This window comes from Paramesorhizobium leguminum (assembly GCF_003217235.1).
GTDB lineage: Bacteria > Pseudomonadota > Alphaproteobacteria > Rhizobiales > Rhizobiaceae > Paramesorhizobium > Paramesorhizobium leguminum.
Window position 1 is genome coordinate 56,518 of the sequence record NZ_QJTF01000004.1, and the last position, 113,187, is coordinate 169,704.

General features: G+C 60.6%; 107 protein-coding genes, 1 tRNA gene, 1 other RNA gene, 1 pseudogene and 1 riboswitch (1 of these 111 only partly in view). Of the genes and pseudogenes, 66 read left to right on the forward strand and 44 right to left on the reverse strand.

Going from position 1 to position 113,187, the window contains the following annotated elements; translation table 11 throughout:
• The 11 genes from C7477_RS04595 to C7477_RS04645 all read left to right on the forward strand — a co-directional run.
• Positions 1-134, forward strand: partial view of a tripartite tricarboxylate transporter TctB family protein gene (locus tag C7477_RS04595; RefSeq protein ID WP_110749502.1) — the end only. The gene continues 352 nt to the left of window position 1, outside the view; the window shows 134 of its 486 coding nt (coding positions 353-486); its start codon lies beyond the left edge, outside the window; its stop codon occupies positions 132-134.
• A 21-nt stretch (positions 135-155) separates the two neighbouring features.
• Positions 156-1,673, forward strand: a complete 1,518-nt coding sequence (locus tag C7477_RS04600; RefSeq protein WP_110749504.1) for a tripartite tricarboxylate transporter permease — start codon at positions 156-158, stop codon at positions 1,671-1,673.
• 203 nt (positions 1,674-1,876) lie between these two features.
• On the forward strand, positions 1,877-2,560 hold the full coding sequence (gene rimP, locus C7477_RS04605) for a ribosome maturation factor RimP (RefSeq protein WP_110749506.1): 684 nt from the start codon (positions 1,877-1,879) through the stop codon (positions 2,558-2,560).
• Positions 2,561-2,623: 63 nt separating this feature from the next.
• Positions 2,624-4,237: a transcription termination factor NusA gene (gene nusA / locus C7477_RS04610; RefSeq protein ID WP_110749509.1), complete on the forward strand. Its 1,614-nt coding sequence runs from the start codon at positions 2,624-2,626 to the stop codon at positions 4,235-4,237.
• A gap of 38 nt (positions 4,238-4,275) precedes the next feature.
• The gene (locus C7477_RS04615; RefSeq protein WP_110749511.1) at positions 4,276-4,944 is read left to right on the forward strand and encodes an RNA-binding protein; all 669 of its coding nucleotides are present in this window, start codon (positions 4,276-4,278) and stop codon (positions 4,942-4,944) included.
• Positions 4,941-7,619 (forward strand): translation initiation factor IF-2, encoded by a 2,679-nt coding sequence (gene infB / locus C7477_RS04620; RefSeq protein ID WP_110749513.1) that lies wholly within the window; start codon positions 4,941-4,943, stop codon positions 7,617-7,619. The genes C7477_RS04615 and infB overlap by 4 nt, the downstream gene beginning before the upstream one ends.
• A gap of 129 nt (positions 7,620-7,748) precedes the next feature.
• Positions 7,749-8,189, forward strand: a complete 441-nt coding sequence (rbfA, locus tag C7477_RS04625; protein WP_110749515.1) for a 30S ribosome-binding factor RbfA — start codon at positions 7,749-7,751, stop codon at positions 8,187-8,189.
• 199 nt (positions 8,190-8,388) lie between these two features.
• Positions 8,389-9,366, forward strand: a complete 978-nt coding sequence (gene truB, locus C7477_RS04630) for a tRNA pseudouridine(55) synthase TruB (RefSeq protein WP_110749517.1) — start codon at positions 8,389-8,391, stop codon at positions 9,364-9,366.
• Between the two features lie 225 nt (positions 9,367-9,591).
• Positions 9,592-9,861, forward strand: coding sequence for a 30S ribosomal protein S15 (gene rpsO / locus C7477_RS04635; RefSeq protein ID WP_110749519.1), 270 nt, complete (start codon positions 9,592-9,594; stop codon positions 9,859-9,861).
• 236 nt (positions 9,862-10,097) lie between these two features.
• The gene (gene pnp, locus C7477_RS04640) at positions 10,098-12,239 is read left to right on the forward strand and encodes a polyribonucleotide nucleotidyltransferase (RefSeq protein WP_110749521.1); all 2,142 of its coding nucleotides are present in this window, start codon (positions 10,098-10,100) and stop codon (positions 12,237-12,239) included.
• A gap of 114 nt (positions 12,240-12,353) precedes the next feature.
• A complete protein-coding gene (locus C7477_RS04645; protein ID WP_110749523.1) occupies positions 12,354-13,376 on the forward strand; it encodes a class I SAM-dependent methyltransferase in 1,023 nt (340 codons plus the stop codon).
• Between the two features lie 33 nt (positions 13,377-13,409).
• On the opposite strand, the gene recF is transcribed toward C7477_RS04645, so the two are convergent.
• From recF to C7477_RS04680, 7 genes are all read right to left on the reverse strand, one after another.
• Positions 13,410-14,576 (reverse strand): DNA replication/repair protein RecF, encoded by a 1,167-nt coding sequence (gene recF / locus C7477_RS04650; protein ID WP_110749525.1) that lies wholly within the window; start codon positions 14,574-14,576, stop codon positions 13,410-13,412.
• Positions 14,577-14,586: 10 nt separating this feature from the next.
• Entirely contained in the window at positions 14,587-15,705 is a 1,119-nt protein-coding gene (gene dnaN, locus C7477_RS04655) for a DNA polymerase III subunit beta (protein ID WP_110749527.1), read from the reverse strand.
• Between the two features lie 193 nt (positions 15,706-15,898).
• On the reverse strand, positions 15,899-17,356 hold the full coding sequence (dnaA, locus tag C7477_RS04660; protein WP_245411729.1) for a chromosomal replication initiator protein DnaA: 1,458 nt from the start codon (positions 17,354-17,356) through the stop codon (positions 15,899-15,901).
• 914 nt (positions 17,357-18,270) lie between these two features.
• Entirely contained in the window at positions 18,271-18,537 is a 267-nt protein-coding gene (gene rpsT / locus C7477_RS04665; protein WP_110749532.1) for a 30S ribosomal protein S20, read from the reverse strand.
• Positions 18,538-18,697: 160 nt separating this feature from the next.
• Positions 18,698-19,471, reverse strand: a complete 774-nt coding sequence (locus tag C7477_RS04670) for an enoyl-CoA hydratase (RefSeq protein WP_110749534.1) — start codon at positions 19,469-19,471, stop codon at positions 18,698-18,700.
• A 14-nt stretch (positions 19,472-19,485) separates the two neighbouring features.
• Entirely contained in the window at positions 19,486-20,358 is an 873-nt protein-coding gene (gene mutM, locus C7477_RS04675) for a bifunctional DNA-formamidopyrimidine glycosylase/DNA-(apurinic or apyrimidinic site) lyase (RefSeq protein WP_110749536.1), read from the reverse strand.
• Complete coding sequence (locus C7477_RS04680) at positions 20,351-21,580, reverse strand: phosphopentomutase (protein WP_110749538.1); 1,230 nt, start codon at positions 21,578-21,580, stop codon at positions 20,351-20,353. The genes mutM and C7477_RS04680 overlap by 8 nt, the downstream gene beginning before the upstream one ends.
• Positions 21,581-21,796: 216 nt before the next feature.
• Between C7477_RS04680 and C7477_RS04685 the strand changes: the two genes are divergently transcribed.
• A complete protein-coding gene (locus C7477_RS04685) occupies positions 21,797-22,687 on the forward strand; it encodes a phosphate/phosphite/phosphonate ABC transporter substrate-binding protein (RefSeq protein ID WP_181418343.1) in 891 nt (296 codons plus the stop codon).
• Positions 22,688-22,750: 63 nt separating this feature from the next.
• On the opposite strand, the gene C7477_RS04690 is transcribed toward C7477_RS04685, so the two are convergent.
• From C7477_RS04690 to C7477_RS04705, 3 genes are all read right to left on the reverse strand, one after another.
• A complete protein-coding gene (locus C7477_RS04690; protein ID WP_181418344.1) occupies positions 22,751-23,269 on the reverse strand; it encodes a TadE/TadG family type IV pilus assembly protein in 519 nt (172 codons plus the stop codon).
• Positions 23,270-23,359: 90 nt separating this feature from the next.
• Complete coding sequence (locus tag C7477_RS04695) at positions 23,360-23,929, reverse strand: TadE/TadG family type IV pilus assembly protein (protein ID WP_181418345.1); 570 nt, start codon at positions 23,927-23,929, stop codon at positions 23,360-23,362.
• A 318-nt stretch (positions 23,930-24,247) separates the two neighbouring features.
• The gene (locus C7477_RS04705) at positions 24,248-24,658 is read right to left on the reverse strand and encodes a pilus assembly protein N-terminal domain-containing protein (RefSeq protein ID WP_425373512.1); all 411 of its coding nucleotides are present in this window, start codon (positions 24,656-24,658) and stop codon (positions 24,248-24,250) included.
• A 281-nt stretch (positions 24,659-24,939) separates the two neighbouring features.
• On the opposite strand from C7477_RS04705, the gene C7477_RS04710 reads away from it, so the two are divergent.
• From C7477_RS04710 to C7477_RS04760, 10 genes are all read left to right on the forward strand, one after another.
• On the forward strand, positions 24,940-25,122 hold the full coding sequence (locus C7477_RS04710; RefSeq protein WP_110749548.1) for a Flp family type IVb pilin: 183 nt from the start codon (positions 24,940-24,942) through the stop codon (positions 25,120-25,122).
• Positions 25,123-25,217: 95 nt separating this feature from the next.
• Positions 25,218-25,385, forward strand: coding sequence for a Flp family type IVb pilin (locus tag C7477_RS04715; protein ID WP_110749550.1), 168 nt, complete (start codon positions 25,218-25,220; stop codon positions 25,383-25,385).
• A gap of 33 nt (positions 25,386-25,418) precedes the next feature.
• Positions 25,419-25,940, forward strand: a complete 522-nt coding sequence (locus C7477_RS04720; protein ID WP_110749552.1) for an A24 family peptidase — start codon at positions 25,419-25,421, stop codon at positions 25,938-25,940.
• Between the two features lie 118 nt (positions 25,941-26,058).
• On the forward strand, positions 26,059-26,865 hold the full coding sequence (cpaB, locus tag C7477_RS04725; RefSeq protein WP_110749553.1) for a Flp pilus assembly protein CpaB: 807 nt from the start codon (positions 26,059-26,061) through the stop codon (positions 26,863-26,865).
• A 122-nt stretch (positions 26,866-26,987) separates the two neighbouring features.
• Positions 26,988-28,607 (forward strand): type II and III secretion system protein family protein, encoded by a 1,620-nt coding sequence (locus tag C7477_RS04735; RefSeq protein ID WP_425373513.1) that lies wholly within the window; start codon positions 26,988-26,990, stop codon positions 28,605-28,607.
• A gap of 273 nt (positions 28,608-28,880) precedes the next feature.
• Positions 28,881-29,543 (forward strand): CpaD family pilus assembly protein, encoded by a 663-nt coding sequence (locus C7477_RS04740; RefSeq protein ID WP_245411723.1) that lies wholly within the window; start codon positions 28,881-28,883, stop codon positions 29,541-29,543.
• Positions 29,543-30,835 (forward strand): CpaE/TadZ family protein, encoded by a 1,293-nt coding sequence (locus C7477_RS04745; RefSeq protein ID WP_110749555.1) that lies wholly within the window; start codon positions 29,543-29,545, stop codon positions 30,833-30,835. Before C7477_RS04740 ends, C7477_RS04745 begins: the two co-directional genes overlap by 1 nt.
• 9 nt (positions 30,836-30,844) lie before the next feature.
• The gene (locus tag C7477_RS04750; RefSeq protein WP_110749557.1) at positions 30,845-32,323 is read left to right on the forward strand and encodes a TadA family conjugal transfer-associated ATPase; all 1,479 of its coding nucleotides are present in this window, start codon (positions 30,845-30,847) and stop codon (positions 32,321-32,323) included.
• The gene (locus tag C7477_RS04755; RefSeq protein WP_110749559.1) at positions 32,320-33,324 is read left to right on the forward strand and encodes a type II secretion system F family protein; all 1,005 of its coding nucleotides are present in this window, start codon (positions 32,320-32,322) and stop codon (positions 33,322-33,324) included. The genes C7477_RS04750 and C7477_RS04755 overlap by 4 nt, the downstream gene beginning before the upstream one ends.
• A gap of 14 nt (positions 33,325-33,338) precedes the next feature.
• Positions 33,339-34,334 carry a type II secretion system F family protein gene (locus C7477_RS04760; protein ID WP_110749561.1) on the forward strand — a complete coding sequence of 332 codons (996 nt, stop codon included), beginning with the start codon at positions 33,339-33,341 and terminating at the stop codon, positions 34,332-34,334.
• A 9-nt stretch (positions 34,335-34,343) separates the two neighbouring features.
• Here the strand turns inward: C7477_RS04760 and C7477_RS04765 are convergent, their stop codons facing one another.
• Complete coding sequence (locus tag C7477_RS04765; RefSeq protein ID WP_110749564.1) at positions 34,344-35,150, reverse strand: tetratricopeptide repeat protein; 807 nt, start codon at positions 35,148-35,150, stop codon at positions 34,344-34,346.
• A 126-nt stretch (positions 35,151-35,276) separates the two neighbouring features.
• Here C7477_RS04765 and C7477_RS04770 point away from each other — a divergent pair, with 126 nt between their 5' ends.
• Genes C7477_RS04770 through C7477_RS04780 form a run of 3 tightly spaced genes read left to right on the forward strand, consistent with a single transcriptional unit; the run spans position 35,277 to position 37,321 of the window.
• Positions 35,277-35,627, forward strand: coding sequence for a MarR family transcriptional regulator (locus C7477_RS04770; protein WP_110749566.1), 351 nt, complete (start codon positions 35,277-35,279; stop codon positions 35,625-35,627).
• On the forward strand, positions 35,624-36,493 hold the full coding sequence (locus C7477_RS04775; RefSeq protein WP_110749568.1) for a C40 family peptidase: 870 nt from the start codon (positions 35,624-35,626) through the stop codon (positions 36,491-36,493). Before C7477_RS04770 ends, C7477_RS04775 begins: the two co-directional genes overlap by 4 nt.
• Positions 36,494-36,523: 30 nt before the next feature.
• Positions 36,524-37,321, forward strand: a complete 798-nt coding sequence (locus tag C7477_RS04780) for a class I SAM-dependent methyltransferase (RefSeq protein ID WP_110749570.1) — start codon at positions 36,524-36,526, stop codon at positions 37,319-37,321.
• A 5-nt stretch (positions 37,322-37,326) separates the two neighbouring features.
• On the opposite strand, the gene C7477_RS04785 is transcribed toward C7477_RS04780, so the two are convergent.
• A complete protein-coding gene (locus tag C7477_RS04785) occupies positions 37,327-38,328 on the reverse strand; it encodes a 2-hydroxyacid dehydrogenase (protein WP_110749572.1) in 1,002 nt (333 codons plus the stop codon).
• Between the two features lie 346 nt (positions 38,329-38,674).
• On the opposite strand from C7477_RS04785, the gene C7477_RS04790 reads away from it, so the two are divergent.
• Positions 38,675-39,259: an SH3 domain-containing protein gene (locus tag C7477_RS04790; protein WP_342633263.1), complete on the forward strand. Its 585-nt coding sequence runs from the start codon at positions 38,675-38,677 to the stop codon at positions 39,257-39,259.
• Between the two features lie 64 nt (positions 39,260-39,323).
• On the opposite strand, the gene irrA is transcribed toward C7477_RS04790, so the two are convergent.
• Positions 39,324-39,764 carry an iron response transcriptional regulator IrrA gene (gene irrA / locus C7477_RS04795; protein WP_210206133.1) on the reverse strand — a complete coding sequence of 147 codons (441 nt, stop codon included), beginning with the start codon at positions 39,762-39,764 and terminating at the stop codon, positions 39,324-39,326.
• A 282-nt stretch (positions 39,765-40,046) separates the two neighbouring features.
• On the opposite strand from irrA, the gene fabA reads away from it, so the two are divergent.
• The 4 genes from fabA to C7477_RS04815 all read left to right on the forward strand — a co-directional run bounded on the left by fabA (position 40,047) and on the right by C7477_RS04815 (position 43,726).
• Positions 40,047-40,556 carry a 3-hydroxyacyl-[acyl-carrier-protein] dehydratase FabA gene (gene fabA / locus C7477_RS04800; protein ID WP_110749575.1) on the forward strand — a complete coding sequence of 170 codons (510 nt, stop codon included), beginning with the start codon at positions 40,047-40,049 and terminating at the stop codon, positions 40,554-40,556.
• Between the two features lie 46 nt (positions 40,557-40,602).
• Positions 40,603-41,823: a beta-ketoacyl-ACP synthase I gene (gene fabB / locus C7477_RS04805; RefSeq protein ID WP_110749577.1), complete on the forward strand. Its 1,221-nt coding sequence runs from the start codon at positions 40,603-40,605 to the stop codon at positions 41,821-41,823.
• Between the two features lie 70 nt (positions 41,824-41,893).
• Positions 41,894-42,709 carry an enoyl-ACP reductase FabI gene (fabI, locus tag C7477_RS04810; RefSeq protein ID WP_110749806.1) on the forward strand — a complete coding sequence of 272 codons (816 nt, stop codon included), beginning with the start codon at positions 41,894-41,896 and terminating at the stop codon, positions 42,707-42,709.
• Positions 42,710-42,961: 252 nt separating this feature from the next.
• Positions 42,962-43,726 (forward strand): molybdopterin-synthase adenylyltransferase MoeB, encoded by a 765-nt coding sequence (locus C7477_RS04815; RefSeq protein ID WP_110749579.1) that lies wholly within the window; start codon positions 42,962-42,964, stop codon positions 43,724-43,726.
• Between the two features lie 56 nt (positions 43,727-43,782).
• Here the strand turns inward: C7477_RS04815 and C7477_RS04820 are convergent, their stop codons facing one another.
• The 5 genes from C7477_RS04820 to C7477_RS04840 form a co-directional block, all read right to left on the reverse strand.
• Positions 43,783-45,408 carry an ABC transporter ATP-binding protein gene (locus tag C7477_RS04820; RefSeq protein WP_110749582.1) on the reverse strand — a complete coding sequence of 542 codons (1,626 nt, stop codon included), beginning with the start codon at positions 45,406-45,408 and terminating at the stop codon, positions 43,783-43,785.
• Positions 45,405-46,547 (reverse strand): ABC transporter permease, encoded by a 1,143-nt coding sequence (locus C7477_RS04825; protein ID WP_110749808.1) that lies wholly within the window; start codon positions 46,545-46,547, stop codon positions 45,405-45,407. The genes C7477_RS04820 and C7477_RS04825 overlap by 4 nt, the downstream gene beginning before the upstream one ends.
• The gene (locus tag C7477_RS04830) at positions 46,547-47,650 is read right to left on the reverse strand and encodes a microcin C ABC transporter permease YejB (RefSeq protein WP_110749584.1); all 1,104 of its coding nucleotides are present in this window, start codon (positions 47,648-47,650) and stop codon (positions 46,547-46,549) included. The genes C7477_RS04825 and C7477_RS04830 overlap by 1 nt, the downstream gene beginning before the upstream one ends.
• A 252-nt stretch (positions 47,651-47,902) precedes the next feature.
• Positions 47,903-49,765 carry an extracellular solute-binding protein gene (locus tag C7477_RS04835; protein ID WP_425373519.1) on the reverse strand — a complete coding sequence of 621 codons (1,863 nt, stop codon included), beginning with the start codon at positions 49,763-49,765 and terminating at the stop codon, positions 47,903-47,905.
• 263 nt (positions 49,766-50,028) lie between these two features.
• Entirely contained in the window at positions 50,029-50,727 is a 699-nt protein-coding gene (locus C7477_RS04840; protein ID WP_110749587.1) for a c-type cytochrome, read from the reverse strand.
• A gap of 117 nt (positions 50,728-50,844) precedes the next feature.
• Here C7477_RS04840 and C7477_RS04845 point away from each other — a divergent pair, with 117 nt between their 5' ends.
• A complete protein-coding gene (locus C7477_RS04845) occupies positions 50,845-51,579 on the forward strand; it encodes a 3-deoxy-manno-octulosonate cytidylyltransferase (RefSeq protein WP_110749590.1) in 735 nt (244 codons plus the stop codon).
• On the forward strand, positions 51,576-52,445 hold the full coding sequence (locus C7477_RS04850; RefSeq protein ID WP_110749592.1) for a prephenate dehydratase: 870 nt from the start codon (positions 51,576-51,578) through the stop codon (positions 52,443-52,445). Before C7477_RS04845 ends, C7477_RS04850 begins: the two co-directional genes overlap by 4 nt.
• 147 nt (positions 52,446-52,592) lie before the next feature.
• On the opposite strand, the gene C7477_RS04855 is transcribed toward C7477_RS04850, so the two are convergent.
• Positions 52,593-52,997: an HIT domain-containing protein gene (locus tag C7477_RS04855; RefSeq protein ID WP_110749594.1), complete on the reverse strand. Its 405-nt coding sequence runs from the start codon at positions 52,995-52,997 to the stop codon at positions 52,593-52,595.
• A 69-nt stretch (positions 52,998-53,066) separates the two neighbouring features.
• Here C7477_RS04855 and ffs point away from each other — a divergent pair.
• The 6 genes from ffs to C7477_RS04885 all read left to right on the forward strand — a co-directional run bounded on the left by ffs (position 53,067) and on the right by C7477_RS04885 (position 58,448).
• Positions 53,067-53,163, forward strand: an RNA gene (gene ffs, locus C7477_RS04860) — signal recognition particle sRNA small type.
• Between the two features lie 40 nt (positions 53,164-53,203).
• Positions 53,204-55,027, forward strand: coding sequence for a DNA polymerase III subunit gamma/tau (locus C7477_RS04865; RefSeq protein ID WP_110749596.1), 1,824 nt, complete (start codon positions 53,204-53,206; stop codon positions 55,025-55,027).
• Between the two features lie 78 nt (positions 55,028-55,105).
• Positions 55,106-55,429 carry a YbaB/EbfC family nucleoid-associated protein gene (locus C7477_RS04870; RefSeq protein WP_110749598.1) on the forward strand — a complete coding sequence of 108 codons (324 nt, stop codon included), beginning with the start codon at positions 55,106-55,108 and terminating at the stop codon, positions 55,427-55,429.
• Between the two features lie 92 nt (positions 55,430-55,521).
• On the forward strand, positions 55,522-56,127 hold the full coding sequence (gene recR / locus C7477_RS04875; protein WP_110749600.1) for a recombination mediator RecR: 606 nt from the start codon (positions 55,522-55,524) through the stop codon (positions 56,125-56,127).
• A gap of 351 nt (positions 56,128-56,478) precedes the next feature.
• On the forward strand, positions 56,479-57,723 hold the full coding sequence (locus C7477_RS04880; protein ID WP_245411724.1) for a lytic murein transglycosylase: 1,245 nt from the start codon (positions 56,479-56,481) through the stop codon (positions 57,721-57,723).
• 122 nt (positions 57,724-57,845) lie between these two features.
• Positions 57,846-58,448, forward strand: a complete 603-nt coding sequence (locus C7477_RS04885; RefSeq protein ID WP_110749604.1) for a hypothetical protein — start codon at positions 57,846-57,848, stop codon at positions 58,446-58,448.
• 1 nt (position 58,449) lies between these two features.
• On the opposite strand, the gene C7477_RS04890 is transcribed toward C7477_RS04885, so the two are convergent.
• A complete protein-coding gene (locus C7477_RS04890; RefSeq protein WP_110749810.1) occupies positions 58,450-59,337 on the reverse strand; it encodes a LysR family transcriptional regulator in 888 nt (295 codons plus the stop codon).
• A gap of 110 nt (positions 59,338-59,447) precedes the next feature.
• On the opposite strand from C7477_RS04890, the gene C7477_RS04895 reads away from it, so the two are divergent.
• Complete coding sequence (locus C7477_RS04895; RefSeq protein ID WP_110749606.1) at positions 59,448-60,461, forward strand: YeiH family protein; 1,014 nt, start codon at positions 59,448-59,450, stop codon at positions 60,459-60,461.
• A gap of 251 nt (positions 60,462-60,712) precedes the next feature.
• Here the strand turns inward: C7477_RS04895 and rpsA are convergent, their stop codons facing one another.
• The 3 genes from rpsA to aroA all read right to left on the reverse strand — a co-directional run bounded on the left by rpsA (position 60,713) and on the right by aroA (position 64,558).
• The gene (rpsA, locus tag C7477_RS04900; RefSeq protein WP_110749608.1) at positions 60,713-62,413 is read right to left on the reverse strand and encodes a 30S ribosomal protein S1; all 1,701 of its coding nucleotides are present in this window, start codon (positions 62,411-62,413) and stop codon (positions 60,713-60,715) included.
• 142 nt (positions 62,414-62,555) lie between these two features.
• Complete coding sequence (gene cmk, locus C7477_RS04905; RefSeq protein WP_110749610.1) at positions 62,556-63,206, reverse strand: (d)CMP kinase; 651 nt, start codon at positions 63,204-63,206, stop codon at positions 62,556-62,558.
• Complete coding sequence (gene aroA / locus C7477_RS04910) at positions 63,203-64,558, reverse strand: 3-phosphoshikimate 1-carboxyvinyltransferase (protein ID WP_110749612.1); 1,356 nt, start codon at positions 64,556-64,558, stop codon at positions 63,203-63,205. Before aroA ends, cmk begins: the two co-directional genes overlap by 4 nt.
• A 220-nt stretch (positions 64,559-64,778) precedes the next feature.
• On the opposite strand from aroA, the gene C7477_RS04915 reads away from it, so the two are divergent.
• The 4 genes from C7477_RS04915 (at position 64,779) to C7477_RS04930 (ending at position 66,386) form a co-directional block, all read left to right on the forward strand.
• Positions 64,779-65,168, forward strand: coding sequence for a TIGR02300 family protein (locus C7477_RS04915; protein WP_110749812.1), 390 nt, complete (start codon positions 64,779-64,781; stop codon positions 65,166-65,168).
• A 212-nt stretch (positions 65,169-65,380) separates the two neighbouring features.
• A tRNA-Ala gene (locus C7477_RS04920) sits at positions 65,381-65,456 on the forward strand.
• A gap of 138 nt (positions 65,457-65,594) precedes the next feature.
• Entirely contained in the window at positions 65,595-65,780 is a 186-nt protein-coding gene (locus tag C7477_RS19140) for a hypothetical protein (protein ID WP_110749614.1), read from the forward strand.
• 267 nt (positions 65,781-66,047) lie between these two features.
• Positions 66,048-66,386 carry a hypothetical protein gene (locus C7477_RS04930; protein WP_110749616.1) on the forward strand — a complete coding sequence of 113 codons (339 nt, stop codon included), beginning with the start codon at positions 66,048-66,050 and terminating at the stop codon, positions 66,384-66,386.
• A 34-nt stretch (positions 66,387-66,420) separates the two neighbouring features.
• Here the strand turns inward: C7477_RS04930 and C7477_RS04935 are convergent, their stop codons facing one another.
• A complete protein-coding gene (locus tag C7477_RS04935) occupies positions 66,421-67,701 on the reverse strand; it encodes an MFS transporter (RefSeq protein WP_110749618.1) in 1,281 nt (426 codons plus the stop codon).
• A gap of 368 nt (positions 67,702-68,069) precedes the next feature.
• On the opposite strand from C7477_RS04935, the gene C7477_RS04940 reads away from it, so the two are divergent.
• The 4 genes from C7477_RS04940 to C7477_RS04955 all read left to right on the forward strand — a co-directional run bounded on the left by C7477_RS04940 (position 68,070) and on the right by C7477_RS04955 (position 75,927).
• Positions 68,070-68,615, forward strand: coding sequence for an SH3 domain-containing protein (locus C7477_RS04940; RefSeq protein WP_110749620.1), 546 nt, complete (start codon positions 68,070-68,072; stop codon positions 68,613-68,615).
• 258 nt (positions 68,616-68,873) lie between these two features.
• Positions 68,874-70,829: an autotransporter assembly complex protein TamA gene (locus C7477_RS04945; protein ID WP_110749622.1), complete on the forward strand. Its 1,956-nt coding sequence runs from the start codon at positions 68,874-68,876 to the stop codon at positions 70,827-70,829.
• Complete coding sequence (locus tag C7477_RS04950; RefSeq protein WP_425373514.1) at positions 70,826-75,136, forward strand: translocation/assembly module TamB domain-containing protein; 4,311 nt, start codon at positions 70,826-70,828, stop codon at positions 75,134-75,136. The genes C7477_RS04945 and C7477_RS04950 overlap by 4 nt, the downstream gene beginning before the upstream one ends.
• A gap of 80 nt (positions 75,137-75,216) precedes the next feature.
• Positions 75,217-75,927 carry a L,D-transpeptidase gene (locus C7477_RS04955; protein WP_110749624.1) on the forward strand — a complete coding sequence of 237 codons (711 nt, stop codon included), beginning with the start codon at positions 75,217-75,219 and terminating at the stop codon, positions 75,925-75,927.
• A 111-nt stretch (positions 75,928-76,038) separates the two neighbouring features.
• Here C7477_RS04955 and C7477_RS04960 read toward each other — a convergent pair whose 3' ends face one another.
• Both C7477_RS04960 and C7477_RS04965 read right to left on the reverse strand, forming a co-directional pair.
• Entirely contained in the window at positions 76,039-77,211 is a 1,173-nt protein-coding gene (locus C7477_RS04960; protein WP_110749626.1) for a GGDEF domain-containing protein, read from the reverse strand.
• Between the two features lie 254 nt (positions 77,212-77,465).
• Positions 77,466-78,746: a D-amino acid dehydrogenase gene (locus tag C7477_RS04965; protein ID WP_110749629.1), complete on the reverse strand. Its 1,281-nt coding sequence runs from the start codon at positions 78,744-78,746 to the stop codon at positions 77,466-77,468.
• 235 nt (positions 78,747-78,981) lie between these two features.
• A riboswitch (glycine riboswitch) is annotated at positions 78,982-79,069 on the reverse strand.
• Between the two features lie 101 nt (positions 79,070-79,170).
• On the opposite strand from C7477_RS04965, the gene C7477_RS04970 reads away from it, so the two are divergent.
• From C7477_RS04970 to ilvD, 3 genes are all read left to right on the forward strand, one after another.
• Entirely contained in the window at positions 79,171-79,407 is a 237-nt protein-coding gene (locus C7477_RS04970; protein WP_110749631.1) for an Lrp/AsnC ligand binding domain-containing protein, read from the forward strand.
• Positions 79,408-79,414: 7 nt separating this feature from the next.
• Entirely contained in the window at positions 79,415-80,122 is a 708-nt protein-coding gene (bluB, locus tag C7477_RS04975; RefSeq protein WP_110749633.1) for a 5,6-dimethylbenzimidazole synthase, read from the forward strand.
• Positions 80,123-80,282: 160 nt separating this feature from the next.
• Entirely contained in the window at positions 80,283-82,124 is a 1,842-nt protein-coding gene (gene ilvD, locus C7477_RS04980; RefSeq protein WP_110749636.1) for a dihydroxy-acid dehydratase, read from the forward strand.
• Between the two features lie 22 nt (positions 82,125-82,146).
• Here ilvD and C7477_RS04985 read toward each other — a convergent pair whose 3' ends face one another.
• Genes C7477_RS04985 through ccmA form a run of 7 tightly spaced genes read right to left on the reverse strand, consistent with a single transcriptional unit; the run spans position 82,147 to position 85,698 of the window.
• Positions 82,147-82,407, reverse strand: a complete 261-nt coding sequence (locus tag C7477_RS04985) for an HAD family hydrolase (RefSeq protein WP_110749638.1) — start codon at positions 82,405-82,407, stop codon at positions 82,147-82,149.
• Entirely contained in the window at positions 82,404-82,814 is a 411-nt protein-coding gene (locus C7477_RS04990; protein ID WP_110749640.1) for an HAD family hydrolase, read from the reverse strand. Before C7477_RS04990 ends, C7477_RS04985 begins: the two co-directional genes overlap by 4 nt.
• A gap of 45 nt (positions 82,815-82,859) precedes the next feature.
• Positions 82,860-83,453, reverse strand: a complete 594-nt coding sequence (locus C7477_RS04995; protein ID WP_110749642.1) for a DsbE family thiol:disulfide interchange protein — start codon at positions 83,451-83,453, stop codon at positions 82,860-82,862.
• Positions 83,450-83,614 carry a heme exporter protein CcmD gene (gene ccmD / locus C7477_RS05000; RefSeq protein WP_110749644.1) on the reverse strand — a complete coding sequence of 55 codons (165 nt, stop codon included), beginning with the start codon at positions 83,612-83,614 and terminating at the stop codon, positions 83,450-83,452. The genes C7477_RS04995 and ccmD overlap by 4 nt, the downstream gene beginning before the upstream one ends.
• Positions 83,611-84,384: a heme ABC transporter permease gene (locus tag C7477_RS05005; RefSeq protein WP_110749817.1), complete on the reverse strand. Its 774-nt coding sequence runs from the start codon at positions 84,382-84,384 to the stop codon at positions 83,611-83,613. Before C7477_RS05005 ends, ccmD begins: the two co-directional genes overlap by 4 nt.
• Before the next feature lie 46 nt (positions 84,385-84,430).
• Positions 84,431-85,096 (reverse strand): heme exporter protein CcmB, encoded by a 666-nt coding sequence (gene ccmB / locus C7477_RS05010; protein WP_110749646.1) that lies wholly within the window; start codon positions 85,094-85,096, stop codon positions 84,431-84,433.
• On the reverse strand, positions 85,093-85,698 hold the full coding sequence (ccmA, locus tag C7477_RS05015; protein ID WP_110749819.1) for a heme ABC exporter ATP-binding protein CcmA: 606 nt from the start codon (positions 85,696-85,698) through the stop codon (positions 85,093-85,095). The genes ccmB and ccmA overlap by 4 nt, the downstream gene beginning before the upstream one ends.
• Positions 85,699-85,985: 287 nt before the next feature.
• Between ccmA and acnA the strand changes: the two genes are divergently transcribed.
• The 3 genes from acnA (at position 85,986) to C7477_RS05035 (ending at position 90,484) form a co-directional block, all read left to right on the forward strand.
• Complete coding sequence (gene acnA / locus C7477_RS05025; protein ID WP_110749649.1) at positions 85,986-88,673, forward strand: aconitate hydratase AcnA; 2,688 nt, start codon at positions 85,986-85,988, stop codon at positions 88,671-88,673.
• A gap of 288 nt (positions 88,674-88,961) precedes the next feature.
• Entirely contained in the window at positions 88,962-89,687 is a 726-nt protein-coding gene (locus C7477_RS05030; RefSeq protein ID WP_110749821.1) for a DUF1223 domain-containing protein, read from the forward strand.
• Positions 89,688-90,094: 407 nt separating this feature from the next.
• On the forward strand, positions 90,095-90,484 hold the full coding sequence (locus C7477_RS05035; protein ID WP_110749651.1) for a DUF2794 domain-containing protein: 390 nt from the start codon (positions 90,095-90,097) through the stop codon (positions 90,482-90,484).
• Positions 90,485-90,525: 41 nt separating this feature from the next.
• Here C7477_RS05035 and C7477_RS05040 read toward each other — a convergent pair whose 3' ends face one another.
• Positions 90,526-91,419, reverse strand: coding sequence for a LysR family transcriptional regulator (locus C7477_RS05040; RefSeq protein WP_181418353.1), 894 nt, complete (start codon positions 91,417-91,419; stop codon positions 90,526-90,528).
• Positions 91,420-91,513: 94 nt separating this feature from the next.
• Between C7477_RS05040 and C7477_RS05045 the strand changes: the two genes are divergently transcribed.
• Positions 91,514-92,386 carry an aldo/keto reductase family oxidoreductase gene (locus C7477_RS05045; RefSeq protein WP_110749655.1) on the forward strand — a complete coding sequence of 291 codons (873 nt, stop codon included), beginning with the start codon at positions 91,514-91,516 and terminating at the stop codon, positions 92,384-92,386.
• A gap of 82 nt (positions 92,387-92,468) precedes the next feature.
• On the opposite strand, the gene C7477_RS05050 is transcribed toward C7477_RS05045, so the two are convergent.
• The 3 genes from C7477_RS05050 to C7477_RS05060 form a co-directional block, all read right to left on the reverse strand.
• Positions 92,469-93,203 carry a Bax inhibitor-1/YccA family protein gene (locus tag C7477_RS05050; RefSeq protein WP_110749657.1) on the reverse strand — a complete coding sequence of 245 codons (735 nt, stop codon included), beginning with the start codon at positions 93,201-93,203 and terminating at the stop codon, positions 92,469-92,471.
• A gap of 215 nt (positions 93,204-93,418) precedes the next feature.
• A complete protein-coding gene (locus C7477_RS05055) occupies positions 93,419-95,971 on the reverse strand; it encodes an ABC transporter permease (RefSeq protein ID WP_110749659.1) in 2,553 nt (850 codons plus the stop codon).
• A complete protein-coding gene (locus C7477_RS05060) occupies positions 95,968-96,669 on the reverse strand; it encodes an ABC transporter ATP-binding protein (RefSeq protein WP_181418354.1) in 702 nt (233 codons plus the stop codon). Before C7477_RS05060 ends, C7477_RS05055 begins: the two co-directional genes overlap by 4 nt.
• A gap of 87 nt (positions 96,670-96,756) precedes the next feature.
• Between C7477_RS05060 and C7477_RS05065 the strand changes: the two genes are divergently transcribed.
• From C7477_RS05065 to C7477_RS05100, 7 genes are all read left to right on the forward strand, one after another.
• Positions 96,757-97,428 carry an arylesterase gene (locus C7477_RS05065; protein ID WP_110749663.1) on the forward strand — a complete coding sequence of 224 codons (672 nt, stop codon included), beginning with the start codon at positions 96,757-96,759 and terminating at the stop codon, positions 97,426-97,428.
• A gap of 113 nt (positions 97,429-97,541) precedes the next feature.
• Entirely contained in the window at positions 97,542-98,123 is a 582-nt protein-coding gene (thpR, locus tag C7477_RS05070) for an RNA 2',3'-cyclic phosphodiesterase (protein WP_110749664.1), read from the forward strand.
• A 72-nt stretch (positions 98,124-98,195) separates the two neighbouring features.
• Positions 98,196-98,567, forward strand: coding sequence for a YkvA family protein (locus tag C7477_RS05075; RefSeq protein ID WP_110749823.1), 372 nt, complete (start codon positions 98,196-98,198; stop codon positions 98,565-98,567).
• Positions 98,568-98,885: 318 nt separating this feature from the next.
• Entirely contained in the window at positions 98,886-99,389 is a 504-nt protein-coding gene (locus C7477_RS05080; RefSeq protein ID WP_110749665.1) for an invasion associated locus B family protein, read from the forward strand.
• A 348-nt stretch (positions 99,390-99,737) separates the two neighbouring features.
• The gene (gene rlmN / locus C7477_RS05090; protein ID WP_110749667.1) at positions 99,738-100,976 is read left to right on the forward strand and encodes a dual-specificity RNA methyltransferase RlmN; all 1,239 of its coding nucleotides are present in this window, start codon (positions 99,738-99,740) and stop codon (positions 100,974-100,976) included.
• A gap of 98 nt (positions 100,977-101,074) precedes the next feature.
• Positions 101,075-101,521, forward strand: a complete 447-nt coding sequence (locus tag C7477_RS05095) for a hypothetical protein (protein ID WP_110749668.1) — start codon at positions 101,075-101,077, stop codon at positions 101,519-101,521.
• Between the two features lie 155 nt (positions 101,522-101,676).
• Positions 101,677-102,120, forward strand: a complete 444-nt coding sequence (locus tag C7477_RS05100; RefSeq protein WP_110749669.1) for a hypothetical protein — start codon at positions 101,677-101,679, stop codon at positions 102,118-102,120.
• Between the two features lie 3 nt (positions 102,121-102,123).
• Here C7477_RS05100 and C7477_RS05105 read toward each other — a convergent pair whose 3' ends face one another.
• Positions 102,124-102,783, reverse strand: coding sequence for a LysE family translocator (locus C7477_RS05105; RefSeq protein WP_110749825.1), 660 nt, complete (start codon positions 102,781-102,783; stop codon positions 102,124-102,126).
• Between the two features lie 63 nt (positions 102,784-102,846).
• Here C7477_RS05105 and C7477_RS05110 point away from each other — a divergent pair, with 63 nt between their 5' ends.
• From C7477_RS05110 to C7477_RS05130, 5 genes are all read left to right on the forward strand, one after another.
• A complete protein-coding gene (locus tag C7477_RS05110) occupies positions 102,847-103,146 on the forward strand; it encodes a putative quinol monooxygenase (protein WP_110749671.1) in 300 nt (99 codons plus the stop codon).
• A 77-nt stretch (positions 103,147-103,223) separates the two neighbouring features.
• Positions 103,224-104,444 carry an argininosuccinate synthase gene (locus C7477_RS05115; RefSeq protein ID WP_110749673.1) on the forward strand — a complete coding sequence of 407 codons (1,221 nt, stop codon included), beginning with the start codon at positions 103,224-103,226 and terminating at the stop codon, positions 104,442-104,444.
• Between the two features lie 199 nt (positions 104,445-104,643).
• Complete coding sequence (locus C7477_RS05120) at positions 104,644-105,480, forward strand: ImuA family protein (protein WP_110749675.1); 837 nt, start codon at positions 104,644-104,646, stop codon at positions 105,478-105,480.
• Entirely contained in the window at positions 105,377-106,948 is a 1,572-nt protein-coding gene (locus tag C7477_RS05125) for a Y-family DNA polymerase (protein ID WP_110749677.1), read from the forward strand. Before C7477_RS05120 ends, C7477_RS05125 begins: the two co-directional genes overlap by 104 nt.
• Positions 106,949-106,956: 8 nt before the next feature.
• Positions 106,957-110,217, forward strand: a complete 3,261-nt coding sequence (locus C7477_RS05130) for an error-prone DNA polymerase (RefSeq protein WP_110749679.1) — start codon at positions 106,957-106,959, stop codon at positions 110,215-110,217.
• Positions 110,218-110,242: 25 nt separating this feature from the next.
• Here C7477_RS05130 and trhA read toward each other — a convergent pair whose 3' ends face one another.
• The 6 genes and pseudogenes from trhA to C7477_RS05165 all read right to left on the reverse strand — a co-directional run bounded on the left by trhA (position 110,243) and on the right by C7477_RS05165 (position 113,062).
• A complete protein-coding gene (trhA, locus tag C7477_RS05135; protein ID WP_110749681.1) occupies positions 110,243-110,905 on the reverse strand; it encodes a PAQR family membrane homeostasis protein TrhA in 663 nt (220 codons plus the stop codon).
• Between the two features lie 211 nt (positions 110,906-111,116).
• A pseudogene (locus C7477_RS05145) lies at positions 111,117-111,557 on the reverse strand (transglycosylase SLT domain-containing protein); the annotation flags it as partial.
• A 191-nt stretch (positions 111,558-111,748) separates the two neighbouring features.
• Complete coding sequence (locus tag C7477_RS05150) at positions 111,749-111,937, reverse strand: hypothetical protein (RefSeq protein WP_110749687.1); 189 nt, start codon at positions 111,935-111,937, stop codon at positions 111,749-111,751.
• 74 nt (positions 111,938-112,011) lie between these two features.
• A complete protein-coding gene (locus C7477_RS05155; protein ID WP_110749690.1) occupies positions 112,012-112,218 on the reverse strand; it encodes a hypothetical protein in 207 nt (68 codons plus the stop codon).
• 11 nt (positions 112,219-112,229) lie between these two features.
• Positions 112,230-112,421, reverse strand: a complete 192-nt coding sequence (locus C7477_RS05160; protein ID WP_110749692.1) for a ribbon-helix-helix domain-containing protein — start codon at positions 112,419-112,421, stop codon at positions 112,230-112,232.
• Between the two features lie 104 nt (positions 112,422-112,525).
• A complete protein-coding gene (locus tag C7477_RS05165; RefSeq protein ID WP_110749694.1) occupies positions 112,526-113,062 on the reverse strand; it encodes a peroxiredoxin in 537 nt (178 codons plus the stop codon).
• Positions 113,063-113,187 lie beyond the last annotated feature (125 nt).

Here is a 113,187-nt window from a genome sequence, read left to right on the forward strand (position 1 = left end):
CGCGCGGCTTTGGTCGCGGCCCGCTGTGGCAGACGATCCCGATGGGCATTGCGCTCGCCTTCGTCCTGTGGCTGGTTTTTGCCAAAGGGCTGCAGCTTTCGCTCCCCGCCGGCCCGCTTGAGCATTTATTTTAAGACATCGGAAGTAGCAGTCGCATGGATACATTCGCCCATCTGGCGCAGGGTTTTGCCGTCGCCCTCGAACCGATGAACCTGCTCTATGCGCTGATTGGCGTGACGCTTGGCACCGCCGTCGGCGTGCTGCCCGGCATCGGCCCGGCGCTCACCGTCGCGCTGCTTCTGCCCGTCACCTACAAGCTCGATCCCGCCGGTTCGCTCATCATGTTCGCCGGCATCTATTATGGCGGCATGTATGGCGGATCGACCACGTCGATCCTTTTAAACACGCCGGGCGAAAGTTCATCCATCGTCACCGCGATCGAAGGCAACAAGATGGCTAGGGCCGGGCGCGGCGGCCCGGCGCTGGCAACCGCCGCCATCGGTTCTTTCGTTGCCGGTTTGCTCGCCACGCTGGGGCTGGCGCTGCTGGCTCCCTGGGTGGTCAAGTTCGCGCTTTCCTTCGGCCCGGCGGAATATTTCGCGCTGATGGTGCTGGCCTTCATGACGGTTTCCGCCGCCTTCGGCGATTCCACGCTGCGCGGGTTGACCGCGCTCTTTCTCGGCCTGACGCTGGGGCTGATCGGCATCGATCTGCAGACCGGACAGGCGCGCCTTGCCTTCGGAGTTCCCGACCTTCTCGACGGCGTCGAGGTGACGACGCTCGCCGTGGCGCTCTTCGCCATCGGTGAAACGCTTGCCGTCGCTGCGGCGCATAGATCTGGCAAGGAACAGATCGAGCCGGTCAAGGGCTCGATCTGGATGAGCCGCGAGGATTGGGCCCGCTCATGGAAGCCATGGCTGCGCGGCACACTAATGGGCTTCCCCATCGGCGCGATGCCGGCGGGCGGCGCGGAAATCGGCACCTTTCTCTCCTATTCCGTCGAAAAACAGCTTGCGAAGAAGCCGGAGGAATTCGGCCATGGCGCCATCGAAGGCGTGGCCGGTCCGGAGGCCGCCAACAATGCCTCCGCCGCCGGAACGCTGGTGCCGCTCCTGACCCTTGGCCTGCCCACCACCGCCACGGCGGCCATCATGCTCGCCGGTTTCCAGCAATTCGGTCTCCAGCCCGGCCCGCTCCTCTTCGTCAACAGCCCGCAATTGGTCTGGGGGCTTATCGCAAGCCTGCTCGTCGCCAATTTCATGCTGCTGGTGCTGAACCTGCCGCTGATCGGCGTCTGGGTGCGACTCCTGTCGATCCCGCGCCATTGGCTCTATGCCGGTATCGTCGTTTTCGCGACGCTCGGCACCATCGGCGCCAATCCATCGACATTCGAGCTGGGAATGCTGCTCGTCTTTGGCCTTCTCGGCTATTTCCTGCGCCGGTTCGGCTATCCGATCGCGCCGGTGGTCGTCGGTCTGATTCTTGGGCCGATGGCGGAGCAGCAATTGCGCCGCGCCCTGTCCATCAGCCAGGGCGACCCCGCCGTGCTGGTGCAGTCGCCGATAGCAATCGCTCTGTTGGTGCTGGCCGTCGCCGCTGTGATCGTGCCGCTCATCATGCGCGCCCGCGGCAAGGGAAAATTGCTGGCTGAACTGGCGGCTAATGAAGACTGAGCATGGTCCCAAAAAGTTGCAGGCTTTTTGGATAAGATCATGCGGCTAAACCGACCTGATGCTTTTTCCGTCCCGCCCTTGAAAATTTCCGGCGGGGCGGGTATATAAGTTTCAAATTCTTGGTCGTCAGAACAAGGGTGGGTCCTTCCGGTCCCGCTCTTTTTTGTTACCTGACGCATGTTTGCATAAGGGAATAGGTCCGGGTGACGGAAGAAGCTGCAAAGCTCAATGACAACACGCTTGAGCAAAACGAAGCGCCTGTTAACGACGAGCGGATCATCCGCGAAACCGGCGTCGATGCGCGCGTAGCCGGCATCATTGAGCCGGTGCTTGAGGCGCTGGGCTTTCGGCTGGTGCGGGTCAGGCTCTCCGGTCTCAATGGTTTGACGCTGCAGATCATGGCAGAGCGCTTCGATGGCACGATGACCGTCGAGGATTGCGAGCTCGTCAGCCGCACGGTTTCGCCGGTTCTCGATGTCGAGGATCCGATCGACCGCAAATATCATCTGGAAGTCTCGTCGCCCGGTATCGACCGGCCTCTGGTCCGCAAGTCGGATTTCGCCAACTGGCAGGGACATATCGCCAAGGTCGAGACATCGCTCGTCCATAATGGCCGCAAGAAATTTCGCGGCCGCATCGCGGCGGTCGATGTCGACAGTGTGACGCTGGAGGCCGACCAGGCAAGCTATGGCGATGAGCCGTCCGCGACCATCCCTTTCGATCTTCTTGCGGAAGCGCGGCTGATCCTGACCGACGATCTGATCCGCGAAGCGCTGCGCAAGGACAAGGCGCTGCGCGAAGGCCGCATAGCCGATGACGAGCTGGGTTTGCCGGATGAACAGTCCGGCGAAGACGGTCCGGACGAAGGCGACGCAGACAAGAATTGACCTTATCGATCTTCATGCGCCCGGCGATGAACGAAGCGCCAGCGTGATATCAAGGAGAGAACCATGGCAGTCAGTGCAAACAGGCTAGAGCTTCTGCAGATCGCCGATGCGGTCGCCCGCGAGAAGTCGATCGACCGCGAAATCGTCATTGCGGCCATGGCCGACGCCATCCAGAAGGCGGCGCGCTCGCGCTACGGTCAGGAAACCAATATCCGCGCCGATATCAACGCCAAGACCGGCGAAATCAGGCTGCAGCGGCTTCTCGAAGTGGTCGAAAGCGTCGAGGATTATGCCACGCAGGTCCCGCTCGAAACCGCCCGTGACCGCAATCCCGATGCGCGGGTCGGTGATTTCATCGCCGATCAGCTTCCGCCGATGGATTTCGGCCGCATCGCCGCACAGTCGGCCAAGCAGGTCATCGTGCAGAAGGTGCGCGAGGCCGAGCGCGACCGCCAGTTTGATGAATACAAGGATCGTGTCGGCGAGATCATCAACGGCTCGGTCAAGCGTGTCGAATATGGCAATGTCATCATTGATCTTGGCAAGGGCGAGGCGATCGTCCGCCGCGACGAGCTGATCCCGCGCGAGGCTTTCCGCTATGGCGACCGCATCCGCGCCTATGTCTATGACGTGCGCCGTGAACAGCGCGGCCCGCAGATATTCCTGTCGCGTACCCATCCGCAGTTCATGGCAAAGCTTTTCACCATGGAAGTGCCGGAAATCTACGACGGCATCATCGAAATCAAGTCGGTCGCCCGCGATCCGGGTTCCCGCGCCAAGATCGCGGTCATCTCGCGCGATGCGTCCATCGATCCGGTCGGCGCCTGCGTCGGTATGCGCGGCTCGCGCGTTCAGGCCGTTGTCGCCGAGCTGCAGGGCGAGAAGATCGACATCATTCCGTGGTCGCCCGATGCGGCTTCGTTCATCGTCAATGCCCTCCAGCCCGCCGAAGTGGCCAAGGTTGTGCTCGATGAAGACGCGGAGCGTATTGAAGTTGTCGTCCCGGATGACCAACTATCCCTTGCGATCGGCCGTCGCGGACAGAATGTCCGCCTCGCCTCGCAGCTCACCGGTTGGGATATCGATATTCTGACGGAGCAGGAAGAATCCGAGCGCCGCCAGAAGGAATTCCTGGAGCGTTCGAACCTCTTCATGGATGCGCTCGATGTCGATGAAATGGTCGGTCAGGTGCTGGCCTCGGAAGGCTTCGCCTCCGTCGAGGAAATCGCCTTCGTGGAGTCGGACGAGATTGCCTCGATCGATGGTTTCGACGATGGTACGGCGAGTGAAATTCAGGAACGCGCGAGGGAATATCTCGACCGCATCGAGGGCGAGCGCGATCAGCGCCGCAGAGAGCTTGGCGTCGAGGACGATCTGCGCGAATTGCCTGGAATGACCACGGCGATGCTGGTGGCTCTCGGTGAAGACGGCGTCAAGTCCGTCGAGGATTTCGCGGGCTATGCGGTGGATGAGCTGGTCGGCTGGCGCGAACGCAAGGAAGGCGAGACGACCACCCATTCCGGCGTGCTGTCCTCGTTCGAAGTTTCGCGCGCCGACGCCGAGCAGATGGTACTGACCGCCCGTTTGAAGTGCGGCTGGATCACGGAAGAGGATCTGGCGAAAGGCATCGAAGAAGAAGCCACCGAAGAAGCGGAAGGCGAGGCGGCTTCCGAATAGGGGGCCGATAGCCTTTGGACAGCGAGTGTGCGGGAGAAATGGCGCTGGGAGCCGGGCGCGTGGAAGCGGAAATGAACGACAGGACCTGTATCGTTACACGCGAGAGCGGTTCCGCCGAGGACATGATCCGTTTCGTGGCGGGGCCGGATGGCTCCGTCGTCCCCGATTTGAAGCGCAATCTTCCCGGCCGTGGCTGCTGGGTCAAGGCGGAGCGGCGCCATGTGGATGAAGCGGTACGCAAGAAGCTGTTCCCCCGCGCCCTGAAAGAGGGCGTGACCGCGCAGGGCGATCTGGGCGCGCTGGTGGACCGGCTTCTGGTGAAGTCCGCTTTGGGCAGCCTTTCGCTGGCGCGCAAGTCGGGCGTCGTGGTAACGGGATCGGCCAAGGTCGACATCGCTATCCGCAACGGCAAGGCCCAGATGGTCCTGCATGTGCTGGACGCGGCCGCCGATGGCGTCCGTAAACTCGATCAGGCCCGGCGCGCGCTTGTCCACGTCGGGGGGCGGGATATCCCCGCCTTCACTCTTTTTACAAGCGACGAAATGGATTTGGCATTTGGTGGCGGAAATGTGATACATGCTGCCGTGCTTGAAGGAACGGCGGCGACCGGGTTCGTCACGCGGGCGCGCCTGCTGCATCATTTTCGCGGCGGAAGCGCAACGAATTCGGATAGATATGGCGGCAAAGCCGCGAAGGAAACGGAATGAGCGATAGCAAATCGAGCGACGACAAGACGCTGAGCGTCGATACCAAAAAGACGTTGACCCTGAAGCGGCCAGGCGTCGAGCAGAGCACCGTGCGCCAGAATTTCAGCCATGGGCGTACGAAGTCCGTTGTCGTTGAAACGAAAAAGCGTAAGTTTTCCCGGCCTGATGAAAAGCCGGTGGCTCCGGCGCCTGTTGCTCAGCCGGTGACGAAGCCGCATGTGGCGCCGGCTCCCGTGCCGCGCACCGAAACGCCGCCGCCGCCCAGGCAGCAGAAGCCCATGGGCCGTTCGGGCATGGTGCTGAACACACTGTCGCGCTCGGAGATCGAGGCGCGCCGCCGTGCGCTCGAAGGCGCGCAGGTGCGTGATGCCGAAGACCGTGTTCGCGCCGAGGAAGAGGCCAGGCGCCGGGCAGAGGAAGATGCCATCCGGGCGAAGGAGCGCGAGGAATCCGCGCGCCGTCAGGCCGAGGAAGAGGCTCGTCTGAAGGCCGAGGCAGCGGCCAAGCAGCGCGCCGAGGAAGAGGCGCGCAAGCGCACACCGGAAGCCGCTCCGGCACAGAATGCCGGTGCGCCCAGGAATGTTGCGCCCCGGGATCCGGGTAGGGATACAGGTGCGCCGAGGTCCGCCGCGCCCGCGCCGGTGCGCGGCAGGGGACCTGTGGTCGCCGACGAGTCGGAAGAGCGTCGTGGCGGCCCTGCCGGTGTCCGCCGTGGAGCGCCCGCCAAGGGAGCTCCGGTCAAGCCGGAAGTACGTACGCCTAAGGTCACCAAGACCGAAGACGATCGCCGCCGCGGCAAGCTGACGCTGACCAGCGCGCTCGATGACGACGCCGCTCGCGGCCGTTCGCTATCGGCCATGCGTCGCCGTCAGGAAAAAGCCCGCCGCGCGATGCAGCAGGAAACCCGCGAGAAGATTTCGCGCGAAGTGATTGTCCCTGAGACGATTACGATCCAGGAACTGGCGCAGCGCATGGCCGAGCGTTCGGTCGATGTCATCAAGTACCTGATGAAGCAGGGCCAGATGATGAAGCCCGGCGACGTGATCGATGCGGATATGGCGCAGCTGCTCGCGGAGGAGTTTGGCCACACTGTCAGGCGCGTCGCTGAATCCGACGTCGAGGAAGGCATCTTCAACGTTCAGGATGACACAGCGGCTTTCATGTCGCGTCCGCCTGTCGTCACCATCATGGGCCATGTCGACCACGGCAAGACCTCGCTGCTCGATGCCATCCGTAATGCCAATGTCGTGTCCGGTGAGGCCGGCGGCATCACGCAGCACATCGGCGCCTATCAGGTCGAGAAGAACGGCCAGAAGATCACATTCATCGATACGCCCGGCCACGCGGCCTTCACCGCGATGCGCGCCCGTGGCGCGCAGGCCACCGACATCGCCATTCTGGTCGTGGCGGCGGATGACAGCGTCATGCCGCAGACGATTGAATCGATCAACCATGCCAAGGCGGCAGGGGTGCCGATCATCGTCGCGATCAACAAGATCGACAAGCACGATGCCGACCCGCAGAAGGTTCGCACCGGGCTGCTGCAGCACGATGTCTTCGTTGAAACGATGGGCGGCGAGACGCTCGATGTGGAAGTCTCCGCCAAGACGGGCGCCGGTCTCGACAAGCTTCTGGAAACGATCCTGCTCCAGGCCGAAGTTTTGGATCTCAAGGCCGATCCGGATCGTACCGCCGAAGGTGTCGTCATCGAGGCGAAGCTCGATCGCGGCCGTGGTTCCGTCGCCACCGTTCTCGTCCAGAAAGGCACGCTCAAGCCGGGCGATATCATTGTCGCGGGTAGTGAATGGGGCCGCGTCCGCGCCCTCGTCAACGACCGTGGCGAAAACGTCAAGGAAGCCGGGCCGGCGTTGCCGGTCGAGGTTCTTGGACTGGGTGGACCGCCGCAGGCCGGCGACCGTCTTGCCGTGGTCGAGAACGAAGCCCGCGCCCGCGAAATTTCGGAATATCGCCAGCGTCTGGCCCGTGACAAGGCTGTCGCAAGACAGGCCGGTTCGCGCGGCTCGCTGGAACAGATGATGAGCCAGTTGCAGGCGAGCGGCTTGAAGGAATTCCCGCTGGTCATCAAGGGCGACGTGCAGGGCTCGGTCGAAGCTATCGCCGGCGCGCTGGAGAAGCTCGGCACCGACGAAGTGCGCGCGCGCATCGTGCATTCCGGCGCCGGCGGCATCACCGAGAGCGATATAGCGCTGGCGGAAGCCTCCAACGCGGCAATCATCGGCTTCAACGTTCGCGCCAATGTCCAGGCGCGCAGCGCCGCCGAGCAGCAGGGCCTTGAGATCCGCTATTACAACATCATCTACGATCTGGTGGACGATGTGAAAGCGGCAATGTCGGGCCTTCTGTCGCCGGAGCGCCGCGAAACCTTCCTCGGCAATGCGACGATCCTCGAGGTCTTCAACATCACCAAGGTCGGCAAGGTCGCGGGCTGCCGCGTCACCGAAGGCAAGGTCGAGCGCGGCGCGGGCGTCCGCCTTATCCGCGACAACGTGGTCATCCACGAAGGCAAGCTCAAGACGCTCAAGCGCTTCAAGGATGAAGTCTCCGAAGTGCCGGGCGGTCAGGAATGTGGCATGGCCTTTGAGAACTATGATGATATCCGCGCAGGCGATACCATTGAGTGCTTCCGCGTCGAGCATGTGACCCGCACGCTTTGACGGGAAACCGACTGCCCCATATAGCAGGATCGCGTCCGATTGGATGCGCTCCTGCATAAGTGGGCAACGACATCAAGGACGCATCCGCCGGTCTGATCCCGGCGATGCGGATTCTGGGATTACAAAATTATGTCTCGTTCTTCTTCTTCCGGCCTCTCGCAGCGCCAGCTTCGCGTCGGCGAGCAGGTCCGTCACGCCTTGAGCAATGTGCTCCAGCGCGGCGACATTACCGATCCTGTTCTGGAAAACAGCGTTCTCTCGGTTTCCGAGGTGCGCCTGTCGCCGGACTTGAAAATCGCCACCTGCTTCATTTCGGTCGTCGGCATGGCCGATAACGATGCCGTCATCAAGGCGCTGAGCACACATGCGAAGTTCATTCGCGGTCGCGTCGCCCCGGAGTTGCGGCAGATGAAATACATGCCGGAATTCCGTTTCCGTACAGATACCAGCTTCGACAATTTCTCCAAGATCGACGCGATCTTGCGCTCGCCGGAAGTCCTCCGCGATCTGCCCAATCCCCGCGATGATGAGGATGACGGTGACATGGACGGCGACGGCGGGAACGATTAGGCGCTGGACGCCCTCCCTCCCCCTTGCGGGGAGGGTGGCCCGAAGGGTCGGGTGGGGGTGGTGACGTTTGTGCTTCTGCTGGAGACCGTGGCGCAAACGTCACCACCCCCATCCGCCCGCTCTGCGGGCACCTTCCCCGCAAGGGGGAAGGAGAGCGCGGCAACCGCAAACGATTTAGTTAACAGGAACATCTCTGAGAATGGCAAGACGCGGTAAGAAAAAGGGCCGGCCGATTTCCGGCTGGGTAGTGTTTGACAAGCCGAAAGGCATGGGATCGACCGAGGCAGTCTCCAAGATCAAGTGGCTGTTCAATGCGGAGAAGGCGGGCCATGCCGGTACGCTCGATCCGCTGGCTTCCGGCATGTTGCCGATCGCGCTGGGAGAGGCGACCAAGACGGTGCCCTATGTCATGGACGGCGCCAAGATTTATCGCTTTACGGTCGCCTGGGGGCAGGAGCGTTCAACCGACGATCTCGAAGGCGGCGTGACGCAAACATCCGACAAACGTCCGGTGAAGGAAGAAATCCTGGCATTGCTGCCGCGATATACCGGCATCATCCAGCAGATTCCGCCGCAATTCTCCGCCATCAAGATCGGCGGCGAGCGCGCCTATGATCTGGCACGCGTGGGCGAAAGCGTCGATATTCCGGCGCGAGAGGTCGAAATCGCCAGGATCGATCTCATCGAAATGCCTGACGACACCCATGCGATCTTCGAGGTTGAATGCGGCAAGGGCACCTATGTGCGCTCGCTTGCCCGCGACATGGGCCGCGATCTCGAATGCTATGGCCATATCGCCGATCTGCGCCGTGTCGAGGTCGCGCCGTTTACACAGGAAGATTTCGTCACGCTGGAAGAGCTGCAAGCCGCATGGCCGCCCGTTGCTGAAAAAGAGCAGACGGAAGACGGCGAGGAAATTCCGATGCCCCGCCGCGATTTCAGCGCCATCGACGCGCTGGTGATCGATACCGGCGCGGCGCTCGATTGCCTGCCGCAAGTGGCGCTTTCCGACGAACAGGCCCACCGCATCCGCATGGGCAATGCGGTGATCCTGCGTGGACGCGATGCGCCCGTCGAGGCGGAAGAGGCGTGCGCCACGGTTCGCGGCCGGCTGCTCGCCATCGGCTATGTCGAACAGGGGCAGTTCAAGCCGAAACGGGTTTTCACGGCTGGATAGGGTGAGTAGGGCAGTAAGGCAGTAGGGCAATATGTTAAGCGCCAAACATACTGCCCTACTGCCTTACTGCCCCACTGCCTTTCGAGAAATAACTGGTGTTATCGCCCCTTTTGCCCTATATGCGCGGCATCGGCGGGGTTTCCCCTGCTGTATTGAACCGGCCCCCGCTGGACGACATCCCGGCCGTGGGCGACTTTTCTCCTCTCAATCAAGGAAGGAATTACGATGTCGATTACTGCTGAACGCAAGCAAGCCGTCATTCAGGAATACGCAACGAAGGCAGGCGATACCGGCTCTCCGGAAGTCCAGGTTGCCGTTCTCTCGGAGCGCATTTCCAATCTGACCGAGCACTTCAAGGACCACAAGAAGGACAACCACTCCCGCCGTGGCCTTCTGAAGCTCGTCTCGCAGCGCCGCCGCCTCCTCGACTATCTCAAGGGGGTGGACCAGAGCCGCTACCAGGTGCTGATCGGCAAGCTGGGCCTGCGCCGCTAGGCAATTCTCTTCGGCGGGCGTCCACGGCGCCCGCCGAAATTCAATCCGGCTTCTATTTCGTTCACGGAAGCCAGCCATGGACCTGTCATGGGGCAGGATTGCAGGCAGCTTGGCCAGATGCGAGATATCCGTTTCGTCCAAGTTTTCTGCTGTCTTGCCCGTGGCCTGTCCGCCAACGAAGCAGGGAAGGCGGGCGCGGCTAATGCGCGGCTTTCCCAAATGCCAAGGACTGAACCATGTTCAAAACCCATAAAGTCGAAATCGAATGGGGCGGTCGTCCGCTCATTCTCGAAACCGGCAAGATCGCCCGTCAGGCTGATGGCGCCGTGCTTGCCACCTATGGCGAAAGCGTTGTCCTCGCCACCGTCGTCTCCGCCAAGGAGCCGAAGCCGGGTCAGGATTTCTTCCCGCTCACCGTCAACTATCAGGAAAAGACCTACGCGGCCGGCCGCATCCCCGGCGGCTATTTCAAGCGCGAAGGCCGTCCGAGCGAGAATGAGACGCTCGTCTCCCGCCTGATCGACCGTCCGATCCGCCCGCTCTTCGCCGAAGGCTACAAGAACGACACGCAGGTCATCATCACGGTCCTCCAGCATGACCTTGAGAACAATCCCGACGTTCTGTCGATGGTCGCCGCCTCTGCGGCGCTGACGCTTTCCGGGGTGCCCTTCATGGGCCCGATCGGCGGCGCGCGCGTCGGCTTCATCAACGGCCAGTATGTGCTGAACCCGCATATCGACGAAATGCCGGAATCCAAGCTTGATCTCATCGTCGCCGGCACGTCGGATGCCGTGCTGATGGTGGAATCGGAAGCGCAGGAACTGCCGGAAGACGTGATGCTCGGCGCCGTCGTGTTCGGCCAGAAGGCATTCCAGCCGGTGATCGACGCGATCATCAAGCTCGCCGAAGTGGCTGCCAAGGAGCCGCGCGATTTCCATCCGGAAGATCTCTCCGCCATCGAAGCCGAAATGCTCGCCTTCATCGAGGGCGACCTGCGCGCCGCTTATAAGATCACCGACAAGCAGGCCCGCTACGCCGCCGTCGATGCCGCCAAGGCCAAGGTCAAGGCGCATTTCCTGCCGGAAGGCGAGGAAGCCAGGTACTCCGCCGAGAAAATCGCGACCGTGTTCAAGGAACTCCAGGCCAAGATCGTGCGCTGGAACATCCTCGACACCGGCCATCGCATCGATGGCCGCGATCTGACCACCGTGCGCCCGATCGAGGCGCAAGTCGGCATTTTGCCGCGCACGCACGGCTCCGCCCTGTTCACCCGTGGCGAGACGCAGGCGATTGTCGTCGCCACGCTCGGCACCGGCGAGGACGAGCAGTTCATCGATTCACTGACCGGCATGTATAAGGAAACCTTCCTTCTGCATTACAACTTCCCGCCGTTCTCCGTCGGTGAAACGGGCCGCATGGGTTCGCCCGGCCGTCGCGAGATCGGCCATGGCAAGCTCGCCTGGCGCGCCATCCACCCGATGCTGCCCGCCAAGGAGCAGTTTCCCTATACGATCCGGGCCGTCTCCGAGATCACCGAGTCGAACGGCTCGTCCTCGATGGCGACCGTCTGCGGCACCTCGCTGGCGCTGATGGATGCGGGCGTTCCGCTGGTGCGTCCGGTTGCCGGCATCGCCATGGGCCTGATCAAGGAAGATGAGCGTTTCGCCGTTCTCTCCGACATTCTCGGTGACGAGGATCATCTGGGCGACATGGACTTCAAGGTCGCCGGAACGGAAAACGGCATCACCGCGCTGCAGATGGACATCAAGATTGCCGGTATCACCGAAGAGATCATGAAGGTCGCTCTCGATCAGGCGAAGGGCGGTCGCGCCCATATTCTGGATGAAATGTCCAAGGCGCTCTCCGGCGCGCGCGCTGAACTCGGTGAGTTCGCTCCGCGCATCGAAGTGATGAACATCCCGACCGACAAGATCCGCGACGTGATCGGTTCCGGCGGCAAGGTCATCCGGGAGATCGTCGAGAAGACCGGCGCCAAGATCAACATCGAAGACGACGGCACGGTCAAGATCGCTTCGTCCAACGGCAAGGAGATCGAAGCGGCGAAGAAATGGATCCACTCCATCGTTGCCGAGCCGGAAATCGGCGAGATCTACGAAGGCACGGTCGTCAAGACCGCCGATTTCGGCGCTTTCGTCAATTTCTTCGGCCCGCGCGATGGCCTGGTCCATATCTCGCAGCTGGCCTCCGAGCGCGTCAACAAGACCTCCGACGTGGTCAAGGAAGGCCAGAAGGTCTGGGTCAAGCTGATGGGCTTCGATGAGCGCGGCAAGGTCCGCCTGTCGATGAAGGTCGTCGATCAGGAAACCGGCAAGGAAATCGTTTCGGACCGGAAGAACGCCGAAGCCGACGCGGATTAATCTTCGCCCTTTGAACAGAGAAAAGCGCGCTCCCGGGCGCGCTTTTTTATTTGCCCCATTTTTTTATTTATCCAGTGATTCCGCATTTCGGGAAGATGAGATAAAGGACCTTCCATGGCTTCCCCCGCGCAACAGACACTCTTCCTGCCCTACGAAAACGGCATATTGCCCCTGCCCGGCGAGGGAGCGCGCTTCCTTGTGGCCGGCATCGAGGCGGATATGGCGCCGAGCGACGCCTGGAAAAGAGCGCTCACCTGCCTTCAGCCATTCCGCCCGGATTATCTCACGCTGGAGCGGGCAGGGTTCCACGTCGTGCCAAGGCTTGGAGGTAGCGCCGGTTTCGATGGCGGGCTCATGCTCATCGGCAAGCACCGTGGCCGCAACGAGCAATGGTTCGCCGATCTCCTTTCACGTGTGGCGCCGAATGGCACCATCGTCGTGTGCGGCGATAAGAAGCTTGGTATCGATGGTTTCCGCAAATGGGCGGAGAAGGTTGCTGTGGCGGAAGACCGGCTATCCAAGAACCACGCCGTCGTGTTCTGGATGAAGCGGCCTTCGGAGTTGTCGGAAGAGGCAATAAATGCTCTGCGCCCGGTGGGAAAGCGTGTTGATAACCGGTTCGACACCGCGCCCGGCATGTTCTCTTATGGTGATATCGACAAGGGTTCGGCGCTGCTTGCCTCTCATCTGCAAGGCCGGCTGAAGGGCGCTGTGGCCGATTTCGGCGCAGGTTGGGGCTATCTTTCCGCCGAGTGCGTGAAACACCCGCAGAAGATCAGCAAGCTCGACCTCTACGAGGCGGATTTCGAGGCCATCGAAGCCGCGCGGAAAAATCTCTCCGGCTTGTCAGGTGGCATTCCGTTGGGTTTCTTCTGGCATGATCTCGTCGCTGAGCCAGTGATGGAAATCTACGATACCGTGGTGATGAACCCGCCCTTTCACGAGGGTCGCGCGATGGATGTATCGCTTGGGATAAATTTCATCGCCGTCGCCGCGCGGCGGCTCAAGCCCGGCGGCAGGCTGCTTCTCGTTGCCAACCGGCAACTGCCCTATGAGGCGGCGCTGGCGCCGCTTTTCCGTTCGGTGGAAATGTTACAGGATGCTCAGGGGTTCAAGGTGATCGAGGCGCGGCGGTAATTCAGGCGGCTTCTGTTGGAATCCTCTCTGGAACTACCCAGCGCCAAGCGTTCCGCCCGATACGGTGAAAAACTGCGCCCGGTCACCAAGCGCGTCGAACAGCGCGCGGTCCGTGCCTGTCATGAAGGCTTGGCCGCCCAGATCGTCAATGATGCCGAAAAGCGCTGCGCGGCGTCCCTCGTCAAGATGCGCGGCGATTTCGTCGAGAAGCAGGATCGGCGCCATGCCCGACAATTCGCCGGTGAGGCGCGCGTGTGCCAGAACGAGCCCGATCAGCAGCGCCTTCTGTTCACCCGTCGAACAGAGCCCAGCCGGCATTGACTTCGGCCTATGGCGGACGATCAGGTCGGTGCGGTGCGGCCCTTCGAGCGTACGCCCTGCGGCGCGGTCGCGCGGGCGGCCATCACGCAATGCGCGTCGGAAGTCCTCCTCCAGGTCGACCGCCGGCGTGCTTGCGATACGCTCTTCAAGCGCGCCTTCGAGAAAGCAGTCCGACCGGGGAAACGGTCCTTCCTGCGGCAGGCGCTCGATCATGGAAGTGATGAGGTGCATCAGTTCGGCGCGCGCGGCGGCGATTGCCGTGCCGAGTTCCGCCATCTGCGCCTCGATCGCATCGAGCCAGCCCGCATCGCTGCGTTCCTCGGTGAGAAGCCGGTTGCGGCTGCGCATCGCTTTTTCGTAATCGAGCACACGCCTGCCATGGGCGGTATCGATGGCAAGCACCATGCGGTCCAGAAAACGTCGCCTGTCGGCCGCGGGGCCGGTGAAGAGGCCGTCCATGGCGGGCGCCAGCCAGATGATGCGGGAATAATCGAGAAGCGCGTCAGCGGACGCTGCCTGCGCGCCATTGATGCGCGCCTTGCGGGCGGTATCGCCGATCGCATTGCCGGCAAGCCCGGTGCCAACTTCGACCTCGCCGTAAGCGGCACATTCGAGCGCCGCATGGATGGCGAAGCCATCCGGCGCACCGTTTTGCGTCACGTCGGGATAGGTTGCGCGTCGCAGGCCGCGTCCGGGGGAGAGGAAGGAAACGGCTTCCAGAAGATTGGTTTTGCCCGATCCGTTCTCGCCGGTCAGAACGACATGGGCAGGCGAAAGCGACAGCGAAAGGCCGGAATAATTGCGGAAATGCGCCAGGCGAAGCCGCCGAACCGCCACCCGGTCCGGGCGTCTTTCCTCTTCCTTTGTCCTGCCCGTCACCGCAATGCCGTCAAACGCGCATCGGCATCAGCACATAAAGGGCATCTTCGTCGCCGGTATCGCGCACCAGTGTCGGCGATCCGGCGTCGGCCAGGAGGAAGATGGCGTTGGTGCCGGAAAGCTGTGCCGTGATGTCGAGAAGATATTTGGAGTTGAAGCCGATCTCGATCGCGTCAGCGTCGTAATCGGCCGGCAATTCATCCGTAGCGCTGCCGGAATCCGGATTGTTGACCGTGAGCGTCAACTGTCCATCGGCGATGGCGAGCTTCACCGCGCGTCCGCGCTCGCTCGAAATGGTCGAGACGCGGTCGACGGCGGAGGCGAAGCTCTGCCGGTCGATGGTCAGTTTCTTGTCGTTGCCGAGCGGAATGACGCGCTGATAGTCCGGAAACGTGCCGTCGATCAGCTTCGAGGTGAGGACGATGGAACCGATAGTGAACCGGATCTTGGCTTCGGAGAGTTCGACCGTGACCGTCACTTCCGGATCGTCGACGAGCTTTTGCAGTTCCGCCACCGTCTTGCGCGGAATGATGATGCCCGGCATTCCCTCTGAGCCGGCGGGCGCCTCCAGATCAGCGCGCGCCAGACGGTGCCCGTCGGTCGCCACGGCGCGCAGCTTCAGCGCGCCATCGTTCTCGATGGTGTGCAGATAGATGCCGTTCAGATAATAGCGCGTCTCTTCGGTGGAGATGGCGAACTGCGTGCGGTCGATCAGCCGCTTCAGCGCGCTCGCCGGAAGCTTGAAACTATGCGTGAAAGACCCGGCGGTCAGTTCGGGAAAATCCGATTGCGGCAGGCATTGCAGCCGGAAGTTCGAACGGCCCGATGCGACGGCGAGCGAATTTCCGTCCGGATTGGTGGCGAGCAGCACTTCCGCTCCATCCGGCAGCTTGCGCACGATGTCATAAAGCAGGTGAGCGGGAACGGTCGTAGCGCCAGCCTGCTCCGCCATGGCGGGCGTCGCCTCGGTGATCTCAAGATCGAGATCCGTCGCCTTGAGCTGTAGGCTCGCGCCATCGGCTGCAAGCAGCACATTCGACAAGATGGGTATGGTGTTGCGCCGCTCGACGACGCGATGAACGTGATTAAGCGACTTCAAGAGATTGGAACGTTCGAGAGCGACACGCATGATGGACCGGACTCACTGACTTCTGGCCGGCGAGGCGAGCCATCGGCTTCGCCTGCCGGAACGGGACGGGTGGCCGTCCCAAGGGGGTATAAAGTGGCAGATATGGGGGCTTAAAAGCAAGCCCGCGCGAAACGGATAGCTCCGCGCAAGCCGCCTTTCTGTTGATAACCGCTTTTGGCTGGGAGAGTTCGGATCACGCCGCCTGGTCGTTGATCAGCCGCTTTAGAAGCTCCAGCTCTTGCGCCAGCTTCTGGTCGGCCCCGACCATATCCTCAACCTTGCGCACCGCATGGAGAACAGTGGTGTGGTCGCGCCCGCCGAAGCGGCGCCCGATCTCGGGAAGTGAGCGTAGCGTCAGCATTTTTGCCAGATACATCGCCACTTGGCGCGGCTTGACGATTGTGCGCGTACGCCGGTTGGATAAAAGATCCTGCTTGGAAACATTGTAATGGCGCGCGACGATGCGCTGGATTTCCTCGATGCGGATGCGCTTCGGCTCGCCCGCGCGGGTCAGGTGCCCCAGAAGCTCGTCGACGCGCTCGATGGAGAGGTTGGGTTCGAAGGACTGGCGGAAGAGAAGTTGATTGAACGCCCCTTCCAGCTCGCGGCCAGAGCCGGTGACGGTCAGCGCCACATGGGCAAGAATTTCCTCGGGAATGTTGAGGCTGTGATCCTCAACCTTCGCGGCGGCAAGGCGGCGCTTGAGGATTTCAAGACGCATCTCATAGTCCGGCGCGGCGATTTCCAGCGCGACGCCGCCCTGGAGCCGCGAGCGCACCCGTACGTCGAGCGATTCCAGCTCTGAAGGCGGACGATCGGCGGCTACCACCACCTGCTTGGCGCTGTCGAGCAGCGTGTTGAGGAGATGGCAGAACTCGTGCTGAATCGACTTGCCCTGCAGGAACTGCATGTCGTCGATGATGAGCAGGTCGATATCGCGGAGCTGCTCCTTGAAGGAGAGAGCATTGTTGTCGCGGATGGCGGTGGCGAAGCGCCACATGAAATATTCCGCCGTCAGATAGACGACGCGCGCCTTTTCAGGCCGTTTCAATGCGGCGGCAGCGATAGCCTGCAGCAGATGTGTCTTACCCAGGCCGACGGCGGCATGGATGAACAGCGGATTGAAGCGAACAGCGCTGGAGCCCGCCTCGGCGATGGTGCGGGCGGCGGCGAGAACGACGCGGTTGGACGCCCCGTCGACGAAGCTATCGAACGTATAACGCGGGTCAAGCGGGGAGCCGAGCACAGCGCTTTGAACGGAGCCATCGGCGAACGCCGGGGGCATGCGCTTCTCGGGGCTCGTCTGGCCAACGGGAAAGGCGACCTTCTCGCGAACAGGCTGGCGCGGTTCCATTACGTCGCCCGCCGGGATGGCAAGAGCGGGACGGGCGGCACGGCTGACGCTGCGCACAACGACCTCGACCTTGAGTATCTGCTCGTTCTCTTCCTGCCAGAGCTGCGTCAGGAGCTCGGAATAATGGTTGTTGATCCATGAGCGCAGGAAGGCGGTGGGAACGGAGAGACGGACGACGCTTTTGGAAATCTCGTCGAGCTTCAGGCGACCGAACCAGCTGGAATAGATCTCACTGCCGACACGCGCCTTGAGCTTGCTCATCAACCGCTCGAATACGGCCTCACCGTTCGGATCCATCGTATCCCTCTCGAAACCTGAAACTGAAACTGGAATTGCCGGAATGGCGGGCGGGTACGCCTCATTGCGCATCTCACTGTTCGCCTTGCTGCTCAAAATCATACTGCCTCGCCTGTCATCTGCTTCCGGCGCGCCGTGATCGGCGCTTCTCGTTATTCCCTGGGCCCCACCCGACCCGTATCGTCCAGCCTGCCGGCTGACCTCTACGACTCACTCCCCTATCGTCCTGTTGCTGATTGCCTTTATGCCGCCGTTCAACAACCACCCATTTTTTCATTTGCCGCGTAAACGTTCGTTCCGGTTAATGCCCGGTTAATGATGAACATCGCGTTCAGCGCCTCATTTTCCCATCGCCGAATTTTTCGGCAATGCGACTCCGTTCGCAGGCAAAGCCTGCGTTCGAACCGAACAGTTTGTTTTTGCTGACCCTGGGCCCGTGGCCCATCCCTCTCGATGGAGGGACATTACAAAACCCTGACCGCCAAGGGCAAGGGCGAAGCTTACCGTTTTTTAAGCCTCGCCCCTCGCCCGGCGGTGTGTCGCGGGGCGGCATCGAAACGATAAACGGGATAAGGCCTTCGGATTCAAAGCGTTTTTTGGCGAGTCGTTTTTCACGTCGCGCCGTTGCGCTGGATTGGAAAAAAAATTTAAAAAACAGCTTGACATTCGGGGGCTTCGAGAATTTTTCCCCGCCCTGTGGATATCTGTGGATGAGGAAGTGTAACCCATTGAATAAGCGACACAATTTACAACGCCGCTACTTTTCTCCGCAAAAGGTTTTTTACATAAATATTACCGCTCCGGACCGTTAAAAATCGCGTCCGGGATATCTCCATCAGCCTGGTTTCTGTGCCGAAAACAAAAAACCCGGCTAACGATAGCCGGGTTTTCATAAAACGATGCGGGGGGAGATATCAGGCGGCCATCGTCTTCAGGCGCTTGGCAAGACGGGAGATCTTGCGGGAGGCGGTGTTCTTGTGCACCACGCCCTTGCTGGCCGCGCGCATCATTTCCGGCTCTGCAGCCTTGAATGCCGCCTGGGCTGCCGTCTTGTCGCCGCTGGTGACTGCGTCCTCGAACTTGCGCAGGAAGGTGCGGACGCGCGAACGGCGCGCCTTGTTGACTTCCGTGCGGGCTTCAATTTTGCGCACCGCTTTCTTGGCCGAAGGAGTATTGGCCATGAATGCCTCTCTTTTCTGTCCGCTATCCGGCCATGCGCCGGCGTGAAAACCATATGGGCCGCCCGAAAGGCCGCCAAACCGTGCGGGGCTTATAGATTAGCTTTTCCGTCGCGTCAATCAATTCCTGAGCGACTCTCGAGGGTTTCTCGACGTATCATTCTTAGCGGTTCTTGAAGGCAGGTGTCCGCTTTTCGACAAAAGCGCTCATGCCTTCCTTCTGGTCTTCCAGCGCGAACATGGAATGGAAGAGCCGCCGCTCGAAGCGCAAGCCCTCGCCAAGTGTCGTCTCATAGGCGCGGTTGACCGTTTCCTTGGCCATCATGACGACGGGCCGCGAGAAAGACGCGATCCTGGCTGCGGCGCGAAGCGCCTCGTCAAGGAGGTCCTCGCTTGGCACCACGCGCGCCACCAGCCCGGATCGTTCCGCCTCGTCGGCATCCATCATCCGGCCGGTGAGGCATAAATCCATCGCCTTGGCCTTGCCGATAAACCGGGCGAGGCGCTGCGTGCCGCCCATGCCCGGCATGATGCCGAGCGTGATCTCCGGCTGGCCGAATTTGGCGGTTTTCGCCGCAATGATGAAATCGCACATCATGGCGAGTTCGCAGCCGCCGCCGAGCGCATAGCCGGCCACCGCGGCGATTACCGGCTTGCGCGCGCGGGTGATCTTTTCCCATTCGCCAAGAAAATCGCTTCGATAGGCGCCTACGAAATCGAGTGCCTGCATCTCCTTGATGTCAGCCCCGGCGGCGAAGGCTTTCTCCGAGCCGGTGATGACAATCGCGCCGATGCGCTCATCGGCATCGAACTGCTCGAGCGCCGCGTTCAGTTCGCCAAGCAGGGCGGCGTTCAACGCATTGAGCGCCTGCGGGCGGTTGAGCCTGATAAGACCGACGGCGTCGAAGGTTTCGACGAGGATGTTTTCAAAGGCCATGGCGGTAATTTCCTTTATTTCTGGCAGCGGGCGCAGAAGAATGTCGAGCGGCCGCTTTGCACGATGCGCTCGATCGTGCCGCCGCAGCCGGGGCGCGGGCAGGGCGAACCCTCACGATCGTAAACCGAAAAGCTGTGCTGGAAATAGCCGAGCGTGCCGTCGGTCTGGCGATGGTCGCGCAAACTCGATCCGCCCGCCGCGATTGCCTCGGTGATGACCTCGCGGATGGCGTAGGCAAGTGCGTCGGCTTGGCTTGCCCGATTTCTCCCGGCGATGCTCCCTGCCGCGCGCGCGGGCGAGAGCCCGGAACGCCACAGCGCCTCGCAGACATAGATATTGCCCAGGCCGGCGATCAGCCGCTGATCGAGGAGCGCCGCCTTGAGAGGGCTCTTTTTGTCACGGAAGAGTTGAGCCAGCAATTCGCCGGAAAGCGCATTGCCGGTTGGCTCTACGCCAAGACCGCTCAAGCTCGGATGGCAGTCGAATGTTCCGGGCTCCGCCAAGGTTATGAAACCGAAGCGTCGGGGATCGTTATAAATGATGCGCGCCGCGCCGCCGTTCTTGCGCTCGATATGCAGGACCAGATGATCATGCAGCGTATTCTTCGAGCCGTCGTTGTGAGCAGCGCCATCCTCCGTCTCGATGCGATAGGAGCCTGACATGCCGAGATGGCTTATGACGCAGAGACCGTCATCGAGATGGATCGTCAGATATTTCGCTCGCCGTCCCAAGGCCTCGATGCGCCGCCCCCGCAACCTTTCAGCGAAGCGTTCGGGGAAGGGAAAACGCAGATCGGCGCGGCGTTGCTCGACTGCGACGATCCGCGCGCCTTCCATGACCGGCTGCAATCCGCGCCGGACAGTTTCCACCTCGGGCAGTTCAGGCATTTTCCACCGGAAGGAAGCTTGTGCCGTAATTGCCGGCGGGTAGGCCCAGATGCGCGGCCACCGTCTCACCAATATCGGCAAAGGTTGGCCGGATGCCTATGGTGCCCGCGCCCGCGCCGTGGATCAGCACCGGCACCCGTTCGCGCGTGTGATCGGTCCCTGCCCATGTAGGGTCGCAACCGTGATCGGCGGTGAGAATCAGGAGATCGCCCGGCTTCATCAGGGTCATCGCTTCCGGCAGCCGGCGGTCGAAGGCCTCCAACGCGGCGGCATAGCCCGGTACGTCGCGGCGATGGCCGTAGAGCATGTCGAAATCGACGAAATTGGTGAAGACGAGATCGCCATCCCGCGCATCGCGCATTGCTTGCAGTGTCGCGTCGAACAGGGCCATGTTGCCATTGGCCTTGCGCGCATCGGTCACGCCGCGATGGGCGAAAATATCGCCGATCTTGCCGACGCCAATCACATTGCGCCCCGCCTCCGCTAAGCGGTCGAGAATGGTCGGTTCGGGCGGAGGAACCGAATAATCACGGCGGTTGCCGGTGCGCTGGAATGTGGACGCCGTCTCGCCCGTGAAAGGCCGTGCGATGACGCGTCCGATATTCATGGGATCGACCAGCTCACGCGCGATTGCACAAAGCGCGTAAAGCCGCTCCAGTCCGAAATGCCTTTCATGCGCGGCGATCTGCAGCACGGAATCGGTCGACGTATAGAATATCGGTTTGCCCGTGCTGACATGCTCCTCGCCGAAGCGCTCGACGACTTCCGTGCCGGAAGCATGGCAATTGCCGAGTGTGCCCGGAATTGCCGCGAGGCGGGCTACCTCATCAAGAAAATCGGCGGGAAAGGCCGGTATGGCGCGCGGGAAATAACCCCAGTTGAACAGCACCGGTACGCCCGCGATCTCCCAATGACCGGACGGCGTGTCCTTGCCGCGCGAAACTTCATTCGCCGTACCCCACAGCCCTTGCGGTGGCGCAGCGCCATCGAGACCTTCGGGAACCTTGCCCGTTGCAAGTTTTGCCGCATGGGCAAGCCCGAGCGCCGTCATGTTCGGCAGGACAAGCGAACCGGCGCGCAGACCCTCGCGATCACCCGTGCCGGCGGCACAGGCGGCGGCAATATGGCCCAGCGTATCGGCGCCCGTATCGCCGAACTGGCCGGCATCAGGCGCGCCGCCGATTCCGAAGGAATCAAGCACGAAAAGGAAGGCACGAGGCATTTGATTTATCCGTTCATCTATTGCCATCAGAGATAGGAGAAAATCGGCGGGAAGACAAACAGGCCCCCGCATCACCGAAAATTCATCATGGTTAAGAGTGCTTTAACAGTTAGGGCCGCACAATGATTCCAGGGCGAACAAAAAAGACTGAAATCGAAGTGGGAAACCATCAGGGGTTTCTGGAAAATGTTTTCGGCCCATACATTTCCGAGAGCGATGTTTCTCGGCATATTCACCGTTCTGGGATTTGGCGTTCCCGCCCATGCCGATTGGCGCAAGGAAATGGGGCGTTTCCGCATCGGCGTAGCGTCGCCGCGCGTCGCGGAATTGAGCCCCGCCGATATCGACAAAGTGAAATCGGCCTATTCGAAGGCGCTCGATATGCCTGTCGAACTGGTACAACTGCCGGACATTCCCGCGCTCATCGATGCGCAGGCGGGGGAGCGCGTCGATTACGCCATCGATACGTCCGCAGCCTACGCGGCGGTCTATGCTGCCTGCAAATGCGTCGAGCCGCTCGTTGCCCCGGTGGGGGCGGACGGCTCGCTCGGCATCCGTTCTATCCTGCTTTTGCGGCCGGGCATCGACGAAAAGAACATGACGAGCCTGAACATCGCCATGCCTGCGGATAGGGCGAAAGCCGCAGCGCTCACGCCGATTTCCGCCTACATGGCCTCGGGCAATAGCACCTATGCCGCCCACGAAACTTTCATCGATGCGGGCTCGCTGGAAAACGCGGAAAAACTGTTCGTGGCCGGCAAGGCCGATGGTTTCTTCGGCTGGGTGCCGGCAAGCGGCGATGATAAAAGCCCAAGCGGCGGCACGCTGTCGCGGTTGAAAAAGCATGGGCTGAAACCGGGAAGTTACCGGATTGCCTGGGAATCCTCGCTCCTGCGCTATGGACCGCATGCGGTGCGCACCAATCTCGCGCCTGAAGCGAAGCTTATCCTGCGCCGGTTTCTGGTTGCGCTTTCAACGCAGGATCCCGACACTTACGATCTTCTCGACCGTATGCATGGCGGTGGATTCGTTGCCGTCGGCCCGCATGATTATCGTGTGCCGCAACGGATGCTTTCGGCCATAATCGGACAGAAGAAAGAGCTTTAGCGCCCCTGTCGTCATTCTCAGGCTTATGGCAGATCCCCGCCAAGGGCGAGGATGAGGGTAGGGCTAGCAGTTTGAACAGGCGATGGCGTTCGACAGGCGGGGGCCCAGATAATAAGTTTCCGAAAGGGGCAGGGCACCAGTTGTCGAGGCGATATTGCGCAAGCCCCATGTGGTAATCGGCACATAGGAAAGCGCCACGTCCACTTTGATGAGGAAAGCGCCCGGCGCGTGCAGCGGCACGGGGATGTCTATGCCGGCACCCTTTGTATCGGCTGTCAGACCGCCTTCGCCATAGGACCATGAAACTGTGGCAGCCGGATTGTTTTTCTTTTGCTCGACCTGAATGGCCGTGATGCGGATGCCCGCCCCGTCGGTGTCGCGATCATAAGGATAGAGCGTCGCCGCGCCGATCTTGGCGATATCCTCAAGCTGGGCTTTCGATACGCTCGGCTGCTGTGCCACGATGTCGGCGATAATGCCGGAGGCGCGGCTGACATTCTTGTCCACCTCCAGCCCCATGCTCAGTTCCACCGCTCCCAGATAGATCAAGATAATGAGCGGCGCGACCAGCACAAACTCCACTGCCGCGACGCCAGATCGGTCAAATATAAACCGGCTAATTATATTGGATGGCGCCCTTGAATGTTGCCTTTTCATAAACGTCCCTCCCGTTCATTCGACAATATATGGCTCGTTCTGCCAGGTGGTGGTCGCAAAGAGCGGCCATGTTCCGTCGCTGTTCGCCTGTTTCATTTGCCGGCGCATGATATCGGTAAGCAGCGGCCAGCGATAAAGCGCATTCATCTGGTTGATCGAAAGCCTGCCTCCGGGGCGGGCCGTATCGCCAAGCGTCAACTGGCCGCTGGCATTGATGATGCCGCTCTTCTTTCCCTTGGCAAAGGTGGGAACCTCGTCGAAGCTCGAATAGAACTGCGCGTTGACGGTCAAGGCGGGGCAGCCGGAGGGAACCATGATTTCGATCTGCTCGCAGATGAGGTCGCGCAGCTTGGTGCCCTGCAGATCCGCCGCCTGCAACTCGCCGGTGCGCAACTGCCGGGCGACCCGGTCAACCGCGTTCGACAAGAGTTGCTGCCCCATGAAACTGACGCAGACCTCGATGATCGAGAACAGGAGCAAGAGGAAGGGAAAGAGCAAAAGCGAAAATTCTATCGCCGTCGCGCCGCCGCGATCGCACCTGAAACGGCGCAGAAGCGCGATCATCCTTGATTGATGCAATTGCATGCCCCAGCCCCCACTGCCCCGTATTATGGCAGGGATCATAGGCATGGAGATGTTGCATTACGGTTTGGACGGGAAGGTAAATTGGAGGGGAAGTATTTACGTTTTGGAAACTATGATTCTGATGGCTCCGTGGGGCACTTCACCCCCCTCTGCCCTGCCGGGCATCTCCCCCTCAGGTGGGGAGATTGGCCTTCATAGATTTTCGGTCCCAATCGAAAACATTGCAGAACCAGCTAATCTCCCCACCTGAGGGGGAGATGCCCGGCAGGGCAGAGGGGGGTGAGAACGTGAAGCTATTCCCTCAAAACAAGAACCGCTCTAATTAACCGCCCCAGCCTGATGGGCGTTTTCGCAGAATGGCGTGCAGGACAGCATCTGCACGTCGGCGCGGCGATAGACGCGCGTGGTCTTCGTATCATCGCGGCTGACCACGACGCGGTCATCGAGGATGGCGCGGCCCTCCGCATCCATGACGACGATATTGGTGACGCCGAAACCCTTGCCGGTCAGAACCACGGTTTTTGAATCCTGCACCACCGCATCGGCGATTTCAGGATTGCCGATCACGACGGTATCCGCCGGGCGCGCAAGGCGCAGCACACGGGCCTGGTTGGTGACGAGATTGATATCCTCTTCGGCGAAGGCCGCCCCGGCGAACGATACCGCAACAAGAATCGCGGCTGCCCTTATGGCGCGCCCAAGGACGCCCTCGAACTCATGATGTGACACGCGGCTTTCCCCTACCCAACAAAATCCCTTTCCCATGATGAGGCGGATTGGTGAAGGAAGGCTTTAAAACGCTTGGCTGGGCGCTCAATACTTAAAAACAGGCTGAAAATATTTGTCCATCATTAACCACGCCCAATCATGGCGCTGATTAACCTTTTTCTAAGCGTGTTTTTTAAGCCGATTGCAAGTGCGGTTCCCTAGGTTGCAGCCATCCGATCAACGGCATCGAAAAACAACAGTTGACGGAGTGCTGTAACAACAAAGTTTTGGAGCCAATAATCATGAAGAACCTTATCGCTCGCTTCGCCAAGGATGAATCCGGCGCAACCGCCATCGAATACGGCCTCATCGCCGCGCTTATTTCCGTGGGCATTATTACCGGTGCATCGATGGCCGGAAAGAGCATCGCAAAGGCGTTCACTGACGTGGGGAACTCCGTCAACGGTGCTGTGCCTGTAAAGTAGGCTAAGGCAAAAATCTTTTGCTCAATTAACCGCTTGATTTTGTATCAGGCGGTTAATTGGTCCTGATAATATGGTTTAGATGTGAGCCGGCCAAGATGACCGTTTTTGAAATTTTTCACAGGGACGAGACGGCTTCAGCCGCGGTTGAATATGGTCTGATTGGCGCGCTTGTCTCGATTGCCATCATGGCCAGCCTTTTCCAGCTTGCGGCAAGCCTCAGTCTTGATTCCATCGCAACGCTTGTTACTGGCGCGACGCAATAAATATGATTTGCCATGGGGGCATGGGGAGTTTCAATGATCGAAGCGGCTATTCTTGTCATCTTCCCCTTCGCGATGGCCTTCGCCATCGTCTCCGATCTTCTGTCGATGACGATTGAAAACCGGGTTTCGCTCATTCTCGCCGGCTCGTTTGCCATCCTCGCGCCGCTCACCGGCATGGGCTGGGAAATCTACGCCCTGCATTTCGCCGCTGGTTTTGCCGTGCTCACCGCCACTTTCTGCCTTTTCGCCATCCGCGCCATGGGCGGGGGTGATGCCAAGCTGATGGCGGCGACAGCGCTCTGGCTTGGCTGGAACATCGATCTCATCCATTATCTCGCCACGGCGTCCATTCTGGGCGGCATGCTCACGTTGGCGATCCTCGCTTATCGCGGTTCGCCATTTACCGTCTTAGCAGGCCGTTTCGAATTCATGGACCGGCTGGCGCAACAGGGTACCGGCGTTCCCTATGGGATCGCGCTCGGCGCCGCCGGTCTTCTGACCTTCCCGCAATCTCCGCTTGGGGGCTGGGTTCTCGCGAAGCTTTCTATTCTCTAATATAAATACCCCTAATATAAGCTATTCTCTAATATAAGATTGCGTTAACCATAAGTATACGATTCCCTCTGCATGTTCTGCATCACGCGTTAAGGGCGCGTTTTGCGGGGTGGGTCATATGAAATCAGCACGCGTGGTCATTCTGGCTGTCGCGGTCATCGCAGCCGCGGGGGCGGGCTATGTTGCGATGGGCATGTCCGCGCCCGCGCCGGCTGTCACCGACACCGCCGCGCCTCAGCCGCAAATCGAATTGCGCGATGTGCTCGTCGCCACGGAAAATCTCGGCGTCGGCGCGGAGTTGAATGACCAGATGCGCTGGCAGGCATGGCCCGCGGAATCGATCAGCGACGGTTACCTCACCCGCGACGCGGAGCCCGAAGCCCTCGACCAGCTCAAAGGCTCCACTGTCCGGCTGCAGCTCATGTCCGGCGAACCCATCCGCAAGGCAAAGCTTATCGGACCCGGCCAAAGCTTCATGTCGGCAATGCTGCCTCCCGGGATGCGCGCCGTGGCGACGCAAATCTCTGCCGATACATCCGCCGGCGGCTTCATCCTGCCCAATGATTTTGTCGATGTCATCATGACGCGCAAGCAGGAAGACGAGGGCGGCAAGCCGCGCTTCCTGACCGAGACGATCCTTGAAAACATCCGCGTGTTGGCGATCGATCAGGCCATTCAGGAAGACGAAAAAGGCAACAAGGTCATCGTCGGCCAGACGGCGACGCTGGAGCTGACCCCGCAGCAGGCCGAAATCATTATCGTCGCGCGCGAGATGGCGGACCGCCTGAGCCTCGCCTTGCGCTCCACGCATGACGCGCAGGAGCCGGCGGAAAAAGAGGCCGATTACCTCGTCTCCGCCCCCGGCCGGCGCGGAACGGTGACGCTGATCAAATCGGGAACCGTGACGGAAGTGGGTGCGAAATGATCATGCGCAAAAGCGGTTCCCTGCTTCTCGAGCATTTCATTTTTAGATGGAAACGTTGGCGGGGCAATACCCCCCTCTGCCCTGCCGGGCATCTCCCCCTCAAGGGGGGAGATTACGCCTTCATGAATGTGCGGCACCAATCGCAAACGTCTGAGATTAGCCAATCTCCCCCCTTGAGGGGGAGATGGCTGGCAAGCCAGAGGGGGGTACCTCGTAAAGCAGGGGCCTCTCTAACAATTGGCATAGTCTTCCTCGCATTAACGGGTTTACTCGCCCCCCAAGCCCATGCGCAAAGCAATATCGTGCGGCTTGCCCAAAACGGCGGGGCCAAGCGCATCAATCTTGGCCTCAACAAATCCGTCGTCATCGATCTGCCGCAGGATGCCTACGACATCCTCGTCGCCAATCCCGATGTCGCCGACGCGGTGACGCGCACGTCGCGCCGCATCTATCTCTTCGGCAAGCAGGTCGGGCAGACAAACATCTTCGTCTTCGGGCCGAATGGCGAACAGATCGCCAGTCTCGACCTTCAGATCGAGCGCGACGTGGCAGGCCTCAATCATTATCTGAAGAAATATATTCCGGGCTCGGAAATCACCGTCGAACTCATGAACGACAACGTGATTCTGACGGGAACGGTGCAGACGCCGCAGGATTCGGCGAAAGCCGCCAAGCTTGCCGGTCTCTTCGTTTCGGGCGGCGAGGCGACGACGGGGCAATATAACAAAGGCGCTTCGGCGCAGACCGGTGGCGGCGGCGTTTCCATCATCGATAACCCGGATGAAGAGGCGCGCCGCACGAGCAAGATCGTCAATCTCATCACGATCATCGGTGACGATCAGGTGACGCTGAAAGTGACGGTTGCGGAAGTCAGCCGCTCGGTCATGAAGCAGCTCGGCGTCAACATGATAGGCTGGGGCGTGGCCGACGGCATCACCTATGGCGGCGTTTCGGATGCCGTCGCGGGCGCTGTCGGCAAGGCGATAACCAATTCCGGCACAGTGATCTCCGGCAAGGTGGGCAGCGGGCACCTGGACGCCTATCTCAACGCCATGGAACTGGCGGGGGCTATGAAGACACTCGCCGAACCAACGCTGACGGCCATTTCCGGCGAGAAGGCGGTTTTCAAGGTCGGCGGCGAATACAACATAATCAGCGGGCAGGATGTCGAAGAGGACGAAACCGGAGAGAAAACGCCCGTCATCGAATATGACAAGATCGAATATGGCATTGGCCTTGAATTCATGCCCGTGGTGCTCTCGCCCGGCCGCATAAGCCTGAAGGTTCGCACCGCCGTTTCCGAGCCGACGATGGAAGGTTCCGTCTCGCTGAGCACCGGAGGGCGAACGCCGGCTACAAACATCATCTCGCTGCGCAAGCGCCTCGCCGATACGACGGTGGAGCTGCCCTCTGGCGGCTCGATGATGATCGCCGGTTTGATCCGCGATGAAACCCGGCAGTCGATCTCCGGGCTCCCCGGGCTATCGAGAATTCCCGTGCTCGGCACGCTCTTCCGCAGTCGCGAGTTCGTGCGCAACGAGACCGAGCTCGTCATCATTGTCACGCCCTATTTGGTGCGCCCCGTGGCGCGCAACGCTCTGGCGCGTCCCGACGACAATCTGGCGCCCGCCAGTGACCCGGCGGGTTATATCCTCGGTCAGGTCAACCGCGTCTACGGCACGCCGCAAGCCCAACCGCCATCCGGCCGCTATCACGGCGTCGTCGGCTATATTTACAAGTGAGGGGAAGTAATGATTGGGATACATTGGCTTCATGACACCCCCCTCTGCCCTGCCGGGCATCTCCCCCTCCTGCTGTCGTCATCCTCGGGCTTGACCCGAGGATCCACGGCAAGGGGGCAGGAGCGGATCAATAATCCGCAACGGGATCGTAAAAACACTATCAGAAATATCGGGCGGCTTATGCTGGCTGGAATGCGTCAGCGTGGCGGAAATACCAGTGCCCCCTTGCCGTGGATCCTCGGGTCAAGCCCGAGGATGACGGTGGGAGTGAGGATGACGGTGGGGGTATTGTTCATCGCCCTCACCATCTCCGGCTGCGCCAATACCCAGCCCATGACCGTCGGCTCCATCCCGGACGATTACCGCACCAATCACCCCATTACCCTCGCCGAGCGCGAGCAGGTGGTGGACATCCCTGTTCGTCATGGCGATCATCGTCTCACCGCCAGCCAGCACAGCATCGTGCGGAATGCGCTTTTGAACTACCGCGCCAATGGCTCGGGCATGGTCTATATCATGCTGCCCGCAGGCGCGCCCAATGAGGCGGCGGCATACCGGCTCAGCACCGATATCGCGAACGTGCTTCGCAAAGGCGGAGTGCGCCCCGGCAATATCGCCACGGAGACCTATGCGGTCCGCTCGCCGGATGCGGCCCCGATCCGCATAACCTATTACGCGATGACCGCCGCGACAGGCCCATGCGGCAGATGGCCTGATGACATCCTCAACACCGCCGAAAACAAGCATTACGCCAACTTCGGTTGCGCCAGCCAGAACAATCTTGCCGCCCAGATCGCCAATCCCGCCGACCTGCTCGGTCCCCGAGCGCCCGGACAGATCGACGCGGAGCGGCGTGGAAAGGTGATTGGCGATTATCAGGAACGGTCACAGAGCGTCAGTCCGGTCTGGCAAAGTAGTCGGGAGGTCGAGTACTGATGCATAATCTCGCTTACGAATCCGATGAGACCGGCGAAGAAATAGACCCGATATTGACCCGCGAAAACCTCGCCGTCATGCAATCGCTGCGGCCGATACCGCGCATTTCGATCCAGGCCTTCTGCGAAACCGATGGCGTCGCCAAGCCTATCGAGCGCGCGGGCGAGGATCGCCGCATGGCCAACGCGCATCTCAAGGTGCATATGGGCGGGATTGCGACGGCGATCGAGTTCTATCAGGGCGCGCCGACGCCCAATCTGTTGATCGTCGAATCCTCCGCGGAACCACGCGCGCTGCTCGACCGATTGGCGCGGCTTGCGGAGGTTTGCGACCCGAACTCGAAGGTCATGGTCATCGGCCATTCCAATGATGTCTGGCTCTATCGCGAGCTTATCCGCCGCGGCATTTCCGAATACATCGTCGCCCCAGTCTCGCTCGCTGATATCATCGCCATCATCTCGTCGATCTTCATCGCGCCCGAGGCGGCTCCGCTTGGCCGCTCGCTCGCCTTCATCGGCGCCAAGGGCGGCGTCGGCGCCTCGACCATCGCTCACAATGTCGCCTGGACAATCTCCACCCGGTTCGAGAGCGATGTGGTCATAGCCGACATGGACCTTCCCTACGGCACCGCCAACATCAATTTCGACCAGGATCCGGCGCAGGGCATAGCCGATGCGGTGTTCTCACCGGAGCGGATCGATGAGGTCTATCTCGACCGCCTGCTCTCGCAATGCGCCGATCATCTGTCGCTGCTCGCCGCGCCTTCCATGCTCGACCGGACGTTCGATTTCGGCGAGGATGCCTTCGCCAATCTGATTGACGTGGCGCAGCGTTCCGCGCCGCATGTGGTCCTCGACGTGCCGCATGGCTGGAACGGCTGGACACGCACCACGCTTGCCCGCGCCGACGAGGTGATCATCGTGGCTGCGCCTGATCTCGCCAATTTGCGCAACGCCAAGAACCTGATCGACACGCTTAAAGCATTGCGCCCCAATGATGCGCCGCCGCGCCTGATCCTAAACCAGATTGGCGTCCCGAAGCGCCCCGAGATTTCGCCTGTGGATTTCGCCGAGCCGCTGGATGTGGAGCCGATAGCGCTTGTCGGCTTTGATCCGCAGCTTTTCGGCAATGCCGCCAACAATGGCCGTATGCTGGGCGAGACCGACCCTTCGCACACGGTTGCGCAGACCATTGGCGACATTGCCCATATCCTGACAGGGCGCGCCGAGGTGAAAACCAGAAAGAAGAGCGGATTGACAAGCCTGTTCGGCCGATTGTCGCGCGGCAAGTAGGGGGACCGGATGTTCGGCAAGCGAGGCAATGATAGCGGCAAGCGCGTGGAAGCTATCCGCACACCCATACCGGCATTGGTGACCGCGCCTACCCCTGCGCCAAGCTTGGCTCCGACCCCGGCACATGCGGCCGCCATGATTGAGCCGGGCAGTCGCCCCACGATTAATCCGCAGCATGTTGCCGCAACGATGCGGGAGAAGGGCGACGGTTATTATACGACGAAAGCCCAAGTGTTTTCGGCCCTGATCGACACCATTGATCTCTCACAGCTTTCCCGAATGGAGGCCGATGCCGCGCGTGAGGAAATCCGCGATATCGTCAACGACATCATCGCCATCAAGAACTTCGCCATGTCGATCTCGGAGCAGGAGGAACTGCTCGACGACATCTGCAACGATGTGCTGGGCTACGGCCCGCTGGAGCCGCTTCTGGCGCGCGACGACATCGCGGATATCATGGTCAACGGCGCGCGCAAGACCTATATCGAAGTGGACGGCAAGGTGCAGGAAACCGGCATCCGCTTCCGCGACAACCAGCAGCTTCTCAACATCTGCCAGCGCATCGTCAGCCAGGTGGGACGGCGCGTCGATGAATCGAGCCCGATCTGCGACGCGCGCCTGCCCGATGGATCGCGCGTCAACGTCATCGCCCCGCCGCTCGCCATCGATGGCGCGGTGCTGACCATCCGCAAGTTCAGACGAGACAAGCTGACGCTCGATCAGCTGGTGCGCTTAGGCGCGATCTCGCCGCATGGCGCGGAAGTCCTGCAGATCATAGGACGCGTGCGCTGCAATGTGATCATTTCCGGGGGCACCGGCTCGGGCAAGACGACGCTGCTCAACTGCCTGACCCGCTATATCGACGCAAACGAGCGCATCATAACCTGCGAGGATTCGGCGGAATTGCAATTGCAGCAGCCGCATGTGGTGCGTCTCGAAACGCGCCCGCCCAATCTGGAAGGGGAGGGCGAAGTCACCATGCGTGATCTCGTCAAGAACTGCCTGCGCATGCGCCCCGAGCGGATCATCGTCGGTGAGGTGCGCGGCCCTGAGGTGTTCGACCTGTTGCAGGCCATGAATACCGGCCATGACGGCTCTATGGGTACGATTCACTCCAACAGCCCGCGCGAATGCCTGAACCGCATCGAGGCGATGATCGCCATGGGTGGATTCACCCTGCCGCCGAAGACTGTGCGCGAGATCATCGTCGGCTCGGTCGATATCATCATCCAGGCCGCCCGCCTGCGTGACGGCTCGCGCCGCATCACCCACATCACCGAGGTGGTCGGCATGGAAGGCGATGTGATCATCACGCAGGATCTCCTCACCTACGACATCAAGGGCGAGGACGCGCAAGGGCGGATCGTCGGCGAGCATATCTCCACGGGTATAGGCCGCCCCGCCTTCTGGGACCGCGCCCGCTATTACAATGAGGAGCGGCGCCTCGCCGCCGCGCTCGATGCCATGGAAAAGCGGGTTCAGGCATGATGGCCCCCACGCTTCTCTTCGCCTTGCTTGCGGGCATCGCCGCTGCGGCGCTTGCCTACGCCCTGTTCTATGAGCGGATAGCGGAGGGAAAGGCAACGGACCGCCGCCTCAACACCGTCAAGCAATCGGCCACCAGCATTTCCGTGAAGAAGGCCGGTCGTGACCGCGCAGCGGAGATCCAGAAACGGCGCAAATCGCTGCAGGACAATTTGAAAGACCTCGAAGACCGGCAGAAGCAGCGCGAAAAGAACCAGAAATCGCCGCCCTTGCGCATTTTTCTGACGCAGGCAGGCTTGAGCCTGACGGTACGGAAGTTCTACCTCTATTCGGTCGCGGCAGGTCTGACGATCACGCTTGTCGCCATCTTTCTCGGCGTCCCGCTCCTGCTTGCTCCCGGCGTGCTGCTTGCGGGAGCCTTCGGCTTGCCGCGATGGTTTATCGGTCATAGGCGCCGCCGTCGCATCAAGGCGTTTCTCGATGAGTTTCCCAATGCGCTCGACGTGATCGTCCGCTCGGTGCGCTCCGGCCTGCCGCTCAATGACGGGCTGCACCTCATCGCCAGCGATGCGCGCGAGCCGGTGCGGGCCGAATTCCGCCGCGTCGTCGAGGCGCAGCAGATGGGACTCTCCATTCCCGAAGCGGTGGCGAAAATGCCGGATTCCATGCCCTGCCCGGAGGCCAATTTCTTTGCCATCGTCATCCAGATTCAATCCCAGGCTGGCGGTAATCTGTCGGAAGCGCTTGGCAACCTCTCGCGCGTGCTGCGCGATCGCAAGAAGATGAAGGCGAAGGTCGATGCCCTGTCAATGGAGGCGAAAGCGTCCGCCGCAATCATCGGCGCGCTGCCCTTCATCGTCACGGTGCTTATCTATCTCTCCAGCCCGCAATATATCCTTCTGCTTTTCACCAGCCAGACGGGGCATATGCTGCTCGGCATTTCCGCCGTGCTGATGACAACAGGCATTTTGATCATGAAAAAGATGATCAACTTCAACATGTAGACGGAACGGCGGCCATGGGTTCTCTCCTCGCGCAACTGATCGACCCGCAATTCCTGGTGGCCTCGCTCGTCGGCGTCGCAGTCTTCGCCACGTTTTTGACCTTGGCTCTGCCGCTATTGAGCGGCAATCAACTCAAATCGCGTATGAAAACGGTAGCACTGGAGCGCGACGCCATCCGCACCCGAGAGCGGGCTCGGATGGCTAGCGAGGGCGAAAAGCGGCGCGGATTGCGCCACACGCAGAAGCCGGGCATTCGCGATTTCGTCGAAAAGCTCGATTTGAAGCGAGCCTTGGCCGATGAAAAGACCGTCGCCGCCTTGCACAATGCCGGTTTTCGCGGGCAGAACCCGCTGAACGTCTTTTTGTTCATGCGCTTCGTTCTGCCATTCGCCGGTCTGATACTAACCGGATCTTATATCTTCGGGCTAGGCCTTCTTGCCGACCAGCCACTGCTTGTCCGCATCGTCGTCTGCATCTTCGGCGGTTATGCCGGCTTCTACGCGCCCAATCTTTACGTCTCCAACCGCGCCACAAAACGCAAGCAGTCGATCCAGCGCGCATGGCCTGACGCGCTCGACCTGATGTTGATCTGTGTGGAATCCGGCATGTCGACAGAATCCGCCTTCCGCAAGGTGTCGGAGGAAATCGGCATCCAGTCCGTGGAACTGGCGGAAGAATTCGTGCTGACCAATGCGGAACTGTCGTTCCTGCCCGATCGCCGCCAAGCCTATGAAAACCTTAGCCGCCGCACGGGTCTGGAGCCGGTCAAATCGGTGATGCAGGCGTTGATCCAGGCCGAACGCTACGGTACGCCGGTCGCGCAGGCGCTGAGAACCCTATCTCAGGAAAGCCGCGACATGCGCATGAACGAGGCGGAAAAGAAAGCGGCCGCGCTTCCGCCCAAACTGACCGTGCCGATGATCGTATTCTTCCTGCCGGTGCTCTTTATGGTCATCCTCGGGCCGGCCTTCATCCAGATCAGCGCCCAGGGTGGTTTGTTCGGGCAGTGACTTGGAAGATCAGCCCTTTGGCTTATCCTTAAGCTTGGCCCAGGAATTCTGTTGCGCCAGCATGGCGCGCAGATATTGCATGTTGGCATCGGCCTGTTGCGGCGAGAGTTCGCGCCTGGCGATGGCCTCAGCCTCCTGGAAGCGGCCTTGCAGGCCCACCACCAATGCGAGGTTCTGCCTGATGCGGCTATCCGCTCCGGGCGCGGACGAAGCGCTGCGCATATGGGTTTCCGCGGTCTTCAAATCGCCTGCGAGCATGTATGACATGCCGAGGTTGGATAGGATCGACGCTTCACCCGGCTGGATATCGAGAGCGCGGTGGTAGAGTGCGCGCGCCGCTTGTCTGTCACTCATCTGGTCTAGAATGGCGCCTTCGGCGGAGAGAAGCCGCCAGTCGGGATAGGCCGGCGTCTGCGCCCGACGTACGGCATCGAGCGCCGCCTCGAACTCACCGGCGCTGGCGAGCGATTTGCCGTAAGCCGCGAGCACCTGACGATCCCTAGGGTAAGCGATGGCCAGCGCGCGCATGACCGCAAGCGCCTGATCGCCGCGCCCCGTCATGCCCAGCACGTTGGCATAGGCGAGGGCGAGCGGCTTGTTCTTCGGGTCTTTCTGATAGCGTGAACCGTAAGTCTGCACGGCTTGCGCCAGTTCCATGGCGTTCATCTGCTCGACCGGTCGCGCCGATGCGCGGGTAACGGAGCCTGTCGTGGTTCGGTCCGTCGTGGTGCACCCGGCAGTGCACGCTGCAAGCATCATCATCGCTGTTGAAAAAATCAAACGGCGTCTTCCGCCGATACCCCGCGTGGTCGCCATGGCTTTGTTCCCGTCCCGTCATTATCCCCTGAGAAAGCAATAAACTGTTAACCCTAATGGATGGTTAAGGGCGCTACTTTGCTTGCATGGCTTGAATGATACGGGACCGAAACAATATAAATATGCATGGCGATAGAACTGAAACCTCTTCAGGCGCTGACCTTGCTCAAGACCGTGGCTCTCGCCGAGGTGCGCGACGAGATGCCCGATCTGACATGGCGTCAGATGGCGATATTGCTCACGGTCTATCTGGAGCCGTCGCCCCACACGGTGCGCGGGCTGGCGGCGAAGCTTGGCGTGACCAAGCCGGTCATCACCCGCGCGCTTGACACGATGGGCGCGATGGGGCTCGTTTCGCGGCACCGCGACGAGAAAGATCGCCGCAATGTGCTGATAAAGAGAACGGTAAGCGGCGCGCTCTATGTAGAGCGGCTGGGCGATCTGGTGATCGCGAAATCGAGAGAACTGCCATTATGACCGTACCGGTGCTGTTGGACCGCCGTCTTCATGCTTTCCGCTCCGATCTCGCCGATGCGCGGCTCAAGGGGCAGGTGGAGGCGGAACGCTTCGTGCAAGGAAAACCGATGCGTGTCGCGCTCCCGGTGGTGGATTTGCGTGGCGAGCCACGCCCGGCCAGCGGGCCGCAGACACAGTTTCTGCTGGGTGACGATGTGATAGTCTTCGACGAGGCCGATGGGTGGTGCTGGGTGCAGGCCACGCGCGACGGCTATGTCGGTTACGTTGAACAATCCGCGCTGGAACAGCCGAAAGGCGAGCCGACCCATGTGGTCAACGTCCCGCGCACCTTCGTCTATCCGGGCGCGGACCTGCGCTTCCCTCATGTGCAGACGCTCTCGCTTGGCGCGCGCGTCATCGTCACCGGCAAAACGGAAACACGCGGCACCAATTATCTCGTGCTCGAAAACGGCGAGGCGATCATTGCCCGGCATCTGCGACCGGTTGCCGGCCATGCCGATGATTTCGTCGCAGTGGCCGAAACCTTGCTCCACACGCCCTATCTGTGGGGCGGAACCTCCGCCTTCGGCATCGATTGTTCAGGGCTGGTGCAGCTTTCCATGCGAATGGCGGGAAAGAATGCGCCGCGCGACAGCGACATGCAGGCGGCGGCGATCGGCGCGATAATCGAGCCCGACGCCGATTACGGCAATCTCAAACGCGGCGATCTCGTTTTCTGGAAAGGCCACGCCGCGATCATGGCTGACGAAAAGACGCTGATCCATGCCAACGGCCACACGATGAGCACCAATTACGAGCCGCTCCATGACGCCATCGAGCGCATCGCCTATCTCTATGGCTATCCGACGGCGGTGAGGAGACCGTAGGGGATATAACTGGCTACGAAAGGAACCGGAATGGCTGGGAAAGCACCAGAACCGGCAACTGCCCGCAGGTTTGCTTCAAATGCCGATGGGTACGCGAGATTCCGGCCGGATTATCCGAATTCCATCCTTTGGCCCTTGGCCGAGGCAATTGCCGCCGTTGCGGTGACGGGTCCCTTGCCGGTTATCGATGTAGGCAGCGGCACCGGCATCTTTTCACGCGGTCTCGCAAGTCTCCTGCCGGCTGATATTCCCATTCGTGGCATCGAGCCATCGGATGCCATGAGAAAACAGGCGGGGATTGAGAAGGACGTCACCCGCGCTATCGCTTATGAGCCCGGAACGGCCGAAGCGCTGCCCGTAGAGAATTTTGCCGCGCGCGCCGTGGTCGCCGCGACGGCTGCTCATTGGTTCGATAGACCCGCCTTCTATCAGGAAGCCGCGCGCGTCATCGTGCCGTCCGGTGTGCTCGGTATCGTGGAATATATCCGCGATGCCGACCGCTCTCCCGCCGCAAGGGTGATTGAGACATTTCTTGCTCAGCAGAGTGAGCCCAAGGCCTATGCGCGGCCCGACTACGAAAAAGAACTGTTGTGCTTGCCGGACTTCACCGCGCCGCGTTGTTTCGAAGAAGATGTGATTTTATCGCTCTCCAAAGACGAATTCGTCGGCCTCGCCCTGTCCTCGTCGCATGCTCGGGCAGTTGTTGAGCGACGCGGTCAAGCCGTCGCTGAAAAAGCTCTTCTCAATCTATCGGAGCCTCTGGTTCTAGCCGATGGAACGATCCCCTATGGCTATCGATTCCGGCTATTCATAGCGTGGCGTAAGTAGGCCCCTCAAACTCTCTCCGGCAGCACCCGGTCTGGCGGGCGGTGTCCATCCACGAAGGCACGGATGTTTATGATCACCCGGTCGCCCATGTCGGTTCGTCCCTCGATGGTGGCCGAGCTCATATGCGGCAGGATTACCACCTTGCCCTCTGCTGCAAGTCTGACGAGCCGCGGATCGATGGCCGGCTCATGCTCGAATACATCGAGCCCGGCGCCGGCGAGCTTGCCCTGCTCGATCTGTTCGATCAGCGCGTTTTCATCGATGATCTGGCCGCGCGCGGTGTTGACGAGGTAGGCGGTCGGCTGCATCAGCGCGATGCGGCGCGCCGAAAGCAGGTGGAAGGTGGCAGGCGTTGACGGGCAGTTGACGGAGATGATGTCCATGCGCGCCAGCATCTGGTCGAGGCTCTCCCAATAAGTCGCCTCCAACTCTTCCTCGATGCGTGGACTGACCCGATGCCGATTGTGGTAGTGGATCGAAAGGCCGAACGCCTTGGCGCGCCGCGCGACGGCGGTGCCGATCCGGCCCATGCCGACGATGCCGAGACGCTTGCCCCAGATCCGGCGACCAAGCATCCAGGTCGGCGACCAGCCCGGCCATTTGCCGGTCTCAGTAAGCACATTCGCCCCTTCCACCAGACGGCGCGGCGCGGCGAGCATCAGCGCCATGGTCATATCGGCGGCATCTTCGTTCAGCACGTTCGGCGTGTTGGTAACTGTGATGCCGCGCCTGGCGGCGGCGGCAACGTCGATATTGTCGACGCCATTGCCGAAATTGGCGATGAGCTTCAGGTTCGGTCCGGCCTGTTCTATAATTGCTGCATCGATGGTGTCGCTGATAGTAGGAACCAGAACATCAGCCTTCTTCACCGCCGCGATGATTTCCTCCGGCGACATGCGGTGATCGTCGATATTGAGCCTGGTATCGAAAAGTTCGCGCATTCGCGTCTCGGTCGCATCGGGAAGCTTCCGCGTAATGACGACCAAAGGCTTTTTCTTGGCTGGCATGTCCACCTCTTACCTCAAGCATTATCCCGAAAAGTTGGCACGCTTTTCGGACAAGATCATGCGGCCTACTCTCTCCTAAACCATCATCCCCGAACCGAAGGTCAGCGTCAGCAAAAAATTGGCTAGCTTTTCGAACAAGATCATGTGGCCTGCTCCCGAGCGCCGCGCCTACGCCCCAATAAGACTTTTTTTACCAAAGAGATTGAGCCCTCTTTAACCAGACAGGGCGCAAACTAATGGTCCTGTCTACCAAGGCGACGCGCCAAAGACAAAGAAAAACAGGGCCGGCATTTGTGGCCGGATTTCACCCAAAAAAGACGTGACGGCAGAACCGGCGAGGACGGATTTGTATCAGAATTTTCAACTGCGTTCCCCCTTTTTCCTGGCGGGGCTTGTTTCCCTGTTCCTGATGGGCGCATCGCTTGTCATTCCCGGCCAATACCATGCTGCGGCAGCGGACCCCGGCGCGGGAGCCGCTGGAACAATGGTTGGGCCGAGTGGCTTGCCGTTGCCGCGCTTTGTCAGCCTGAAGCCCAGCCGGGCGAATTTGCGCGTCGGGCCGGGGCGGCAATACGCCGTCTCGTGGCTTTTCCAGAAATCCGGCCTGCCGATAGAGATCATCCAGGAATATGACAATTGGCGCCGCATTCGCGACGCTGACGGCGCGGAGGGCTGGATTTACCAGTCCATGCTTTCAGGCAAGCGCACGGCCATCGTCGCGCCCTGGAAAAAAAATGAGCCGAAGGCGCTCATCAGTCTTCATGCCGGCCCGGACGAAACGACAGGCCTCGTCGCCCGCGTCGAGCCGGGCGTGATTGGAACGCTGGACGAATGCGACGGCGACTGGTGCCGGTTCAAGATCGAGGGGGTCGATGGCTGGGTAAAGCAGGCGGAACTCTGGGGCGCCTATCCCGGCGAGAAGTTTGACTAAGGCAGTAGGGGAATAGGGCAGTAGGGCAATATGTTTTTTGCCGGAAACATATTGCCCTACTGCCCTACTGTCCTATTGCCTTGCGACGTAGTCGCACAATGATATCGACATTGACGATTTCCATCCCTTCCGGCGGCTCAGGCAGGTTGCTGACGACCGGCTGCCCCTTCGGACCGTTGGGAATGTCGATGACCGCATTTTCCCCTTCGATGAAGAAATGTTGGTGATCGGAAGTGTTGGTGTCGAAATAGGTTTTAGATCCCTCGACGGCGACGATGCGCAGGAGGCCCGCTTCGGTGAACTGGTGCAGCGTGTTGTAGACCGTCGCGAGCGAAACCGGGACATCGGCTCCCACCGCTTCCTCATGCAGTTTCTCGGCGGAAAGATGCCGGTCTCCTTGCGCGAAGATCAGACTCGCCAGCGCAATACGCTGCCGCGTCGGGCGTAAACCCGAAAGTCGCAGGCGATCTTCGATTTTGGTTGCGTGGGCGGAATGTGTGTGCACGGGCCTTTCCGTCAATTTCGCGTCAAATAAACATGATCCCGAAAAGTTGTAGACTTCTCAAATAAAGATCATGCGGCTGCTCGAAATGTGCCTCAGGCGGTTGCCGATGATGCATCAAGATTGATATATGCCCTCTCAAGACAACGATCAATAGCGTTTCCCGCGCGAGACAAGCCGGGGAAAAGCCGTTGACCCGGTTTTACTGTTGGAAACGCTCCATGTTAGGGGTGTTTTCAGAGATTTCAGGCTGCCCAGCGGCTTGGCAGAATGATGGGAGACATGATGGCAGAGCAAAAATCGAGCTACGGGTTTGAGGAACTCCTCACCTGCGCGCGCGGCGAAATGTTCGGTCCGGGCAATGCGCAATTGCCGGCGCCGCCGATGCTGATGTTCGATCGGATCACCGAGATTTCGGAAACCGGCGGCGAAAATGGCAAGGGCTATATCCGCGCCGAATTCGATATCAAGCCGGATTTGTGGTTCTTTCCGTGCCACTTTATCGGCGATCCTGTCATGCCCGGCTGCCTCGGCCTCGATGCCATGTGGCAGTTGACCGGCTTCTTCCTCGGCTGGCTTGGCGAGCCCGGCAAGGGCCGCGCCATCTCCACCGGCGAGGTTAAATTCTCCGGCATGGTTACGCCCAAGACCAAGCTCGTTGAATATGGTATCGATTTCAAACGCGTGATGCGCGGACGCTTGGTATTAGGTATCGCTAATGGCTGGATGAAAGCCGATGGCGAAACCATATACCGGGCAAGCGATCTGCGCGTCGGCCTCTTCAAGGAAGCCTGAATAACATTGGCGCAGATGCAATAGATCTGGCGCAAAGGAGAATGCGATGCGGCGTGTGGTCGTCACCGGAATGGGGATCGTCTCCTCGATTGGAAACAGCACGCAGGAGGTTCTCGCCTCGCTGCATGAAGCCAAATCCGGCATTTCCCGGGCGGAGGATTACGCTGCGCTCGGCTTCCGCTGCCAGGTAGCAGGCGCGCCACAAATCGACGTGGAAGCGCTGGTAGACCGCCGCGCCATGCGGTTCCATGGCCGGGGTACGGCGTGGAACCACATCGCGATGGATCAGGCGATCCTCGACGCGGGCCTCACGGAAAGCGAGATTTCCAACGAGCGCACCGGCATCATCATGGGGTCGGGCGGTCCGTCGACGCGCACCATCGTCGAATCCGCCGACATCACCCGTGAAAAAGGCCCGAAGCGGGTCGGCCCCTTCGCTGTGCCGAAGGCGATGAGCTCCACCGCGTCGGCCACCCTTTCCACCTTCTTCAAGATCAAGGGCATCAACTATTCCATCTCCTCTGCCTGCGCGACCTCCAATCATTGCATCGGCAATGCCTATGAGATGATTCAATACGGCAAGCAGGACCGCATGTTCGCGGGCGGCTGCGAGGATCTCGACTGGACCCTTTCCGTCCTGTTCGACGCCATGGGCGCGATGTCGACAAAATATAATGATCGCCCCTCCACAGCATCCCGTGCCTACGACAAGAACCGCGACGGCTTCGTCATCGCCGGGGGTGCCGGTGTGGTGGTGCTCGAAGAACTGGAAGTCGCCAAGGCGCGCGGCGCCAAGATTTATGGTGAGATCGTCGGCTATGGCGCGACATCGGACGGCTACGACATGGTTGCGCCCTCGGGTGAGGGCGCGGAGCGCTGCATGAAGCTGTCGCTCGCCACCGTCAAGGACAAGATCGACTACATCAACCCGCACGCCACCTCGACGCCGGCCGGCGACGCGCCGGAAATCGAGGCGATTCGCCGCGTGTTCGGCTCGGGCGATAATTGCCCGCCGATTTCGGCAACAAAATCGCTGACCGGCCATTCGCTGGGCGCGACGGGCGTGCAGGAGGCGATCTATTCGCTCCTGATGATGCAGAATGATTTCATCTGCGAGAGCGCCCATATCGAAGAACTGGATCCCGCCTTTGCCGACATGCCGATTGTCCGCAAACGCATCGACAATGCGCGCCTGAACACGGTCCTGTCGAATTCCTTCGGATTCGGGGGAACCAACGCAACGCTGGTGTTCCAGCGTTACGCATGATCCCGAAAAGTTGCAGACTTTTCGTAACTGATCATGCGGTTAAAAGGCAGGGCTGATGGAGAAAAATAATATGCAAGGTTTGATGAAAGGGAAGCGCGGCCTCATCATGGGGGTCGCGAACAACCACTCGATCGCCTGGGGTATCGCCAGACAGCTCGCCGCGCAAGGCGCGGAATTAGCCTTCACCTATCAGGGCGATGCGCTGGGCAAGCGCGTCAAGCCGTTGGCCGAGCAGGTCGGCTCTGATTTCGTTCTGCCATGCGATGTGGAAGATATTGCGACCGTGGATGCCGTTTTCGCCGAAATCGAAAAGCGGTGGGGCAAGCTCGACTTTATCGTTCACGCCATCGGTTTTTCCGACAAGAGCGAATTGAAGGGCCGCTATGCAGACGTGACCACGCGCGAGAATTTCAGCCGCACGATGGTGATCTCGGCCTTCTCCTTCACGGAAATGGCGCAGCGCGCCGCAAAGCTGATGCAGGACGGCGGCTCGATCCTGACGCTGACCTATGGCGGCTCGACGCGGACCATCCCGAACTACAATGTCATGGGCGTGGCCAAGGCGGCGCTCGAAGCCATGGTGCGCTATCTCGCCGCCGATTACGGACAGCAGGGCATCCGCGTCAACGCGATTTCCGCCGGTCCCGTGCGCACACTCGCCGGCGCCGGCATCGGTGACGCCCGCGCCATCTTCAGCTACCAGCGCCGCAACGCGCCTCTGCGCCGCACCGTCGATATCGACGAGATCGGCAATTCGGCCCTCTATCTGCTTTCCGATCTTTCGAGCGGCGTGACCGGCGAAATCCATTTCGTCGATTCCGGCTATAATATCGTTTCGATGCCGACGCTGGAGGAATTGAAGAAGACGGATGAGAACGGGGAGTAGGCTCTCTTTTAGTTTGCTCTACGGTCGTCATCCTCTCTACAGTCGTCATCCTCGGGCTTGACCCGAGGATCCATGGACGAGAGGCAGAAACGGTACTGTCATTTTGCGACGGGATCATTAGCAGCAAGGCTGATATGAACCGAGGAATGGATGCAGCGATTTTCTGGATCGCCCTGATGCTCGTGAAGCACGGCGCTCCTCTGGCCGTGGATCCTCGGGTCAAGCCCGAGGATGACGAAGTCGGGGTGAAGCATGACCGATCCTGACGCCCCCTTTTCCACCCCCGAACTCGAACGCTACGCGCGCCATATCGTGCTGCGCGAGATCGGCGGTCCGGGGCAGCAGAAATTGAAGCGCGCCCGTGTGCTGGTGATCGGCGCCGGTGGTCTTGGCGCGCCCGTGTTGCAATATCTGGCAGCGGCGGGTGTCGGAACGATTGGAATCGTCGATGACGACCGGGTTTCCCTTTCCAACCTGCAGCGGCAGGTAATCCACGATACGCAAAGCGTCGGCGAGCTGAAAACGGCAAGCGCCGCATCGAGCATCGCCCGCATCAATCCGCATGTGAAGGTCGAAACCCACGCCTTTCGGCTCGACGCAGCCAACGCCGAAGCGCTGATCGCCGGCTATGATGTGATTGCCGACGGCTCCGACAATTTCACGACGCGCTATATCGTGGCCGATAGCGCCCATGCCGCGAAAAGGCCCTTGGTGACCGCAGCGATTGGCAGGTTTGACGGATCGCTAACGGTACTGAAGCCCTACGAGGCGGATGAGACCGGCAAACCGAACCCGTCCTATCGCGATCTTTTCCCGGAAGCCCCGCCGCCGGGCCAAGTGCCCACATGCGCGGAAGCCGGCGTCCTTGGCGTGCTTCCCGGCGTCCTCGGCTCCCTGCAGGCCATGGAAATCATCAAGCTCATCACCGGCATCGGCAAGCCGCTTGTCGGGAGGCTATTGCTGTATGATGGGCTTGCGGCGCGGTTTGAGACGATCAACTACAAGAGTGAGCGGTGAGCAGTAAGCGGTGAGCCGAATATTTTTTTACTGCTCACCGCTTACTGTCTCACCGCTCACTCCTTCACCCCCTCCGCAACCTCCATCCTGAATGCCGCCGCCATCAACGCCTTGGTGTATTCCTCTTTCGGATGGGCAAAAATTTCTGCCGCCGGGCCATACTCCACCGCCTTGCCGTTGCGCATGACGAGCACGTCATTGGCGAGTGCCCGCACCACTTTCAGATCGTGGCTGATGAAGAGATAGGCGAGATCGTGCTTCTTCTGCAGCGCGCGCAGAAGATCGACGACCTGCGCCTGCACGCTCATGTCGAGTGCGGAGGTCGGCTCGTCCAGCATGACGAAGCGCGGATTGAGCACCATCGCCCGCGCAATCGCAATGCGCTGGCGCTGGCCGCCGGAGAACTCGTGCGGATAGCGGAAGCGGGTTTCGGGATCGAGATTGACTTCCTTCAGCGCCGCCACCACGCGCGCGTCGCGCTCATCCGCGGAAAGGCGAGGCTCGTGCACCTTCAATCCTTCAGCGATGATATCGGCAATCGACATGCGCGGGCTGAGCGAGCCGAAAGGATCCTGGAAGACGATCTGCAATTCACGCCTGAGCGGCCGCATCTGCTTGAAGCTGAGGCCCTCGATCTCGCGCCCCTCGAAACGGATATCGCCTTGGCTGGAGATCATGCGCGAAAGCGCCAGCCCCAGCGTCGTCTTGCCGGAACCGGATTCACCGACGACGCCCAGCGTCTGCCCGGCGCGGATCGTCACATCGATGCCGTCCACCGCCTTTACATGATCGACCGTGCGGCGCATGAACCCCTTCTTGATCGGGAACCAGACCTTCACATCCCGCCCTTCCATGACGGAAGGCGCGGCGAGATTGGCAACAGGCGGCTTGCCCTTCGGTTCCGCAGCCAGCAGATGCTTGGTATATTCATGCTGCGGATTATCGAAGATTTCCTTCGTCGGTCCTGTCTCGACGATCTTGCCCTTGGTCATCACGCAGACCCGGTCGGCGATCTTGCGCACGATTCCGAGATCATGCGTGATGAACAGCATCGACATGCCCTGCGCCGACTTGAGATCGGCGAGGAGTTCGAGAATTTGCGCCTGCACGGTCACGTCGAGCGCCGTGGTCGGCTCGTCGGCAATCAGCAGCGCCGGCTTGTTGGCGAGCGCCATGGCGATCATCACGCGCTGGCGCTGCCCGCCCGATAGCTGATGCGGATAGGCATTGAGCCGCTTTTCCGGTTCCCGGATGCCGACTTCGTTGAGAAGCTCCAGCGTGCGCGCCCGCGCCGCGCCATTGCCCATTCCCTGATGGATTTTCAGGACTTCACTGACCTGCCGCTCGATCGTGTGCAGCGGATTGAGCGAGGTCATCGGTTCCTGAAAGATCATGGAAATATCGTTGCCGCGCACCCGCCGCAAATCGCGCTCGTCCTTGTCCAGAAGATCGCTGCCCTCGAACAATATCTTGCCGGAAGGATGGCTCGCGGAAGGGTAGGGCAGGAGCTTCAGGATCGAGAGCGCCGATACCGATTTGCCGGACCCCGATTCCCCCACCAGCGCCACCGTCTCCCCCTTGTTTATATCGAAGGAGATATGGTCGACGGCGATCCGCTCCTTGCCGTCTTGTGTGAAGGCGATGGAGAGATCACGGATGGATAGCAATGGTTTCTTGCTCATTTGAACGCCTTTCGCGGGTCGAAGGCGTCGCGGGTCGCCTCGCCGATGAAAATCAGCAGCGACAGCATCAGCGAGATCACGATGAAGCCGGTGAGGCCGAGCCATGGCGCCTGCAGATTGTTCTTGCCCTGCGCAAGGAGCTCACCGAGCGAGGGCGAGCCGGGCGGCAGGCCGAAGCCGAGGAAATCGAGCGAGGTCAGCGTCGTGATCGAGCCGTTCAGAATGAAAGGCAGGAAGGTCAGCGTCGCCACCATGGCATTCGGCAGGAGATGGCGCCACATGATCGTACCGTTGGGTACGCCCAGCGCTCGCGCCGCGTTCACATATTCGAAATTGCGCGCACGCAGGAACTCCGCCCGCACCACGCCGACAAAGGCCACCCAGGAGAACAGCAGCATGATGCCGAGCAGGATCCAGAACCCCGGCGGCAGCACCGCCGCGATGATGAGCAGCAGATAGAGCACCGGAATCGCCGACCAGATTTCAATGAAGCGCTGGAACAGCAGATCGACCCAACCGCCGAAATAGCCCTGCACCGCGCCCGCCGTCACACCGATGAGCGCGGACGCCGCCGTCAGTATCAGGCCGAAGAGCACGGAGATGCGGAAGCCGTAGAGCGCGCGGGCGAACACGTCGCGGGCCTGATCGTCGGTGCCGAGTAGGTTCCAGTTACCGAAAGTGCAGTTTTCGTCATTCACGCCCTTCGGATAGCGCTGGCAGCGCTCTTCCTTGCTGTAGAGCCAGAAGGGCTTCGACGGCGCGGCTTCGGGAATATCGTTGTTGACGGTGCGGTAGGAATAGCGGATCGGCGGCCAGATCATCCAGCCATGCGCCTTGATCTCGTCCGATATGACAGGATCGCGGTAATCGGTGACGGCGTAGAATCCGCCGAATTTCTCTTCCGGATAATCGACCAGCACCGGCATCAGAATCTCGCCCTTGTAGGAGACGAGGATCGGCTTGTCGTTGGCGATGAACTCCGCGAAGAGCGACGCGATGAACAGGAAGAGGAACAGCCACAGCGACCACCAGCCGCGCCGGTTCGCCCTGAAATTCTGCCACCGCCGCCGGTTGAGCGGGGAGAGCCATGGACGGCGCACCGGTGCTCCGGTTTCCGTATTTGCTAAAGCCTTCGCTATCACACATCCCTCCGCTCGAAATCGATGCGCGGATCGATCCACGTATAGAGAAGGTCCGAGAGGAGGCCGACGAGAAGGCCCAGCAGCGAGAAGATATAGAGATTGGCGAAGACCACGGGATAGTCGCGGTTGAGCACCGACTGGTAGCCGAGTAGCCCCAGCCCGTCGAGCGAGAAGATGGTTTCGATCAGCAGCGAGCCGGTGAAGAAGGCGGAGATGAAGGCGCCGGGGAAGCCTGCGACGACGATCAGCATGGCATTGCGGAACACATGGCCATAGAGCACCTTGCGCTCGGTCAATCCCTTGGCCCGCGCCGTCGTCACATATTGCTTGCGGATTTCCTCGAGGAACGAGTTCTTGGTCAGCAGCGTCGTCGTGGCGAAGGCCGAGAGCACCAGTGCCGCGACCGGCAGCGTGATGTGCCAGAGATAGTCGGCGATCTTTTCCCACAACGAAAGCTGGTCGAAATCCGGCGAGGTAAGGCCGCGCAGCGGGAACCAGTCGAAGAACGACCCGCCGGCGAACAGCACGATCAGAAGAATGGCGAAAAGGAAGCTCGGAATGGCATAGCCGACGATGATGACGGCGCTGGTCCAGACATCAAAATGCGAGCCGTCCTTGATCGCCTTGCGGATGCCGAGCGGGATCGAGATGGCATAGGAAAGAAACGTCAGCCACAGGCCGAGCGAGATCGACACCGGCATTTTCTCAAGAATCAGGTCGAGCACGCCGATATCGCGGAAATAGGAGCGGCCGAAATCGAAGCGCAGATAGTTCCACAGCATCAGCCCGAAGCGCTCCAGCGGCGGCTTGTCGAAACCGAACTGCTTTTCAAGACTGGCGATGAACTGCGGGTCGAGCCCTTGAGCGCCGCGATATCTGGAATTGCTGGCGCCGCTGTCGAGGCCGCCGCTTTGCTGCCCCATATCGCCGCCCCCACCGGAAAGGCGATCCAGCGCGTCGCCGCCCTGTCCGGAAAGCTGCGCGAGCACCCGTTCTACAGGCCCACCGGGCGCGAACTGCACCACGGCGAAGGAGATGGCCATGATGCCGAACATCGTCGGGATCATCAGAAGCAGCCGGCGCAGGATGTAGGCGCCCATCAGATATTCATTCCTCGATTATTCCCGTTTCGTTTATGCGTGGCCAATAATCCGTGCCTTTCTGCTTTTCGTTTGTAGCCCTCGAGCACGCGCCTCTGGCTTGCCGGAGCGGTTGGGCCCCCTCCTTCCCCCTTGCGGGGAAGGTGCCCGCAGAGCGGGCGGATGGGGGTGGCGACGGTTGTGCTCAATACTGAACCACCCCCACCCGGCCCTTCGGGCCACCCTCCCCGCAAGGGGGAGGGAAGAACCGCCTCACTCCCCGCCCATCTTCAACGCCTTCTCCTTGGCCGGATCGATCCACCATGAAAACGGATCGATGCCGGAATATTCTGGCTGCTTCTCAGGCATGCCGAACTTGTTCCAGTAGGCGACGTTGATCTCATCGTCATACCAATGCGGCACGACGTAATAATTCCACAACAGCACCCGGTCGAGGGCGTGGACGGCGGCGACGAGTTCGTCGCGGTCCTTGGCATAGATCACCCGTTCGATGAGTTTATCGATCGCCGGGTTCCTGATACCAGAAAGGTTGCGTCCGCCTTTGAGATCAGCCGCCGCCGAACTCCACATCTCTCGCTGTTCGTTGCCTGGTGAGGTGCTTTGTCCAATTGATGTCCAGATCACATCATAATCGAAATCGTTTACTCGCGCCTGGAATTGGGCTGCATCGACGAGGCGCACCGTGGCGCGGATGCCGACGCGGCGCAGATTATCGACAAAGGGATTGAAGATTTTTTCGTCGGCAGGGTCATTGCCGAGAAATTCGATGGTGAATGGCTTGCCGTTTTTGTCGGTGAGAACGCCATCTTTGAGAGTATAGCCCGCCTCGCCGAAAAGTTTCATTGCATGCCGCAGATTTTCGCGCGTCGCCTGCGGCGTGTCGAAGACTGGCTCCTTAAATTCTTTTGTGAAGACTTCCGGAGGCACCTCGCCCCGCACCGTTTCGAGAATTTCCAGTTCCTTGCCCGTGGGCAGACCGCCGCCCAAGATAAGTTCGTTGCCGGCGAAATAGCTCTCGATCCGCTTGTACTTGTTGAAGAACAGCAGCCGGTTCATCGACTGGAAATCATAGACCCAGTTCAGCGCCTCGCGCACACGCCGGTCGCTGAATTTTTCGCGTCGCGTGTTCAAGAAATAGGCCTGCATCCGTCCCGCCGCGTTATAGGGGAAGGTTGCCTTGATCACATCGCCGCGTTCTACGGCGGGGAAATTATATTCTTGCATCCAGCGCTGCATGCGGATTTCTTGCCTGAAATCGTAGAGGCCGCCTTTCTTGAAGGCTTCCAAACTGGCGTTGTCATCGAGAAAATAATCATATTGAACGCGGTCGAAGTTGTTGCGCCCGACATGGACAGGCAGATCATTGCCCCAATAGTCCGGCACGCGTGCCCAGACGATTGTGCGGCCCGGCACCATCTTTTCAACTCTGTAGGCACTGGAGCCGAGCGGGATTTCCAAAGTCGGGCGCGAGATATCGCGCTTCTTTCCTTGCGCGTCGGTCCCTTCCCACCAATGTTTCGGCAGAACGGCCAACTGGCCCATAATCTGCGGCAACTCCCGATTGCCCTTTTGCGAGAAGGTGAAGGTGATCTCGCGATCCCCGGTCTTTTCGGCCTTGACCACATCGTTATAGTATTTGTTGTACAGCGGCACCTGATTCTTCAGGGTATCGAATGACCAGATCACATCTTCCGGAGTGATCGGCTTGCCATCATGCCAGCGCGCCGCCGGGTTGAGACGGAACTTCACCCAGGAGAAATCTTGCGGAAACTGTGTCGCTTCCGCGATCAGCCCATAGCTGACAGAGCCTTGATCGGCGGAATCCGTCATCAGCGTGTCGTAAAGCATTCCGCCGCCGAAATTGACAAGCCCGGCTGCCGCTACGCCTTGAATGACATAGGGGTTGAGGCTGTCGAATGTGCCTACGGCTACCTGATTGAGCGTCCCACCTTTTGGTGCATTGGGGTTCACATAATCATAATGCTTGAAACCGGCTGGATATTTCGGCTCGCCGACAAGGCTGGAGGCATGCCGCCACTGGGGTTCGGAATTTTGCGCGGTCCCCTTCAGCGGAAAGCCTGCCACCATAGCTAGCGCCATCGCGCCTGTCAGCATACCCTTCATGTGTCACCCTCCGATCATCCGAGCCGAAGCGGTCAGATTAGTGTCTTTTGCGGAGGAAGAAAGGCGCTATTCCCTCCAAAACGAAAAAAGCCGGGAACCCCGGCTTTTCAACTACGCTCCCGTCATCCTCGGGCTTGTCCCGAGGATCTACTGCCCGTGGCTTTTTGGGAGTCTGACTGATTGGACTCGATTTACAGGCGCCGTTGGCAGATCCTCGGGACAAGCCCGAGGATGACGGAGGAGACGGGGCGCGATCAGTGCTTGGGCGCCGGCTGTGCAGGCGTTGCCGGTGCAGGCTCTGCGGGTGCCGCCGGCTTTTCAGCAGGCTGGCCTTCCGCGCCCGCCGGTTTTTCGGTCTCTCCCGCCGGCTTCGTCGGCTCGCCTTCGGCAGGCTTTGCCGCTTCGGGCGCCGGAGCTTCCGGCAGCGGCGCCGGATTGTCGGAAAGCGTGCGCAGATAGGCGATCAGATTGGCGCGCTCGGCGTCGTTCTTGTCGCCGGCGAAGCCCATGGCCGTGCCCTTGACGTAGTTCTTGGGCGAGGTGAGGAAGCCGTTGAGGTGATCGTAGGTCCAGGTCTTGGCGGTCGTGGCGAATTCCTTCATCCCGGCCGAATAGCTGAAGCCCGGATGCGATGCGATCGGACGGTTGACGATGTCCCAGAGATCGGGACCGACCTTGTTCGGACCGCCCTTCTCGCCGGTATGGCAGGCCTGGCAGCGCTTGAACACATCCTGGCCCTTCGCCGGATCGGCGCTTTGCAGCAGCGTGGCGATCGGCACGACCGGCGCGGCCTTTTCCGGCGCGGCGGACGTGCTTGCCAGCGGCTCGATATGATAGCCTTCCTTTTCAGGATCGGGGCTATCGAAAATGACATCCGACAAAAGGCTGGCCGACATCATGACGAAAACCGCCGCCAGAAATGCCCCGGTATATTTATAGGATTGAGATTCCATTGGCGGGTCCCCTCCGGTCCAAGATGGCGCGGAAACTAGGTCTTTTGCTTCTCCCTTGCAACACCTATAAGGGCGGCTGGACCCGTGACTTTTTGACACTTTCGGAACGTGACACCCATGAAAACCCTGACGATCATCCCCGCGCGCATGGCATCGACCCGGTTGCCGGGCAAGCCGCTCGCCGATGTAAATGGCAGACCGATGATCGTCCATGTCGCCGCGCGCGCCGCCGCGGCGAGGCTGGGCCGCACCGTCGTCGCCACCGACAGCGTGGAGATCGCGGATGCGATTCGTGCCCATGGCTTCGAGGCGGTGATGACCCGCGCCGATCATGAATCGGGTTCCGACCGCATTTACGAGGCGCTTCAGGCGCTCGATCCCAATGGCGAGATCGACGCGGTCATCAATGTCCAGGGCGATCTTCCGACCATCGAGCCCGGCATTATCGCCAGCGCGCTGAAACCGCTTGAGGATGGCCCCGCCGATATCGCCACGCTCGGCGTCGAGATCACCGAGGAGAGCGAGAAGACCGCGCCCAGCGTGGTCAAGATCGTCGGCTCGCCGTTAGAGGGCCAGCGCTTGCGCGCGCTTTACTTCACCCGCGCCACGGCACCTTGGGGCGACGGGCCGCTTTATCATCACATCGGCCTTTACGCCTATCGCCGCGCGGCGCTGGAGCGTTTCGTCCAGCTCGGACCGTCGCCGCTGGAACGGCGCGAGAAGCTAGAACAGCTTCGCGCGCTGGAAGCGGGAATGCGCATCGATGTCGAGATCGTCAAATCCGTGCCGCTCGGTGTGGACACTCCGGAAGACCTCGAACGGGCGCGCGCGCTTATTGCACAAGGTATATGAAGATGACCAGGACCAACAGGATCTCGTTCCAGGGCGAGCCGGGCGCAAACTCCGATACGGCGAGCCGCAACATGTTCCCGGACATGGAACCGTTGCCTTGCCCGACCTTCGAGGATGCGTTTAATGCGGTGGAGACGGGAGCCGCCGATCTGGGCATGATCCCCATCGAGAACACCATCGCCGGCCGCGTCGCCGATATTCATCATCTCCTGCCGCAATCACGGCTGCATATCGTCGGCGAATATTTCCTGCCCATCCGCTTCCAGCTGATGGCGCTGCCGGGCGTCAAGCTTGAGGAAATCAAGTCGGTCCACAGCCATATCCACGCGCTGGGCCAGTGCCGTAACATCATCCGCCACAATGGCTGGAAGCCGGTGGTGGCGGGCGATACGGCGGGCGCCGCCCGCATCGTCTCGGAAGCGGGCGACAGGACGATGGCGGCGCTCGCGCCCCGCCTTGCCGCCGATCTCTATGGTCTGGACATCCTGGCTGAGAATGTCGAGGACATGGAAAACAACATCACCCGCTTCGTCGTTCTCTCCAAGACGAAGAAATGGGCGCCGCTGCCTGACGATGGCAGCCGTATCGTCACGACATTCGTCTTCCGTGTGCGGAACGTCCCCGCCGCGCTCTACAAAGCCATGGGCGGCTTCGCCACCAATGGCGTCAACATGACCAAGCTCGAAAGCTACCAGATCGGCGGCACCTTCATGGCCACCCAGTTCTACGCCGATATCGAAGGCCACCCCGAGGAGCGGCCGGTGAAACTGGCGCTTGAGGAGTTGGAGTTCTTTTCCAAGGAAATGCGCATCGTCGGCGTTTATCCCGGCAGTTCGTTTCGGGATATGCAGCAGCCTGCGGAATAGCGCCACATCTTACCCTCCCCCTTGCGGGGAGGGTCGGCGCGGAGCGCCGGGGTGGGGGTGGCTCAGAATCGAGCGCAACCGTCACCACCCCCATCCGCCCGCTCCGCGGGCACCTTCCCCGCAAGGGGGAAGGAGGGCGCTTAATCTTCAAAGCGCATCTCTGATTGCCCCGGCAAAAGCCTCCGCATCCGCCAGCGAGTAACCCTCCCGTGCGCCATATCCCCAAACCGGCCCCGGCCAACCGGCATCGCCGCTGTTGCGGGCGATGACATGCACATGCAATTGCCGCACGATATTCCCCAGCGCGCCGGTATTGATCTTTTCGCATCCCGTGACCGATTTCAGCGCCTGCGCGGCGATGCCCATCTCGAAGGTGAGCATCGTCTGGTCGAGCGGCGTCAGGTCGGTGAGTTCCACCATATCCGGCCGCTGCGGCACGAGGATGAGCCACGGCCAGCGGCGGTCGTTCATCAGTCTCAGATCGCAAAGGCCGAGTCTGGCTATCGCGAACGTGTCCTCGGCGAGCTTTTTGTCGAGCTGGAATGTCGTCATGCCCTTAAAATAACAGTTTTTTCTTAGGGCTGCTTGCTTTTTGCGCGGGGCTGGCCGATATGAAAGCCGGGAGGTTGGTGGTGGACGAGCCACTCGCCAACCGGGTCAGGTCCGGAAGGAAGCAGCCCTAACGAGCCAGGCACGGGTCGCCGTGCCAGCCTCCCACCTTTTCCCTTGGGGAGCAACAAGGTATCGGAACGGTCGCCATGGAGACGAATACGGCAGGCGGCGCCTATCGCGTCCTCGCCCGGAAGTACCGTCCGCAGAATTTCGGCGATCTGATCGGCCAGGAGCCGATGGTCCGCACCCTCACCAATGCGTTTCACACCGGCCGCATCGCGCAAGCATGGATGCTGACCGGCGTTCGCGGTGTCGGCAAGACGACGACGGCGCGCATCCTCGCGCGGGCCTTGAACTACAAGACCGACGCCATCGATCAGCCCACCATCGATCTCTCGACACCAGGCGAGCATTGTCAGGCGATCATGGAAGGCCGCCATGTCGATGTGATCGAGATGGACGCGGCGTCCCATACCGGCATCGACGATATCAGAGAAATCATCGAGCAGGTGCGCTATCGTCCGGTCTCGGCGCGCTACAAGGTCTATATCATCGACGAGGTTCACATGCTGTCCAACCAGGCCTTCAACGGCCTGCTGAAGACGCTGGAAGAGCCGCCGCCGCATGTGAAATTCATCTTCGCCACCACCGAGATTCGCAAGGTTCCGATCACGGTCCTGTCGCGCTGCCAGCGCTTCGATCTGCGGCGCATCGATTCGGGCCTTCTCGCCGGGCATTTGAAGAATATCGCCGGGCAGGAGGGGATCGATATCGACGACACCTCGCTGGCCATGATCGCCCGCGCCGGAGAGGGCTCCGCGCGTGATTCGCTCTCTATTCTCGATCAGGCCATTGCGCACGCCGGCGGCAAGGTCGAGGCGGAAACCGTGCGCGCCATGCTTGGCCTCGCCGATCGCGCTCGTATTATCGACCTGTTCGAGATGCTGATGCGCGGCAATGTGGCCGGGGCGTTGAAAGAATTCCGCGCGCAATACGATGTCGGCGCCGATCCATCGGTGGTGCTGGCCGACCTTGCCGAATTCAACCATCTGGTGACACGGCTGCGTTTCATGCCTGACGTGGCCAACGACATGTCGCTGTCGGAAGACGAGCGCGTGCGTGGCCGCGATTTTGCCGAGAAATTATCGATCCGTGCCCTGTCGCGCACCTGGCAGATGCTGCTGAAGGGCATCACCGAGGTGGAAACAGCCTCCCGGCCCGTCCAGGCCGCCGAAATGCTCCTGATTCGCCTGGCCCACGCCGCCGATCTGCCGACGCTGGATGAGGCGCTGAAGATGCTGGAAAGCGGCGTGACTTCCGCGCCGCGCCCAAGCGTCGATACCTCGCGTCCGGCTGGCGGAACATCCATGTCGGGCGGTCGCCCTGCGGATGCCGTGGCGTCCGCCGCCATGGGTGTGAACGCTGGCGGCGGCTCGACGGCGATACGTCTTGTCCAGTCGGAACCGCACGCGCAGCCTGTCCCCGAAGCACGGCCTCAGCCGGAACCTGCCGCCGACGAAGCGCCGGCCCCAGCGGTTCCCCTGAATACCTTGGCCGATATCGTGGCGCTGGCTGAGAAGCACCGCGACATGCAGTTCAAGATCATGGTCAAGAATTGCGTGCGTCTGGTCGCCATTGCGCCGGGGCGGCTGGAGATCGGCCTGACCGACGATGCCCCGAAGACGCTGCCCAGCGACATCGCGCAGAAACTTTTGGGCTGGACCGGCATTCGCTGGATGGTGTCCGTCTCGCGTGAGGCGGGCGGGCAGACCATGGCCGAGGCGGAAACCGCGCGCCGCGACATGCTGGTCACCGATGCCCGCGCCGATCCCGATGTAGCCGCAATTCTCGCCCAGTTTCCCGGCGCGAGAATTACCGACGTCCGCATCGCCACGAACGGGGCCGAGAGTGTCGATCTCGACGTTGAGCTGCCGGATGTCTCGCTGACGCCGGATGATGACGACGATTAAGAGCATGATCCCGAAAAGTTGCAGACTTTTCAGATAAGATTATGCGGCTGATAAAAGCGAATATAGGAGTGCGGTCCCATGCGTGACATGATGGGTATGTTGGGTAAGGCGAAGGAAATGCAGGCCAAGATGCAGGCCATGCAGGAAGAAATCGCCGCGCTTGAAGCAACGGGCAATTCCGGCGGCGGTCTGGTCAGCGTGACTTTGAGCGGCAAGGGCGTGATGAGCGCGCTCAAGATCGATCCCTCGCTTCTAAAGGAAGACGAAGCCGAAATCCTCGAGGATCTGATTGTCGCGGCCCACAACGAGGCGAAGACCAAGATCGAGGCGGTCATGGCCGAGAAGACGCAGGCGCTCACCGCCGGCCTGCCGCTGCCTCCCGGCTTCAAACTGCCATTCTAGGGCAGTAGGGGAATAGGGCAGTAGGGCAGTATGTTAAAAAGACATATTCCCTATTGCCTTACTGCCTTACTGCCCTATTGCCTTACCCTGCAATGTCCAAACGAATCGCCGGTCCTGAAATCGAACGCCTGATCCAGCTCCTCGCCCGTGTGCCGGGGCTGGGGCCGCGTTCGGCGCGTCGCGCGGCGCTTCATCTCATCAAGAAGAAGAAAGCGCTGCTGATCCCGCTTGGCAGCGCCATGCAGGATGCAGCCGAGAAGGTGCGCGTCTGCTCGACCTGCGGCAACGCCGATACCAGCGATCCCTGCACCATCTGCACCGATCCGCGCCGCGATCCCGCGATGCTCATCGTCGTCGAGGATGTGGCCGACCTCTGGGCGCTGGAACGCGCCGGCACGATGAATGTGCGCTATCATGTGCTGGGCGGTCGGCTGTCGCCGCTCGACGGCATAGGCCCGGACGATCTCAACATCCGCGGCCTTGTCGAGCGGGTAGGGACGGGCGAGGTGAAGGAAGTGATCCTCGCCGTCAACGCCACCGTCGAGGGACAGACCACGGCGCATTACATCATGGACCAATTGGCCGGCTTCGGCGTGCGTGTGACCCGACTCGCTCATGGCGTGCCTGTCGGCGGGGAACTTGATTATCTCGATGAGGGAACATTGGCCGCCGCCTTGCGGGCGCGGACGGCATTATAGGCGGGCAATTGCAGCCGACTTGAAAACATTCCCGCAATTGCATTATATTACTGGAGTGATCGACAGGAAGCTGTAACTCCCTGCCGACCTTTTACCTTACTTTTCTTTACGTTGGAACCGGACGTTCACTGACCAGCTCGTCCGGTTCTTTCGTATCTGTAAGGTGACGCTAAATGGTTTCCACCACATCAGCAATCCTCCATATCGGAGGCAAGGGCCACTTGCCTTGGCTGGCGCGGCCATCATCGCCAGCGCGTCGGCTGGTCTCGACGCTTGCTGCTTCTGCCCCCAATCCGCTATGAGTAGCAAATTATTGGATCTAGTATAGAGGGCGGGATGCGGAAATTTGGAATGATTTTAATACGTCTGATAACCGTTTTCTGCCTCCCATTTTTTCTGATAAATTCCGCCATTTCTGCGCCCTCTAAAGCCGAAACGGAAGCCCAGTTCCGGGCATGGCTCGCCCGCGATTTGTGGCCGGAGGCGAAAGCCAAGGGCATTTCCCGCGCCAGTTTCGACAGCGCTTTTTCCGGCGTGAAGCTCAACTGGAAGCTTCCCGATCTGGTCGCGCCCGGCACGAAGCCAACGACACCTAGGGAGCAGGTGCAAGCCGAATTCGGCTCGCCCGGCAAGTATTTCAACGAAAAGACCATCGGCCATGTAACAGCAGGCGGGAAAGCGCGCGCCGCACAACACGCCCGCACACTCGCGGCGATCGAGAAGCAATATGGCGTGCCGGGCGAAATCTTGGTCGCCATCTGGGGCCGGGAATCCGGCTTCGGCGCGGTCAAAATCCCCCATAACGCTTTCGAGGTGCTGGGCACCAAAGCCTTCATGGCGACGCGCAAGGACATGTTCCGGGCGGAACTCCTGGCGGCGCTTGAGATCGTCCAGCACGGCTACATCGACGCAGCGTCGATGAAAAGCTCCTGGGCCGGCGCACTCGGCCAGCCCCAGTTCATGCCGACCTCTTATATCAAGCACGCCGTCGATTTCGATGGCGACGGCAGGCGCGATATCTGGAATTCCGAGCCCGACGCGCTCGCATCCATAGCCAATTATCTGCGTCTCTATGGCTGGCAGCGCGGGCGCGACTGGGGCTTCGAGGTTAATGTGCCCGCGGGTTTGAGCTGCGCGCTGGAAGGCCCTGACCAAGGTCTCAAGATCGCCGATTGGGCAAAGATGGGCGTCACCCGCATCAACGGCAAGCCATTTCCGGCGAACGAGCTTGCGGGCGAAGGATATCTCCTGATGCCCGCCGGGCGGCATGGTCCGGCCTTTATCGCCACGCCCAATTTCTATGTCTTGAAGAACTACAATATGAGCGATCTTTATGCGCTCTTCGTCGGCCATGCCGGTGACCGCATCGCCCGTGGTTCGGGCGGCTTTTCGCAAAGGTGGGGCGATGTCGGCGGCATGTACCGCTCGGATATCGCCGCCATGCAGAAGGCGCTGCAGGCGAAGGGCTATGATGTCGGCAAGCCCGACGGCCTGCCCGGCTTCAAGACGCGCCGCTCCATCGGCGACTGGCAGGCCAAGCAGGGGCAGGCCGCCACCTGCTTTCCCGAGAAGGCCCTGATCGGCGCGATCCGCTGACTTGGGAGGCTTATGCCGCCGACCTGCTAGCCACAAATTCGTCACATAAAACAGGCCTCTAAACCGCCCCGTCGCGCTTTAGCGCTTATGCGATTGAATTTTCCTCAAATCGGGGGGAGCGAATGCATAGCCATCCCATAAGCCATGAGATGATTTCGGAAATATTCATCCATATCCGGATCATCATCGGCATTATTCTTGGCCTGGCTATTTCAAGGCTTCTTACCGGCGTTGCCCGTTTCGTTCAGCACCCCTCCTACGAGATCATCTACCCCATCCATCTGGCATGGGTGGGGTTTCTGCTTCTGGCGGTGGTGCATTTCTGGTGGTTCGAGTTCTATCTGCACTGGATCAGTGTCTGGCGCTTCGAAACCTATTTTTTCATCATCTTCTATGCGAGCCTCTATTTCCTCGCCACTACGCTGCTTTTCCCTGATCATATGGAAGAATATACTGGCTACCGCGATTATTTCATGTCGCGGCGCGGATGGTTCTTCGGCATCATGGCGCTGATTTTTCTCGTGGACATCGGCGATACGCTGCTCAAGGGCCGCGACCATTTTCACTCCTTCGGCATCGAATATCCGATCCGGACGGTGATTCTCGTCGGGGGCAGCGTCGTCGCGATGTTCACGCGCAATCAGCGTTATCATGGGGCGTTCGTCACGTTGGTGCTTGTTTATGAGATCGTCTTCGTCGTGTGGCACTATGCGGTGTTGAACTGACTTACGTCTTTGTCGCGGAAAGCATTTCGGCGAGGGAATGGAATGCTTTGCTGCGGTACCGTTCCTTATGCGAAAGCATGAGAAATCGCCTTTGGGGCAGGCTGAAATTGGCCTTTACCAATTGGCCGGTTGCCAGATGCGGCGCGGCGGCGAGTTCGGAGAGAACGGCTGCATAGGTCCCCGACTGAACCGCCGAAAGCACCGCTTCGTTGGATGGCAATTCCAGCGCGATCTTGAGCGCGAGCGGATCGTAGCCCTTCGCCCGCATCGCATTCTCGAAGACCGAACGGGTTCCGGAACCGGGCTCGCGCATGATCCACTCGGCTTGCGCCATATCCTCCCATCGCAGTAGCCGGCCATCGGCCCACGGATGGCGGGCGGAAACGATGGCGACCAGCCGGTCCTCCCCCACCGGCTGGATGAGAAGCGCTGGGTCATCCACCTCGCCCTCGACGAACCCCGCATCGGCCTCCCCATCAAGAACAGCGCGAGAGACGCTCTGCGTATTTCCGACCGTCAGGCTGATGGCAATCGCCGGATAGGCCGCATGGAAGTGCGCCAGGAACGGTGGCAGCCAATAACTCGCGATTGTCTGGCTGGCGTGGATGCGTAAAGCGCCGCGCTTCAGCCCGCCGAGTTCGGAAAGCGCCAGTTCGGCTGCCTGTGCCCGCGCCAGCACGGCCCGCGCTTCATCGAGGAAAATTCTCGCCGCACCCGTCATCTCGATACGCCGTCCGATCCGGTTGAAGAGCACCGTGCCGTAACGCTCTTCAAGCGCGCGAATGGCGGAACTCACCGCCGATGGCGTCAGGCGCAATGCCTCCGCCGCGCGGGTGAGATGCTCACGCTCCGCGACGGCGATGAAGATCCTGAGCTGTTCGAGTGTCATGGACGGAAACGCCATCGTTCGATTTTATCGAACATAATATGCCATATTATGGAATGGATTGAACATTTAATTTTTGCGATAAAATTGGAAAATCATTCTGGAGAACGGCAATGCTGGCCGATATCAATCTCAAAATTGGCCTGATATTGCCGGGCATTTTCCTGACCGGTTGCGTTGCCGGGCTGGCGATGCTGCTGCAGATGCTGGAAATTCACTTCATCGGCCGCGCGTGGCTCGAAGGGCTGGTTCTGGCGATTCTTATCGGGGCGGCAGTCCGCACGTTTTTGCGTCCCGGCGTCCGGTTCGATGCGGGCGTGCGCTTTTCCGCCAAGACGCTGCTTGAGATCGCTATCGTCCTGCTCGGCGCTTCCATCAGCGCGGGCGCGATCGCGGCAGCCGGTCCGGCGCTTATCATCGGTATCGTGGGCGTGGTTATCGTCGCCATTATGATGAGCTATTGCATCGGCCGGTTTTTGTGCCTGCCGCATCGCCTGGCCGTGCTGGTGGCATGCGGCAATTCGATCTGCGGCAATTCCGCCATCGCCGCCACCGCTCCGGCCATCGGCGCGCATGGTGACGATATCGCGGCTTCGATAGCGTTTACCACGGTTCTGGGCGTCGTGGTGGTTCTCTTGCTGCCTCTGCTCGTACCGCTCCTCGGCCTTTCAGCGACGCAATATGGTGTTCTCGCCGGCCTCACGGTCTATGCCGTCCCACAGGTGCTGGCAGCGACCGCGCCCGTCGCGCAATTGAGCGTCCAGCTCGGCACGCTGGTCAAGCTCGTACGCGTGCTGATGCTGGGACCCGTCATTCTCGTTCTCGCTCTCACCGGCGCAGGAAACGGTATCGGAAAGCCATCGCTCCACCGCCTTGTCCCGTGGTTCATAGTCGGCTTCCTCGCGATGATGGCGCTTGGCTCATTCGGGTTCATCCCCTCCGCCCTGCACGCCCCCATGGAAACGACTGCGACATTCCTCACTGTTTTCTCCATGGCTGCCCTGGGCCTGGGCGTCGATGTGCGCACCGTCGCCCGCTCCGGCGGCAGGGTAACGCTCGCCGCCGTGCTGTCGCTGCTGGCGCTGGGGACGGTGAGCTACGGTCTTATTCTCGTGCTGGGAGTCTAGAGTATTTTATTTTTAGATGGAAACAACTGTGCGCCCTTCACCCTCGTGGTTCGAGGCTCGCTACGCTCGCACCTCACCATGAGGATGAAGGGTTGCAGCGCCGCAGTAGCCCTCATCCTGAGGTGCGCAGCGAAGCGGAGCCTCGAAGGACGAGGGCGCTTGGCGATGCCATCAAAACAGGAACCGCACTAAAGAAAAACCCGCCAGTTCACACTGGCGGGTTTCGTTTTTAAGCCTTCAAAAGAACTGGCTTAGTTCTTTTCCTGCTTCTTCAGCGCGGCGCCGAGGATGTCGCCGAGCGAAGCGCCGGAATCGGTCGAGCCGTACTGGGCAACCGCTTCCTTCTCTTCGGCGATTTCCAGCGCCTTGATCGAGACCTGCAGCTTGCGGGTCTTCTTGTCGAAGGCGATCACGCGGGCATCGACCTTCTGGCCGACCGAGAAACGCTCAGGGCGCTGCTCGTCGCGGTCGCGCGACAGGTCCGCGCGGCGGATGAACGACTCGACGTCGTGATCGACCAGGCGCACTTCGATGCCGCCATCGGTGATGGCAGTCACTTCGCAGGTGACGACTGCGTTCTTGCGCAGTTCGCCGGAAGCAGCCGCTTCGCCGACCTTGTCGCCGCCAAGCTGCTTGATGCCGAGCGAGATGCGCTCCTTGTCGATGTCAACGTCGAGAACGACCGCCTTGACGACGTCACCCTTGTTGTACTCCTCGATGACCTGCTCGCCCGGACGGTTCCAGTCGAGGTCTGAGAGGTGGACCATGCCGTCGACATCGCCGTCGAGGCCGATGAACAGGCCGAACTCGGTCTTGTTCTTGACTTCGCCTTCCACGACGGTGCCCGTCGGGTACTTCTGGGCGAAAGTCGTCCACGGATTGTCGAGGGTCTGCTTGAGGCCGAGCGAAATGCGGCGCTTGACCGGATCGACTTCCAGAACCACCACTTCGACTTCCTGCGAGGTCGAGAGGATCTTGCCCGGATGCACATTCTTCTTGGTCCAGGACATTTCGGAAACGTGGATCAGGCCTTCGATGCCGGGCTCGATCTCGACGAACGCACCGTAGTCGGTGATGTTCGTGACAGTACCGGTGATCTTGTGGCTGACCGGATACTTCGCGCCGATGCCATCCCACGGATCGCTCTCGAGCTGCTTCATGCCGAGCGAGATACGATGGGTTTCCTGGTTGATGCGGATGATCTGCACCTTGACCGTCTGGCCGATATTGAGAATCTCGGACGGATGGTTGACGCGGCGCCATGCCATGTCGGTGACGTGCAGCAGGCCGTCGATACCGCCGAGGTCCACGAACGCACCGTAATCGGTGATGTTCTTGACCATGCCTTCGACAACCTGGCCCTCTTCGAGGTTCTGCACGATTTCCGAACGCTGTTCGGCGCGCGACTCTTCAAGAACCGTACGGCGCGAGACGACGATGTTGCCGCGGCGCTTGTCCATCTTGAGGATTTCGAAGGGCTGCGGGTTGTGCATCAGCGGAGTGACGTCGCGGATCGGACGGATATCGACCTGGCTGCGCGGCAGGAAGGCCACGGCGCCGTCGAGATCGACCGTGAAGCCGCCCTTGACCTGGTTGAAGATGACGCCCTCGACGCGTTCGCCGGCGTTGAACTTCTGTTCCAGCTTGACCCAGCTCTCTTCGCGGCGAGCCTTCTCGCGCGAGAGAACCGCTTCGCCAAGGGCGTTTTCGATGCGCTCGACATAGACTTCGACGGTATCGCCCGGCTTCATCGAGCCGTCTTTGCCCTTGGCGCCGAATTCCTTCAGCGGCACGCGGCCTTCGACCTTGAGACCGGCGTCGATGACGGCCATGTCTTTTTCGATGGCGACGATACGGCCCTTGACGACGTAACCTTCCGCAAGATCATTATTGAGGAAGGACTCGGCGAGGAGGGCTTCGAAATCCTCCCGCGTGGGGTTTGCTTGTGACATGTAATCTCCTGGTGTACCCGGAAATCATCCTCGGGCACGGCGCCGGTGGGTTTGTGTTTCGTTTTGCCTGCGTCCAATCCGCCCTTTGAGGGCTATCCGGCGCGGGGACCGGAGGCAGGCAAGTCTGTCATGCGTATATGGATCAGGCTTGGCTTTTGGCCAATGCCTCATCGACCAGCCGTTTGGCGGCCAGAAACGCCGTTTCTATATCCATTTCGGTCGTATCTAGCAAGTGCGCATCGTCAGCCGGTTTGAGCGGCGAATCGGTGCGGCCCATATCGCGCGCGTCGCGCCGTTCGAGGTCGGCGAGGATCGCGGCCAGATCCGCCTCGCCGTCACCAGCCAAAATCTCCGCATGGCGACGTTTGGCGCGCGCTTGCGCCGAGGCCGTCACATAGAGCTTCACCGGCGCATCCGGGCAGACCACCGTGCCGATATCGCGCCCGTCCAGCACCGTTCCGGGCAGCGTTTGCGCAAAGGCGCGCTGCGCCGCCACCAGCGCCCGGCGCACGGCGGGCATAATCGCCACCTTCGATGCCGCTTCGCCCACATCGTGAGTGGCAAGCGCCTTGCGGTCGAGATGCTTGAGATCGAGATTCTGTGCCATCTCTGCCGCAATTGCTTCATTGTCAAGCGGCAGGCCGCGGTCGATGAGCGCCTTCGCCACCGCGCGATAGGTGAGCCCGGTATCGAGATGATGGAAGCCGTAATGGGCCGCGAGCCTGCGCGCCAATGTTCCCTTGCCGGAAGCTGCGGGTCCGTCGATGGCGATGGTGAACGTCTTTGCCATCATGCGACGGTTTCCGCCGTCTCGATCTTCGCCCCCAGATCCTTCATCAAATCCATGAATTCCGGGAAGCTCGTGGCGATCATTGCCGAGTCGTCGATCGTCACCGGCTTTTCCGCCGCAAGACCCATGACGAGGAAACTCATGGCGATGCGGTGATCGAGATGGGTGGCGACCGTTCCGCCACCGATGCCTTTGCCGCCCGGTGTGCCGCGCACGGTCAGCGATGCCTCGCCTTCCGCGCATTCGACGCCATTGGCCTTGAGCCCATCGGCGACGGCGGAGAGGCGGTCGGATTCCTTGACGCGCAGTTCCTCAAGCCCATCCATGATCGTCTCGCCTTCCGCGAAGGCGGCAGCTACGGCGAGGACTGGGTATTCGTCGATCATCGAAGGGGCGCGTTCGGGCGGAACGCTCACGCCTTTCAGCTCCGATGCGCGGACGCGCAAATCGGCGACATCCTCGCCGCCGGCAAGCCGCGCGTTGAGGATTTCGATATTTGCGCCCATCTCCTGCAGGGTGAGAATCAGCCCGGTGCGGGTCGGGTTCATCAGCACGTTGCGGATCGTTACATCGGACCCCGGCACGATGAGCGCGGCCACCAGCGGGAAGGCGGTCGAAGAGGGATCGCCCGGCACGTCGATCGTCTGGCCCTTGAGTTCGCCCTGTCCGACAATGCGGATATGGCGTACGCCTTCCCGGTCGGTTTCCACCGTCAGGTCGGCGCCGAAGCCCTGCAGCATCTTTTCCGTATGGTCCCGCGTCATGATCGGCTCGATGACCGTGGTGATTCCCGGCGTATTCAACCCTGCGAGCAGCACCGCCGATTTCACCTGCGCGGAAGCCATCGGCACACGGTAGATGATAGGCGCCGCCGTCTTTGGGCCATGGAGAGTAAGCGGCAGGCGGTCGCCCTCGGCGGACTTCACCTGCACGCCCATCTCGCGCAACGGACCCAGCACGCGGCCCATCGGGCGCTTGGAGAGCGAGGCGTCGCCGATGAAGGTGGTTTCCATGTCATAGGTGCCGACCAGCCCCATGGTGAGGCGCGCGCCGGTGCCGGCATTGCCGAAATCGAGCGGCGTTTCCGGCTCGAGCAGGCAGCCATTGCCCGTGCCCTGGATGATCCAGGTTTCGCCGTCCTTGCGGATGTCGGCGCCCATGGCCTGCATGGCGCGGCCGGTGTTGATCACATCCTCGCCTTCCAGCAGCCCGGTGATGCGGGTCTCGCCTGAAGCAAGGCCGCCGAACATGAAGGAGCGGTGCGAGATTGACTTGTCGCCGGGAATGCGGATGTCGCCGGCGAGATCGCGCGAGCGGCCGGCGGTGGCGGGTTTGGGGGTAGCGGAATGGGACATGGTGGAGCATTCGTCCGCGTGAGACATTATTAACAAAAGCGGAGTTCACTAACACAGCTTGGACGCATGGTCATCCGGCAATGTGGCTCTCTATAGCCATAAGCTTTGACAAAGGTGATAAATTGCGCTTAAGGACCGAAAATATCGAAAGAGGCGTATCCCTTCAGCCCGGCGCGGAGAATGGGATATGCTTCCAAGCCAGTCAGCAGCGAGGCTCCCCGTGGTAAAACCCGAACTTGGCACAAAACGCATCTGCCCTGAAACGGGCCGCAAATTCTACGATCTGAACCGCGATCCGATCGTCTCGCCCTATACGGGCCAGTCCTATCCGCGCTCCTATTTCGAATCGGCCATTGATTCTCACGTCGTGGAAGACGAGACCGAGGAGGAAGAGGTCGATGTCGTTCTCGAGAAGCCCGAGTTTGTCTCGCTCGAAGAGGCCGACGACGAAGCCAAGGGCGCCGATGATCTGCCCGATCTCGGCGATGACGAGGTGGAAATCGACGACGGCGACGATGATCCCTTCCTCGAGGAAGAGGAAGACGCGGACGATGACGACGTCACCGGCATCTTGGGCGGCGGCGTAGGCTCTGACGACGAAGAGCATTAATCGGCTTTTTCATTTCATGCGGCGTGGAATTTCGCGCCGCATGAAAATAAATCGCATCCGGCTAAAAGAGATGCGATTTAGAGCTTGATCTTCGCGCCGGCGCCCTTTAATAAGCCGCCTCGTCAGGGCGTTGCTCTGGCGGTTCTGCCCGGAAATTTCCGAGTATGAGCATGGTCGTGAAAGGCTGCGGGCTTTTCGATCATGCGAGTGTTGGGGCCATAGCTCAGCTGGGAGAGCGCCTGCATGGCATGCAGGAGGTCAGCGGTTCGATCCCGCTTGGCTCCACCAATATCCCCGTAATCCACCGCTCCATAAAATTTTATTTAATTCGATTGCAATCGAGATTTGTTAACGCTTTGTTAACTACATCGGCGTTAGACTTTTCCAAGTTCATTCGGTTGCGGTTGGGTCTCTGGGGGCAGGGCTATGCTACGATACAGGTTCGATCAGAGAGCCATACTGCTTGAAGCAATTGCTGAACTGCTTAATCGCGGTTTGGGCCGGGATGAAATTGATATCTACTTGAGCCGCATCGGGCCGGTCGATCTTGATCTTTTCCGGGAATGCCTTGGCGATGTTCTGGACTATTCCGAGAGCAGGGCTGCTGCGTAAACGAGATAAAGAGCTTGGGCGGATGCAGTTGGTTGCAATGGGATATTGACCGTCCTATATTGAATTTATCGAATCCATCTCCGCTTTTGACCACGGATGTACTGGCACAGGTGTTGAGATGAGTGAAGAAGGTCGGGCTTGCCCGGCCTTTTTTATTGCCGGTTTTTGTCTCGCGCCCTCGCGGACACGTTCTTTTTATTGATCGCCGCTATACGCAGAAAAACCTATATTGTAGGAGTATCCCATGGATGGGATGCGGAGGAGTTCATGCGGGATCGCAGACTTGTTTTTTTGCTCGGGGCGCTCGGGCTGGCGATTGCCGCCTTCGCCTATTATTATCTGACGAGCAATGCTGGCCTTGAGCGGCCTCTTCTGCATGATGCGGTGAAAGAGCCGGCCGCCGCGCCATCCTCCACGCCGCCCGCCAATGATGCATCCGCCATTCAGAAGGCTGGATGCAGGCAGAGCCTCACGGATCTGGGGCTATACCAGTCCGGAAACGCTTCTCCCGATATCCGCCCGCGTGATATTTTGAGCGCCGAGGTGCGCTACTGTGTTGAGGCCGGCATCCTGACGAAACAGGAAACCGCCGGCCTCGAATTCTGATCGGAATTCTATTCCCAGAATCTATTCCGAGAATCTATTCCTTGTCGTTAAGTGTGATGAAGGCGAGGCCGATCAGCGAGAGGATCGCCGCCGCCAGCATGTAATAACCGACATAGGCGAAGCCGTAATTGGTGGCGAGCCATGTGGCTATGTAGGGTGCCAGCGACGCCCCGATGATCCCGGCCAGATTGAATGCAAGTGAAGCGCCCGTATAGCGAACGGCGGTCGGGAAGGGTTCGGCCAGCACCGCGCCGAGCGGGCCATAGGTCATGCCCATCAGGCCGAAGCCGATGATGAGGAAGGCCAGGACACCAGGTGCGCCCGCGCCGAAGAGCGGAGCCATGATCAGGCCGTAAGCGCCGATCAGCACCGTTACGATGACCATGACGGCGCGCATGCCGTAACGGTCGGAGAGAAGCGCCGAGAACGGGATCGTCAGGCCGAAAGCACAGACGCCGATCATCTGCAGCACGAGGAATTCCTCGCGGCCGTAGCCCAGCGCGCGGGTGCCCCAGCCAAGCGAGAAGACGGTCATCAGATAGAACAGCACGAAGGTCGCCACCGCGCCGATCGTTCCAAGCAGCAGGTTGAGCTTGTGCTTCCGGAACAGTTGCGCCGCGGGAACGGCGACGCGCTCAGCCTTGTCTATGGCCTTCTGGAATTCCGGCGTTTCGGCAATCCGAAGACGGATGAACAGGCCGACGGCGACCAGAACGGAACTCGCGATGAAGGGGATACGCCAGCCATAGGCGAAGAACTGTTCGTCGGTCATCACTGCGCCCAGCACCAGGAAAATGCCGTTTGCCAGAATGAACCCGGCCGGCGCGCCCAGCTGCGGGAACATGCCGTACCAGCTGCGCTTGCCTTCCGGCGCATTCTCGGTGGCAAGCAGCACCGCGCCACCCCATTCGCCTCCAAGGCCGAGGCCTTGGCCCAGGCGGCAGAGCGCCAGCAGGAGCGGCGCCATGACGCCGATCGAGGCGTAGGTCGGCAGGAAACCGATGGCCACCGTCGAAAGGCCCATGGTCATCAGCGCGGCGACGAGCGTTGCCTTGCGGCCGATCCTGTCACCGAAATGGCCGAAAATCGCCGCGCCGAACGGGCGTGCGAAAAAGGCGATGGCGAAGGTGGCGAACGATTGAAGCAGCGCGGAATTGCCGTCGCTGGCCGGGAAGAAAAGATGCGGGAATACGATTACCGCAGCCGTGGCGTAAATGTAGAAATCGAAGAACTCGATGGTCGTGCCGATCATGCTCGCGGACAGGACACGGCGAGCGGAATTTATCGGCGGCGCAAGTGTTTCAGCGACTGTCATCTTTCATACCCACTATTGTTTCTTCATATCCAATGGAGCGGGCCGTCGGGGGAGCCGAGAAAAAGCCCGATATAAGGCTTCTTTAAGGCGGCTAGGTATGAAAGAAAAGGGATAATTCCTCTCTCCAGAAGAAATATAATTACGCCCCCGCGGCGCAGCGCTTCCACTACAGCGGCCAACCAAGATAGCTAAAGGCGATGCGTAGTATTTTAATTGCCGTACTTGGAAACGTATCGGAACTTACATTAGGTTAAATCCAAATTTCATAGTTATTATTCTATTATAAACTCTATCGCCGTAATTTACTTGCGAGATTGCTCGTCTCAACTATCGTTTTTTCGGTATCTAATCTTTGCAGAGGATTTGGCATGAAGTTACGTAGCGGTATTTTTTCTGCGGTCCTTCTGTCGGCTGCACTGTTCTCGTCCGCTGCTCTGGCGGAGCTCGCCTATACGGTCGGATCGCTCAATGTCAGGACGGGGCCGGGCCCGGGATATCCCCGCGTGGCGACATTGCCCGGCGGTTATGCGGTCGATATCCGCGCCTGCAGTGGCGCCTGGTGCCGTGTCAACGCGGCCGGCATTACCGGCTGGACATCCGCCCGTTATCTTTCCGTCGGCTCCGCTCCAACGCCTGTTGCCCCCAGCTATTCGACCAGCACCGTGATCATTGGCGGGGGCGATCCTTTCTGGGACGATGACGATGATGGTTTCTGGAGCCCCGGTCCGGGCTGGGGACCGCCGCCCTATTGGCATCGCCATCGCCCGTGGGGGCCAGGTCCCTTCTGGGGCGGCCCGCGCTGGCCGGCTGGGCCGCGTTGGGGACGTCCGAGCTTTGGCGGTCCCGGTCCAGCCTTTCCGCCCCCCTGGCGCGGCGGCGGCCCTAATACATCTTCGCCGGCAAGTCGCCGATAGGCCAATTCAATCGTCAAGAGATGAAATCCCGCCGGAAATGGCGGGATTTTTGCATTTGTTTTTAGCTGGATGGTTCTTGACCAAAAGTCCGCGATTTTTCAGGGATCATGCTTTACCGCGATAATTAACAATTCATTGACGTAAAATCTCGGATTTTAAACGTGTGTTTTGCCGTCCTTTCACAGCTGTGCTATTGCGATTCATGTCCTTTGGGGGAGGGCCTTCTTGAATTCTTAAAGAGTGAGCCGAATTTTTTTGATGAGAGGACCATTTCGAAAAATCGGCATTTTCGCGCTGCTTCTTACCGGGCAGGTTTCTCCGCTCGGCGTTTCTCCCGCCGCTGCATTCGATTTATTCGGCATCCACCTTTGGGGTGAGAAAAAAGAAACGGCCGACGCGTCGATCACCGACCCCAAGCGCTACAAGGTTCAGGTTGCTATCACCGGCAATGCGCGCAATCATGACGGCCGCGAAAGCGATGCCAAGGAAACGGTCGAAGGCGCTTCCAGCCTTGTCGCGGATGAGGACAAGCCCGTCTCCGGCGCGGCCGGGCTTCTCGCCAAGGCGAGGGGCGATTATCGCCGCATACTCCAGGCGCTTTATGGCGATGGCCGCTATGGCGGCACGATCAGCATCAAGGTGAACGGCCGCGAGGCGGCGGACATCCCCATTGATGCGGAATTGCCCAGCGAGTCAGCGGTGGTGATATCGGTTGATCCCGGTCCCCAGTTTCTTTTTGCGCGAACCAGCATCAGCGAGCTTGCCCCGCCGCCATCAGATCCGCGCGATGCGGTGAAATCGTCGGAAGACGAAGGCTTTGCACCGGGCAAGGTCGCCGTTTCCGGCACCATCGTCAAAGCCGAGCTTCTTGCCGTCGATGGCTGGCGCCGGCAAGGCTTCGCCAAGGCGAAAACCACGAAGGAAAGCGTCGTCGCCGATCATCGCAATGATTCGGTCGATGTCGATATCGCAGTCGATCCCGGACGGCGCGCTCATTACGGTTCTGTGGCCGTCAAAGGCACCGAGCGCATGGACCCGCAATTCGTCGCGAGGCAGACGGGGCTGAAACCGGGCGAGGTGTATAATCCGCGCGATATCGAGCGCGCCCGCAAACGGCTGAACCGGCTCGAAGTCTTCCGCGCCGCCACGATCACCGAAGCGGACGAAATCGAACCGGACGGCACATTGCCCATGACGCTGACGGTGCAGGAGCGCCCATTGCGCCGTTTCGGCGTAGGCGGCAGCTATTCCACGCTTGATGGCGCCGGGCTCGAAACCTATTGGATGCATCGCAATTTGTTCGGCAAGGCGGAGCGGCTGCGTTTCGATGCGAAGGTCAGCGGCGTCGGATCGACGGACAAGAAAGCCTTCGACCCCAAGAATTATAGCTATCTCGCCGGCGTCACCTTTACCAAGCCCGGCATCTTCACGCCGGATACCGATTTCGTCTCCTCGCTCATCGCGGAGCAAGAGGTGCTGGACGCCTATACCCGGACGGCGATCACCGCGCAGGCAGGCTTGACCCATATCTTCAACGACGAGCTGAAGGGCCGCGCTTTCGCGACTGTTTCCCGCGCGCGTTTCGACGACGATTATTTCGGCAAGCGGGATTTCCTGACTGCCGGCGTGCTGGGTGGTCTCACCTATGACAGCCGCGACAAACCTGCGGACGCCACATCAGGCTATTTCCTCGAAGGGGTGGTTGAGCCATTCCACGAGTTCGAATACGGCAATTTCGCCGCCAAATTCACCGCCGAAGGCCGCACCTATTACGGTTTCGGCGAAGATGACCGGGTCGTCCTGGCTGGACGCCTGAAACTCGGCGCGCTGGCTGGACCATCGGCTTCGGAACTGCCGCCCGACAAGCTGTTCTTCGCAGGTGGCGGCGGGTCGATTCGCGGTTATGCGTATCGCAATGTTGGCGTCGTCACATCGACCGGCGTGGTCATCGGCGGCCGCTCGCTGGTCGAGACATCGGCTGAAGTGCGCGCGCGGGTGACGGAGGATATCGGCATCGTCGGCTTTGTCGATGCCGGTTATGTGGGAGAGAACACGCTGCCCGACTTCTCGGAAGAGATGAGCATCGGCGTTGGCGGCGGCGTGCGTTATCAGACCGGCCTGGGGCCCATCCGCCTCGATGTGGCAGTTCCGCTGAACCGCCGCCATGGCGATCCGAGCGTGGCATTCTACGTTGGTATAGGACAGGCGTTTTGACCAAGCTGCTCGCAATCCTCGCCTTTTTCCTCGCCGCTTTTCCAGCGTTCGCGCAGGAAAATGCGCCCGCTTTTCCGCAAGAAAATGCGGAAGAAGAGAAGTCGTATTTCCTCTCATTCGTGGAAAATCAGCTTTCCACGCCGAATCGCCGCATCACCATTTCGGGCATTCAGGGTGCGCTTTCATCGGAGGCGACCATCGGCTCCATCACCGTCGCTGATCGCGAGGGCGTGTGGCTCAGCGTCACCAATGCGCGCATCGTCTGGAGCCGCGCGGCGCTTTTGACGGGACGGCTCAGCATCCAGACACTTGCCGCCGACCGCATAGACTTTACGCGCAAGCCTTTGCCGGATGAGAGCCTGCCCGCGCCGGAGACGAGCGGGTTCAGCCTGCCGGAACTGCCGCTCGCTATCAATCTCGACCAGTTGAACATCGCGCGTCTGACATTCGGCAAGGATGTCTTCGGGCTCGCCTCCGTGGTTTCCGCCGCAGGCAGGCTCAGGCTGGAGGATGGCTCGCTCGATACGGCGCTCGATATCCGGCGGCTCGACGGGCCGGGCGGCCAGCTCCATTTGACCGCCGCCTACGTCAAGAAGACGCGAAACCTCGATCTGAACTTTAAACTCGCTGAACCGGCAAATGGCATCGTCGCCAATCTTCTGGAAATCGAAGGCCGCCCGCCCGTTGACCTGACGCTCGCCGGTTCGGGCCCGCTGGATGATATCGATCTCAATCTCGCGCTCGACGCCGCGCAAAAGCGTGTGCTGACGGGCCTCGTGACTTTGGACAAACAGGCTGGCGGTCTCGGCTTCCGTAGTGATTTTCGCGGGCCCATCGCGGTCCTCGTGCCACCTGCCTTCCGGGATTTCTTCGGCGCAGAGACGGTGCTTGCCGCCCATGGCCTCGTCAAGGATGCGGGCGGGGTGCGGATCGATGGCGTCGACCTGACCAGCGCGGCGTTGAATCTCACCGCCGCCGCCGAGACGGGCGCGGATGGGTTCCTCAATCGGCTGCGTGTCGATGCGCGGCTTGCCGATCCGGCTGGCAAAAAGGTGGTTCTGCCGGTGCCGGGCGGCCAGACGACGGTGGAGCGCGCGGCGCTGCATGTTGCCTTTGGCGACCGCCCCACCAATGACTGGACCGGCTCGCTCGATATAAACAACCTCGCCAGCGGTGATATCTCGGCAAGGGACATCGCGCTGAAAATGGGCGGCCTTGCGGAAAACCTTGAATTGCCCACGGCGCGGCATATCACCTTCGATGTTGCCGGCAATGTTTCCGGGATTACCTCGCCGCGCGCCGATATCGCACAAGCGCTGGGCGACCGCATCACGCTTGCCGCTGATGGTGCATGGCAGGCCGGAACGCCGATACGTATAGCGAAGGCGGAGCTTGCCGGAAACGGCCTCAGCGTTGGCTTGAAAGGCGATATCAAGGATTACGCCTTCACCGGCAATACAAGCGTAAAGGCCGAAAGCATCGCGCCGTTCTCGCAGCTCGCCGGGCGCGACCTTGCTGGTCGTCTTGATTTGAACGCGGATGGCACGATCCATCCGCTTTCCGGCGCCTTCGATCTGGCGCTCGCCGGTAACGCCACCGGAATGCGCATCGGCAATGAGGTGGTGGACCGGATTATCGCCGGTGAAACTCAGCTGAGCGGCGGCGTCGCGCGTGATGAAAAGGGCATCACCGCCCGCAATTTCCGCATCGGCAACCCCCAGAGCGAAATCACCGCCAACGGCAACTTCTCCTCGAAATCGGCGGATTTCGATTTCGGCGTCGCCTTGGCCGATCTGGCGCTTCTTTCCGAAAAAGCGTCCGGCAAGCTGACCCTTAACGGCAGCGCAAAGGGGCAGGAGGACAAGATCGCGCTGGCGGTGAAAGCCGCCGTGCCGCAGGGAATGTTGGCCGGTCGCAAGCTCTCGGATGGGGCGGTCAATTTCAACGGTTCGCTGGACAAGGGCCAATTGAACGGCCAGATACAAGGGCTCGCTTTTCTCAATGGCGAGCGCGTCGATCTCTCCAGCTTGCTTAGCCTCGCCAATGGTGAAAAGCGCCTGAGCGACCTTTCGTTCAATGCCGGTGGTACGCGCATTTCCGGCGGTGTGACGCAGACGATCGATGGGCTCTATCAGGGCAAGCTGTCGCTTGACGCAACCGATATTTCCACCGCCGCTGCCCTGCTTTTGATCGAAGCGTCGGGCAAGGCGCAGGCCGATATCAGTCTTGACCACGCAGACGGACGCCAGAACGCCGATATCAACGCCACGATCCGTAATCTGAAGCTTGACGAAAACAGCATCGGCGCTGCGGATATCGCGGCGAACGCTCGCGATCTTTTCGGCGTTCCCGCAGCAAACGGCACGGTCACCGCACGCGATATGGTGATCGCCGGGCAGACAGTGGACAGTCTCGATGCCAAGGCGACGCAGGCCGGTTCGAAAACTGATTTCACTGCCAATGCAAAGCTGAACAACGGAACGACCGCCGCTGTGGCAGGCGCGCTCGAGCCGCAAAATGGCGGCTATCTCCTCTCGCTCAATTCCGCCGATCTGCGGCAGGGCGCGCTGGCCGCCCGGCTCATTCAGCCCGCGAAGATTGATGTCAAAGGTTCGAATATTTCGCTTGGCGATATTCTCCTTGATGTCGGCGGCGGTCGGGTGAGCCTCAGCGGCGCCGTGGCGGATACGCTGGGCCTCTCGGTTGCGATCCGCGACCTGCCGCTGGCGATTGCCAATACGCTGCGGCCGGACTTGGAACTTGGCGGAACCGTCAATGGCACCGCAAGCATCACCGGAGCCCGTGCGAACCCAAACGCAACATTCGAACTGAGCGGCGCGGGTCTGGCCGCCAAGCCGCTGCGCGACAATGGCCTGAGCCCCCTCACGCTCCACGCGGCTGGGCGCTATGCCGACAAGGCGGTCGATCTCTCCTCCGCCACGATAGATGGCCCGCAGGGCTTCATGCTTTCGGCCAAGGGCCGCGTGCCGATTTCAGGTTCCGGGTTGGGGGTCGATGTGACCGGCAGCGTGCCGCTCGCGCTCGCCAACCGCTTCGTCGCCGATCGCGGCGCGCAAGCTTCCGGCACGCTGTCCTTGACCGCCAATGTTTCGGGCAGCGTCGACAAGCCTTCGGTTCGGGGCATGTTCTCGACAAGCGGCGCGCGGTTCACCGATCCGGAAACCAATGTCCAGTTGCGCGATATCAACATCATGGGCAGCATGGACGGGCAGACGGTGACCATCCGCAATGCCGCCGCGGCGCTTTCCACCGGCGGCTCGATAGGCGCCAACGGCACGATCTCCATCGACCCGGCAGCCAATTTTCCGGCCGACATCCGCATCACCTTCAACCGCGCCCGTTATGCCGATGGTGATCTCATCGTGGCAACCGTCAATGGCGGCCTCGCCATCACCGGCCCGCTCGCGCGTGATCCGCTGATATCAGGCCGCATCGATGTGGAGCGAGCGGAAATCTCCGTGCCGGAACAACTGGGCGGCGGTGCGGCCAATATCGATGTGAAGCATATCTTCACGCCACCAGCCGTGGAGCGCACACTGGAGCGCGCCAAGGTTGATGGCCGCAAGGTTCCGAAGCCTACCGCCCGCCCGAGTGTTGTCCGCCTCGATGTGGAGGTCAACGCGCCGAACCGCATCTTCGTGCGCGGGCGCGGGCTGGATGTCGAGCTTGGCGGCTCAGTGCGTCTGACGGGCCCCGTCACCAATATCCATCCCATCGGAGCTTTCACGCTCACGCGCGGGCGTCTCGATCTGTTAAGCCAGCGCATCACCTTCGACGAAGGGCAGGTGACGCTGGTGGGCGACCTGAATCCGCAGCTCAATTTCGTCGCGCGGGCGCAGAAGAGCGATATCGTCGTCATTATCACAGTGACGGGTACGGTAGACGATCCGGCCATCGCCTTTTCCTCGCAGCCGGAGCTGCCGCAGGATGAGGTGCTGGCGCGGCTCATCTTCGACCGCTCGCTCAATGAGCTTTCGGCCTTCCAGATCGCCCAGCTCGCGGCGGCGGCGGCGGAGCTGGCGGGCGGCAAGAACACCTCGCTTTTGGGCAGTCTCAGGCGTAGCACCGGCCTTGACGATCTCGATATCGTCACCGACACCAAGGGCAATGCCGGCGTCCGCGCCGGGCGTTATATTCGCGATAATGTTTATCTCGGCGTCGAAGCGGGAGCGAACGGCGACACCAAGGGTACGATCAATCTCGACATCACCAAGGATTTGAAAGCCAAGGGCGCGCTCGGCACCAGCGATTCCAGCATCGGGCTTTTCTATGAGAAGGATTATTGAACGGATGCGCTCTTAACGCTTCATCAACCGTGATGTCGCATTGTCGCTCCATTCGTTGCAGTTGGGGCCGTCGAACATTCATGTCGCATCAACCGGACCATTTGAACCGCCGGGCGTTCCTTCTCGGAGCCGGCGCGGTGACGCTATCAGGCGCCGCGGGTTGTTCGCCGACTTTTGATATGTCGGGCTTCAACGTCGATTCAATGTCGACAGGGGCGATACGCCCGCAGATCAGTGTCGACAAGGCGGTCACCACGCCCGATGTCATGTATGCGGCGGTGCAGGAAGGGCCATATGCCCTGCCGGCCATTCCTTATGAGAAGGTGCCGAAACAGTTCCGCCGCCAGATTGTTCCCGATCCGACGGGCGAGGCGCCCGGCACGATCGTTGTCAGGCTGAAGGAACGCTATCTCTATCTGGTGCAGCCGGGCGGCGATGCGATCCGCTATGGCGTCGGCATCGGCAAGGCGGGCTTCCTGTGGTCGGGCCGCGCCAATATCCAGTACAAGAAACAATGGCCGCGCTGGACACCGCCGCCGGAAATGATCCAGCGCAAGCCGGAACTGGTACAATACAAAGGCGGCATGGAGGGCGGTGTGCAAAACCCTCTCGGCGCGCGCGCGCTCTATATCTTCCGCGATGGCGTCGACACCGGCTACCGTATCCACGGCTCGCCGGAATGGTGGTCCATCGGCCAATCGATGTCATCCGGCTGCGTCCGTCTCATTAACCAGGATATCATCGATCTCTATAACCGGGTTCCGGGAAAAGCGACGGTGGTGGTGGGATGAGCGCGCATGATCCCAAAAAGTTGCAGACTTTTTGGATAAGATCATGCGATTTAAAATTCAATGATCCCAAAAAGTTGCAGACTTTTTGGATAAGATCATGCGATTAAAAACTCAGGCCGCGATCCCTTCGGCATAGGTGCGGTTTCGTCCGGCCTTCTTGGCGGCATACAGAATGCCGTCGGCGCGCTTCACAGCAGCCCACAGGTCGTCGTGTTTGCGGAAACCGGTAATACCGAAACTGCAGGTAATGATCTGTGTCGGGGCCACCTTTTCGAAATGCTGGCTCTGGACCGCCTTACGGATACGCTCCGCGAAGAGATAGGCGTTTTCCACGGTCATCCCCGCCAGGACGAGGACAAACTCCTCGCCGCCGATACGGGCGACGAGATCGGTGGAGCGGATGGATTTTTTGAGGATCTGGGTGAAATGCGTCAGCACCGCATCGCCCACGGCATGGCCGTAAGTATCGTTGATGCTTTTGAAATAATCCAGATCGCAGACAATGACGCTGACCGCGGCGCGGTTGTTCCTTGCCAGAAGTTGCGGGAGATGGGTATCCAGTCCCCTGCGGTTCAGCGCCCCCGTGAGGGGATCCGTATCGCGCTCGCCACGAAGCGCTGTAATAATATCGGCGCCGGAAATGGTGATCAATCCGAGCCCGATGGTTGCGCCAAGGAGGGTGACGGATCCCTTGCTCCAGATCCAGAAGCTGGTCGTGGTCAATTCCCTGAGGCGCTCGACAGGCGGCAGATGCTGGATCGCCGTTACCGACCCGATCGTCAGGGGTATGCTCACAAAGAATTGCAGGCCTAGCGCTACCACCAGCCAAAAGAGGATGCGGTCAGTAACCGTGCCGTGCCGCAGAAAATTGGCCCGCGCCGCAAGAAAAAGGAAAATCCCGCCCATCCCGAAATTAAGAAGATAGATCCGGGCGATCAGATTTCTGTCGATATAGTAAAAGTAGGAGAGGGGTACGAGGATAGCAAAAAAGACCCCCGCGTAAAATGCCGCCGGCAGGGTGCGGTTGGATCGGCCCAGGATGCCTTTGACAAGGAGAAGACACGCACCGATATAGAGCGAGCCCGAAATAATCGCATTATAGCCTGCGTCATCAGGCATATGGGCGAACTGCACGAGCATAGCCAGGCTGAAGGCGAGAAATGACGCCCCATAGGCCAACAGGAAATTATACCTGTGTTCGGTGAGGATGATTCGGCAAGCGCCCCAGATTCCCACGAACGCAAGGGCAAAGATGGCCAGCAATATGGGTGCGATGAATGTCATCGTTTCACAAATACGAGAGACGGCATAAACGCCGCAAGACTATATTTGAAACTGAAATATGGATATTCTAAGCCCTACGGATTCCACCGGTAAAATTGATTGGAAATCATGAAAGGATTTCCACGCGAAATCTTATATAGGCTTTTCATGTTAGGACATTCAATAGCCGGCGACTTCACGTTTCACTGTGCTGTCCGTAAAATTATGGCCGGAAGCACTGCTCCGGCCATAATTATTTCTCGCTTTGGTATCTGTTATTCCGCCGCGAACTTGAAAGCCGGTTTGGACCGGTCTTCGGCGGGCAGGGCAGAGCTGATATGCCCTGCAACCATTTCCGCCGTCGCCGCGGAAAGCGTCCAGCCCAGATGGCCGTGGCCGGTATTGTAGAAGACCCGCGAGTGATTGCCCGGTCCGACGCGGGGCATCATGTCCGGCATCATCGGGCGCAGGCCCGCCCATGGCACGACGCTGGATGTGTTCATCTCAGGGAAGAGACCGGCGCTCCAGTCGATCAGCGGCTTGATGCGGTCATAGCGGATATCGCGGTTCTCGCCGTTGAACTCCGCCGTTCCCGCAACACGCAGCCGATTCGCGCCCAGCCGGCTCGTCACGATCTTGGCGTCATCGTCGAGCAGGCTCACCCAGGGCGCAGCCTTCTGGCTTTCGGTATCGTTGAGATTGATCGTGATCGAATAGCCCTTCACCGGATAGATATTGACCCGGTCGCCAAGTTGCGCGGCGAACTTGCGGCTGGCGACGCCGGCGCACACCACGAGCCCGTCGAAACGCGTCTTTTCAACTTTCGCGGCTTCACCCTTCGGCGTGATTTCACTCCATTCGACGGTCACGCCGTCATCGGCATGCGTCAGCTGCCGAACATCCGCATTGGAAATGAAGGTGACGCCCCGCTTGAGGCAGGCATCCGCCAGGCCGCGCGTGAATTTGTGAATGTCGCCGGTCGAATCCGACGGGGTGAAGAAGCCGCCGTAAAGCGGCCCGGCCAAGGCCGGTTCGATGTTGCGGATTTCCGCCGTCGAAACCGGGTGGCGATCCAGGCCGCCCGCCGTCAGCAATTTGTTGACGCGCGCCGCGTGATCGTAGCCCTTGGCGGTCTGGTAGATATGCAGGATGCCGCGGCGCTCCAAGTCGAAATCGATCTTCTCCGCCTCGGCGATCTCGAACAGATGCTTGCGCGCCTCGATGGCGAGGCGGGTGGTCGCAATCGTGTTCTTTTCGTAATTCGGAATGTTGCCGACGAACTCCGCCATCCAGGAGTATTTATGCCATGAGGGCATCGGGTTCATCAAAAGCGGCGCATCCTTGCGGAACATCCACTTGATGCCCTTCATCACGGTCGCCCAGCTGTTCCACACCTCGGCATTGGAGGCCGAAAGCTGCCCGCCATTGGCAAACGAGGTTTCCATCGCCGCGTAGCGGTTGCGGTCGAAGACGGTTACTTCATAGCCCTGACGGCTAAGGGCATAGGCAGTCGTAATGCCGGTGATTCCGGCTCCGATAATGGCGATGCGGGTCATTTCTCTTCGTTCCTTGTGACACCCGGTTTCTGCATTGCCCCCTCATTGCGGGCGGCGCGAAACCCCATCTGTCACGGAACCTGAGAGTTTCAGCCCTGCGGGAGACCAGATGTTTGTCACCTGTGTTCCGGTCCGCGGGTCCTGCCAGCGCTTCAAGGCGCCGGCCGGCTGGGCTTTTCTCCTTCGGTGGGCGCTCTGCTTTTGAACAATGCGAAACGCCACTCTCCAGATGTTCTAAACCATTCTGGTCCTTTTGCCTGAGAGTTTCCGGGGTGGTTGCTCCGTCGGCGCCGGATTTTACCGGTCTCTCCCAGATGGTCTTAACGAACCTTTTCATCATATCGCAGTTGCGAAGGCGGCACAACTCTTTTGCTGCCAGGGGTTTTTCTATAAAGCATCCTACAGTGCGAAAATGGAGAAGGTCATGAAACCGGTTTTTCTGCAATTGCAGTGCGCGCCCGGCAAGACATACGAGGTCGCCGACGCCCTGTTCGAGCGCGAGATCGTCTCCGAGCTTTATTCCACGAGCGGCGAGTTCGATCTTTTGATGAAGATTTATATCGAGGAAGGTGAGGATATCGGCAAGTTCATCAACCAGAACATCCTCGATATCCCCGGCATCGTCCGTTCGTTGACGACGCTTACCTTCCGGGCCTTTTGATCGCCTGATGCCGGAGAAGCCCGACGAGGAAGCATTCGGCGCGGCAGCAAGCTTTTCGGCTGAAGAGCGCGCTGCGCTCTACAAAGCCATCTACACGCGCCGCGACGTACGCGATGAATTCCTGCCCACCCCCATTCCCGACGATGTGCTGAAGCGGCTCCTCAACGCTGCCCACCACGCGCCTTCCGTCGGCTTCATGCAGCCGTGGAATTTCATCGTCATTCGCGACGAAAACCGCCGCGCGCGCATCCATTCGCTTTTCACCAAGGCCAATGAAGAAGCGGCGGCGATGTTCCCGCCCGAGCAGCAAGCGCTTTACCGCTCGCTCAAGCTCGAAGGCATCCGCAAGGCGCCGGTCAATCTCTGCATTACCTGTGACCGCACGCGCGGCGGCAAGGTCGTGCTGGGGCGCACCCACAACTCGCAGATGGACCTCTACAGCACCGTCTGCGCCGTGCAGAACCTCTGGCTCGCCGCCCGCGCCGAGGGCATCGGCGTCGGCTGGGTCAGTATCCTCGATGACGATGCTCTCAGACAGGCGCTTTCCATCCCCGGTCATGTCGAGATCATCGCCTATCTCTGCCTGGGCTATGTCGATCATCTCTATCAACGGCCCGAACTGGAGGTGAAAGGCTGGCGCCGCCGTTTGCCGCTCGAGGATTTGATCTTCGAAGAACAATGGAACGGCGCAGAGACGGATTCACGCGAAATTTAATTTCGCAACCTGTCCATTCTTTTGCTTTATATTGCCGATATGATAGGAGGTGCCTTGAAAAATGGTCCTCATGGGGCAATTTGCGCTTTGCGTGTCAGAGACCCGCTCCGTTAAGACCATCAATCAGACCTAGAGATTTATTCCGGCAAGGATTTGCACGATGCCCGCTTATCGTTCACGTACCACCACCCATGGCCGCAACATGGCCGGCGCGCGCGGCCTGTGGCGCGCTACAGGCATGAAGGACGCGGATTTCGGCAAGCCGATCATCGCGGTCGTGAACTCGTTCACCCAGTTCGTGCCGGGCCATGTGCATCTGAAGGATCTGGGCCAGCTCGTCGCCCGCGAGATTGAAAGCGCCGGCGGCGTCGCCAAGGAGTTCAACACCATCGCGGTCGATGACGGCATCGCCATGGGCCATGACGGCATGCTCTATTCGCTGCCCTCGCGCGAGATCATTGCCGACTCGGTCGAATACATGGTCAACGCCCATTGCGCCGATGCCATGGTCTGCATTTCCAATTGCGACAAGATCACGCCCGGCATGCTGATGGCGGCGCTCCGGCTCAACATCCCCGTCGTGTTCGTCTCCGGCGGCCCGATGGAAGCCGGCAAGGTGGTCTGGGAAGACAAGGAAAAGAAGCTCGATCTGGTCGACGCCATGGTCGCCGCAGCCGACGATCGCATCTCCGACGAGGAGGTGCAGGCCATCGAGCGCTCGGCCTGCCCGACCTGCGGCTCCTGCTCCGGCATGTTCACCGCCAATTCGATGAACTGCCTGACCGAGGCGCTTGGTCTGTCGCTACCCGGCAATGGCTCGACGCTCGCCACCCATGCGGACCGCAAACGGCTCTTCGTCGAGGCGGGCCATCTGATCGTCGATCTCGCCCGCCGTTACTATGAGCAGGACGACGAAAGCGTGCTGCCGCGCTCGATCGCCAGCTTCGCCGCGTTTGAAAACGCCATGACGCTCGACATTGCCATGGGCGGCTCGACCAACACGGTCCTGCACCTTCTCGCCGCCGCGCATGAAGGCGAGATCGATTTCACCATGTCGGATATCGACCGCCTCTCCCGCCGCGTCCCCGTGCTTTGCAAGGTCGCGCCGGCAATCGCCAATGTTCACATGGAAGACGTCCACCATGCCGGCGGCATCATGGGCATTCTGGGCGAACTCGACCGCGCGGGACTGCTCGATACCTCGGTCGGTTCGGTTCACGCGGAATCGCTGGGGCAAGCGCTCGACCGCTGGGATGTGAAGCGGACGCAGAACAAATCCGTGCATGATTTCTTCCGCGCCGCCCCCGGCGGTGTGCCGACGCAGGTGGCTTTCAGTCAGGACCGCCGTTTCGATGCCGTCGATCTCGATCGCGAGACGGGCGTCATCCGCAATGTCGAGCACGCCTATTCCAGAGATGGCGGCCTTGCCGTGCTCTACGGCAATCTGGCCGAGGATGGCTGCATCGTGAAGACGGCCGGCGTCGATGATTCGATCCTGAAATTTGCTGGTCCTGCCCGCATTTTCGAAAGCCAGGATTCGGCGGTGCTTGGCATTCTCAACGGCAAGATCGTGCCGGGCGATATCGTGCTGATCCGCTATGAAGGCCCGCGCGGCGGCCCAGGCATGCAGGAGATGCTCTATCCTACCAGTTACCTGAAATCGAAGGGGCTGGGCAAGGCTTGCGCCCTCATCACCGACGGCCGCTTCTCCGGCGGCTCGTCCGGCCTTTCCATCGGCCACGTCTCGCCGGAAGCGGCGGAAGGCGGCGCGATCGGGCTGGTCGAGGAAGGCGATATCATCGAGATCGATATCCCGAATCGCAAGATCCATCTCGCTGTGGACGACGCCGAACTAGCCCGTCGCCGCGAGGCGATGGAGGCAAAGGGCGACAAAGCCTGGAAGCCGACCGAAGAGCGCAAGCGCAAGGTGACGACGGCGCTGAGGGCTTATGCGGCCATGGCAACGAGCGCGGCGAGGGGAGCGGTGCGGCAGGTGCCTTAACTGGGTACGGCTCACCTTCTTGCTAAAGAGCTGCTAATCGTGCGGGAAGTTCTTTGAGACTTTCGATAATTGCATCTGCGCGAGAGGTATCCAGAATTTTGGATTGGATGAGGGCCCAAGGCCCTCGTCTGATGAATATAGTGCGCAGCCCGGCTTCAGATGCGGGGATCACATCATTATCCAAGCGATCGCCAACATAGGCGATTTCTGACGGATGTACTTTTGCTTCGGAGATTATACGCTTAAAAAATGCAACTGATGGCTTCTCAATGCCCCAGCTCATTGAGGCTTCTCAATGCCCCAGCTCATTGAGGAAGCAACAATCTGTGCCCGCACGCCGCATTCAGCCAATGCACGCTCGGTTTCTTTTGGCTGGTTTCCAGCAATCCCTACTATGTAACCATCGGCTGCGAGCCGCTTCAAGGTTGGAACGGCATCCTCATAAAGATCATCTGGGCGAATTAGGTAATCCAAGCCACGGCGCTTCCGCTCGGCTTTTGCTTGCTCATAGTCGAAAGCCTGATCAAAATAAGTAAAAACCTCGCGGTGATGACCGCCCCTTTGGATAACGGCTCCGAGTGCCGCCGCGAAACAGAATTTGGAAACATCGAGCCAATCAGCCCATTCGTGCCATTGTCGGGTTTCGTTTACAAGCGTTTCGCCTACATCGAAGAACACGGCTCTGATCAAGCGGACCTCCCATTATAACTCGAAGGGCAAGTTCAGCAATTAAACTTAGCCTCGTGGCGCAATGGCCTTTTCTATAATAGGCATCAGCTCATTACGAATCGAAACCGGATCGAACGGCCCGACATGCTTGTAAATGATCCTCCCGTCGCGCCCGACAAGGAATGTTTCCGGCACGCCATAGACGCCCCATTCGATGGCAGCGCGGCCTGTTGCATCCGTCCCTACCGCTGAGAACGGGTTGCCGAGCTGGTCGAGAAAGCCGCGGGCGTTCTCTGGCTTGTCCTTGTAATTGAGCCCGACGAGGCGGATGCGCTCGTCTTTTGCAAGTTGCATCAGGAGCGGGTGCTCGACGCGACAGGGCACACACCACGACGCCCACACGTTCACCAGCGTCACCTGACCGGCGAAGGCCGCCGGATCGAGGCCCGGCATGGGTTTTCCGCCTTTTAAAAGGCCGTCTACCGGCGGCAGCGTCATTATCGGCGCGGGCTTGCCGATCAGCGCGGAGGGGACGACGCTTTCGTCCCGTCCCGACAGAAGCTGAACGGTGAAAATCGCCGCCAGCGCAAGGAAAATGGCGAGCGGCAGGAGCGCCAGCGGAAGCCGGCGGCGCGGGCTTGCTGCCTCGCCGTCGCTCATGTTTCCTGCGCCTTCTGCGAGCGCCGGCGGATGCCTTGCGCTTCCAGCCGCTGCAACTCCATGCGCTGTACCCGCTGGTCTATCAATAGCCACGCGACGAGCCCTAGGAGCACGGCCAGCGAAATGCCATAGGAGAGAAGCACGAAGGCGAGGTGGCTCATGCCGGTTGCGCCTCGCTTTGGTCGGCCTTTCGCGCCGCCATGCGCCGCATCGCGATGACGCGGCGGCGCCAGATCTCGTTGCGCATCGCCATCATATGCAGCGTGAAGAACAGGAGCGTGAAGCCCAGCGCCATGACCAGAAGCGGCCAAAGCAGCGACGGATCGATGGCCGAGCCGCCGGCGCGCAGCACCGATGCCGGTTGGTGCAGCGTGTTCCACCAATCGACCGAGAATTTGATGATCGGGATGTTGACGAAGCCGACCAATGTCAGCACGGCGGCGGCTCTGGCCGATTTCGCCGGATCGTCCAGCGCGCGCGACAGCGCGATGATGCCGAGATACATCAGGAAAAGCACGAAGACGGAGGTGAGCCGCGCATCCCACACCCACCATGTGCCCCACATCGGCTTGCCCCAGAGCGAGCCGGTGATGAGCGCAAGCGCTGTGAACGCCGCGCCGATGGGGGCCGCTGCCTTGGCGCAGACATCGGCGAGCGGATGCCGCCAGACCAGCGTGCCGAGCGCCGCGAGAGCCATTAGCGTGTAGCACATCATCGAAAGCCAGGCGAAAGGCACATGAATGAACATGATCTTGACGGTCATGCCCTGCTGGTAATCATCAGGCGCATTGATGGACATAGTAAGCCCGATCGCCAGAACCAGTGCCGACAATCCCGCGAGCCACGGCAGAAGCATTCCCGCCAGCGACAGGAAGCGCGCCGGGTTGGCCAGGTCAAGCAGTTTCAAGGGTTGGGCGGTGGTTTCGGACATAAACACCTTCATAACCTTGATGGATAAATCCGGCAATTCATCCACATCAATCAGTGGATAATTTCAGCGCCGCCGCCGCCGCGAGCGGGCCGATCACCGCGAAGAACAGGGTGATTGCGGCGAGGATGAGAAAAGGCGCAAGGAACGGCGCGCCCTTTGCCGTTGCACCATAGGCCGCCGAAACCCCGAAAATCAGCACCGGCACCGTCAGCGGCAGCACGATCACCGAGACGAGCAGCCCACCGCGCGGCAGCGAAACAGCCAGCGCCGCCCCCACCGCTCCGATCAGCGTGATGGCCGGCGTTCCGACGAGAAGGGTCAGCGCTGTGCCGCCGATTGCCGTCGGGGGCATATTCATGAACAGCCCGAGCAGCGGCGCGGCGGCCACCAGCGGTAGTACGCTCGCCGTCCAGTGCGCCAGGCATTTGACGAGCACCGTGACGCTCAACATGTGCCGGTCGGCGGCCATGACGAGAAGATCGAGCGAGCCGTCCTCACGATCAGCCTGGAACAGCCGGTCGAGCCCGAGCAGCGCCGCCAGTAGCGCGCCGATCCAAAGAATGGCCGGCCCGATGCGGGAGAGGAGCGCCAGATCCGGCCCGACGCCGAACGGCACCACCGTAATCACCGCGAGAAAGAACAATATGCCGACCAGCGCCCCGCCACCGGCCCGCAGCGCGAGGCGAAAATCGCGGATGAAGAGGGCGTTCATCCCTGTCCTCTCATCGCCAATTCCTGCGCCCCATCGAGCCCGAGCGGTAGATGCGTCGCCGCAACGATGATGCCGCCTTCGTCAAGATGCCCGCGCATGAACCCTGCGAATCGGTCTTCCGAAACCTTGTCCAGCCCCGCCGTCGGCTCATCGAGCAACCAGACCGGGCGATAGCTCACCAGCAGTTTCGCGATGGATACCCGCCGCTTCTGGCCGGTCGAGAGATAGCCGAAGGGGAAGTGGTCGATCCCTTCCAGACCAACCGTATCGAGCGCTTCATCGATATTCATCCGCCTCTCGCCGTTGAAATCCTGCCAGAAGGCGAGATTTTCTTGCACGCTTAAAGCGGGTTTCATGGCATTGGTATGGCCGAGATAATGGCAGGCGGATTGCAAATCGGGGAAGCGATCGCCGCCTTCCAGCCGGACACTGCCCGAAAGCGGCGGCAATAGCCCGGCGATGATTCGCAGCAAAGTCGATTTGCCCGCCCCGTTAGGGCCCGTCACGATGAGCGCACCGCCCGCTTCGATCACAAATTCGAGATCGGCGAAGATCGTTTCCCCGCTGCGTTCCGCGCTTAAATTCCGGGCCAAAAGCCGCATTTGCTCATCCGCCAGCTTGGAAATCCCCGCCGCAACAATTCGCCGCAAGCGCTGATTTCGCGCAATAACAGTCTGGAACGTTTACAGGAAACTCTTTATATAGCGGCTACCATGCCAGCGGTCGGTGTGGAAACCATTTTTGGCCGATCTCAGATGTTCGCTTTTCGAAGCGGGCCACGGGACGGACAGCGGAAATGACTGCACCCGCACCTTGAGCCGCGTCCTTGAAACGTGAGCATTAGGCGTTCGTCTCGGGTTTCGGCCCAGCAGCATAAGGACGAACGTTCGTGTCACATATCGACAGCTTCAAATGCCGTAAAACCCTCACCGTGGGGGACAAGGAATATGTCTATTACAGCCTGGTCGAGGCCGAGAAGAACGGCCTGGAGGGCATTTCCCGGCTGCCATTCACGATGAAGGTTCTGCTTGAGAACCTGCTTCGCTTCGAGGACGATCGCTCCGTCAAGAAAGCCGACATCGAGAACATCGCCAAATGGTTGACCGACCGCGGCAGTGCGGGCGCGGAAATCGCCTATCGCCCGGCGCGCGTCCTGATGCAGGATTTTACCGGCGTTCCCGCAGTCGTCGATCTCGCCGCCATGCGCGACGCCATGGTTTCACTCGGCGGCGATCCCGAAAAGATCAATCCGCTCGTTCCCGTCGATCTCGTCATCGACCATTCGGTCATCGTCGACGAGTTCGGCAACGCGCAGGCACTCAAGCGCAATGTCGATCTCGAATATGAGCGTAACGGCGAACGCTACCGTTTCCTGAAATGGGGCCAGCAGGCGTTCCGCAATTTCCGCGTCGTGCCGCCCGGCACCGGCATCTGCCATCAGGTGAACCTTGAATATCTGGCGCAGGCCGTCTGGACCAAGGAAGAGGACGGCGTCATCGTCGCCTATCCCGATACCTGCGTCGGCACCGATTCCCACACCACGATGGTCAATGGCCTTGGCGTTCTTGGCTGGGGCGTCGGCGGTATCGAGGCTGAGGCGGCGATGTTGGGCCAGCCGGTTTCGATGCTCCTGCCAGAGGTCATCGGCTTCAGCCTGACCGGCAAGCTGAAGGAAGGCGTCACCGCCACCGATCTCGTGCTGACCGTCACGCAGATGCTGCGCAAGAAGGGCGTCGTCGGCAAGTTCGTCGAGTTCTTCGGCCCCGGCCTTGACAACATGACACTCGCCGACCGCGCCACCATCGGCAATATGGCGCCCGAATATGGCGCGACCTGCGGCTTCTTCCCCGTGGACGGGGAAACGCTGAACTATATGAACATGTCTGGCCGCGACGAAGAGCGGATCGCGCTCGTCGAGGCTTATACCCGCGCGCAGGGCATGTGGCGCGAATCCGGCTCGCTCGATCCGGTGTTTACCGACATTCTGGAGCTGGACCTCGGCGCTGTCGTGCCGTCCATGGCCGGTCCGAAACGCCCCGAAGGCCGCATCGCGCTTGAAGACATCGGCGCCGGCTTCGCCAAGTCGCTGGAGACGGAATACAAGAAGACCACCGGCCAGACCACGCGCTACGCGGTCGAAGGCGAAGCCTTCGACCTGGGCCATGGCGATGTCGTCATCGCCGCCATCACCTCCTGCACCAACACCTCCAATCCGAGCGTGCTGATCGCTGCAGGGCTTCTCGCCCGCAATGCGGTGGCCAAGGGTCTTAAGACCAAGCCCTGGGTCAAGACCTCGCTTGCGCCGGGTTCGCAGGTCGTTGCCGCCTATCTCGAAAGCGCCGGGCTGCAGAAGGACCTGGACGCGCTGGGCTTCAACCTCGTCGGTTTCGGCTGCACCACCTGCATCGGCAATTCCGGCCCTCTGCCCGCGCCGATTTCCAAGACCATCAATGACAAAGGCCTGATCGCCGCCGCCGTCCTCTCCGGCAACCGCAATTTCGAAGGCCGCGTCTCGCCGGATGTGCAGGCAAACTATCTCGCCTCGCCGCCGCTGGTCGTCGCCCATGCGTTGGCCGGAACCGTGACCAAGGACCTGACCAAGGAGCCGCTTGGCGAGGACAAGGATGGCAACCCGGTATTCCTCAGGGATATCTGGCCGTCCTCCCAGGAGATCCAGGAATTCATCGCCAGGAACGTCACCCGCAAGCTCTTCGCGGAAAAGTACGCCGACGTCTTCAAGGGCGACGAAAACTGGCAGGCGGTGCAGATTCCCGCAGGTCAGACCTACACCTGGGACGACCAGTCCACCTATGTGCAGAACCCGCCCTATTTCGTCGGCATGGGCAAGACGCCCGGCAAGATCGACGATATCAAGGGTGCGCGCGTCCTCGGCCTCTTCGGCGACAAGATCACCACCGACCACATCTCTCCGGCAGGCTCCATCAAGGTGCAGTCCCCGGCCGGCTCCTATCTCATGGATCATGGCGTGGGCGTCGCCGATTTCAACCAGTACGGCACCCGGCGCGGCAATCATGAGGTGATGATGCGCGGTACCTTCGCCAATATCCGCATCCGCAACTGGATGCTGGGCGAGAATGGACGCGAGGGTGGCTACACGATCCATTATCCTACCAAGGAAGAAATGCCGATCTACGACGCCGCCATGCAGTACCGTGCCGAAGGCGTGCCGCTGGTGATCTTCGCCGGCATCGAATATGGCAACGGCTCCTCGCGCGACTGGGCGGCCAAGGGAACGAACCTCCTGGGTGTCCGCGCGGTCATCGCCCAGTCCTTCGAGCGTATCCACCGCTCGAATCTGGTCGGCATGGGCGTCGTCCCCTTCGTTTTCGACGAGGGCGTCAGCTGGAAATCGCTGGGCCTCAAGGGCGACGAAACGGTCGAGATCGACGGCCTCAACGACATCAAGCCGCGCCAGAAGACGGTCGCCAAGGTCACCTATGGCGATGGCACGGTGAAGGAGGTGCCGATCTGGTGCCGCATCGATACGCTCGATGAGCTCGATTACATGAAGAACGGCGGCATCCTGCAATACGTCCTGCGTGATCTGGCCGCCTGATTCTTCATTTGCCATCCAAGAAAACGAGCCGCCGGAGCAATCCGGCGGCTTTTTTCATTAACAATAACCCCAATGTGACTTCTCGTTGATCCAGCGATTGCCTAAAAGTAATTGCGGGTATCGCTTGTGATAGCGGCGTCCCGCGGAGCAATAGCCGGAGGAAGATCTTTGGAACCGACCGTCAGCCGATATTTCCACGCTCCAAACGCGCGGAATCTTTCGCTGTTTGCCGGTCTTCTTGCCTTTTCCGCGCAATTTTCCCCGGCTATCGCGCGTGAGGCGGACGATATGTATGGGCCACGAGCCGCCTCTTCCAGCCGTGGCGTGGTTGAACTCTTCACCAGTCAGGGCTGTGTTTCCTGCCCGCCGGCCGATGTCACATTGAGCGAGCTTGCCAATCGGTCGGATGTCGTGGCGCTCTCCTTCCATGTCGATTATTGGGATTATCTGGGCTGGCGCGACACGCTCGCGACACCGGAAAATACGGCGCGCCAGAATGCGTATCGCAACGCCATGAAGGCGCGCATGATCTATACCCCGCAGGTTATTGTGAACGGCCGGGTTGAGATCAACGGCAACAATGCGGAAGGCATCAAATCAGGTATCGCGCGGATGGCTAGCGGCCCGGGTGGCCTCAGCGTACCTGTTGCTATTACCAGACAGGACGGCCAGCGCATCGTCATCGAGGTGGGGTCTGGCAAGAAACCCGAGACGCCCGTGCATCTCATCGTTGCCTATTTCGATGATCAGGCGACCGTCCCCATCGGCAAGGGCGAAAACAGCGGACGCGCGGTAACCTATCGCAACGCGGTTCGCGATATCGAAACGATCGGCATGTGGGATGGCAAGCCGCTCCGCGTCGAGATTCCCGCCTCGGAACTGGCGAACAAAAAGGCGTCCGGCTGCGCGGTGCTTTTGCAGGAGGTAGGTAACGATAATCGTCTGGGCGGCATTTTGGGCGCATCGATGCTGCGCCGGGGCGCTGACCGGCTGGTGGACTTTTCAGAAAAATGAAGAAGTTTCGGATAAAAAAGAGGCCGGCATTTGCCAGCCCAAAGCTGTCGTGGCTGTTGCCATTTGCGGCTTCTAAAAAGCTGAGTGGTTTTTAGAAGCCTTTAAGGCATGGCGCCTTTGTTGCTGGTTCGGTCCGGACAGCCCATTGGGCGGGGGGCTTGGGGTTGGGCATGTCCAGACCGAACCGTCTCAGGCAACGGGTGGAATGTGCTGGCATAATCGGGCTGCAATGCGAACGGTAAAAGGCGAAAATGTGGCGCTCCGTCACCTATGGATACAGGGTGTAGCGTTTCGTGAGGAATGGGCTGATTTTTAACCGAAGGGTTCAATTTATCTTGAAAAGCGGCCCGCGAGGCTTCACTTTTCATTCATGGAATTGTCATCGGCACTGAGCTGAAGAGGATCTGATGGACGGTGGCGGAAACAAGAGTTCATCCGAAATCGAGGCGCCAACCGTCTCCATCGATGCGGCAAGAGCTGGACGGCAACGGCATACACCGCCGGTAACGTTCAACCGCCATGAACTCAATCAAGTCCTGCGTATCTATGGGCAAATGGTCTGTTCCGGTGAATGGCGGGATTATGCCATCGACCATTTGGACGACCGCGCCGTCTTCTCGATCTTTCGCCGCGCCAGCGAGGTTCCGTTGTTTCGCATCGAGAAAAACCCGAAACTGGCGCAGCGGCAGGGCGCCTATTGCGTCATCGCCGCCAGCGGCTTGATATTGAAGCGCGGTCACGAGCTGGATCGCGTCCTGCGGGTCTTCGACAAAAGCCTGCGGCTGGTTCAGTGGTGATAACTGCGGTTAAAAATTTGCCGGAATAGCTTGAAACAACTCTACCCCTTGATGAAATCTATGAAAGCCCGGAGCGGCGCGGGCACGAGGCGTCGTCCGGGATAGTAAAGAAACGGGCCGGAAAAGCGCGGCCACCAGGGTTCGAGCACGGGTTCAAGAGCACCGCTTTCGAAATGCGGACGCAGCCAGTCCTCGAATAGCCCGACGATGCCGAGGCCGGCGATTGCCGCGTCGACGGCAAGATCGACGGCCCCGCCGGCCTGCACGATCAGCGGCCCTGTGGGGTCGATCAGCACACTCTCGCCGTCGCGCTCGAACTCCCATGGCGGCATCGCGCCGCTGGGAAAGCGGTGGCGCAGGCAGGCATGGTCGAGCAGATCGCGCGGATGCTGCGGCCGGCCTCGGGTCTCGAGATAGGCCGGAGAGGCGGCGATAGCGTAGCGCTGGATACGCGGCCCTATCGGCACCGCGATCATATCCTGCTCCAGTCGCTCTTCGTAGCGAATGCCGGCATCGCACCCGGCGGCAAGCACGTCGACGAAGCTTTCCTCGGTGATCACCTCCAGCCGGATATCGGGATAGGCGGTGAGAAAATGTGGAACGATGCCGGGCAATACCAGCCGCGCCGCGCTGACCGGTACGTTAAGGCGCAAGAGACCCGCCGGCCTGTCGCGATAGTGGTTCGCCACGTCCAGCGCGGCTTCGACTTCCGTCAGCGCCGGGCCAAGCCGTTCCAGAAGACCTTTACCCGCTTCGGTCAGAACAACGCTGCGCGTCGTCCGGTTGAAAAGCCTGACGCCGAGTTGCGCTTCAAGCCGCCGCACCGCCTCGCTGAGGCCCGATGCGCTTGACCCGCTGGCGCGAGCGCCATCGCGAAAACCACCCGCACGCGCCACTGCCACGAAGGCGTTGAGATCTCCCAGATCGATTTTTATTGTTCGCATCTCCGCACAAGCTGTGCCGATTGTACCTGATTGTCGCCGGAACGGACAATGCTTATCTCCAGTTTATCAAACAAGGAGATCGATCATGTCGAATACCGGCCTATCAGACACCTATATGCTCGGCGACCGCACGGTGAACCGGCTTGGCTATGGCGCCATGCAGTTGGCAGGCCCTGGCGTATTCGGGCCGCCGAAGGATCACGATGCCGCTTTGGCGGTGTTGCGCGCGGCGGTGGAAAGTGGCGTCAACCACATCGACACCAGCGATTTCTACGGGCCCCACGTCACCAACAAACTGATCCGCGAGGCGCTCCATCCTTATCCTGATGATCTCGTCATCGTTACCAAGATCGGCGCAAGGCGTGGGTCAGATGCCTCGTGGCTTCCTGCGTTCTCGCCTGAGGAGCTGACCAAAGCCGTGCACGATAATCTGCGCAATCTCGGTCTCACTGTGCTTGATGTGGTCAACCTTCGCATCCTGTTCGATCCGCATGGCCCTGCCGAAGGGTCGATCGAGGCGCCGCTGACCGCTCTTGCCGAACTCAAGCGGCAAGGCCTTGTGCGTCACATCGGCCTGAGTAACGTCACGCCGGCGCAGCTCGCGGAAGGGCGCGGGATCACGGAGATCGTCTGCGTACAGAACATGTACAATATCGCGCACCGGTCGGACGATGCGATGATTGACGAACTCGCTCGCGACGGCATTGCCTATGTGCCATTCTTCCCGCTGGGTGGTTTCACGCCGCTGCAGTCTTCTACACTGTCGGATGTAGCCCGTCGCCTGGGCGCCACGCCCATGCAGGTGGCGCTCGCCTGGCTGCTGCACCGCGCGCCCAACATTCTCCTCATCCCCGGCACCTCATCCCTCGAGCATCTGAAGGAGAATCTCGCCGTGGCGGAAATCGAACTGCCGGAGGAAGTGCTTGCAGAGCTGGACGGAATGAAGAGCATCGCTTGAAGCCGGCTCCGGGGCCGGTTCGTTCATAAATAAAAAGGGCAGCGTTTCCGCTGCCCTTTGCATTTCGTATTGGTTCCGAACATCAGTTCCGGTTGTTGCCCATGAACTGGAGCAGGAACATGAACATGTTGATGAAGTCGAGATAGAGCCTCAGCGCGCCCATCACGATCTTGCGGCCCATCGTGTCGGATGAGTCGCCTTCGAAATACATTTCCTTGATCTGCTGTGTGTCGAATGCCGTCAGGCCGGCGAAGATCAGGACGCCGAGAACCGAGATGGCGAACTGCAGTGCAGTCGAGCCAAGGAAAATATTGACGACCGAGGCGATGATCAGGCCGAACACGCCCATGATCAGGAACGAGCCCATCGCGGAGAGATCCCGCTTGGTCGTGTAGCCATAGAGCGACAGCGCGCCGAACGAGGCGGCGGTCACGAAGAACGTTCGCACGATGGACTGGCCGGTGAAGACCAGGAAGATGGACGACAGCGACAGGCCGACGAGGGCGGCATAGCCCCAGAAGACCGCTCGCGCCGTGCCGACGCTCAGGCTTTCGATGCGGAAGCTCAGGAAAAATACGGCGGCAAGCGGAGCCAGCATGATCACCCAGCGCAACGGGCTGGTGTAAAGAAGCTGGGCGAATGCCGGGTTCGACTGGGCGAGTACCGATGTGCCAAGAGCCGCGACGCCAGTTACGGCGAGACCCAGGGCCATCATGTTGTAGACGCCAAGCATATAGCTGCGGAGGCCCTGGTCGACGCCAGTGTCTACACGGACGCCAGCCGGGCTTCGGGCTTGCATGTTTCGATAGTCAACCATTTGTTTCCTCTTGCGTTGTCCCGTCCGGTGTCGGGGGCGCTCCCCAGGCGCCGCTGGCGGGACACCAGCATGCCTGCCCAAGATTATGGGGATTCACCGCGCCTTTCACAAGTACTTCTCCCATTTCTAGCATGATTTAGAGCGTGATCCCGAAAAGTTGCAGACTTTTCGGATAAGATTATGCGGTGAAATTTAGAGCATGATCCCAGCCATTGTCATGGGTTGCGCAGAACGGAAGCAGCCTTGTGGCCGAGCACGCGCCAAGTGCCCAGAAGGCCGAAGCCCACTGTCAGCACCAGCGCGATGACGACCGTCGAGAGCGCCACATCGGGCAAAAATTGCGCCTGAAGCTGCATCACGCGCGCCACCACATACCAGCCGGCGACGCCGCCGGCGAAAAGAGCGAAGACCGCCGTCGCCAGCCCCAGCATCAGATATTCCAGCGAAAACGCCTTGATCAGGGTGCGCCGCGTAGCGCCCAGCGTCTTCAGCACCACCGCATCGTGAATGCGCGCCCGGTTGCCCGCCGCCAGCGCCCCGCCGAGCACCAGAACCGAAGCGCCGAGCGCAACGGCCGCTGCCGCGCGAATGGCTGTCGCAAGCTGGCTGACCAGATTGTTGGCGACATCGATGGCATCCTTGACGCGCACCGAGGTGACGGCCGGAAAGCCTTGCGTCACCGCGCGCAGCACCTGTGCCTCCCGTTCAGGTGTGGCACTGGGCTCCGTCAGGGTCGCCAGCCATGCATGCGGCGCACCGGCGAAGGTGTTGGGCGAGAACACCATGACGAAATTGATGGCGAGCGATTCCCACTGCACCTGCCGGAAATTGGCGATCCTGGCGGTCACGTTGCGCCCGAGCACGTTGACCGTCACCGTATCGCCGAGCTTGAGGCCAAGCTCCTTGGCTTCCTTTTCGGAGAATGAGACGAGCGGCTCGCCGGAATAATCCTTGGGCCACCATTGCCCCCCGGTGAGCGTCGAGTTTTCCGGGATATTCTGCGCATAGGTGATGCCCCGGTCGCCGCGCAGCACCCATGCGCCCTGCGGCGGAATGGTGAGCTTGGTGACATCGGTGCCGTTGAGCGCCACGATGCGTCCGCGCAGCATCGGCGCGCTGACGATCTTGCCGTCTGGCGCTTCCTGCTGGAGCAGCTTCTTGAAATTGTCGACTTCCGCGCTCTGGATATCGACGAAGAAGAAGTTCGGCGCGTGCTCTGGAATACTCTCGGATATCTGGCGGCGCAGATTGCCGTCGATCAGCGCCAGCGCCACCAGCAGCGTCAGTCCGAGGCCGAGCGACAGGATCACCGAGGATGTGAGCGCGCCGGGGCGATGGATATTGCCGATGGCGAGCCGAAGCGCTGTAGAGCGCACGCGCGGCGCGCGGCGCGCCAGCCATTGCACTCCGGTCGCCACCGCCCGAAGAATCAGGAAGGCGAAAACCGTCGATACGATGAAGATCGTGGCGATCATCCGGTCATAGGCGAAATGGATGGCGAGGCCCGCCAGGAGCAGGATCAGCCCTGCCGCCACGATGACATAGACGGCGCGCGGCCAGCCGCGCTGGTCGAAGCCCTGTTCGCGGAAAAGCGCGGTGGCGGGAATGTCGCGGGCGCGCCCCAACGGCAGAATGGCAAAGGCGAGCGTCGTCACCACGCCGAAGATCGCGGCCATCGCCAGCGCACCCGGATAGATGCCGCCGGCATCGGCGACCGGCAGGAGAGAGGAAAGGCCAGCCGCCGCCGCATAGGGCGCTGCTATCGCAAGGACAAGGCCGATGGCGATGCCGATGAGGGCGATGATGAATATTTGTATGAGATAGGTGAGAAGCACGAAATTGGCGGGCGCGCCCAGGGATTTGAAGGTGGCGATGACGCCCCGCTTGCCGTCGAGATAGGCGCGCACCGCATTGGCGACTCCGACCCCGCCGACGATGAGGGCCGTCAGCCCGACGAGCGTCAGGAATTGCGAGAAGCGCTCGATATTGGCCGAAAGCGCAGGGGCCGCATTGCTGCGGGTGCGGATGCTCCACCCCGCTTGCGGAAATTTCTGCTGCGCTTGCGCTTCTATCGCCTTGATGCCGGCTTCAGTCGTCCCGGCGGGCAGGGCAAGCTTGTAGACGTGTTCGACAAGGCTTCCCGGCTGGATGAGACCCGATGCCCTGAGTCCGTCGAGCGAAACCATGAAGCGCGGCGCGAAGCCGAAGCCGTCCGACAGCATGTCGGGTTCGCTATTGATGATGCTGCGCAGTTCGAACGTCGCCTGCCCTAGCGCCACCCGGTCGCCGAGCTTGAGGTTGAGCCGGTCGAGAAGGCCTTGCGATGTGGCCGCGCCGTAGACGCCGTTCTTCGCGCCGAACAGGGCGCCGTGCGGCATCGCCGGCGCGGTCTCCAGCTTGCCGAAGAGCGGATAGGCATCATCGACCGCTTTCACCTCCACCAGCGATTGGTCGGAACCGTCGGGTAGCCGGACCATCGAGCGCATGGACGCGCTTTGCGCCAGCCGCCCCTCTCCCGCGAGGAAAGCATGTTCTTCAGGCGAGGCCTCGCGCTGGTTCAATTCGAACCGCATGTCGCCGCCGAGGATCGACTGCCCCTGTGTGGCAATGCCCTCGCCGATCGACTGCGCCACGGAGTTGACGCCGCCGATGGCCGCGACGCCAAGCGCGATGCAGGCAAGGAAGATGTAGAAGCCCGAAAGGCCGCCGCGCATCTCGCGCAAGGCGAAGCGAAGGGCCAGAGCAAGTCCAGGACGCCCGCCGCTCATGAATTCACCGCGACGATGCGCGTGGCGGCCTCGGTCGCATCCGGTTCGATTTGCCCGGAGCGCATGTGGATTTCGCGATTGCAGCGCGCGGCAAGCGCGGCATCATGCGTGACGAGGACCAGCGTCAGCCCCTGCTCGCGCTGCGCCTGAAAGAGGAGATCGGCGATCTTCGTGCCGGTGGCCGCATCGAGATTGCCGGTAGGCTCGTCGGCGATGAGTATCTTCGGCGAAGGCGCCAGCGCGCGGGCAATCGCCACGCGCTGCTGTTCGCCGCCGGAGAGTTCGCCCGGATAATGCGTCATGCGATGCTCGAGCCCGACCGCCTTCAATTCCCGCGCCGCGATTTCGAAGGCGTCGGGGTGACCGGCGAGTTCCAGCGGAACCGCCGCGTTTTCAAGCGCCGTCATGTTCGGGATCAAATGGAAGGACTGGAAGACGATGCCGATATTGCGGCCGCGAAACGCCGCCGCCTGATCCTCGCTCATCGCGTTGAGCTTTGCGCCCGCCACCGACACCGTGCCGCTGTCGATGCGCTCCAGCCCGGCCAGCACCATGAGCAGCGTCGATTTGCCCGAGCCTGATGGACCGACGATGCCGGTCGATTCGCCCGCTTCGATTGCAAGCGATACCCCTTTGAGAACATGCACCGTGGAAGCGCCGCTCCCGAGGGTCAGATGGACATCGTCGAGAGCGATCATGGGTTCTTTCACGGGCAGAAGTTCCTATATGCTGGATCGAATATGCGAGATCGCATGGGAAGGGCATTTTGATATGGGTTGCCGTCGATGAGATTCAAACCGGTTCATGCATTTGCGGCCATTTTCATGGTCGCCTCGCTTGTTTTTTTCAGCCTGATCCTGGTGCCGATGGCAGAAAGCCAGACACGCGCTGGCGCGGACGGAAAGCCCATTCGCATCGTCGGCTTCGGCGACAGCCTCATGGCCGGCTACCAGTTGCCCCCTGAAGATGCCTTTCCCGCCCGTCTCGAACAGGCGTTGAAGAAGGCGGGTTACAATGTGGCGATAGAGAATGCCGGCGTTTCCGGTGACACCACGGCGGCGGGCCTCGCCCGGCTCGACTGGTCCATCCCCGACGGTACGGAACTGGTCATTCTGGAACTTGGCGCGAACGATGCGCTGCGAGGCATCTCGCCTGACATCGCCGAGCAAAATCTTGACGCCATGCTTGCCCGCCTGAAAGCGCGGGGCATAACCGTGGTGCTGGCCGGAATGCTCGCCCCGCCCAATATGGGTAAGGCCTATGCCGCGCGGTTCGACGCCATCTATCCGCGCCTGGCGGAAAAATACGGCGTGGCGTTTTATCCGTTTTTTCTCGATGGCGTTGCGGCGCAAAAGACCCTGCTTCTGGATGATGGAATGCACCCGAACGCCGAAGGAGTGGCGCGCATGGTTGAAGGCTTCCTGCCGGTGTTGGAGAAGGTTCTGCAACAGAATTAACAGAGGTAAACGCACTCTTTGTTCACCTTGCCCGAACGCGCGAGAACAAACGGCTTGCTCTTCCTCCCATTCGGTGTTTCGCTAGAGGGGTAGAACGATTCGAGGAGGATGCCATGCCGCGTCTTTTCACTGCCCTCGAAATTCCGCGCGACGCCGCGCTCTCGCTTTCGCTTTTACGGGGCGGCCTCATCGGCGCACGCTGGATTGATGTCGAGAACTACCACATAACCTTGCGTTTTTTCGGAGATGTCGAAGGCCATATGGCCGACGAAATCGCTAATGCGCTCGACCGTATCCGTCGTCCGGAATTTATGCTCAACCTTTCCGGCGTCGGCGCTTTCGGCTCGAAGAAGCCGCACAGCATATATGCGGGCGTGGCGCCTTCGTCCGATCTCTTCGCGCTTCAGGCGGAGATCGAGCGCATCTGCCAGCGGCTGGGATTATCCGCTGATCCCCGCAAATTCACGCCGCATGTCACGCTTGCGCGGCTCAAGAACGTCCGCGCCGACGATGTGGCATTCTATCTCTCGTCACGCGGCAATTTCGCCACGGTGCCGTTCCGTGTTGGGCGCTTCGTGCTGATGTCGTCGCGCGATTCGGTCGGCGGCGGCCCCTATGTCATAGAAGAAGCTTGGCCGCTCCAGTCGCGTCGCCAGGCGCCTCCCATACATATAAGTGCGCAAAGAACGTTTTGACGGCCCGTTCCGCTCCCCTTGCGGGCATGGCTTGGGCATCCCATGTTTGACCCGGATTCGGAGATGCGCATGATGGACAAGGTCAAGATCGGCGAAATTCTCGCGCCCGGCAGCGAAAAAACGCAAAGGCGGCGGGAAAAACGAGTGCGCGCCCTGTTCTGGAAAACGGTGCGCAAGGCCGCTCGCTACATCCCCTTCATGGAGGATGTGGTCGCCGCCTATTATTGCGCGCTCGATCCCCACACGCCCCGGCGTGTGCGGGTCACGCTTATGGCTGCGCTTGCCTATTTCGTGCTGCCGCTCGATTTCATTCCCGACTTTCTGCTGCCCTTCGGCTTCACGGACGATATCGCGGTGCTGATGACGGCGCTGCGAGCGGTGCGATCGCACATCACGCCTGCACACCGCGAGGCCGCCCGCAAGGCGCTTGCGAAACTGGACTGATTCGTCCCTTAACCGATGGGTAAGCATAGGTGGATGCTTGTCCGCTGGATCGCTTCGGCGGATCACATTCTCGCCTTTGTTTTGGATGAAATCCGAGGTTCCACAACACCGCTTCAGGGGCTTTGAGCTTTTTCATTCAGAAAAGCATGGCGCATCCGCAAAACTTCACCGTTTCGTAACCCAGATTAAGTCAAATTAAGAGGGAATTGGAGCGGGATAGGCGCGGGGGAATCGCGACGGCCATCCCGATCTCGGGCCGGAATTCGTGCTAGAGTTCAGGCCAAGGTATGAAGCAAACGAAAGAAAACCGGTAGGAACATGCTTGGAAAATCGATCGTCGCGGCTTCTGTGTTCATGATGGGGATGGCGGGTGTGGCACTCGCGCAAACCCCGAGCCAGATCAGCCAGTTCAACGCGTGGGGCGCTTATAGCTACCAGTCGGCCAACGGCAAGGTCTGCTACGTCCTTTCGGTGCCGACCCAGAAGACGCCTGCCAGCGTCGATCATGGCGACAATTTCTTCCTGGTGAGCCAGAAGCCCGGCCAGAATGTCTCGTTCGAACCGCAGTTCATGGCGGGCTATGAGCTGCAGGCCAATTCCAAGGCGATCGTGACCGTGGGCAAACGCAGCTTCACCATGTTCGTCAACGGCAAGTCCGGCTGGATGGAGAACGCGGCGGAAGAGCCGCAACTGATAGCCGCCATGCGCGGCGCCGCGGACATGTCGGTGAAGGCCGTCTCCAAGCGCGGCACCGCCACGAGCTATACCTATTCGCTGAAAGGCATTTCGGCGGCGCTTGCGGCAATTCAGAAGTGTAAGTAGGCTATTGCTTATAGAAATGAGGAAGGCTGGAGGAAACTCCAGCCTTTTTGCTTTGCAGGCTCTCCCTTTCCCTCCCCCTTGCGGGGAGGGTGGCCCGTAGGGTCGGGTGGGGGTGGTGACGATTGTGCTCCAACGGGCGGTCACAGCGCGCTGCCTTCACCACCCCCATCCGCCCGCTCCGCGGGCACCTTCCCCGCAAGGGGGAAGGAGAGCGCTGGGGTGACGCCCAGCCCTTTCCATGCTATGAGCCGCCCGAAATGCGCCTTGCGACTGGCGCAGCGATGGGCGAAGCCCCATATTATCCCGAAATTCCTTGAATGTTGAAAACCCCAAGTTCCTGAAAAGCCGATGTCCATTTCGTTTGACTTGACCATTCCATCCGCGCGTGACGCGCTTGCCCAGGCCGCTCGCGCGAACCTGACGCCGAAGCCGTCGCTTGTCGGCCTGACGCGCGCCGAGATGGGCGAGGCGCTGGCCGGCATCGGCGTGCCGGAGCGGCAGGTCAAGATGCGCGTCGCGCAATTGTGGCACTGGCTCTATGTGCGCGGCGTGGCGGATTTCGCCGACATGCTCAACATCTCCAAGGATATGCGGTCGCTTTTGGCGCAGCATTTCTCCATCGGACGTCCGGAAATCGTCGACGAGCAGATTTCCAATGACGGCACCCGCAAATGGCTGTTCCGGTTTCCCCCGCGCGGCGCCGGTAGGCCGGTCGAGATCGAAACCGTCTACATCCCCGAGGAAGGGCGCGGCACGCTCTGCATATCGAGCCAGGTCGGCTGCACACTCACCTGCTCCTTCTGTCACACCGGCACGCAGAAGCTGGTGCGCAACCTGACGGCGGAGGAAATCCTAGGCCAGCTCATGGCCGCGCGCGATCGTCTCGGCGATTTTCCGGATCAGAACACGCCGGACGGCGCGATGGTGCCCGCCGATGGCCGCAAGGTGACGAACATCGTCATGATGGGCATGGGCGAGCCGCTCTATAATTTCGAGGAAGTGAAGAAGGCGCTGCTCATCGCCTCCGATGGCGACGGTCTCTCGCTCTCAAAGCGCCGCATCACGCTGTCAACCTCGGGCGTTGTGCCGGAGATTTACCGCACCGGCGAGGAAATCGGCGTCATGCTGGCGATTTCGCTCCATGCGGTGCGCGACGATCTGCGCGACATGCTGGTGCCGATCAACAAGAAATATCCGCTCAAGGAACTTATCGCCGCCTGCCGCGCCTATCCCGGCCTTTCCAACGCCCGGCGCATCACCTTCGAATATGTGATGTTGAAGGACGTCAACGACAGCCTCGATGATGCCAAGGAACTGGTGCGGTTGCTCAAGGGCATTCCGGCCAAGATCAACCTGATCCCGTTCAATCCCTGGCCGGGCACGAATTATCAGTGCTCCGACTGGGAGCAGATCGAGCGCTTCGCCGATTATGTCAACAATGCCGGCTATGCTTCGCCGATCCGCACGCCGCGCGGGCGCGACATCCTCGCCGCCTGCGGCCAGCTGAAATCGGAATCCGAACGCATGCGCAAGACGGATCGCCTCGCGCTTGAGGCCATGATGATTGCGGGGCACGGCGAGGATTGAGCAAGTCCAGGAAAAGTGTGCAGCACCTACGCGGGACAAACAGTCCACTGGACTGTTTGTTGATCCCGCTCCGATCCGTCCGGACTTGCGGCTAAAAGATGAGCGACTTTTTTTACCTGATCTGGCGCTTCATTCTGGCATCGATGGGCTGGCTGGCGGCGGTGATCGCCGCCGCCGTTGTCCTGACGACACTGCTCTTCGCCGCAGGCAACCACGGCCCAGCCGATCAGGGCGCCGTGGAAACCATTTTGCAAGTCAGCCTCGCGACCACGCCGTTTACGGTTTTTTACGTGGCGACCGGAACCTTCATTCCTTCGCTTTTCATCATCGTATGGGCGGAATTCGCCTCTCGCCGGGACTGGCTGTTCTATAGCCTCGCCGGGCTGCTGATGGGCGTGGGCATTGTCGGCTACCAGCTTTTTTACAATGCGCAGGCCGGGTCTTCGGACTATGTCCTTTTCTCTGCCACGGCAGCAGCAGCCGGCATCATCGCCGGCTCGGTCTATTGGTTGATCGCGGGGCGGTCCGCTGGGCCGAGGCGCTGACTAATCGTCATCGCAATGCCGGGAAACGCCGGCGAACGGCTGATGGCGCTAAACTCTTGGCCCGGCACGGATAATCCATTCTGCAGTTTGGAACAAATTGAACGCTTCGCCTGTTATATCATGATGCCGGCTATGGTCGCAGGGCATGGTGAACAATGAATAGCGTGTTCTATTATCTCTGGCGCTTCATTCTGGCCTTGACCGGGTGGCTGGTATCGGTGATCGTTGCCGCCTGTATCATGGCCGTGCTGCTCCCCTTCGGCAATCGCGAACTCGCCAATCTGACCGCCATGGAAAAAATATCGAGTACCGGCCTCGAAGGTTTTCAGGCTCTGATTTTTTATGTCGGGGTCTCGACCTTCATTCCTGCCCTTTGGGTCATCGTGTGGGCAGAGTCCACGGCTCGCCGGGGCTGGCTGTTCCATAGCTTCACCGGCCTGCTGGTGGGAATGTACGTCGTCAGTTTTGGTCTCTTCATGCATATGCAGTCCGGACCCTGGAGCTATCCTTTCATTACCGCTGCAATAGCAGTGGCGGGCATCGTCGCCGGGTCCATCTATTGGCTGATCGCGGGGCGCTCCGCCGGGCGCAGACGCTAGACCTCATTTCGCCTGCGTTAGCAAAATTTTGCATGCAAAAGCCGAGAAGACGCCGGCGAACAGCCAGTCGGTGATCCGCGTCACGGTCGGGTTCTTTTTCAGCAAGCCGGCGAATTTGTCGGCTGCGAGGATCATCGGAATGACGAAGGGCAGCGACAGCGGGATGAAGGACAGCCCAAGGAAGAACAGCTTTCCGGGCGCGTGCGGGTCGCTGGCCGAGACGAATTGCGGCAGGAAGGTCATGAAGAACAGAATGATCTTCGGATTGAGCAGATCGATGCCGAGCCCGGTCAACCAATTCTGGAAGAGACTCTGCGAGCCTCCGCCTGTCTTTTCGGGCGAGAAGGCCGAGCCGTTGCGGATCGCCTGGATGGCGAGCCAGATGAGATAACCGGCGCCGACGATCTTTAGCACGAAGAAGGCCTTCGGCGAGGCGACGATCAGCGCGGAGAGACCAAGCGCGACCATTGAGGTATGAATGGCGATACCGGTGCTGGTGCCGGCAAGACAGGCGAGGGCCGCCGCGCGCCCTTGCGCCAGTGCCCGCCCGACGAAGAGCGTCATATCCGGCCCCGGCGTGATCGTCAGGATAACGGATGCGATGGCGAACTGGACGAGGACAGGCCAATCGGGAACAAAAGGCAAATTTGTCAGGAAAGACATTGATTGCGCTCCAAAGGAATGCAGCATGCTAAATGACTTCATAACCAAAAGGAACGGGATAAAATGCTGCTCATCGTTGGAACCGTCCGCTTGCCGCCGGAAAACCTGGCACTTGCGCGCGAGGTCATGCAGGGCATGATTCTGGCAAGCCGGGCAGAAGACGGCTGCGTTGAATATTGCTACGCTGAAGACCTTCTGGAACCGGGCCTCATCCATGTGAAGGAGATGTGGCGCGACCGGATATCGCTGGACCGGCATTTCGCCTCCGCCCATATATCCGACTGGCGCGCCACATGGCCTCGGCTCGGCATCGGCGACCGCAATCTCCGGCTTTATGAAGTCGGCGAACCGCAAGCGGTATGACCCTTCAGCTTGTGCTTGCTTGTGCCTAGCTGATAAAAGACCTGCCGAACTCTCATGGCATCATACGGACAAAGAACATGAACAAGTGGAAAGACGTCAAGAAGGTCGTGCTCGCTTACTCGGGCGGCCTCGACACTTCGATCATCCTGAAATGGCTCCAGACGGAGCTGGGCGCGGAGGTCGTGACCTTCACCGCTGATCTGGGCCAAGGCGAGGAGCTGGAGCCGGCGCGCAAGAAGGCCGAGATGCTGGGCATCAAGGAAATTTTCATCGAGGATGTGCGCGAGGAGTTCGTACGCGATTTCGTCTTCCCGATGTTCCGCGCCAATGCCGTCTATGAGGGCGTCTATCTCTTGGGCACCTCCATTGCCCGCCCTCTGATTTCCAAGCATCTGATCGAGATCGCGAAGAAGACCGGCGCCGACGCCATCGCCCATGGCGCGACCGGCAAGGGCAACGACCAGGTGCGCTTCGAGCTTTCGGCCTATGCGCTCAACCCGGATATCAAGATCATCGCCCCCTGGCGCGACTGGACCTTCAAGAGCCGCACCGATCTGCTCGAATTCGCCGAAAAGCACCAGATCCCGGTGGCCAAGGACAAAAAGGGTGAGGCCCCGTTCTCGGTTGACGCCAATCTGCTGCACTCTTCGTCCGAAGGCAAGGTGTTGGAAGATCCTGCAGTGGAAGCGCCGGAATATGTGCACATGCGCACCATTTCGCCTGAGGCCGCGCCTGACAAGGCGACCATCATCAAGGTCGGCTTCGAGAAGGGCGACGCCGTTTCGATCAATGGCGAGCGGCTCTCGCCCGCCACGCTTCTGGCAAAGCTCAACGACTATGGCCGCGATAACGGCATCGGTCGTCTCGACCTTGTCGAGAACCGCTTCGTCGGCATGAAATCGCGCGGCGTCTATGAGACGCCCGGCGGTACGATCCTGCTCGCCGCTCACCGCGCCATCGAATCGATCACGCTCGACCGCGGCGCAGCGCATTTGAAGGACGAGCTGATGCCGCGCTATGCCGAGCTCATCTATTACGGCTTCTGGTTCTCGCCGGAACGCGAGATGCTGCAGGCGGCCATTGACCTGAGCCAGAAAAATGTCGAGGGCGAAGTGACGCTGAAGCTCTACAAGGGCAATGTCATGGTCATCGGTCGCGAGAGCGGCAAGTCGCTCTATTCCGACAAGCTCGTCACCTTCGAGGACGATCAGGGCGCCTACGACCAGAAAGACGCCGCCGGCTTCATCAAGCTGAACGCCCTGCGCCTGCGCACGCTCGCCGCGCGCGACCATAAGTAATCAGGCTGATATCGCAAACAAGAAGCCTCCCTTTTCGCGAAGGGAGGCTTTTTAGGTTTCGACTGCAATTTTTCACGTCGAGGTGCAAGGTCGGCACCCGAACGCCAGTGGACGCTGAGCATCGGCTTTTCCGGCTTGACTCTTCCTTCACGCGATTCAATACTAGAACAAATGTAGAACAATCATAGAGGTTGGTATTGTGAGCACCGTCGATCTTTCGGCGTTGCGGCGCGCTGTTGCGGCTATTGATGGCAAGGATGCTCAAGGGGATGATTCCCGCCGTTCCGTCTTCACCCTGGGGGTTGATGAGGCGGATCGGGTATTCGCCGGAGGGCTGCGGCGAGGCGCGCTGCACGAGATATTCGCGGCGCAGGCAGGCGATGCGGGCGCAGCGATGGGGTTCGCTCTCGCCCTTGCATTGCGGGCCTCGGATGGCGAGCGCCCGGTCGTCTGGCTGGAGGAAGATGTCGTGGGACGCGAAAGCGGCGGTATCTATCCGCCGGGCCTCGCCGCGCTGGGCTTCGACCCCCAGCGGCTTCTGGTCGTGCGCTGTCCGTCGGCGAAGGATGTGCTGCGGGGCGCTTCCGATGCGCTGGAGGTTGCGGGCATCGGCGCCGTGGTAATCGCGCCATGGGGGGCGCCGAAATGCCTCGATCTGACGGCTTCGCGGCGTTTGCAGCTGGCCGCGCGGGAAGGGGATGTGCCGGCATTTTTGTTGATGCAGGACAATACACCCGGCGGCAGCGCCGCATTGGCGCGCTGGCGGATCGCCGCCGCGCCATCGCAATCAAGCGGTGGATGGGCAAGCGGTGGATGGGCAAGTGGTGGATGGGCAAGTGGCATAGGGACGCCGGGCGCGCCGGCTTTCGACGTCACGCTTTTGCGCAACCGCCAAGGTGCGACAGGACATTGGATCATGGAATGGAATATCGATGAAAACATCTTCAAACCCGTCGAGACATTTTCTGGCGCTATGGTTCCCGTACCTTTCCACCGACCGGCTGCAGCGCGAAAATCCGCAGGGCAGGGCCGTTGATGCGCCGCTCATCGTTGTCGACCGGATCGCCAATGCTCTGCGGCTGACGGCGGTCGATAGCCATGCCGCTGCCGCCGGTCTTCGGATCGGCATGGCGTTGACGGATGCGCGCGCCCTGTTCCAGAATCTGGAGGTTGCCACCGCCGCGCCCGCCGAGGATCAGCGGCTTCTGGGTCAGCTGGCCGACTGGTGCCACCGCTATTCGCCGCTTGTCGCCTTCGATCCGCCGCATGGCATCGTGCTGGATGTCACCGGCTGCGACCATCTCTTCGGCGGGCTGGAAGCCATGCTGCGGGATGTGGTAACGCGCTTGCGCAAGTACGGTTTCGCGGTCAAGGCCGCCATCTCAGGCAATGCCGCCGCCGCCCGCGCGCTTGCCCGGTTTTCGCGGGGCGGTGTTTTTTCCGATGTTGGCGATGACAGCATATTGCGCCTGCCGCTGGTCGCCCTGGAGATTGAGGAGACCAGCCTTGTCGGCTTGAAGCGGGCAGGTTTGCGTGAGCTTGGCGATGTCGCGGCTCTCCCGCGCGCTGCGCTGACAGCACGTTTCGGCGAGGCCGTGGTGAACCGGCTCGACGCGCTTTTCGGCCGCGCCGCCAGGCCTGTCTCGCCGCTCCGCATGGTTCCGGTCAGCACTGCCCAGCGGCGAATGGCGGAACCGCTGATCGCCATGGAGGCGGTCGAGATGCTGCTCCGGCAATTGGGCGATGAATTGTTTTCCTCGCTTGAAGAGCGCGGCGAAGGCGCGCGCGAGATAGAAGCGGCCTTCTTCCGCGTCGACGGTCAGGTGCGCCGCATTGCCGTTCAGGCCGGGCGTCCGCTTGTCGAGACCGCGCCGTTCTTTCGCCTGATCGGGGAGCGGCTTTCCGCGCTCTCCGAGCCGCTCGACGCGGGCTATGGTTTCGATGCGGTGCAATTGGCGGCGCTTCGCGTGGAACGCGTCGTCCACAGGCAGACGAGCCTCGATGTCAGGCGTGAAACGGCATCCGGTATCGGTGCGCTGGTCGACCGGCTTTCGGCCCGTCTCGGCCCCGCACGGGTTCAGCGTTCCTTGGCCGTCGATTCGCATATTCCCGAACGGGCCTTCTCGATGATGCCGGCCATCCACCAGACAGCGGATGAAGCGCTGGCGCGACCGAGATTCGCGTCCGATGGGTACCGCACGGTCGGCGATCCGCCGGCGCGTCCCATTCGCCTGTTTCAGCCGCCGCAGCGCATTGAAGCCGTGGCGGGGTTACCTGACGGGCCGCCCATGCAGTTCCGCTGGCGGCGCGTCCTGCATGAGGTTGCGCTTGCCGAGGGGCCGGAGCGGATCGCGCCGGAATGGTGGCGCGATAATCTGGATGCCAGGGCGCGCGATTATTATCGCATAGAGGACAATGCCGGACGCCGGTTCTGGATCTTCCGCGAGGGGCTTTATGGCCGCGATCATGCGCCCCAATGGTTCCTCCACGGGCTTTTTGCGTGAGACGGGCCATGCAGGATTATTGCGAACTCGCAGTCAGCAGCAACTTCTCCTTTCTGCGCGGCGCCTCCCACCCCAGTGAACTGGTGAAGGCGGCGGTGGAGTTGGGCCTATCCGGCATCGGTATTGCGGATCGCAACACGCTCGCCGGCGTGGTCCGCGCGCATATTGCGCAGCGCGACCTGCAGGAGAAGGGCTTCCCGGTCAGGCTTTTCATCGGTTGCCGCCTGGCTTTCGTCGACGGCACGCCGGATCTGCTCGTTTATCCGCGTGACAGGGCGGCTTACGGCCAGCTCTGCCGCTGTCTGAGCGAAGGCAAGGCGCGGGCGGGGATAAAGGGCGAGTGCCATCTCTATTGGAAGGATTTCCTGTTTAGGGCAAAGGCTTTTCAGATCGCCGTTTTCCCCCCGGATGAGCCGGATGCGGCATTCCCTGCTTTCCTGCATGGAATAAGCCTCGTCGCGCCGGATTCAGTCTGGCTTGCGCTATCCATGCCGCATCGAGGCGCCGATGCGCGGCGGGCGGAAGCGCTGGCTCGGCTGGCACGCGATGCTGGGCTGCCGCTTCTGGCGGTCAATGATGTACTTTACCATGCCCCGGAGCGTCGCCCCCTGCAGGATGTTCTGACCTGCATTCGCGAGCATGTGACGATCGATGCGGCCGGGCGAAAGCTGGAGAAGAATGCCGAACGACATTTGAAACCGCCAGCCGAGATGGCGCGCCTGTTCCGCGCTTTTCCGGACGCGATCGCCGCCACGCAAGCCTTCACCGCGCCCATCGCTTTTTCACTGGATTTATTGAGCGAAGCCTATCCCGACGAGCCGGTGCCACCAGGCAAGACCCCGCAGCAGCATCTGGAGGATATCGCTTGGGAGGGCGCTGAGGAGCGCTATGGCGCGGAAAAAATCCCGCAAAAGGTCCGCGATCTCCTGGAAAAAGAGCTGAAACTGATCGGGAAATTGAAGTATGCGCCCTATTTCCTGACCGTTCATGACATCGTCCAATATGCCCGCTCGCAGAATATCCTGTGCCAGGGGCGCGGCTCGGCGGCCAATTCCGCCGTCTGCTATTGTCTTGGCATCACGGCGGTCGATCCGGCGCAGAGCGACCTTCTTTTCGAGCGGTTCATTTCCGCGGAGCGGCGGGAACCGCCAGATATCGATGTTGATTTCGAGCATGAGCGGCGCGAGGAGGTGATGCAGTATGTCTACAAGCGTTACGGCAGAACGCGCGCGGCCATCGTCGCGACGGTCATCAGCTACCGTTCGCGCAGCGCCATTCGCGATGTCGGCAAGGCGCTGGGCTTGACCGAGGACGTGACGGCGGCGCTCGCCGGCACGGTCTGGGGCATTTCCGGCGGAGGGCTGGAGACGCGCGAGGTGCGGCAGGCGGGCCTCGATCCGCAAAACCCGATGATACGTCGCGCCGTCGCGCTTGCCTCCGAGCTGATCGGTTTCCCGCGCCATCTGTCGCAGCATGTCGGCGGCTTCGTGCTGACGCAGGAGCGGCTGGACGAGACCGTGCCGATCGGGCCGGCGGCGATGAAGGACCGAAGCTTCATCGAGTGGGACAAGGACGATATCGATGCCGTCAAGCTCATGAAGGTCGACGTGCTGTCGCTCGGCATGCTTACCTGCATTCGCAAGGCCTTCGACCTCATTCATCTTCATGGCGGCCGGCGGCTGGAGCTGGCGACTGTGCCGCAGGCGGACCCGGCGGTCTATGACATGCTGTGCCGCGCCGATTCGATCGGCGTCTTCCAGGTGGAAAGCCGGGCGCAGATGAGCATGCTGCCAAGGCTCAAACCCCGGAAATTCTACGATCTGGTGATCGAGGTGGCGATCGTGCGGCCCGGACCCATTCAAGGCGATATGGTGCATCCTTATCTGCGCCGCCGCAATGGGGAAGAGAAGGTGCATTATCCGGCCCCTTCGCCCAAACATGGCGACAAGAACGAGTTGCGCAACATCCTGGAAAAAACCCTGGGCGTGCCGCTGTTTCAGGAACAGGCGATGCGGATCGCCATCGATGCGGCGCGGTTCACGCCCGAAGAGGCCAACCAGTTGCGCCGCGCCATGGCGACCTTCCGGCATATGGGCACGATCCATGAGCTGCAGGAAAAGATGGTCGGCAAAATGATCGTACGCGGTTACGATCCGGTCTTCGCCGAGAATTGCTTCAACCAGATCAAAGGTTTCGGCGAATATGGCTTTCCCGAAAGCCATGCAGCGAGCTTTGCCGTGCTCGTTTATGTCTCGGCCTGGATCAAGTGTCATCACCCGGCGGTTTTCGCCGCGGCCCTCCTCAATTCCCAGCCCATGGGTTTCTATGCCCCGGCCCAGATCGTCCGCGACGCTCGCGATCATGCCGTCGAGGTTCGCCCGGTCGATATCAATTTCAGCTTCTGGGATAGCACGCTTGAACACACCGCGGATGGCACACTCGCCCTGCGGCTCGGCTTTCGCCAGATCAGCGGCTTTTCAGAGAACTGGTCGAAGAAATTATGCGAAAGGCGCGGCGCTACCGGCTATCCGAGCATCGAGGAGCTGCATCGCCGCACCCATTTGGAAAGGCGTGCCTTCATGGCTCTCGCCGATGCCGATGCGTTCGGCTCGCTCGATATTGATCGCAGACAGGCCCTCTGGGGCGTACGCCGTCTGCCGAACGACGAGACCATGCCGCTTTTCGAGGCGGCGCAGGCAGCGGAACTGGCGGACGAGGCAGAGGTTCTGCTCCCGGCAATGGAAATGCCGGAACACGTCATCGTCGATTACGAGACGACGCGCTTGTCGCTCAAGGGACATCCCCTGCAGTTTTTACGCGATGGCCTGGAGAGCGAGGGAGCGATCAGTTGCCGCGAAGCCGCGACGGCGAGAAACGGCCAAGGGGTCAAGGTCGCCGGCGTCGTCACCATCCGGCAGAGGCCGGGCAGTGCCAGGGGCGTCGTCTTTATCACTATCGAGGATGAAACCGGCATCGCCAATATCGTTGTCTGGTCGAAGCTGATGGCGATCCAGCGCAAGGAGGTCATGGGTTCCCGGCTGCTCATGGTCGAGGGCCATGTGCAACGCAGCAAGGAAGGTGTGGTGCATGTGGTCGCGAAAAGGCTTTTCGACCGGTCCGGCGAACTCATTGGTCTCGCAGACCGGGGCCTCGCAGACCGGCCGTACCTGGAGCCGCCGCATGCCGGTTCCGCCCAGTCAGCCGGAAAATCGATTGCCCGGCATCCGCGCAATGCGCGCATCCTGCCGAAATCGCGCGATTTTCATTAATCTTGAAAGATCAAGGGATCCAGGCTCAGGACACCGAGATGGAGTAGAACACCGCGCCATAGTGCAATGCCGCGCCGACGGCGACGAAGGCATGCCAGATTGCGTTATGGAAGCGCAAGCGGCGCCAGACATGGAAGATCACGCCTAGCGAATAAACGATACCGCCGGCGGCGATCAGCCAGATGACGGCGGGAGAGAGCGATGTGACCATTGAATCGTAGATGAGCACGCCGCTCCATCCGAGCGCCAGATAAAGAAGAATGGAAAGCCGGTCGAAGCGGCCTGGCAGGAAGAGCTTGATCGCAATGCCGATAATGGCGATTGTCCACAGTGCCGCCAGTAGCAGCCATGATTGCCCGCCCATCTGGATGACGAAGGGCGTATAGGTTCCGGCGATCAGGACATAGATCATCGAATGATCAAAGCGGCGCAGGAACCATTTCGTCGGCGTGACCGGCCAGATATTATAGACCGCCGATATGCCGAGCGCCGTGACGAGGCTTGTGGCATAGATAATCGCCGCGATGAAAAGGTGCGGCGGGTCGGCGCGAAGTGAAAAGGCGACCATTGCAATCGCCCCTATGACCGCGAAAACCACGCCGACGACATGGACGATTCCATCGGCCCACAATTCGGCGATGTCATAATCCCAGCGAAGTTGCTCCGGTATTTTTAAACGATCAGCCATTGCAACGGGGTGCCTTTCTCAGGGCTGTCCAAAGCAAGTCCAGGAAAAATGTGAAGCGGTTTTCCCGGGAAAAACGGGAACCGTTTTCCCAGCGGACTTGCGTAAAACTCCAAAGCAAGTCCAGGAAAAGTGTGAAGCGGTTTTCCGTCCGGACTTGCGTAAAACAAAGAAGTAACAAGCCCCTGTTACGAAAGCATGAACCCCCAATTTGTCAATCGGATGAGGGGGTAACACCGATACGCACCGGTCGGTCCGGAATGACTGCCGGGGGCGTAAAGGCCGCGGGAAGCGCCGGTTCGGCACTGAACGCTTGCGGCTTCAATCCGGTTTCCTCGAGCAGTCCCTTGCGCTTGGCATCGTAATAAAACCCGCGCGAATAAAAGCGCACGGCTTGCGCCTCGTTGCGGTCTGCCACGAGATAGGCGCCGGCAAGATACTTCACACCATATTTAAGGTTGGTTTCGGCATTGAGCAACCCATTCGCCGGACCAGGATAGCCCATGGCCCGCGCCGTGTCGTGCCTGATCTGCATCAACCCCAGATAGGGACCGTTGCGCGCGGCGGGATTGAATTTACTTTCCCGCTCCACGACACGCCGGACCAAGGGTTCCGGCACCTGATAAGCCGCTGAATATTGAGCGATCAACCCATCGACGCCTTGCTTGGGCGGGGCTGCCACCGGCTCGGCAATCTTCTCCGGTACGGGCGCCACCGGCTGCTCGGCAGTTTTCTCAGGCGCGAGCGCCACCGGCGCGGGCTTTTGCACTTCCAGTTCCGCCGCCGTGCAGGCAGCAAGGACAAGGGAGCAGACGGCCAGTGCGGCAAAATGTGAATTCATGCGCATCAAACGTCGAAATCGGTCCCGAGCCGCTTTTCGAGTTCCACGAGATCCTTCGGCAGGGGCATTCCGTTGGCCTTGAGTTCGTTCAACTTCTCGCGGATGGCCTCGCGGATTTCCGCCGCGCCTTCGGGTTGATTGATCATTTCCTGAAAAAGAAGCGCGATCTCCGCCTTGATGTCTTCGAATGCCATGAGCCTTCCTCTTGTTCCCCACCATTTTAGCACGTTTGCTTGGCGTGGCGAAAGGCCCTCTATCTTCTGGAGCTCTACAGCAGCGGCAGGAGTTCCCTGATCTGCTCCAGATCGCCGGCGGTGAATGTGAGCGGATCGATGTCGATGCGTCCCGTGGCATCGAGGAGGGCGACGGTCATCCATGCAAGCGCGGCAAGCAGGATGAACGCTAGCGCCAGGAGGATGATGAGACGCTTGCCCAGCGTCGAGGGAGGCGCAAGCTCCGGTGGCGAATTGTCCATATCGCTTGGCTCTAATCGTCGTTGCTGGAATTCAGGTCTTCCGGCGGCGTACCTTCTTGCGGAGCGGCGGGGAGATAGCCTTCCTTTACCATCCAGTCGCGCAGGATCAGCGCAATCGCCTCCGTCTTGTTGATGCCGCGATGCTTGGCCGCGATGAAGCGGTCGAGCGCGTCCTGCAGGTCTTGGGGGAGATGGGTGCTCATGCAGTCTTTCCTTCAGAAACACTTCCTCATTGCAACCAAATCGTGGCAATAATTGTCCCGGCCGCGCTGGCACGGCCGGGATTTCATCAGGATTTCGGACAGAATTAGGCGGCTTTGGCCATCTTGAGGCTGGCGAGAATATTTTGCGGCGCGGAAACGCCGTAGGGGTCGGTGTCGCAATTGTCGGAGAAGCCTTCCTCCTCGAACCACTGTTCCACCACGCCATTGTTGATGACCGCCGCATAGCGCCAGGAGCGCATGCCGAAGCCGAGATTGTCCTTGGCGACAAGCATGCCCATCTTGCGGGTGAACTCGCCCGAACCATCCGGAATCAGCTTGATATTTTTCAGGCCCTGGGCCTTGCCCCAGGCATTCATGACGAAGGCGTCGTTGACGGAGACGCAGTAGATTTCATCGATGCCTTCCGCCTGAAATTCCGCGTAGAGCTTCTCGAAATCGGGAAGCTGATAGGTCGAGCAGGTGGGCGTGAACGCGCCGGGCAGGGAGAACAGGATGACTCGCTTGTTGCCAAAATAGTCGGCGGTCGTCTTGTCTTCCCAGCGATAGGGGTTCGGGCCTTCGATGTTCTCGTCGCGCACGCGCGTGCGGAAGGTGACATCAGGTACTTTTTTCACGATCATGGCAGTTCCTAGCATAACAACGATAGGCCGGCTCCGCGGAGGGCAAGAGGGCCTTGGACTTGTGTCTTTAATTGCACGTCGGGAGAAACGCGCCGGCGCGTTTAAACCATGCTGCAATTGCGAAG

What these genes read in the sequence shown, in the direction of transcription:
- C7477_RS04965 (WP_110749629.1), bottom strand. Translation starts at nt 78,746, where the DNA reads ATGACCCGCATCGCCATTATCGGAGCCGGAATCACCGGCATTACGACT.
- C7477_RS05030 (WP_110749821.1), top strand. Translation starts at nt 88,962, where the DNA reads ATGTATGGGCCACGAGCCGCCTCTTCCAGCCGTGGCGTGGTTGAACTC.
- C7477_RS05125 (WP_110749677.1), top strand. Translation starts at nt 105,377, where the DNA reads ATGAAAACATCTTCAAACCCGTCGAGACATTTTCTGGCGCTATGGTTC.
- C7477_RS04840 (WP_110749587.1), bottom strand. Translation starts at nt 50,727, where the DNA reads ATGGAATCTCAATCCTATAAATATACCGGGGCATTTCTGGCGGCGGTT.
- ccmB (WP_110749646.1), bottom strand. Translation starts at nt 85,096, where the DNA reads ATGAACGCCCTCTTCATCCGCGATTTTCGCCTCGCGCTGCGGGCCGGT.
- C7477_RS04815 (WP_110749579.1), top strand. Translation starts at nt 42,962, where the DNA reads ATGACCGATCCTGACGCCCCCTTTTCCACCCCCGAACTCGAACGCTAC.
- C7477_RS05130 (WP_110749679.1), top strand. Translation starts at nt 106,957, where the DNA reads ATGCAGGATTATTGCGAACTCGCAGTCAGCAGCAACTTCTCCTTTCTG.
- C7477_RS04600 (WP_110749504.1), top strand. Translation starts at nt 156, where the DNA reads ATGGATACATTCGCCCATCTGGCGCAGGGTTTTGCCGTCGCCCTCGAA.
- C7477_RS04865 (WP_110749596.1), top strand. Translation starts at nt 53,204, where the DNA reads ATGGAGACGAATACGGCAGGCGGCGCCTATCGCGTCCTCGCCCGGAAG.
- bluB (WP_110749633.1), top strand. Translation starts at nt 79,415, where the DNA reads ATGCCGGAGAAGCCCGACGAGGAAGCATTCGGCGCGGCAGCAAGCTTT.
- C7477_RS04680 (WP_110749538.1), bottom strand. Translation starts at nt 21,580, where the DNA reads ATGCCTCGTGCCTTCCTTTTCGTGCTTGATTCCTTCGGAATCGGCGGC.
- mutM (WP_110749536.1), bottom strand. Translation starts at nt 20,358, where the DNA reads ATGCCTGAACTGCCCGAGGTGGAAACTGTCCGGCGCGGATTGCAGCCG.
- C7477_RS04960 (WP_110749626.1), bottom strand. Translation starts at nt 77,211, where the DNA reads ATGACATTCATCGCACCCATATTGCTGGCCATCTTTGCCCTTGCGTTC.
- C7477_RS04780 (WP_110749570.1), top strand. Translation starts at nt 36,524, where the DNA reads ATGGCTGGGAAAGCACCAGAACCGGCAACTGCCCGCAGGTTTGCTTCA.
- C7477_RS05065 (WP_110749663.1), top strand. Translation starts at nt 96,757, where the DNA reads ATGAGATTCAAACCGGTTCATGCATTTGCGGCCATTTTCATGGTCGCC.
- fabI (WP_110749806.1), top strand. Translation starts at nt 41,894, where the DNA reads ATGCAAGGTTTGATGAAAGGGAAGCGCGGCCTCATCATGGGGGTCGCG.
- rbfA (WP_110749515.1), top strand. Translation starts at nt 7,749, where the DNA reads ATGTCTCGTTCTTCTTCTTCCGGCCTCTCGCAGCGCCAGCTTCGCGTC.
- C7477_RS04770 (WP_110749566.1), top strand. Translation starts at nt 35,277, where the DNA reads ATGGCGATAGAACTGAAACCTCTTCAGGCGCTGACCTTGCTCAAGACC.
- C7477_RS05115 (WP_110749673.1), top strand. Translation starts at nt 103,224, where the DNA reads ATGAACAAGTGGAAAGACGTCAAGAAGGTCGTGCTCGCTTACTCGGGC.
- C7477_RS04745 (WP_110749555.1), top strand. Translation starts at nt 29,543, where the DNA reads ATGCATAATCTCGCTTACGAATCCGATGAGACCGGCGAAGAAATAGAC.
- C7477_RS05055 (WP_110749659.1), bottom strand. Translation starts at nt 95,971, where the DNA reads ATGAGCGGCGGGCGTCCTGGACTTGCTCTGGCCCTTCGCTTCGCCTTG.
- C7477_RS04855 (WP_110749594.1), bottom strand. Translation starts at nt 52,997, where the DNA reads ATGACGACATTCCAGCTCGACAAAAAGCTCGCCGAGGACACGTTCGCG.
- C7477_RS04890 (WP_110749810.1), bottom strand. Translation starts at nt 59,337, where the DNA reads ATGACACTCGAACAGCTCAGGATCTTCATCGCCGTCGCGGAGCGTGAG.
- C7477_RS05080 (WP_110749665.1), top strand. Translation starts at nt 98,886, where the DNA reads ATGCTTGGAAAATCGATCGTCGCGGCTTCTGTGTTCATGATGGGGATG.
- C7477_RS04695 (WP_181418345.1), bottom strand. Translation starts at nt 23,929, where the DNA reads ATGCAATTGCATCAATCAAGGATGATCGCGCTTCTGCGCCGTTTCAGG.
- C7477_RS05160 (WP_110749692.1), bottom strand. Translation starts at nt 112,421, where the DNA reads ATGAGCACCCATCTCCCCCAAGACCTGCAGGACGCGCTCGACCGCTTC.
- rpsA (WP_110749608.1), bottom strand. Translation starts at nt 62,413, where the DNA reads ATGTCACAAGCAAACCCCACGCGGGAGGATTTCGAAGCCCTCCTCGCC.
- C7477_RS19140 (WP_110749614.1), top strand. Translation starts at nt 65,595, where the DNA reads ATGCTACGATACAGGTTCGATCAGAGAGCCATACTGCTTGAAGCAATT.
- C7477_RS04615 (WP_110749511.1), top strand. Translation starts at nt 4,276, where the DNA reads ATGGCGCTGGGAGCCGGGCGCGTGGAAGCGGAAATGAACGACAGGACC.
- C7477_RS05150 (WP_110749687.1), bottom strand. Translation starts at nt 111,937, where the DNA reads ATGGCATTCGAAGACATCAAGGCGGAGATCGCGCTTCTTTTTCAGGAA.
- C7477_RS05165 (WP_110749694.1), bottom strand. Translation starts at nt 113,062, where the DNA reads ATGATCGTGAAAAAAGTACCTGATGTCACCTTCCGCACGCGCGTGCGC.
- C7477_RS04985 (WP_110749638.1), bottom strand. Translation starts at nt 82,407, where the DNA reads ATGAGCTGGGGCATTGAGAAGCCATCAGTTGCATTTTTTAAGCGTATA.
- infB (WP_110749513.1), top strand. Translation starts at nt 4,941, where the DNA reads ATGAGCGATAGCAAATCGAGCGACGACAAGACGCTGAGCGTCGATACC.
- cpaB (WP_110749553.1), top strand. Translation starts at nt 26,059, where the DNA reads ATGAAATCAGCACGCGTGGTCATTCTGGCTGTCGCGGTCATCGCAGCC.
- C7477_RS04945 (WP_110749622.1), top strand. Translation starts at nt 68,874, where the DNA reads ATGAGAGGACCATTTCGAAAAATCGGCATTTTCGCGCTGCTTCTTACC.
- C7477_RS04775 (WP_110749568.1), top strand. Translation starts at nt 35,624, where the DNA reads ATGACCGTACCGGTGCTGTTGGACCGCCGTCTTCATGCTTTCCGCTCC.
- C7477_RS04935 (WP_110749618.1), bottom strand. Translation starts at nt 67,701, where the DNA reads ATGACAGTCGCTGAAACACTTGCGCCGCCGATAAATTCCGCTCGCCGT.
- C7477_RS04940 (WP_110749620.1), top strand. Translation starts at nt 68,070, where the DNA reads ATGAAGTTACGTAGCGGTATTTTTTCTGCGGTCCTTCTGTCGGCTGCA.
- rpsT (WP_110749532.1), bottom strand. Translation starts at nt 18,537, where the DNA reads ATGGCCAATACTCCTTCGGCCAAGAAAGCGGTGCGCAAAATTGAAGCC.
- truB (WP_110749517.1), top strand. Translation starts at nt 8,389, where the DNA reads ATGGCAAGACGCGGTAAGAAAAAGGGCCGGCCGATTTCCGGCTGGGTA.
- C7477_RS04895 (WP_110749606.1), top strand. Translation starts at nt 59,448, where the DNA reads ATGCTGGCCGATATCAATCTCAAAATTGGCCTGATATTGCCGGGCATT.
- nusA (WP_110749509.1), top strand. Translation starts at nt 2,624, where the DNA reads ATGGCAGTCAGTGCAAACAGGCTAGAGCTTCTGCAGATCGCCGATGCG.
- C7477_RS04750 (WP_110749557.1), top strand. Translation starts at nt 30,845, where the DNA reads ATGTTCGGCAAGCGAGGCAATGATAGCGGCAAGCGCGTGGAAGCTATC.
- ccmD (WP_110749644.1), bottom strand. Translation starts at nt 83,614, where the DNA reads ATGAGCCACCTCGCCTTCGTGCTTCTCTCCTATGGCATTTCGCTGGCC.
- C7477_RS04740 (WP_245411723.1), top strand. Translation starts at nt 28,881, where the DNA reads ATGACGGTGGGGGTATTGTTCATCGCCCTCACCATCTCCGGCTGCGCC.
- C7477_RS04970 (WP_110749631.1), top strand. Translation starts at nt 79,171, where the DNA reads ATGAAACCGGTTTTTCTGCAATTGCAGTGCGCGCCCGGCAAGACATAC.
- C7477_RS04670 (WP_110749534.1), bottom strand. Translation starts at nt 19,471, where the DNA reads ATGGCCTTTGAAAACATCCTCGTCGAAACCTTCGACGCCGTCGGTCTT.
- recR (WP_110749600.1), top strand. Translation starts at nt 55,522, where the DNA reads ATGTCCAAACGAATCGCCGGTCCTGAAATCGAACGCCTGATCCAGCTC.
- C7477_RS04685 (WP_181418343.1), top strand. Translation starts at nt 21,797, where the DNA reads ATGTTTCTCGGCATATTCACCGTTCTGGGATTTGGCGTTCCCGCCCAT.
- C7477_RS05060 (WP_181418354.1), bottom strand. Translation starts at nt 96,669, where the DNA reads ATGATCGCTCTCGACGATGTCCATCTGACCCTCGGGAGCGGCGCTTCC.
- C7477_RS05050 (WP_110749657.1), bottom strand. Translation starts at nt 93,203, where the DNA reads ATGGTTGACTATCGAAACATGCAAGCCCGAAGCCCGGCTGGCGTCCGT.
- C7477_RS05075 (WP_110749823.1), top strand. Translation starts at nt 98,196, where the DNA reads ATGGACAAGGTCAAGATCGGCGAAATTCTCGCGCCCGGCAGCGAAAAA.
- C7477_RS04995 (WP_110749642.1), bottom strand. Translation starts at nt 83,453, where the DNA reads ATGAGCGACGGCGAGGCAGCAAGCCCGCGCCGCCGGCTTCCGCTGGCG.
- C7477_RS04955 (WP_110749624.1), top strand. Translation starts at nt 75,217, where the DNA reads ATGTCGCATCAACCGGACCATTTGAACCGCCGGGCGTTCCTTCTCGGA.
- dnaN (WP_110749527.1), bottom strand. Translation starts at nt 15,705, where the DNA reads ATGCGTGTCGCTCTCGAACGTTCCAATCTCTTGAAGTCGCTTAATCAC.
- fabA (WP_110749575.1), top strand. Translation starts at nt 40,047, where the DNA reads ATGGCAGAGCAAAAATCGAGCTACGGGTTTGAGGAACTCCTCACCTGC.
- pnp (WP_110749521.1), top strand. Translation starts at nt 10,098, where the DNA reads ATGTTCAAAACCCATAAAGTCGAAATCGAATGGGGCGGTCGTCCGCTC.
- C7477_RS04845 (WP_110749590.1), top strand. Translation starts at nt 50,845, where the DNA reads ATGAAAACCCTGACGATCATCCCCGCGCGCATGGCATCGACCCGGTTG.
- C7477_RS05045 (WP_110749655.1), top strand. Translation starts at nt 91,514, where the DNA reads ATGTCGAATACCGGCCTATCAGACACCTATATGCTCGGCGACCGCACG.
- C7477_RS04835 (WP_425373519.1), bottom strand. Translation starts at nt 49,765, where the DNA reads ATGCTGACAGGCGCGATGGCGCTAGCTATGGTGGCAGGCTTTCCGCTG.
- rlmN (WP_110749667.1), top strand. Translation starts at nt 99,738, where the DNA reads ATGTCCATTTCGTTTGACTTGACCATTCCATCCGCGCGTGACGCGCTT.
- C7477_RS04830 (WP_110749584.1), bottom strand. Translation starts at nt 47,650, where the DNA reads ATGGGCGCCTACATCCTGCGCCGGCTGCTTCTGATGATCCCGACGATG.
- C7477_RS04645 (WP_110749523.1), top strand. Translation starts at nt 12,354, where the DNA reads ATGGCTTCCCCCGCGCAACAGACACTCTTCCTGCCCTACGAAAACGGC.
- C7477_RS04885 (WP_110749604.1), top strand. Translation starts at nt 57,846, where the DNA reads ATGCATAGCCATCCCATAAGCCATGAGATGATTTCGGAAATATTCATC.
- C7477_RS04870 (WP_110749598.1), top strand. Translation starts at nt 55,106, where the DNA reads ATGCGTGACATGATGGGTATGTTGGGTAAGGCGAAGGAAATGCAGGCC.
- C7477_RS04755 (WP_110749559.1), top strand. Translation starts at nt 32,320, where the DNA reads ATGATGGCCCCCACGCTTCTCTTCGCCTTGCTTGCGGGCATCGCCGCT.
- C7477_RS04760 (WP_110749561.1), top strand. Translation starts at nt 33,339, where the DNA reads ATGGGTTCTCTCCTCGCGCAACTGATCGACCCGCAATTCCTGGTGGCC.
- C7477_RS04850 (WP_110749592.1), top strand. Translation starts at nt 51,576, where the DNA reads ATGAAGATGACCAGGACCAACAGGATCTCGTTCCAGGGCGAGCCGGGC.
- C7477_RS04820 (WP_110749582.1), bottom strand. Translation starts at nt 45,408, where the DNA reads ATGAGCAAGAAACCATTGCTATCCATCCGTGATCTCTCCATCGCCTTC.
- cmk (WP_110749610.1), bottom strand. Translation starts at nt 63,206, where the DNA reads ATGATGGCAAAGACGTTCACCATCGCCATCGACGGACCCGCAGCTTCC.
- ccmA (WP_110749819.1), bottom strand. Translation starts at nt 85,698, where the DNA reads ATGCGGCTTTTGGCCCGGAATTTAAGCGCGGAACGCAGCGGGGAAACG.
- C7477_RS05035 (WP_110749651.1), top strand. Translation starts at nt 90,095, where the DNA reads ATGGACGGTGGCGGAAACAAGAGTTCATCCGAAATCGAGGCGCCAACC.
- dnaA (WP_245411729.1), bottom strand. Translation starts at nt 17,356, where the DNA reads ATGGATCCGAACGGTGAGGCCGTATTCGAGCGGTTGATGAGCAAGCTC.
- aroA (WP_110749612.1), bottom strand. Translation starts at nt 64,558, where the DNA reads ATGTCCCATTCCGCTACCCCCAAACCCGCCACCGCCGGCCGCTCGCGC.
- C7477_RS05110 (WP_110749671.1), top strand. Translation starts at nt 102,847, where the DNA reads ATGCTGCTCATCGTTGGAACCGTCCGCTTGCCGCCGGAAAACCTGGCA.
- C7477_RS04735 (WP_425373513.1), top strand. Translation starts at nt 26,988, where the DNA reads ATGAATGTGCGGCACCAATCGCAAACGTCTGAGATTAGCCAATCTCCC.
- C7477_RS04765 (WP_110749564.1), bottom strand. Translation starts at nt 35,150, where the DNA reads ATGGCGACCACGCGGGGTATCGGCGGAAGACGCCGTTTGATTTTTTCA.
- C7477_RS04930 (WP_110749616.1), top strand. Translation starts at nt 66,048, where the DNA reads ATGCGGGATCGCAGACTTGTTTTTTTGCTCGGGGCGCTCGGGCTGGCG.
- C7477_RS05005 (WP_110749817.1), bottom strand. Translation starts at nt 84,384, where the DNA reads ATGTCCGAAACCACCGCCCAACCCTTGAAACTGCTTGACCTGGCCAAC.
- C7477_RS04710 (WP_110749548.1), top strand. Translation starts at nt 24,940, where the DNA reads ATGAAGAACCTTATCGCTCGCTTCGCCAAGGATGAATCCGGCGCAACC.
- C7477_RS04785 (WP_110749572.1), bottom strand. Translation starts at nt 38,328, where the DNA reads ATGCCAGCCAAGAAAAAGCCTTTGGTCGTCATTACGCGGAAGCTTCCC.
- fabB (WP_110749577.1), top strand. Translation starts at nt 40,603, where the DNA reads ATGCGGCGTGTGGTCGTCACCGGAATGGGGATCGTCTCCTCGATTGGA.
- C7477_RS05105 (WP_110749825.1), bottom strand. Translation starts at nt 102,783, where the DNA reads ATGTCTTTCCTGACAAATTTGCCTTTTGTTCCCGATTGGCCTGTCCTC.
- C7477_RS05095 (WP_110749668.1), top strand. Translation starts at nt 101,075, where the DNA reads ATGAGCGACTTTTTTTACCTGATCTGGCGCTTCATTCTGGCATCGATG.
- trhA (WP_110749681.1), bottom strand. Translation starts at nt 110,905, where the DNA reads ATGGCTGATCGTTTAAAAATACCGGAGCAACTTCGCTGGGATTATGAC.
- C7477_RS04880 (WP_245411724.1), top strand. Translation starts at nt 56,479, where the DNA reads ATGATTTTAATACGTCTGATAACCGTTTTCTGCCTCCCATTTTTTCTG.
- C7477_RS04715 (WP_110749550.1), top strand. Translation starts at nt 25,218, where the DNA reads ATGACCGTTTTTGAAATTTTTCACAGGGACGAGACGGCTTCAGCCGCG.
- thpR (WP_110749664.1), top strand. Translation starts at nt 97,542, where the DNA reads ATGCCGCGTCTTTTCACTGCCCTCGAAATTCCGCGCGACGCCGCGCTC.
- C7477_RS05155 (WP_110749690.1), bottom strand. Translation starts at nt 112,218, where the DNA reads ATGGACAATTCGCCACCGGAGCTTGCGCCTCCCTCGACGCTGGGCAAG.
- ilvD (WP_110749636.1), top strand. Translation starts at nt 80,283, where the DNA reads ATGCCCGCTTATCGTTCACGTACCACCACCCATGGCCGCAACATGGCC.
- rpsO (WP_110749519.1), top strand. Translation starts at nt 9,592, where the DNA reads ATGTCGATTACTGCTGAACGCAAGCAAGCCGTCATTCAGGAATACGCA.
- C7477_RS04720 (WP_110749552.1), top strand. Translation starts at nt 25,419, where the DNA reads ATGATCGAAGCGGCTATTCTTGTCATCTTCCCCTTCGCGATGGCCTTC.
- C7477_RS05100 (WP_110749669.1), top strand. Translation starts at nt 101,677, where the DNA reads ATGAATAGCGTGTTCTATTATCTCTGGCGCTTCATTCTGGCCTTGACC.